The following is a 115343-nucleotide window of genomic DNA, read 5'->3' on the forward strand; positions in this document are numbered from 1 at the left end:
TGCTTCGCTTGCACACCGAGCGGATTTCAGACATCACCCACAGCGAGCCTGAGTCGTTTTTGCATGGCAACGGCGCGCTGGAAGATGCCGCGCCTACCATTGCCATTGTCAATGGCTACTTCCGCTACTCGTCCACGGACAAGTGGATCATGAGCGCTTTGCAGCTCAGGGCCCCGGCAGGCCAAGTGATTGCGATCGTCGGGAACTCAGGCGTGGGCAAGACCACACTCATCCGCGTTCTGGCGGGGCTTGAAGATCTTCAAGTCGGAGACTTCTTGGTCAATGGAGAGGATCTACGGAAGGTCGGTAAGTCGAGCTACCGAAGCAAGGTCAGTATCGTGATGCAGGGTGACAATCTGTTGTCCGGAACACTGGCGGAAAACATCTCTATGTTTGATGAGCACATTGACCAAGAACGTCTCGTGCAGGCTGCGAAATTGGCGTGTATCCACGACGATATTCAGCGCATGCCAATGGGCTTCAACACCAGAGTCGGGGATTTGGGAAACACGCTGTCAGGTGGTCAGAAACAACGGATCTTCTTGGCCAGAGCCTTCTACAGGCGCACTAAGTTGTTGTTGATGGATGAGCCAACCACTGGGGTTGATGAGCAGATGGGCATACAGCTGATGAAGAACATCAAGAGTATCGGCGCGACCACAGTCATCGTAACGCACGACAAGAACATCTCCCGGATGTGCGACATGCACTATCTCTTCGTGGGCGGGATTCTAAGACCCTTGATGAAAGAGCAGCCAAGCAAATCGGGCGATGCAGTGGAAGCGGCTGAAAAGCCCAGGCAACTATGAGAAGTCAATGCTTGTGAATTAATTCAAAGGGAGAGGCGTTATTGAGAACTTGGTAGTGAGAATGATCGGACCAAAATTAAACACACAGTATGGAGTGCTGGAATGAGAGAGCTGACAAATGAAGAGCTATTCTTAGTGGCAGGTGCCGCCGCCGCTGCGGATGTCGATCCAAGCGAGCCGCCCACTGAGTTGCCCCCCGTGGTGGTTAATCCACCTCCATCAGAACCACCAACATTGCCGCCAACACCGCCAGTTGAGCAACCCCCACCACCGCCACAAGGTGGAGGAGGGGGCAACGATGGTGATGTTTTTGTCCCGCTGGCTGCTGAAAACAGAATCGATAACGCTTTTATTGATAGCGTCGAGGGCGGGCAACAGCTAGATGCATATGTCCCCACCAATAACGGCGTGGTCATAGATCAGAGCGGAGTAACTGTGGCAACTGGAGTCGATTTGGGTAGCCAAACTGCCGAAAGCCTTGCCGCGCTAGGTGTGGATCAGGCGCTTGTTACTACGTTGACGCCCTACCTTCATCTAACAGGACAAGATGCGCTGAATGCCGTTCAAAACAACCCTCTCCACATCACCGAGGCGCAGGCAGATGCGTTGGATAACGCAGTTCGATCAAACATTTTAAATACGGTTGTTAATAGCTATAACAATTCTTCCGATTATGCTGACTTTTATCAGCTGCCTGGTGGCGTCCAGACCGCCATCGCAAGTGTTGCTTACCAATACGGCCCTGGCCTTGCCACAGCAACCCCCAATTTCTGGACCCAAGTAACAACGGGACATTGGCAAGATGCTGTTACCAATCTGAACGATTTCGGTGATGCGTATGATACAAGGCGAGACAGGGAGGCCGCGCTTATTCAACAAGATATTACGAACGGCAGCGTGCCGGGTGGCGGTTAAGTGTTGACTTATAACGTGAGGTTGGAGATGAAAGCTAACAAAAGAATTGCATCAATTGCAATAATGATCTTTTCATTGTGGGGAAGCGTTTTGGCCACGGCTGCGCCTGCCAAGATTAATTCTGCGGTCCTATCGGCTTACTTTGGTCAGTCAGCGGGTGACTATATTATTCCCGGAAAACCATTGGTGCAGCAGTTTGGGGAGGCTCTGAGCGGTCCACCCAACAAAGACGTTGATGTGGGGAATGGGGTGACCTTAATATCCGGCTGCCGCTACAAGAGCTGCATTGAGAAAGGTGCAGTTGCGATCAAGAGTGATAATACGGTCGAAGCTGCTGGGCTCATTCACTTTAACTGCAAAGCCGACACCAAAAAGTCGGGGGCTTCTTGCTCAAAAAATCCTACTTTCACCTTGTTTGTGCCCAGGAATAAAAAGAGCCTTGACGCAGAGATTTCTGTTCTGAGATGGGCACATGAATATGCGCCAGATGCTACTTTTGAAACGGTCACGTTGGAGAAATGAGGTTTGCATGCCAAGAGTAAGAGGCCAACAGAGGTAAATTTATCTTCAAGTGCTTCGAGTCTGCCTAGCTCTAAGTCTATGTGAGCCGGGCTTGCAATGGACCGTTATTTATGGGCTTCACGGGAAATAAAAAAATGATGTTTAGGAAGAAAAGAAAGCGAAACAGCAATTTATCAATCGAAATATTGCAGGGAGTGTTGTAATGAGAGAGCTGACAAACGAAGAGTTATTTCTAGTGGCAGGTGCGGCAGCCGCTGCGGATGTCGATCCGAGCGAGCCGCCTACTGAGCTGCCGCCGGTTGTAGTTAACCCTCCCCCAAGTCCGCCTCCGACTATTCCCCCTTCACCACCAGTTGAACAGCCAGGGCCTATTAGTCCTCCAGGTGGGGGTGGCACTCCTCTTCCAACAGCGCCGGAATACGATCTCAACTTCACGCGTGCGTTGACAGCGGAAGAGTCGGCCGCTCTGGTTAAATTTGACGATGCAATCTACTTTGTTAAAGACTCTATCAGCTCGCTTCCTGATAACGCTTATATGCAAATGAGCGATGGTTCAACCGTGCAGATGTCTGAAATCAAGAGTCTGATGCTCAATGCAGACTATAAGGTAAACGAAGCGGGCACTAGCTATAGTAATGGGTTTTCGACTGGGCAGTCCGACTATAACAACGGCGACCCACAGATATCAATAAACATTGACACCATTAAGGGGTATTCCGATCTAATGGGAGGGGCGAATTTCTTGGTGATGCATGAGCTAGCACATAATGCAGCAGCTGCTCGAACCCTTTACCAAAACCTCTATCAAGATGGTTTTACCAATGCTGAGTTTAATCAAAGTGAGAAATTTGCCAATGATATTGTGAGGGGTGTTGCAAATTATCTCAGCATAGGCGTGCTTGGTCCCAGTGATACAAAGGTTGTTGGTGGATATAGTGAGGTAACTCCGACTATCATTGTTCCAACTCCTTGATTTTACATTCGCGTTAAAAAGGTGCTTTCGATGTCCATAGTTAGGGTTGCCTTAAATTCGATTTGCGTGCTTACGCTCGCCGGCCTAATGGTCGGGCAGGCCCGCTCAAATGACCAGCGAGAGAGTGCTGCTAGGGCTCTATGTTCAGAAAAGTCTCAGCTTAAAGACAATTTCTATGTGGAGGGCGGGAGTGCGAATTTGGTAGTCCCCCTAGCCAAGGTAAGTAAGGTTGACAATGTCCGAGTTCATGCGATCAAAGGCACGTGCGCTCAATTTGTTGACTATTATTCTGGTGATAGCTATTACCTGTCCACCAACCTAAAAATTCAGGCGAAGCCAGGGGTTATTGGTGATATAGATCCTCGTCCCGAGAAGATTGATAAGGGTAATTTTCTTGCAACTAAAGATGGTGCGCTGTCAAAGGGCGTATTGGTCGATTCAATTCTCGTATCGCCATCACACGATCACTCAGACGACAAATACGTGGGAGCCTGGGTCACTAATGGTAAAACGCGCCTCATGATGTATTCAAAAAGCAAATCAGGACTTCTGAAAAAGGGAGAGGCAATTGCCGAGATCGATGGTCAAGTAGTTTCACTGGCTCAAATCGGTGCGCTGCACAGGGTTGACCAGGGGACTCTTTATGCTTTGGTCAAAGGTGACTCTTCCTTGTTGTCGGTTGCTTTCGATATTTATCGCCTGTAGATCAGGTTGAAATTGAATTGCGTGCTTATTTGAGAGGCCAGTAATGTTAGGCGTGCACAAAGGTCTTGCGGTTACATTACTGATGGCTGTCTTCTGCACAAGCGCCATTGCGGAAGATGGAATTTCAGGGCTCGCCATGGATGAAATAGTTGGTAAAATCTATGATCCGGGTAAGCCGGTAAACTATGAAGTTTTCCGCGAAATTGGACTCCGTGATTTCCACCAGGTGAGTTCAAGTCGATCTTTGAATATTGCTTTTCGCTCAAATGCGTTCAAGACGCGGGATCAGTATGCGATCTCCTTTGTTGAGTTCAGGGTCCCGCCTGAACTCGATAAAGGAGTGAGTTTTATGTATATGGAGCTCGCTCCTGAGCGCTGTTATGAAGTGTCTAAGATCAAGCAGAAATTTGCGCTCACCCCATACGTCCTGCCACCCAATCCCCATGCGCCACTCGTCGACGTTAGTAAGGATGTCTTCTATAAAACCAATCTTGGTGAAACGTCGGTGTACGTAAAGGCGAGTTCGAAGGGCGAGTGCTTGCTTGGTCTCACAAGACGTCGAAACTGATGAGGTCCGCTGGTGCTAGCCAATTAGGTATCTAATTGGTTAGCGCTAATCTGGGCCGACACCTGAGCAGGCTTCAAGACAACACTTGAAGCGCTTTAAATGCAATGAGGGCCGGAGTGAAATTTTATAAGAGTATTGTATGGTCCTCAACTATCGTGGCCTTTTCTATTTTAGTATCGACCACATTCTGTGGTGACGCCTATGGTTCAGAAAAAGTGCTTGGCGAACTGGTGTCGCTATTCAGTAGCGGCGCTATTGTTGAAGAGTCTCAGGTCAACAAATTAATTAGAGCCGGCAAGACCGAGATTGTCAGAGACGAGCCCCTTCGTCGTCACTATCGGGTTTCATTGAATGATCAGAAGTCCCAGGTAACAGCGTTGAGCTTCGGCGTTCATCGCAGTGATGAAAGTTGTCAGGCTTGGACAGTAGCTGCCCTAGCTGTAATTTCTACTGACAAAAAAGCCCGAGGCTGTGAAAGATATAGTGATATCGTTAAAAAATATGCTTTTGTGGAAGGCATACGTGAGCCTCGGGCCGTGATTAAAAATGCAGCTTGGACCCAACCAGCGACATTGACGAAAGGGCCGTATAAAATCTATGTCTCGACGACGGACGTGACCTCGCCTTGTGCTTCTGGGCTGACGGTTTCGACGAGGCTGAGTGATGGTTTGGATGCTGTCACTCAAACGTCAAGTAAATAGTGTTCATTTTTGCACCGGCCTGTGCATAACGACTGAGCTTACGCATTACATGTTCTCGTAAACAGCCCAAGGTCATTGCAAGGCAACAGCGTGATGGCACTTACGGCTCTGGTCGCTCCTTCAAGTTATTCCGAATGATGAGCAAGTAGACGAGGAGGGCAGGCACGCACATCAGGCAGATGCCGATGAAGAAAGTGCCATAGCCCTGGCTTTGTCCATAGCGCGTGGTGAGATAAGCCATTGCAAGGCCTGAAAAGCCGGCAAGCACCCTGCCGAAGATGGAGTAAAAGCTGGTTAGCCAAGCGTAGTGCTCACCTGCGCGTCCAAGCGTGACCAGCTTTGACATGTAAGCAACCAGGGCTATGCCGGTATAGCTACTAGCAAGGTTTTGAAGAATAACGCTAGCCCAAAGCAGTTCAGCAGACTGCTCGTTCGACGAGAGCGATGCAAGACCGAGGAGGGCAAGGGCTTGGAGAGCTGCGCCAACAAGAATGGTCGTGCTCAAGGACATGCGCTTCAAGCTTGTGCCTGCAGCCAAAATTCCGAGGAAGGCCGCAGGGATCCCAAGCCAAATATGAAGGGATCCGACCACGCTCTTTCCAATGCCAAGGGCATAGAAGAAAGGATTGATCATGGGGCCCAGAAGAATGTCCGGTAGGCGATAGCAGCCGATGAAGATGACCACCGCGATCCACCCTTGGGGGGTGGAGGGTCGAAGCGACACCAACGGAGCCCCCTGCTTCTTCGCACTCGTGGCATCTGGGGTGCGGTCGCTATCGGGATGGGATTGCAGAAAGAGCGTTCCGCAGATGGGCACCAACATCAGGGGCAGCAGAAGGGCATAAGCAACTTGCCAAGACAGCCGCGCTGCGAGCAAGAACACCAGACCGTCGCTCAGCAGAAGAGCAATGCGGTAGCCAAACTGATAGGCAGTGAGGAGCTTGGCTGGCTGCTGGTGCACTGCCTCCTGTTCGATGCGAAACGCATCGACTGAGGCATCCAGGGTCGCACCGCCAAAGGCGGCTGCGATGGAGCTCAATGCAATGAGCGGCAGACTACCGGTGACGACGCTCAGGACAAGGCCCAGGAGGGAGAGGGCGACCATGACCGAAGACAAGACAATCCAGCCCTGACGGTGCGACATGGTGCTTCCAACGGCCGGCGCACGACGTTGGTCGAGATGGCGGGCCCATAGGAATTTGAGGGAGTAGGGAAGTGCGGTCCAAGCCAAGGCACCGATGACTGCAATCGAAAGCGACTTTTCGCTGAGCCAATAGCCTAAGGTGCTGCCGATCAGCGGATAGGGCAAACCAGAACCGAAGCCCAGGAACAAAAATCCAGTCCAGGCCTTGGTCGACCTTGATGTCACTTCGTGCATAGGTTGCAACTGCCTTGTCGCTTCGGTTCGTCCATTCGTATCAAGGAAGCAACGTGTCTTCCTCAGCCATCTTTGCGAAGTGTGTAAGCCTTGGTTCCAAGCATAGCGCCCGTCTTATCTCGCACCAAGCGATGCGCTTGCTTGAAGTGAGGGCGCAAGCGGTGCAGGAGTGCTCTCGCCAGGCGTCGGTAATGCCCTGGCATAGCCACGAAATCCAGGATCCAGAGTTGATCACCTTCGTTCCAGTCACTAATCGGCAAGAACGGGGGATCTTGCAGAACCAAATGACTGGCGGTTTCAGGCGTCAGATAAGCCCATAAGGCGTAGCCGGTCCAGACTCCCTCTTCATCTTCGATCGTGACGAGCTGGCCTAGGCGAATCGCAGGCCATAGCCATACATAGGCAGCTGCGATACTGAACCTCTTGCGGTCAGTCTTGAACAGAAGTTGCATTGCCAGGCCAAGCGCCTGCGCATCAACGGCATTAGGTTGCATGGGCGGTGGTTGAGCTCAATGTCTGCGCTGCAACTGCAGCGTCCGGGAAGGTGAGCAGTGCGGCAGGGATTGATGCACGCCCGTTCAAGCTTAGACCTACCAGGTAGCTGGTGGGTTCGCAGTCGACCAGCACGACGTTTCGATGGGCAGAACTAGTGATGCCGAGTGTCTCATCTGCGACTTGGGCACCGAAGAGCAGTGTTCCCCCGTGCACGCGTGGCCCCGACAGCTGGACTGTATAGGCCACACGATGCGTATCAAAGAAATACAAAGCGGTGGACACGTGATCGCTTGCGTAGCCCAGGACAAGCCAGTGTGGCGGTAAGCCTTTCCAAACGCGGCGTGAGACCGCGACCTCAGTTGCGATAAAAGCCGAGACCCGTTTGGGTCCCGACGACCGATCGGCCAGGATCGACCGCACCAGCTTGATCGCGCGGCGCTTAGAGACGCGATAGGAAAGGCGTGGTCGTGGTCTCAGCCAGCGGTTGGCCGCACAAAGATGAAGATCTGAGTTCGGAAGTGCGCGCACGAAAGCTGCGATCTCCTCGCCAATCTGAGATCCCTGGGTTGCTTTGCCTCTGAGGTGGTCGGAGAGCCAATCGTGGCGTTCGTTGTGCTTTGTGGGCTGATCGAACGCATAGTCAATGCGCTGTTGCTCGCGGTAGTAGCGCGCAAGGAGCACTTTGAAATGAAACACCTCTGGGCTTGACTCAGGCAAAGCACACGCTTTTGCACAGTGATGGAGAAACGCAGCTTCCATGTGATGCTCGATCTGGATGAGCAGTTGATCGATGTTGGCGAGTGCCTTGTCAAAGCGGGAATACTTCTTGAAGAAATAGGCAAGCGATGGAAGCGAGTGGTGGACATCGCGCATCTCATTGCCGAAGAAATGACCATGTCCATCGGTGCCATGCTTCCAGCTAGGAACTGCGCGGAAGCCGCCGAAATCCAGGAACTGCGCGTTCAATGTGATGTTGTCGCTTGTCGGGCGCCCTGTCCAAAGGCGATGCGCGCGACTTGCGGCAATCTGCTCGGCAAGGCGGAGGTAGAGCTCAGACAAGTCAACGCCTAAGCCATTGGGATTGCCCGCATCGAGCTGCGCGTGTTCGTCGGCAAAGTGGATGGCATCTTTGACCCGCAGGCTATCTTGAAATTGATCGCTGTTTGCGCTGCCTGATGTTCCGAAATACAGGCTGCGCTCGAAATGCGCCAGGCGAAGGAAAGCGGGCCGGATTAGAATGGCGCAGCGTTCTGGTTCGTCTGCATCGGTGCGTGCCAGGGAGAAGCCGGCATCGATGATGGCAACGATGGGGACTGCCCCGTGGGGGAGTTCTGCGTTGAGGATCTCGCTGGCGACTGCCTCGCGAATGGCATCGTAAAGATAGAGACAGCCATGCGAGTGCGACCAATCATGGGCCTCGGAGACCAATGGTGTGGGGCCGGTTCCTTTGGCGATGAGCATGCCATCGGAGCCACAGCGGCCACTCCCTCCGTGGATTGCCCCACCGCTCCCACCATAGCGATCAGCGCCCAGTGTCCGTCCGCCGAAGCTGCCGGCAACGCAGTGAGCTTCGAGGGAGGTCACGGCGAAGCGTTCAAGCAAGGACGCTGAGATGCTGGTCCGAGTGGGCTTGTCGTGGATGGCGATGCCCAAGTCATGAAACCAGCGCTCATTGAGCCAAAGCACGGAAGCATCTGGCAGTTTTCCCACTGGAAAGGGCACGAGCATCGAAGTGCCCACGCTGGCGAGGTTCAACAGGTTGGGGTCGTTCTTGTCATCCATGTCCCAGTAGTCATTGGGCATTTCGCGTCCTTCTTTCTGCAGTTGTTGCGACTTCGCGTTCGATCGGCTTTGGCAATCCTACCAACCTGACGGCAGTTCGTCCTGCTGCTGACTGGATTTCCGAAAACCAAGAGACATCACGGCTGCATAGACCATTGCCTGGAAATCGGCACAGGGCATTGCAAAACCAGATCTGTACAGGCTCAATTCATTTTCTAGTATAAATATTAATCATACGTAGGGGGCGAAATTGCCGGCCCAACCGTAGCGCGAAAATTAAATAAAGAATCAAACAGCAAGAGCGCACTTATGGTTTCTGCTTTGCAGAAACCGTGCGCCAACGCTACGCGTTGGTGCGGTGGCTTTCGCCACCTCGTTGCTATGCTTCGCTAGGCAACACAGCTTCTTCAAAACCCTGAGATTCAAATCTCGTTGTTGTTGAGTTCGCTTATCTCTCGACAGGGGATGTTCTGCCGCTTCTTTGTGTGCTCCACAAACAGGAGTTTCACAAATGGCGATTTATCACGCAACAATGAAGTCTTTCAGTCGAGGCAACGGCGACTCGTCGGTCGCAGCAGCAGCCTACCGAGCAGGGTTTGATCTGCTCGATACAAGCACGGGGCTTGGTCACAATTATTCCCACCGAGGCGGTGTCGATTTCCATCAGATGCTTGCACCGAAGGGAGCGCCTTCGTGGTGCTTAGATGCCCAGTATTTTTGGAACGCAAATGAAGCGGCCGAGACCCGCAAGAATGCACGCGTTTGCCGAGAAGTCGAGGTGTCGCTTCCGCATCAACTCGATCCACATCAACGCAGAGTGCTCGCTTTGGCACTCGGTCAATTGCTTGTTGAGCGCTTCCAAGTCGCTGTGTTGGTGGCAGTCCACACCCCGAGCAAGCTTGGCGATCAACGCAACCACCATGTGCATTTGCTGATGTCAGCCAGACAAGTTGGCCCCGGTGGACTGGGTGAGCGCGCCTGCGCTGAGTTTGATGCGCGCCAAGGCGGAGGAACGCGAGCACTGCGGCAAATCCGCAAAGACATCGCAACAGTCATCAATGCGCACTTGAAAAATGCCGGTAATCCGGCTCGGGTGGATCATCGAAGTCTCCGAGCACAAGCGCAGGAGGCCGCGCGCAATGGGGAGTTTGAACGCGCCCGCGAACTTACTCGTCGGCCTGGCGAGCACTTGGGAAAAGCCAAGGTTGCGGTGATGCGCAAAACGAAGTTCACCGCAGAAGTCAAAGGAGCAGGTGGGAAAGCTGCGGCATTAGCGCTTTCGAAGCTAGTTGCTGAGCACATGAAAAAGAGCGGGAGCTTCGTGCACGAAGTGCCGCCGTCTCACAGTCATGCGGCCGCACTTCGGGATCGGGCCAACGCAAAAGAGTCTGGATTGGAAGGGCGCGCAGCGGGTGGGCAGGGTCGATTGTCAGGCGCAGAGCGGGTGCGGCAGATCAAAGAGCGCTTGGCGCGTGCGCCAGCGCCAAGCGCAGGACTCTACACGCCTTACAGTGGTCAGACCCGACATCTGGGCCGTGTGACGCGTCTGGCTCGTTCTTCGGGCCGAAAAGACGCGGAGGTGCTCAATGCGGAGGCGCAGCTGATCGAAGATTGGCTCGAAGCGCAACGGGAGGTCGCGCAGCAGTCTTTGGAGGTGTTGCGGCAGATCCCAGGGATCCAGATTGAGCAGGAATTTCAGCAAGCGTACGGGTCGCTGATCTGCCGGCGGGTCGACAGCTACGCCACCAAGCCTTTCTTGTTCGAGGACACGGAGATGCTTGCTCGCTCAATCAGTAAATATGCCCACATGTTGGTGCGACCCTACAAAGCGCGAATGGCCGTGCTGGATGCGCAGGCCAAGCTTTCTGAGCATGAGGACAACCCTGGCACGCAAGCGGCAGCAAGGGCTCGCCAGAAATTGGCTCGCGCCAAGGTGCATGTATCGCCTCGCGTCCAAGCCATTCAAGCGTGGCGCATCAAGCGGGCTCGAAAGGCGATGGTGGACGCAGGTGAGGCTTTGGAGAAGAACTTTGCCCCACAGCCGATCGAGGTGCTGACGCCTGAGACATCTGGCGATGATGCGCTTCCACCACAGGCCGAAGGTGATGCCGGGCATTGGGAGTTGAAGTTCCGTCCGCCCAAGCCAAGTCTATGATGGCTCAGATATTTCTGACCATTGACCGCGCAGCAGACTGATGGTGCGCCTAGGCATTTGGCTGGAAGCTAGGGTTGTCGCAAAAGGTTCTCGCCAAACGATCGGAACAACGCCGCCCGCCATTGGCACCCGGCGCCGAGACTGAGGCTTCAACGTCAGCGACAAAAGAGCCCCGCGCGCGGGGCTCTTTTTCGACTCAGTCAAAAGTCGTGTAAGACATTGAGTCCATTCTGTCTTTGCATCAGGTGCTTACCCGGTCGGAAACAGGGTTGACTGGTGCAGCGAAGCGAAAACTACTCGTTACTGGCATCAACTTGCGCTGTTCTAGCTTAGCGATATGCTACGCCTAAGGCTCACGGGACGGGCCTTTCAGGGGAGAGGGAATGTATCTAGAAAAGCTGTTGATGCGCAATTACCGTTCATTCAATGAAATCGAGATCCCACTTTGCGAGGGTCTGACGGTCTTTGTTGGTGAGAATAACGGCGGCAAAAGCAACGCGATTGACGGCATCCGCCTGCTTACACCACCGCTGAGTGGTCGTCGTGAGATCTACTGTGAGCCGTCAGATGTGCGCTTTGGTAGTGCGGATCGATGCTTTGACATTGAAGGCCGTTTTACCGGACTCAGCCCGGGACAGAAGGGACGCCTGATCACCGCCGCGACTGACCCACACATTTCGGGCTGTTCCTTTGGGTTGCGGTATGAGGAGAGGGGCGGGCGCATTCCAGGTCGCGCTCAGTTCTGGGCGGGGCAGCATCGTGGTGTAGCGGAGCAGGGGGCTCACGAGATGGTGAGGCATGTTTACCTGCCTCCGCTGCGGGATGCAAAGCGCGCCTTGGCGTCCGGCAACTCCACGCGCATTTATAGCCTGCTCAAGCACTTCCTTGGTGAGATGAGCCCCGACCAGTTGGCGACGACGCTCCAAAGGAAGACCAATGCCGATGTGCTCGACAGGGTTGGTGCAGCAGTTGGGGTCAGCCTGGGAGCTCTGACAGGTGGGGTCCGCCAGCAAGGTGCTTCGCTCGGCTTTGCTAGTGATGAAAAGCTCCTCGACATTGCTCGTGACCTAAGATTCAGAATGGCCGATCACGATATCGAGCCGGAGGATCTCCGCTATTCGGGCCATGGATATGCCAACTTGCTCTACATGGCAACCATCGCCATTGAGCTCGAGAAAGTGAGCGAGGCAGATCTCACGATATTCCTCGTTGAGGAGCCAGAGGCACATTTGCATCCTCAGTTGCAGGCCGCAGTTCTAAGCTTTCTCGATGATCAGACGCAGAAGTCGCGAGCGCGTGCTCTGCTTGCTGGAACCGCTTGTGCCGGAGAGCTGCAAGTTGTGGTGGCAACGCACTCCCCTAATCTTTCCGCGTGGGTTGATAGCGCCAAGCTTGTATTTTTCCGCTCGGCCAGCCCTAAGGGTCGAGTCAGCGGCAAACAAGAGATTGATGTTGATGAGCCTGAGGCTTCGCTTGCGGGCGTTCCCGCAGAGGTTCTAAGTGACATTGAGCCCAGCCCGGTTCTCCCCGCATCGCGCCCCCGTCGCCATAGTCAGGTCATACCATTGGCGAGCATCTCGCTTGACGCAGTTGAGCGCCGCAAGGTGGATCGTTACCTTGACGTGACAAAGTCCGCCATGCTCTTTGGTGGGCGCGTGCTTTTGGTTGAAGGCATTGCGGAAGCACTCCTTCTGCCAGTGATTGCCAAGAAGTTTGTGCTGAAAGATCAGCCTGACAAGCTCAGGCTGTTTCGCTCAGCTGTTTTTGTCCCAATTGACGGCGTAGATTTTCAGCCCTACGTCAAGCTTCTGCTCTCGCGATACGCAGGTGCTTGCATAGCTGATCGGGTCGTTGTCATCACGGATGGTGATAGAGGTGAGGCTCAAGGCCAATCTTTGACGCCTGGCCAAGCACGTAGAGACGAACTCTACAACACTGCTGCGCTCCTTAAAAGTGGAGATCTTCTTGATGTAGAGATCAATGACTATTCTTTTGAACCTGCGTTGCTTGAAGCTGGAAACGGTGAGCTGATGGCAAAAATATATTGCCAACTTCACCCGCGCTCTGCGGAGAAGTGGGATGCCGCTATGAAACTGGTTGGCGCGGAACGATCATTGGCTATCCAGGCTATCTTCAAGGACGTTCGAAAGGGCGAATATGCCCATGCACTTGCTGAGGCGCTGCGCAAAGATGGACAGGTGTTAAATGTCCCTAAATACCTGGCAAGCGCGATCACGCAGCTGACCTCATGAGAAACGCTTTAAGGTTTGTTCCCACAGCTGAACAGGCTAAGATCATCGGCCACGGTGGCTCAGCTTTCGTTGAGGCATGCCCCGGTGCGGGGAAGACCAAGGTAATGGTCGAGCGCGCTCGCCAGGTCGTTGCCTCGACGGCGACCGTTTTCGGTCGAGGATTAGCCTTCCTTTCCTTTACACGCGCAGCGGTCTCCGAGCTTGAAAGCCGTCTCTACTCAGAAGGCGTAATCGGTAAGCCAACCTTTCCGCACTTCGTCGGCACCTTTGATAGCTTTGTCTGGCAGTTCTTCATCGCACCATTCGGTGTTCCTGGCGTTGCGCAATCGCCTCATCTCCTTCCGGACAAGGACAAGTTGGATATTGCGCCAAACAATGGGATGAGAGGAATTCCACTTGGATGTTTTGATCGTGAAACAGGCGTCGCGATTAAAGCCAAGATCGAAAGGATTGGTTTTACAGGAGGTTTGCTTAATTACGAAACGACTGCCCGAATTGTTCGAGAGCGCTTCTTGGATCGGGCGGTGTTGGACTTTGACGATGCCCGGCATCTTGCTCTGCAGAGACTTCGAGACAAAAAAAGCGGCGCCGCTTTACGTCGAGCCCTGCAAGCGCGATTTGTGGAGATCATCGTTGATGAGGCACAGGACTGTAATCCAGCTGATCTGGAAATTGTCGCATGGTTGCGCGACGCGGGAGTGCCGATTAAAGTTATCTGTGATCCTAACCAATCCATATACAGTTTTCGGGGAGGTGTGGGAGACGAGTTGAAGGCTTTTGCTGCTACATTTCCTGACGAAGATCGTTTGCCGCTTGCTGGGAATTTTCGATCGGGAAGCAACATTGCCAAAGTCATCGTGGCGCTGCGTGAGCCTTCGGCGCGGGGGCGGCCGGACGAAGCCTTAGGAAAGCATCGTGATGAGCCAACGCCTGTCCATTTATTGGCGTATGCAGGGCACTCAGCGCCCGTGGCAGTGGGCTGTAAATTTGAGGCTCTCACAGCTTCCCTGTCTCTTAACCACACCCAATGCCCCATCATCGGTTCGACATTGAATGCAGCAAGGGCTGCATCCGGGCAGCCGAAGGAAGAGCCCGATGGGGGGCTGTCTTACCGCTTAGCCGTCTGCGTCGACACCTATCATCGCGCAGTGGATATGCGATTAAAGGGCGATGCCTTGGAGGGCTTTCACAGAATTGCCTTAGAACTCTCCGGTGCACTAGATAACGCGACCTACCACCAGCACTTGATCGAGGCCGAGATAGAACCTAATCAATGGCGCCCTAGTGCTATCGCGACTCTCGAAGCGCTCCGATTTCAGCCTGATAAGCACACCACGGTTGAGAGGTGGCTTATCGATGCTCGCGATGTGCTTCGACACCTTCTACCAGCCGGTTCAGCATCGATTGCCCGGAAGCTGCAAAATAAGAAAGAACTCGCTACGGCGTTTTCGCTTGGTAGCGTGTCTAAACATCCTGCGCACACTATTCATGCGGTCAAAGGCAAGGAGTTTGATGCGGTCTGTGTCGTGTTGGCGCCGAAGACTGCAAAAAAAATTGTGGACTGCCTTATCGAAGGTGGGACCTCAGAAGATCTTGAGAGCGCGCGGAAAATCTATGTGGGTGCGTCGAGAGCTCGCCGACTCCTTGTCATAGCGGTTCCGAAGTCCCAAGCGAAACGGCTCCACACGCATCTGTTGGGGACCGGGGCCCTCGTCGCACTTTCTGATGTCTAAGATTAATGCTTCCTGGAAAATCTGTCGATGCACGATGTCAGATTAAGGGTTGGGGTGAACAACGCTTTATTTTAATTTTCAGTGCCGTTAAAGAGCTGGTGATCATTCACCAAAATTTTCAGCAAGGATCGCCGTCTCTAGTTACCCGTCTTCAGCTAATTTTTTCAATTAATGCGCATTCTTTGAATAATACTACAGCGTGACGGAAAAGATCCGGCAGATGGCCCGCGAGGGTATCGAACACACGATTGTAATGGGCCAGTCAAAAGTAGGCATTTTGTCGAGCGAGAAAGAGGCGGCCATTTGTTGCCGATCATGAGCTTCTGGAAGAATTTTCTGCTTTTACGAGATTGCAGCAAACGTAGGGGTCCGCATAATATTGAGGTCTTTATCGCCCTTTCTTTATAAAGTATGAATGGAAATTATAAATCCATGGAAAATTGTTTTTTATTTATTTTAATAAGTTATAATTGCCGCTCATCATAATCAAAAGGAGTAAACATGAAAAAGCACCCCCCGTCATCAACCCTAGAAATTGGTAGCAAGGAATGGGAACAGGCTCGCATCTGGGAAGAGCATGAAAGGATTAGACTCTCAGTGCCCCAAGGAATAATTGAAAATCCCCCTGTCCGGAAGATGTGATACAAGGATTCGCCATGTATAGCTGCAAATGAAGCCTCCCTCACCGGAGGCTTTTTCTCTGTGTGTTTTCCAATGAGACGCACTTTTGGCTGGCCAGCTTTCGTATTTTTTCAGAAAATTGCTGCCTTGGGTCCTCCGCAGAACATCGGTTAACATTTAAGGCTGCATGTTGTTGTCCAGCGCTCTAAAGCTCTCTCTGTAAGATGCCTTAGCGCTTTCAGCGTTGGTGCCTCCTCAGTCTCGTTTCATTTTAGTTTTTCCATCCTGTCGTTCGCGACTTGGTCGTCCTCTTCTTTGCTGCTTGTTCCCGTCGTCGTTCCATGTGGCGAACCTGCTTGAACGACCGATTAAATTGCCCTGGTGTGTAAGCAGGTAGAGGAAGTGGAGGGCCAAACTGCTCAATGGCTGAAAAGCGAGCGGGGACGGAAGGCGGATCGACGTAATGCTTCAAGCCTGGCGGAAGCGTCAACTCGTGCCCGGTGATTTGTTGGGAAATGGGAAGCGAGATGCCGTGCTCATTGACCAGCGAGTTGGACAATGTGTGCCGGAAGCAGTGAAAGCTTTTGAGCCGTTGGGTCAGCCCTTGCTTGATCGCATAGGCCCGGAACTGATCCCCAAGCGCGTCGCCGTAGCCGTTTTCGGCGTTGTAGGGCAAATGCGGGAACACCCGCTCAAAGCCTGCGCGCTTGACCTCATCCACATAGACCAAGAACCCAGCATCGATCAGGGATGTGGGCAGGGGCACAAAACGGGAGGAGTGGGGGTTCTTCAAGCGCTGATCCGGCTTGGCTCCCCGGAAATGCACGCCCCAGAAGTCACCGACCTTGCCGATGTCTTCGACATAGAGCTGCGCGACTTCGTTGACCCGAGCACCGGTCGCAAATCCCAACAGCGTGCCAAACCATCGGTGCGGATACTTTTTGGCCCAAGACGTGAACGCATTCAGCTCGAGCAGTGCTTCGAGCTCAGCCTGGCTAAACGGATCACGGCTCGGCTCATCGGTGAGCGATTTGGCGCGATTGAGGATGGCTTTGTGAGGCGCCTTGCTAATCAGGTCTTCGTTGGCCAAGGCGTTGAAGAAGGACGCAATACGATCCCGATGCTTTTCCTTGGTGCGCATGCTCAGCAGTTCATGACCACCTTGCCGCGCCTTGCTCAGGATTTCGACAGGGGTGAGGCCGGCGAACACCGCCTTCTTGGTGGCGTTGCTGGGGTAGTGCTCAAGCGCATCCAGGAACTTTCGGACGTCATCGGTCTTGTAGTCCTCGACCGGCTTGTCGCCGACAAGCGCCACAAAAAGACCCAGGCTGTGCTCGGTATCCAGCACGTTTTTCGCGCTTCGCCCAACACGCCGCATCTCACTGATGTGGATGGTGGCGCGCTCTGACAGCAGCGGTCCGGCGCTCTTCACAGAAGCCAGTTGCTGAAGAGGGAGGTGTTTCAGTGCGTCCAGCAGCCGAGCATGATCCTCAGCGCCGTTGGCAGACAGCTCCACGCCACCGACCTTGATGGTGTAGGGGCGGGCTTCGTTCCCTTGCAACGCGGCCAGCGCCTGGCTCAGCAAATCGTCCCGCATGCCCGCTCCCTGCCGCATCTGATCGAATGCTTCCGAGAGTGCCACAGCAGTTCGTGCCACGGCCAGGCGGGCAGCATCACCCAGGGCCAAGCGAACGGGACGGACAAGGTAGCGCGAGCCAATGATGGCTTGCAGGTCGGTCGGGACGAAGAAGCGCACGTAGAGCCCAGCAGGGCGGCGCAGAAAATAAGGCTTCGGCACGGGGTTTGATACCTCGTTTGATACCTAACGCAGGCTCAAACTGAACATCAAACCCCGGGCCTAACCTTTGCGAAATCAAGCACTTACTGCTCTTTTCCGCGATCAGATGGTGGAGGTGGGCGGAATCGAACCGCCGTCCGGAAGCACTCCATCCCCAGCACTACATGCTTAGCCCTCCGTTAGATCTCGTTCCCAGGCAGCACGGTTGGCAAAGCGCACCTGGAAACCAGCCTGCTTTATCTGACCGGTAGCTGACAGGCAGCCACTACCGATGGTTCCGTGATAATGACCCTACACCTACGAGCACGGGCACAAGTAGGTTCGGGGGTTCGCCTTAGGCGGCTGTAGAACTACAACTAAAGCCAATTAAGCGGCGATAGCGAAGTCCGAACCGTAGTTGTCATCGTTGGCAACTAAAAGTTTGCTGCTGGATTAACGAGGAAAGCTGCCCCCTCGGCATGCGCCAAGCGACTTCGCGACCCCCGTCGAAACCAGTGCACCCCCGGGGAAAGCAATAAAACGCTGACCGGGTCAGTGTAGGGATCGGCGCGCCCTGTCACAAGTGGTGAGATGCGCAACGCTTACAGTGGCTTCAGTCCCGTACCGAACGGAACAGTCTGCATACGAAGGAGCGACGCGATGGCGACAAGCAAGCCCCCACGTTCGAAACCTGCACGCGCGCTGCCGCGCAAGGCGGCTGCAAGCACGCAACAACCGGCGCGGCCGCGCGCTGCGCGCGCGCAGCAGGCCGGGACCCAGGAGTCCACAGCGACCCGCGTGCAGGGCAAGGCGCGCACGGTGATCTACATCCATGGCATCGGCAACAAGCCGCCGGCCGATGTGCTGCGTTGTCAGTGGGACAAGGCGTTGTTCGGGCGGCCCATGGGCGAGCGCACGCGGCTGGCGTACTGGGTCAATCGCGAGCGGTATCCAGTGGCCGAGCCGGGCAATTGCGACGCGCGCGATGTGGGGCCGGCGCTCAATCAAAGCGTGCAGCGCGCCTTGAGTACGCTTGGCCTGGTGCCGGGCGAACAGGACCTGCACCTGTTGGCAGACGCGCTGGCGCAGAGCGAGCAGGAACGCACCGATCTGCATCGGCTGCTGGACGAGCTTCAGGGCACGCCCGTGCCCGGCAGCGTGCAGGCCAAGGGCGCCATCGATGCGATCAACCGGGTGTTACTGCGGCTGATTTCCGCTGCATTGTTGCAGGATGTGCATGATCTGTTCTTCGTGCCGGAACGTGCGGCGTTGATGCGCGAGAGTCTGGCGCAGCGGCTGCGCGCAGGGGGCGGGCCATTCGTGGTGGTGGCGCACAGCCAGGGGTCGATGATCGCCTTCGATGTGCTGCGCCAGCTGAAGGCCGCCGATTGCGAGGTCAGTTTGTTCCTCACCCTGGGTTCGCCACTGGGCTTGCCGCAGGTGCGCAGCATGTTCAAGCGCTGGACCGGCACGCGCAAATTGCCGTTTCCCGAGTGCGTACAGCGCTGGATCAATGTGGCCGAAACGCGCGACCCGATCGCGCTGGACCCGGACCTCACCGACGACATCGCCAATGCCAAAGGACGTTTCGAGAACCTGGCCGCTGCGCGTTTGAATCCGGATTGGCAGCACAACCCGCATTCGGCTTCGGGCTATCTGTCCATTCCGCAGGTGCGCGCCGCGGTGCGCCAAGCCGTGGGTGTGGGCTTCGATCAGCCGGTGTCCAATGCAGTGCTGATCAAGGACCTCAGCGAGCAGCTCGAAGCGCATGGCCCTGAGTACCGGCACGATGTGCTGATCGAGCTGGATCGGCGCGTGTTGGGGAACGACCCTGCCGGTGTGCGCGCATTGCTGTTGCAGCATGTGCGCGAAGCCGCTGCGCGTACCACCGGCCTGAGCGGCGATGCGCTGGATGAGGCGATCGAGCTGGAAGACAGCCTGCAGCGTTTCGTGTCTGCGCGACTGACCCGATTCGAGATCGAGTCGCTGCAGGATCGCTACCGCGCGTTGGGCTTTCGGCGGGTATGGCGCGATGCCGGAAAACGCGCGTTGATCCATGTGTCGGGCAATGTGCTGCATGCCGATGCGGCACGCACGGCGTATCGCGCACGCGGGCAGCAGATCGGTTGGGCGGTGATGGATACCGGCATCGTGGCCGATCACCCGCATTTTTTCGTCAAGGGTGAACGCGACACCGTGGTGGCACAGTGGGATTGCACGCGGCGCGGCGCGCCCAAACGGCTGACCCGCGCCGATGGCACGGCGTTTACCCGGCTCGATCGGCATGGCCACGGCACGCATATCGCCGGCATCATCGCCGGCCAGTGCCGCGCGTCGATCCCGGAGGCGGGCGGCACGCCCGGCCGTCCGCTGGAATTTTCCGGCATCGCGCCGGATACCCAGCTGTATGGCTTCAAGGTGCTCGACAATGCCGGAAACGGCCGCGATTCGTGGACGATCAAGGCAGTGCAGCAGGTGGCCGACATCAACGAGCGTGCCGGCGAGCTGGTCATCCATGGCGTCAATCTGAGCCTGGGCGGCTGCTTCGACCCGGAGAGCTACGGTTGCGGGTTTACGCCGTTGTGCAACGAATTACGCCGGCTGTGGCGGCAAGGCGTGCTGGTGGTGGTCGCGGCCGGCAACGAAGGCCTGGCCTGGTTGATGCGCAACGACGGTGACGCATATGCGGCCAACATGGATCTGTCGATCAGCGACCCGGGCAATCTGGAAGACGCCATCGTGGTCGGTTCGGTGCACAAGAGCAGTCCGCACAACTATGGCGTGTCGTATTTTTCCTCGCGCGGGCCGACCGCCGACGGCCGCAGCAAGCCGGATGTGGTCGCGCCAGGGGAGAAGATCCTGTCGGCCTACTACGACTTCGACCCGAACGACCCGACCAGCCTGATGGTGGAGATGAGCGGCACCAGCATGGCCGCACCGCATGTCTCCGGCGTGCTGGCCGGCTTCCTGTCGGCGCGCCGTGAGTTCATCGGCTTCCCCGATCGGGTCAAGCAACTGCTGCTGGATACCTGCACCGACCTGCAGCGCGACCGCTATGTGCAGGGCAGGGGAGTGCCGAATTTGATGCGGATGCTGGGAACGACGTGATCCGGGAATCGGGAGTGGGGAATCGGGAATCGTAAAAGCGACCAGCATCCACGACCTCAGCTCGTGCTCAGCCGGCTATATCGCCTGCCGTTGCGGGAAAGGATCTTGCCGTTGCGATTCCCAATTCCCAATTCCCAATTCACGCATCGCGGTTATGCCGCCGCATCACGCGCTGCTTGTCGCGCTGCCAGTCGCGGTCCTTGGCGGCGTCGCGCTTGTCGTGATTCTGCTTGCCCTTGGCCAGGGCGATTTCCAGCTTGACCTTGTTGTTGCTCCAATACAGCGCGGTAGGCACCAGGGTGTAGCCTTCGCGCTCCACGCGTGTGAGCACCTTGTCGATCTCGGCCCGGTGCAGCAGCAGTTTGCGGTCGCGCCGTTCCACTGGCACCGTGTGGGTGGAGGCCTGGATCAGCGGCGTGATCTGTGCGCCGATCAGGTAGATCTCGCCGGAGCGCACATAGGCATAGCCGTCGACGATGTTGGCGCGGCCGGCGCGGATCGCCTTGACCTCCCAGCCCTGCAGTGCCAGGCCGGCTTCGTAGCGTTCTTCCAGGTGGTATTCGTGGCGCGCACGCTTGTTCAACGCGATGGTTTTCGTGGCCTTCGCGCCGTTTGCTTTATCCTTGGTCTGTTTCTTGCTCATCCGCCCATTGTCGCCGATTCGGTGTCGTCAAACGATCTTCCGTCTTTCACAAGTTAGCGAATGCCTACCATCCGTCGCAGCGCCCTGGTCGAACACAGCGCCTCCCGCATGTTCGATCTGGTCAATGATGTCGCCGCCTATCCGCGCCGCTTCGGCTGGTGCGACGCTGCCAATGTGCTCGAGCAGGACCAGGCGCACATCGTGGCGCGCCTGGATTTGGGGCTGGGGTCGTTCCGCACCTGGTTCACCACCGAGAACATCCTTGAACGCCCGGAGCGCATCGTCATGCACCTGCGCGATGGCCCGTTCAAGCGCCTGGAAGGCCTGTGGGAGTTCCAGGCGCTGGGCGAGGGCGCCTGCAAGGTGAGTCTCACCCTGGAGGTCGAAACCAGCTCGCGGCTGCTTGGCCCGGCGCTGGCGCTGGGGTTTCAGGGCCTGGCCGATCGCATGGTCAATGATTTCGTGCGCGTCGCCGACCGCGGCGACGTCTAGGTTGCGCAGCGGCATGCGCATCGAAGTCGTGCTGGCCTGGCCGGATCGCTACAGCTCGGTACACCTGGAATTGCCTGAAGGCGCAACGGTGGCCGAAGCCGTTGCCATGTCCGATCTGGCGGTGGAGCGGGCCCCCGCCGCGTATGCGGTGCACGGGCTGATCGCGCGGCCGGAGCAGGGGTTGCGCGACGGCGACCGGGTCGAATTGCTCAGGCCGCTGTTGCTGGATCCGAAGGAAGCCCGCCGCAGGCGTGCCGGACCAAGCAAGAAAGCCGGCCCCAACCGCTAGCGATTGCCAGCGCTGCGACGACGCAGACTCGCTGCAACGCCATCGCTGCTGACGGCGTGTCTCGAAGAATCAGCCGTGTTGGTTGAGTTCGAACGAGCGCGCTTGGACTAAGACATGCGACAGACAGCACGATCGATCGGTCCTGGGAGTCAGCGCTGTAGAGTCACTGAAGCGCTCTGTTGGCATCGGGCAAAACGAAAAACGCATCCGTTCGAAGGGATGCGTTTTGGGTCCGATCAAGCGATCACGAGACCGCCCGGTAACCGCATCAACGGCCGCGTTGCTTCTTCTTGTCGCGGGCCAGGTTGCGGCCGAACTGCTTGGGCGCGGCTTTGGCCAGTTGCTCGTCCTGCGACGGGAAATAGTCGCCTTCCCAGCGTGCGACCTGTTCGTTCTCGAAGAACACGGTGAAATTCTTGATCTCGGTACGCGCCAGACGGTCCACGCGCTGCGTGGAGGTGTAGTCCCAGCGCTGGGCATGGAACGGGTCGGGGATCGAGGGCGTGCCCAGCAACGCACTGACCTGCTGCTTGCTCTGGCCTACCTGCAGTTGCTCCACGGCGTTCTGTTTGATCAGATTGCCCTGGTAGATCGGCTGCTTGTAGATGATGCCGCAGCCAGCGGTGGAAAGAGCAATGGCGGCGACCAGCAGGAGATTACGCATCGGGGATTAAGTGCTGAGGAAATCACGCCGATGATACACTTCCGCCGGTCGCCGCGACCCGTTTGATGGCAGCTGGCGCTAAATCGCCAATGAACGGAGAACGTATGGAAACCCACGACCTGCGCAAAGTCGGGCTCAAGGTGACCCATCCGCGCATGCGGATCCTGGAACTGCTCGAACAGAAGAGCAATCAGCATCACCTCAGCGCAGAAGACATCTATCGCCAACTGCTCGATCACGGCGACGAGATCGGGCTGGCGACGGTCTACCGGGTGCTGACCCAGTTCGAGGCGGCCGGCCTGGTGCTGAAGCACAATTTCGAAGGCGGGCAGGCCGTCTACGAGCTGGACCGCGGCGGTCATCACGACCATATGGTGGACGTGGATACCGGTCATGTGATCGAGTTCGAGAGCGAGGAAATCGAGGCGCTGCAGCGCCAGATCGCCGCCAAGCATGGCTACGAACTGGAAGAGCACTCGCTGGTGCTGTACGTGCGCAAAAAGCGTCCGCGTTGAGTTCAGTGTCTGCAGAGATCTAATGACAGGGCGGCTTCGGCCGCCTTGTGCGTGCTGGGGCGTGTTGGTGGGTTTGCTGCAGGCCCATGCTCCCATCCGCCCTTCGGGCACCTTCCCCCCAGGCGGGGGAAGGGAGACTCATCAGCGGGGGAGGGAACGGGGACTGTGAATTTGCGAACGACCGGCCCCGCTCAGGCGCTTTGCAGCAGCTTGCGGGCGGCCGCGCGCGCTTCCTTGCTCACTTCCACACCACCCAGCATGCGTGCCAATTCTTCCTGGCGGGCCTGCGGGCCGAGCAGTTCGACCGCACTCTGGGTCATGCCGTCCACCGGCGCCTTGCTGACCCGGTAATGCGCGTGGCCCTTGGCGGCGACCTGCGGCAAGTGGGTAACGCACAGCACCTGGCGCTCTTCGCCCAGCGCGCGCAGCTTCTGCCCGACGATGTCGGCCACCGCGCCGCCGATGCCCGAATCCACTTCGTCGAACACCATGGTGGGCACGCTGTCCAGGCCCAGCGCCGCCACTTCGATGGCCAGCGAAATGCGCGACAGCTCGCCGCCGGAGGCGACCTTGCGCAAAGCGCGCGGGGGCTGCCCGGCGTTGGCGGCGACCAGGAATTCCACCCGTTCGGCGCCATTGGGGTCCGGCCGGGGGCTCTCGTGCGGCTGTAGCTGGATCAGGAACTGCCCGCCGCCCATGCCCAACTCGCCGATCAGCGCGGTGGTCGCGGCCGACAACGCCTCGGCGGCGGCGGTGCGGCTGTCGCTGAGCACGCCGGCCGCGCTGCGCCAGGCGCCGGTGGCGATTTCGATGTGCTTGTCGAGCTGCTGCAGGCGCTCGTCGGCGCCGCGCAGGCTCTCGACTTCGGCGCTCAGGTGGTCGCGATGCGCGGCCAGTTCGTCCGGCGTGACGCGGTGTTTGCGGGCCAGGTCGTGCAGGCGGCCAAGGCGGCGCTCCATCGCCTCGAACTGGGCCGGGTCGGCCTCCAGGTCGTCGCGCACACGGTCGAGCAGGGCCAGCGCTTCCTCGATCTGGATCACGGCGCTGTCCAGCAGCGCGTCCACTTCGCCCAGCCGCGGTTCGTGTTCGGCCACGCGCGACAAATCGTGGCGGCTGTCCTGCAACAGGCCCAGGGCACTGGCGCCGTCGTCGCCGTTGAGCTGCTGGGCGACGCTGTCGCAGGCACCGATCAGCGCGGTGGCATGGGCCTGGCGGCGGTGATTGACGTCCAGTGCGGCAATCGCGGCCGGATCCAGGTCCTCGCGTTCCAGTTCGGCCAGTTGGTGTTCCAGAAAGCCGATCCGGTCGGAGACATCGCCTTGCGCGGAGAGCGCATCACGCTCGTCCAGCAGCGCCTGCCAGCGCTGGCTGGCCTGGCGCACCTGCTCGCGCTGGGCGCTGTTGCGGGCGTAGGCATCGAGCAGGGCGAGCTGGCTGTGCCGGGCCATCAGCGCCTGGTGCTCGTGCTGGCCGTGGATTTCGACCAGTCTCGAGGCGAGTTCCGCCAGTTGCGAGGAGGTGACCGGGCGGCCGTTGATCCAGGCGCGCGAGCCGCCGTCGGCGCGGATGATCCGGCGCAGCTGGCATTGCGCCTCGTCGTCGAGTTCGTTGTCGGCCAGCCAGCGCAGCCCGGGATGCTCGGCCGGCAGCTGGAATTCGGCCGACAGTTCGGCGCGCTCGGCGCCATGACGCACCACGCCGCTGTCGGCGCGCAGGCCGGACAGAAAGCCCAGCGCGTCCACCATCAGCGACTTGCCGGCGCCGGTTTCGCCCGATACCACGGTCATTCCCGGCCCGAATTCCAGTTCGGTGGCACGGACAACGGCGAAATCCTTGATCGAGAGGTGTCTGAGCATGAGGTCGAGTGTGAACGCTTTGGGGAAGCTTAGGGTGGCAGGGGCAGACGGGGAATCGGACGCTTGCCATCCCCGGGGCCAGACATTATCTATGCGCTGTCTCACCGGATGATCCCATGCGCGCGTCCCAGTCCCCAATGCTCGACCCCCGCGCCCGCCAGTTGCTGCGCACCCTGATTGCGCGCTACATCCGCGACGGCGAGCCGGTGGGGTCAAAGACGCTGGCCCAGCATGCGGGGTTGGACGTCAGCCCGGCCACCATCCGCAATATCCTGGCCGACCTGGAAGACGTCGGCCTGCTCAGCTCCCCGCATACCTCGGCCGGACGCGTGCCCACTGCGCATGGCTACCGGGTGTTCGTCGACAGCCTGGTGCAGATGCAGCCGCCTGGCGAAGAGGAAGTCCGCCGCCTGCGCGCGGAGCTGGCCAGCGGCAACGGCACGCAATCGTTGCTGGGCAGCGCCTCGCAGATGCTGTCGGCGATGAGCCACTTCGTCGGCGTGGTCAGCGCGCCGCGCCGCGAGCAGTTCGCGTTCCGGCATATCGACTTCGTGGCGCTGGATGCGCGCCGCGTGCTGGCGATCCTGGTGTTTGCCGACAACGAGGTGCAAAACCGCGTGATCGAGCCGCGCCGCGCTTACGAGCCGGCCGAGCTGGAACGGGTGGCCAATTACCTCAATGCGCAGTTCGCCGGGCGCGCGCTGGCCGACATCCGCGCCTGCCTACTGCGCGAGCTGCGCATGGCCAAGAGCGAGATGGAACAACTGCTGGCGCACAGCGTGGACCTGGCCAGCGAGGCGCTGGTACCGGCCGATGCCGAGGACATGGTGATGGCCGGGCAGACCCGGCTGATGGGCGTGCAGGACCTGTCGGATCTGGATCGCCTGCGCGAACTGTTCGAGGCCTTCGCCAGCAAACGCGAGATCCTGCAGCTGCTCGAACGCACCATCCAGGCGCCGGGCGTGCGCATCTTCATCGGCGAAGAAACCGGCATGGTGTCGCTGGAAGACGTCTCGCTGGTCACTGCACCTTACGCCGCCAATGGCCAGGTGCTGGGCGTGCTGGGGGTGATCGGGCCCAAACGCATGGCCTACGACCGGCTGATTCCGCTGGTGCAGACCGCCGCCGACGTGCTGGGCGCGGCCATGGAGTCGCCCGGTACGCGATAACCGGCATCGATCGGCGCGATGCTTTGCTTGAAACGCGCGCGGGCGCCCATATACGGAGTGACGTTGGGGCGGGCGTTCCGCTTGCCCGGGAACTGCATATGAACCAAGACCACCCCGAATTCGACTCCGAAGACCTGTCCCAGAACCCGCCCGAGACCGATCCGCTCAAGGCCGAGATCGAATCGCTGCGCAGCGAGATCGCCCTGGTCAAGGCCGATGCCCTGCGCGAGCGCGCCGACCTGGAAAACCAGCGCAAGCGTATCGCCCGCGACGTGGAAAACGCGCGCAAGTTCGCCAACGAGAAGCTGCTCGGCGAACTGCTGCCGGTGTTCGACAGCCTGGACGCGGGACTCACCGCCGCCGGCACCGAGCCCAGCCCGCTGCGCGACGGCCTGGACATGACCTACAAGCAATTGCTCAAGGTGGCCGCCGACAACGGCCTGACCCTGCTCGATCCGGTCGGCCAGCCGTTCAACCCGGACCAGCACCAGGCGATCAGCCAGGGCGAGGCCGAGGGCGTTGCGCCGGGCCACGTCGTGCAGGTTTTCCAGAAGGGCTACCTGCTCAACGATCGCCTGCTGCGCCCGGCCCTGGTGGTCGTGGCCAAGCACGACTGAACCGCAGCGCCGGCTGAACTGCCAGGCGCAGGCATGAAACACAGATGTGCGCCGGTGGCTTGAACACCTGCGCACCACCCCCACATCTCAGCCAGACCCGGCGTCGCCGGACACAGCTACAGAATCATCAGGAGCGTATCCATGGGCAAGATCATTGGTATTGACCTCGGCACCACGAACTCGTGCGTGTCGATCATGGACGGCGGCAAGGCCCGCGTCATCGAAAACTCCGAGGGCGATCGCACCACGCCTTCGATCGTCGCCTACACCAAGGACGGCGAAGTGCTGGTCGGCGCCTCGGCCAAGCGCCAGGCCGTGACCAACCCGAAGAACACCTTCTACGCGGTGAAGCGCCTGATCGGCCGCAAGTTCACCGATGGCGAAGTGCAGAAGGACATCTCGCACGTGCCGTACGGCATCCTGGCGCACGACAACGGCGACGCCTGGGTGCAGACCAGCGATGCCAAGCGCATGGCGCCGCAGGAAATCTCCGCGCGCGTGCTGGAAAAGATGAAGAAGACCGCCGAAGACTTCCTCGGCGAGAAGGTCACCGAGGCGGTGATCACCGTGCCGGCGTACTTCAACGACAGCCAGCGCCAGGCCACCAAGGATGCCGGCCGCATCGCCGGTCTGGACGTCAAGCGCATCATCAACGAGCCGACCGCCGCAGCCCTGGCCTATGGCCTGGACAAGAACGGCGGCGACCGCAAGATTGCCGTCTACGACCTGGGCGGCGGTACCTTCGACGTGTCGATCATCGAGATCGCCGAAGTCGATGGCGAAAAGCAGTTCGAAGTGCTGGCCACCAACGGCGACACCTTCCTGGGCGGCGAAGACTTCGACAACCGCGTCATCGAGTACCTGGTCGACGAATTCAACAAGGACCAGGGCATCGACCTGCGTAAGGATCCGCTGGCGCTGCAGCGCCTGAAGGACGCCGCAGAGCGCGCCAAGATCGAGCTGTCGTCCAGCCAGCAGACCGAAGTGAACCTGCCGTACGTCACCGCCGATGCGTCGGGCCCGAAGCACCTCAACATCAAGTTGACCCGTGCCAAGCTCGAAGCGCTGGTGGAAGACCTGGTCAAGAAGTCGATCGAACCGTGCCGCACCGCGTTGAACGACGCCGGCCTGCGCGCCAGCGACATCAACGAAGTGATCCTGGTCGGCGGCCAGACCCGCATGCCGAAGGTGCAGCAGGCGGTTGCCGATTTCTTCGGCAAGGAACCGCGCAAGGACGTCAACCCGGACGAAGCGGTGGCCGTGGGTGCGGCGATCCAGGGCGGCGTGCTGGCCGGCGACGTCAAGGACGTGCTGCTGCTGGACGTGACCCCGCTGTCGCTGGGTATCGAGACCATGGGCGGCGTGTTCACCAAGATCATCGAAAAGAACACCACCATTCCGACCAAGGCCTCGCAGACCTTCTCCACCGCCGAAGACAACCAGTCGGCCGTGACCGTGCATGTGTTGCAGGGTGAGCGCGAGCAGGCCCGCTTCAACAAGTCGCTGGCCAAGTTCGACCTGTCCGGCATCGAGCCGGCGCCGCGCGGCATGCCGCAGGTGGAAGTGTCCTTCGACATCGACGCCAACGGCATCCTGCACGTGTCGGCCAAGGACAAGAAGACCAACAAGGAACAGAAGGTCGAGATCAAGGCCGGTTCGGGTCTGTCGGACGAAGAGATCCAGCGCATGGTCGCCGACGCGGAAGCCAACCGCGAAGAAGACAAGAAGTTCCAGGAGCTGGTGCAGGCCCGCAACCAGGCCGATGGTCTGATCCATGCCACCCGTACCGCGATCACCGAGCATGGCAGCAAGGTCGGTGGCGATGTGATCGGCAAGGTGGAAGCGGCGCTGTCGGATCTGGAAACCGCCATGAAGGGCGACGACAAGGCGCAGATCGAAGCACGCACCAAGACGCTGGAAGAAGCCGGCCAGTCGTTGTACGCAGCAGCTGCGGCGGCAGAGCAGGGCGGTAACGCCGATGCGGCCAGCGGCAATGCCCAGGCCTCCAAGGCCGCCGACGACGTGGTGGACGCCGAGTTCACCGAGGTCAAGGACGACAAGAAGTAAGCCGTGATTTGGGAGTCGGGAGTGGGGATTGGCAAGCGCTAAAGCTTGCCGATTCCCGTCCCGATATCCTTAACGCGTCGCGTCGCCAGGGCGGACCAGCACACGCTGTCCGCTTTTGCGTTTCAACGAATCTCAAATCACGAATCCCGAATCCCGGCTTATGAGCAAACGCGATTACTACGAAGTGCTGGGCGTTGCCCGTGGCGCCAGCGACGAGGAGCTGAAGAAGGCGTACCGGCGCTGTGCGATGAAGCACCACCCGGACCGCAATCCTGGCGACGCGGCTGCCGAAGCGGCGTTCAAGGAATGCAAGGAAGCCTACGAGGTGCTGTCCGATGGCAATAAGCGGCGCGCCTACGACGCGCACGGCCATGCGGCCTTCGAGCACGGCATGGGCGGTGGCGGTGGGCCGGGTGGCCCGGACATGGGAGATATCTTTGGCGATATCTTCGGCAATATTTTCGGCGGTGGCGCCGCCGGTCCGCGCGCTGCGCGACGTGGTGCCGACGTTGGTTACGTCCTGGAACTGGATCTGGAAGAAGCTGTCGCCGGCATCGAGCGCCGCATCGAGATTCCGACGCTGGTCGAATGCGCGCCCTGTCACGGCAGCGGTTCGGAAGACGGCAAGGTCGAGACCTGCGGTACCTGCCATGGGCGCGGCCAGGTGCGCATCCAGCGCGGCATTTTCGCCATGCAGCAGAGCTGCCCGCATTGCGACGGGCGCGGCACGCTGATCCAGAACCCCTGCAAGACCTGCCACGGTGCCGGTCGCGTGGAAGAAGACAAGGTGCTGTCGATCAAGGTGCCCGCCGGCGTGGATACCGGCGACCGGATTCGTCTTGCAGGCGAAGGCGAGGCCGGCCCGGCCGGCACGCCGCCGGGCGATCTGTATGTGGAAGTGCGGGTGCGCGAGCATGCGATCTTCCAGCGCGACGGCGACGATCTGCATTGCGAGGTGCCGATCCGCATTTCGCAGGCCGCGCTCGGCGATACCGTGCGCGTGGCGACCCTGGGCGGCGAAGCGGAGATCCGCATCCCGGCCGAGACCCAGACCGGCAAGTTGTTCCGTCTGCGCGGCAAGGGCGTGCGTTCGGTGCGCAGCCGTAGCGAAGGCGATCTGTATTGCCGCGTGGTGGTGGAGACCCCGGTCAATCTCACCGCCGACCAGCGCGAACTGCTGCAGCAGTTCGAAGCGACGTTCACCGGCGAGGATGCACGCAAGCATTCGCCCAAGTCGGCCACCTTCATCGACGGCGTCAAGGGGTTTTGGGATCGGATGACGTCCTGACCCAGGTGGCGTGATGTCACGATGGCCCGGCGTGCGGCTTGCTGCGCGTCGGGCTCTTTTTTTGGGTTGTCCCGAAGGCTGCCCGCGATGCGGCCGATGCGTTGAAGTTGCGGACGCAACGCGATGTCAGCGTGAGAATTGCCGGGGCAGCTGCGCGCGTTTCAGTAGCGCCACTGCGAGATCTCCAGCGACATCTCCGCACATCGCACGTGTGTGTTTGACGCGTCGTCATTGCCTTCAGACGCAGCACGCTGTCGCCCGCAACGCGAGGCAACGCCAGTCCTTGATCGTGCAGTTCGGCCATTGGCCTGCAGCATCGGTCGAGCGTCTTTTGGCGTCTCACCTTGCTCAACGAGCGTATTGCCACTCACGCTGCGCCGGCGGGCTTGGGCATCTGGCCATGATGTGTTCAAGACTAGGGGCGTGCTATTCAGCAGCGCCCACTGCCGGTGGTGCCGTTCCTCCACGACATCCTGGCAAGGTTGCGCGGATAATCGGTGCCATCTCTCCAGCACGGCCGCCCGCATGAGCGATGCAACCGACAGCCACCTCGTCCATGGTCGCCGCCAGCGTCCGGACGGCCCTTCGCCGATCGACGTGATTTCGGTGCAATCGCAATTGGTCTATGGCCATGCCGGCAACAGCGCTGCGGTGCCGCCGCTGCGCGCGCTGGGACTGCGTGTGGCCGAAGTACCCACCACGTTGCTGAGCAACGCGCCGTTTTACGCGACCCTGCGCGGGCGCATCCTGCCAGCCGACTGGCTGGCGGATTTGTTGCTGGGCGCCACCGAACGTGGCTTGCTGCAGCGTGCACGCATGCTGGTGTCCGGCTATTTCGGCAGCCTGGCCAACGGCGAAGCCTTTGCCGACTGGCTGGAGCAGACCTTGCCGCAGGCCCCGCAGCTGCGTTATTGCCTGGACCCGGTGATTGGCGACACGCACACCGGCCCATATGTGGAACCCGGGCTGGAGCGCGTGTTCGCCGAGCGTCTGCTGCCGCACGCCTGGCTGGTGACGCCCAACGCGTTCGAGTTGGGGCGGTTGACCGGTTTGCCGAGCCTGCAGCAGGACGAGGCCATCGCCGCCGCGCGCGCGTTGCTGGCGCGTGGGCCGCAATGGGTACTTGCACACAGCGTGGCCGGTGCCGCAGGTGAGCTGGTGACCTTGGCAGTCAGCGATGCGGCGGTGTATCGCTGGGCCAGCCCGCACCTGCCGGTCGATGTGGCAGGCACCGGCGATGTGCTGATGGCGCTGCTGATTGGCTTTCTGTTGCGCGATGTGCCGTTCGAGCAGGCGGTGGGACACGCGCTCAGCGGCGTGCATGGCGCGCTGGAAGCGACGCTGGCCGCAGGTTTCGAGGAGTTCGACGTGCTGGCCGCGGCGCCGGCCGCACTTGCTGGGACGCCGCGATTTGCCGTCGAGCGATTGGCATGATCGCGCAGCCGGTGGTCGGCATCGTCGGCATCGCCGGCGCGTACGGGCGCTGGCTGGCGCAGTTCCTGCGCACGCGCATGCAGCTGGACGTGATCGGGTTCGATCCGGCCGACAGCGGCAGCATGGACGAAGCCACACTGGCGCAGCGTGCTGACGTACTGATTTTCGCCGCGCCGATTCGCCATACCGCCGCATTGATCGAGCGGTATGTGGCACTCGCCGGCGCACGCGCTGCCGCGCAGCTGTGGCTGGATGTCACCTCGATCAAACAGGCACCGGTCGCGGCAATGCTGACCTCGCAGGCGGACGTGGTCGGCCTGCATCCGATGACCGCACCGCCAAAATCGCCGACCTTGAAAGGGCGCGTGATGGTGGTCTGCGAAGGGCGGCTGCAGCGCTGGTCGGCGTGGGTGCAGAACTTGTGCAGCGCGCTGCAGGCCGAATGCGTGTATGCAACGCCGGAGCACCATGACCGCGTGATGGCGCTGGTGCAGGCGATGGTACACGCCACTCACCTAGCGCAGGCCGGCACCCTGCGCGACTACGCACCGCTGCTGGGCGAGCTGCGCGCACTGATGCCGTACCGCTCGGCATCCTTCGAACTGGATACCGCGGTGATCGCGCGCATTCTCTCGCTGAACCCCTCGATCTACGAAGACATCCAGTTCGGCAACCCGTATGTGGGCGAGATGCTCGACCGGTTGCTGCAGCAGCTGCAGCAACTGCGTGCCTTGGTGGCGCGGGGCGACGATGCTGCGCGTGCGCAGTTCCGCACCCAGTTCCTGCACGACAACGCGCAAGCCTTGCAGCACGACGCGCTTGCGGCAGGCAATTACACCTACGAGCGCGTGGGCTACCTGCTGGCCGATCTCACCGAGCCGTTGACACTGAGCGTGTATCTGCCCGAAGACCAGCCCGGCTCGCTGCGCGCCTTGCTGCATGTGTTCGAGCGGCATGGAGTGAACCTGTCTTCGATCCACTCGTCGCGCACGCCGGTTGGCGAACTGCATTTCCGGATTGGCTTTGAGGTGGCGAGCGATCGTGCCGCATTGGCGCAGGCAGCGACCGAGATCGACCGAAGCGGGATCGGCCGGGTGCTGGAGCGTTCCGGCAGCTAGTGGCGTGACCAAGCCCGCCCCAACGCGGTCGAATTCATCCACACAGGGTGTGGATGAAACTTGCACAAGCGTGTGGATAACTGCGCACGGCCCTTGCAGCGCAAGGGTCGGGCAGTGGGTGGTCAAAATTTGACCAGGCTGTGAGGTGACGAAGCGCGGGTTTGGCTGCCGTACCTAGAGCGCGGAAAGGCGTAGCTCGCCGCCGTCGGTCACAAACCGCTGCCCCTGACGTTGCAGATGTCGACCGTCGGGAAGCTCGTAACGCGGTGCCGACTGCGGGTTTGCGCGCGGTTGTTGCTCGTCGCGAAATTCGATGATGACGTAAGGCTCGCCATCTGCACCGATTGCGGGAAATTGCCGGAAAGACATACGCACCTCCGAAAGTTCCTGAGTTTGCAGTGCAGATCGCGATGGACTGCACGCCCGGCGCCGAGCCGGTATGGCGAGCATGCGCATGCAGGTGTTACCCAGATGTCGATATGCGGTGAGGTGTGCGAGCCCTGCTGGTTGAGCTCGTCAGGCGCGGTGGCGACAGTGTTTGGCCACGCCGACAAGCGGCTGAGTACGCGTGCGTGGCATGGACGGCTGCCTGGCAGCGATGGGGCAGGCAGCTGCAACCTCGGGTTCGACCACGCGCCAAGCGCGCTGAAGCGTCGCTGGGCGTAATCAGCCAGCCACCTGCGTGACGGTTGCGTACGTGCGTGCGCTGCGTAGGCTTTGCTTGAATCCAGGGATGCTGCTGCGGCATCGCCAAGTCACTCGCACAACCGCGCGATTGCCCGGCATCACCGCCTGCCCGGCGCGCAGCCGAGCGGTCAACGACTCAACTGCAAGGCATCCCGGTCGGCGGTGGCCGCCGCCAGTTCGGCACGCGCAGAGGCGATGCGCGCCTGCGCATCGATCAGGCGTACGCGCGCGTCGTTGGCGGTTTCCTCGCGCTGGTTGACCAGGAAAAAGTCACCCGAGCCCAGCTCGAAGCGCCGCCGCTCGGCCGCGGCCAGGCGGTCTGCCAAGCCGCGTTCCTCATCGGCGATCTTGGCCAGCCGCTCGGCGGCATTGAGCGAGATGACGATCGATTCGACCTCGATCGAAATCTGGTCGCGTAGAAAACGGCTGCGCTGATCCAGCGCTTCGATCTCGGCACGCGCTTCGGCCACGCGGCCCCTGGCGGCGCGGTTTTCCAGCGGCACGCTGAAACGGAAGCCGATGATGGCGTCGGTCAGCGACCGGTTCGGGCCGCCGACGCCGGGCGGGCCCAGATCCTTGCTGACTTCCACGCTGACATCCAGGCGTGGTTTGAGATCGTTCTGGGCCAGCATCAGCCGTGCGGTGGCCTGGTCGATGCGGGTCAGCACGGCGCGGTAATCCGGGCGCTCCACCGGCGCGGTGATCTTGCTGGCGCCGGCCAGTCCTTCCAGCGCCGAGGTGTCGGCCGGCAGGCGTTCGGCGGACACGATCAGCGGCATGCCGGCCTCGTCGCGCAAATACAGCGACAAGGCGTTGGCCGCATTGGCGAAGTCCTGTTCCGCGCGCACCACCAAGGCGCGACGACGCACCAGATTCTGGTCGTTTTCGGTCAGCAGGATGGTGGGTCGCGCACCGAGCGTGACCTGGCGCGAAATCGCATTGCGCCGTTGCTCGGCCAGTTGCAGCAGCTCGTTGTAGGCGCGCAACTTCAGCCCGGCGGCGACCCAGTTCTGGTAGGCATCCACGGCGCGCCGCTGCACGCCGATGGCCACCATTTCCGCTTCGTACTTGGCCACATCGATATCGGTGCTGGCGATACTGCGCTTGGTGCGGCGTTCGTCGATCACGCGGTCGCGCAGCAGCGCGTACAGCGCGCCGACCTTCACTTCGCCGCCGCGATCGGTATAAGACTTGTCCTCGTAGATCGGGAAGGAGCCACGCGAGGAGCGGTAGCCACCGTAGTAATAGCCGCCGTTCTCTTCGAACGGCCGCTTGACCCCGGTTTCGATCGTACTGCCGTCGTAATAGCCGGCCTCGCGCGAGCGGCCTTCGATGTCGAACACCGTGTCGAAGGCGCCATCGGCCGAGATGCCCTTGCCTTCGGCCTGGCGCACCTTCGCCAGCGCTTCGACGATCTGCGGTGCCGAGCGTGCCGAGGACTGCAGCACCTCATCCAGCGTCAGCGCAGCGGCCTGGGCGAATGCCGCACCGGGGCTGAGTGCGATCAACAGGACGACAAGACGGCCGATCATTTCTTACCCGTCGCTTCGTCTTCGGACTTGGGTGCGGCCGGCTTGGCCTTGCTCTCTTCCTGCGTGGCCGCAGCCGGGCGCCGTCCGAATTCCAAGGGGAAGTTGTTGAGCTGGCGCCACAGTTCGTAGCCGACCTTGACCGTTTCGCCCTGCACCCAGCCGCGCACCTTGCCGCCCTGGCGGGCGAATTCCTGCGCCGGCCATGCCGGCTTGCCCGGCATCGGCTCCACCAGGATGCGGAACAGCCCATCGGGCGCGGCGTTGGGGTCGATGGCGCGCACCCGGCCGTCGAACATGCCGTGCGCCACCGACGGCCAACCGCTGAACTGGATCGCCGGCCAGCCTTCGAATTCCAGCCGCACCGGGCGGCCGGGGCGGATCAGCGGCACGTCGCGGCCGTCGATATACAGCTCGACCGCGCGTTCCACCCGTTCCGGCGCGATCACCGCCAGCACGGTGCCCGGCGAGACCATGGCGCTGCCGCTGGCGGCATTGAGCTGCTGCACGCGGCCGTCGCGCGGGGCGCGCACCAGCTGTGCAGACTGGCGATTCAGCTGGATGTCGATGCGGGTCAGCTTGGCGCGCGATTCGGCCAGCTTGGCGTCGGCTTCGGCCACCTTGATCTGGGTCAGCTCGTAGTCGCGGCGTCCGGCCAGGCCTTCGGCCAGCAATTGTCTGCTACGCGCCACGTCGATGCTGGCCACTGCACGCGACTGCTGGATGGCGGCGATTTCCGCCTGCGCCTGCGCGCGCTCGCTGGCCAGGCGGGTGAGCAGGTCCGGGTCCAGATCGCCGACACGCGCGATCGGGTCGCCCTTGGAAACATGCTGGCCGTCATGCACGTACCAGCGCTCGACGCGGCCCGGCACGAAGGCGGTGACCGGTTGCTGACGGTCGCTGGGATCCAGCGAGACGACCTGGCCTTTGCCACTGGCGGTCTGCACCCACGGCGCCAGTGCCAGGATCGCCGCGGCGATGCCGATGCCGATCAACAGCATCCAGGCGACCGCCTTGGCGATGCTGGGCGGACGCATTGCCGCCAGGGTCGGGAAATGCGCCATGCGATCAGGGGCGTGCGGCATGCGGCACCTCCTGCGTGGATGCGATCAACTCGGCGCGTGTGGCGTAGCGTTGCTGGCGCTCCGGCTCCAGCCGGAACCAGCCATCCAGGGTGATGTCCTCCGGCCGCCCGGTGCACAGCAGCACCGTGGTTCCTGCATCCTTCAAGCGTCGCAGGACCTGGGTCAGGCGCTCGGCCGGGATCAGGTCGTACAGCTGCGACAGCATCAGCACGCGCGGGCGCACCAACAGTGCATTGGCCAGCTTCAGCGCCATGACTTCGCCAATCCACAGCGGGAACCCGGAGGCGGCAAGCCGGGTGTCCAGGCCTTGCGGCAACGCGGCGATGCGCGCGCGCAGGCCCACCGTATCGATGGCTTGCAGCATCGCTTCGGACGTCACATCGGCCGAGGCCATTGCCAGGTATTCGCGAATGGTGACCTCCACGATGGTCGGGCGGTCGAGCACGGTGACTTCCGAACGCAGCAGGTACATATCGAACGTGGCCATGTCCGCACCACCCACCATCACCAGCCCGCGGTCGGGAACGACGTGGCGCTTGAGCACCATGGCCAGCAGGCGCTCGGCGCCGCCATCGGCCAGCGTGACCAGCTGCTCGCCGGCTTCCAGCGCGAAATCGAAACGCGCGCCCTCGATCACCACCCCATCCAGGCGTACCCCGCTGTTGCGCGGCGCCTCGCCGGCGGCAAGCACCGGGCGTTCCTGGGGGATGGCGTACAGCAGCGACAACTCCTCCGCGCTGGCCACCAGGTCGTAGAACGTGTCCAGGTAGCTGCCCAGCTGTGCAATGCCGTAGAACACTGCGCTCAGGATCAGTTCGGCTGCCACCAGCTGGCCGATCGACAGCTCGCCGCGCAGGATCAGGCTGCCGCCCAGCGCCAGCAGCGCCGCGCTGGCCACTGCATAGGTGAGCAGGAATGCCAGCGTCTGGGTGAAGGTGTAGCGGAAATGGCGCCGATGCCGGTCGACATAGTCGGCGGTCACCTTTTCCGAGCGATCCATGGCGAAGTTGAGATGGCGGCTGGATTTATAGAACCCGTTGGAGCCGCCGACGCTTTCCAGCCAATGCGCGGCGTTGTGTTTGGCCTGGCTCAGTTCGACCGCCGAGCGGATCGAACCGCGCGACCAGATCATCCAGATCGAGAAGATGGTCAGCAGCAGCAGCGCGTTGAAGCCGAGGAAAAACGGGTGATAGAAGCTGGTGACGATCAAGCCGACCGCCGACTGCAGCACGATGGTGAACGCACCGACCGCCAGGCTGGGCACTGCCTTTTGCACCACCACCAGATCGAAGTAGCGGTTGAATACATCGCCGCGGTTCTGGTCGGCGAAGAACGGATTTTGCGCATGTACCGCGCGCACGGTGATTTCCGCCACCACGCGTGCGAACAGGCGACGTTCGAACAGCGCCATCACCCACACCCGCATCGCGCTCAGTGCCGCCACCAGCAGCAGCAGGCCCAGCAGCAGGCCGGACAAGGTCCACAGCGGCGTGGGCAGCGCGGTGTTGGCAACGCTGTTGATCAGCAACTGCACCGAGATCGGCGTGGCCAGCGACAGCAGGCTGATCGCAACGCCGTACACCAGGGTCAGGCGCACATACGGCATGTCCGGGCCAACAACTTCCGTCAGCCAGCTCGCCGCTTCCCGCCATCCAATCCGCTTGGCCGCCATTCGATATCCGTTGATGAGTTCAGTGAAGCATTGACGAGTTGCCGGCCCGCAAACAAGGCCATCGCGCTTATGTGCCGCATAGGATTTTCCTATGCAGCCACCGCGCGCAACAGATTGGCGATCAAACCGAAGGCCGGTGCGCGACCGGCACCCTGGCGCCAGAGCAGACCGATCTCCCTATAGTAGCGCCCGCCTTTGACCGGCCGCACCACCACGTCGTCGCCTTCGCGGATTTCCTGGCGCACGTACAGGTCCGGGAGCAAGGCAAGACCCATGCCCATGCCGGCCATCTGGCGGATCGCGTCCAGGCTGGTGCCTTCGTAATCGCGCAAGACATTGGCGCCCACGTCCATGGCGATCGCGGCAACCTGTTCTGCCAATCGGTATTCCGGCATCAAGGTCAGCAAGTTGGCACCGCGCAGATCGGCCGGGGTGATGCAGGCCTTGGTGCGCAGCGGATGATCGGCCGCCATGGTCACATGCAGCAGTTCGCGAAACAGCCGCTCGCTGTGCAGGCCGCGGCCGGCCACCGGCAGTTGCGCGAGGACCAGATCGTGCGTGCCGCTGCTCAGGTCGGCGGCGAGTGCGGTTGGCAGGCCTTCGCGCACGTGCACGCGCAGGGCCGGATGCTCGCGATGCAGACGTGCCACCAGGCTGGGCATCAGATAGGCGCCGAGCGTGGGCGAGACGCCAAGGCGAATGGTGCCGATCAAGGTATCGGCGGCGGTGGCGCGGACCTCTTCCAGATCGGTGACATCGAGCAGGATGCTGCGTGCGCGGTCGAGCAGCTCGCGACCGAGCGGGGTCAGGATCGCCTGCGCGCCGCGCTCGAACAGCGGCGCACCGATGATCGCTTCCAACGCGCGGATCTGCTGCGACAACGATGGCTGCGAGACGCCCATCTGCTCGGCGGCACGGGTGAAGCTGCCGGTATCGGCCAGCGCGACGAAATAGCTCAGCTGGCGAAGGGTGGTTCTGGGGCGGGGCATGGGGTCACATCGGATTGCGTGGGAGCGCACGGCCGGCATGGCCGGTGAGACAAGACGGGCGAGGTACGGCTAGCGAGTGCAGCGGTAGCGCGTCCGGCGAGTGCGGACGAGCCGCGGTAACCGCAGTGTACGAATGGCGCATGCCGATTCCGAGCACCGGCCGCGCCCGCATCGCGGTGGGCGCAGTCGTTTCGCTGGTTGCGCCAGGTGCCACCGCTGGAACGACGGCGCCTGGCGGCGCTCATTGGTCGATGAACTGCAGCCGCGCCAGCTCCGCATACAGCCCACCTTCGGCGATCAACTGCGCATGCGTACCCTGCGCGACGATGCGCCCGGCATCCATCACCACGATGCGGTCGGCCTTGAGCACGGTGGCCAGGCGGTGCGCGATCACCAGCGTGGTGCGGCCTTCCATCAGCCGCTCCAGCGCCTGCTGCACGGCGCGCTCGCTCTGCGCATCGAGCGCGCTGGTGGCTTCGTCCAGCAGCAGGATCGGCGCGTCCTTGAGCAGCGCACGCGCAATGGCCACGCGTTGCTGCTGTCCGCCGGACAGGCGCGTGCCGCGCTCGCCCAGTTCGCTGGCGTAGCCCTGGGGCAGGGCGCGGATGAAGCCATCGGCTTCGGCGGCGGCCGCTGCCGCTTCCACCTGTGCATCGCTGGCTTGCAGGCGCCCGTAGCGGATGTTGTCGGCGGCGCTGGCGGCAAACAACGTAGGTTGCTGCGGTACCAGCGCGATGTGTTCGCGCAGCAGGACCGGGTCGACGTCGCGCAGGTCGATGTCGTCGATGCGCACCTTGCCGCTGACCGGGTCGTGGAAACGCAGCAGCATCGATAGCACCGTGCTCTTGCCCGCTCCGGACGGGCCCACCAGCGCCACGGTTTCGCCGGGGCTGACATGCAGGTCGAACCCATCCAGCGCCGGCGCGTCCGGGCGTTGCGGGTAATGGAAGACCACCCGGTCGAAATGGATCGCGCCGCGCAGCGGCTGCGGCAAGGCCTGCGGCGTGGCCGGCGCCACGATCGCCGGTTGTTCGTCGAGCAATTCACTCACCCGGCCCATGCCGCCGGCGGCACGCTGCAACTCGTTCCAGACCTCGGCCAGCGCCCCGACCGACCCGCCGCCGATCAGCGCGTACAACACGAATTGGCCGAGCGTGCCCGGCGTCATGCGGCCAGCGATCACATCGTGCGCGCCAAGCCACAACACCGCGACGATCGCACCGAAGATCAGCATGATCGCCACCGCGGTCACGGTGGCCTGGGTGCGGATGCGCAGCTTGGCGGTATCGATGGCGGCAAACAGCGCAGTGCTGAAACGTTGGCTTTCGTAACGCTCGCGCGCGTGTGCCTGCACGGTGCGCACCGCGCCCAGGGTTTCGGCCGCCAGCGTATTGGCGTCGGCCACGCGGTCCTGGCTTGCGCGCGAAATCTTCTGCAGGCGGCGTGCGCCCAGCACGATCGGCAGCACCGCCAGCGGGATGCCGATCAAGGTGAAGCCGGCCAGCCGCGGGCTGGTGACGAACAGCATGACCATGCTGCCGATCACCGTGACCGAACTACGCAAGGCCACCGACATGGTGGTGCCGATCAGCCCCCGCAGCAATTCGCTGTCGGCCGACAGGCGCGACACCAGTTCGCCGCTGCGGCTGCGGTCATGGAACCCGGCGTCCAGTCCGATCAGGTGCGCGTACAGCCGGCCGCGCAGGTCGGCGACCACTTTCTCGCCCAGCAGGGCGACGAAATAGAAGCGCGCCGCAGTTGCCAACGCCAGCACGACCGAAACTGCGAACAGCAGCGAGAACGCCTGGTTGATCTGCGAGTCGCCGGAGAAGCCCTGGTCGATCATGCGCTTGACCGCTGCGGGCAGGCTCAGTGTGGCGGCAGCGGAAATCGACAGCGCGACCAGCCAGGCGGCGAACAGGCCGCGCTGGCGTTGGACGAATGGCCACAAGGTGCGCAGGCTGCCCAGCTTCCGCAACGGGTTGGAACGTGCAGCGGCTGGCTCGGTCATGCGGCTTCCGGGGTTGAGAGATGGACACGATTGCGAGTGGCGTCGCACAGGCGGGTTTTCAAGCCGGCGAGCTGATCTGCAGGCAGTTGCACGCGCAACGCTGCACCTTCGGCATCGAAGCGTTCGTCCAGTTTGTCGGCATGGAAGGCCGCCAGTGCTGCGTGCACCAGGCCCAGATCGTCGAACCGGCATTGCACCTGCACCAGCGACAACGCGATCAATGGCTGTCGCGTTGCCAGCCGCAGGCACTCGGCCGCGGTACCGCCGTAGGCGCGCACCAGCCCGCCAGCACCGAGCTTGATGCCGCCATACCAGCGCGTGACCACGACCACCACCCGATCGAAGCCCTGGCCATCGATGGCGGCCAGGATCGGCCGGCCGGCGGTGCCGCTTGGCTCGCCGTCGTCGCTGGAGCGGTAGTCCTGCCCGAACCGATAGGCCCAGCAGTTGTGCGTCGCGTCCGGCACTGCCACGCGCTGCACGATCTCCAACGCATGCGCGGGAGCATCCAATGCGGCAGCGTGGGCCACAAAGCGACTGTGCTTGATGTCCAGACTGTGGTGCGCATCAGCGGCGAGGGTATCGAGCATCGCCGCCATTCTATGCGAGGCGGTGCTACCGATCGCTGCAGCCATCGTGACTGCCGTTGCAAGCTGGCAACACGGCGCCGTGCGCGTGCCGTCGTGCTGCAGCACCTGCGCAGTGTGGCAGTGACGGCGGGCGACGCGCCGGCAGTGGCATCGTGCGTGCCGACGCCGCGGCAGCGGCTACGTACGCCTGTCATCGTGTGCCGGGCGACCAGGGAGCCGCGCTCTGCAACCCAGCCGACGCGCAGTGAGACGCCGTTTGTCTTGGCTGCCTTCGATTACACAAGGGTGGAACGACGCTTCTCGTCGATCCACTTCGACGCCTGCGCCGGGGTGTAATGCTGCATCCATTCGAGCATCTGCTCGATGTCGGCGCCGTACCACAGGTCGGCGCGTTGGTCCGGGTGAAGGAAGCGCTCTTCGACCATGCGGTCGATCATGCCAATCAGCGGTGCGTAAAACCCTTCGATGTCCAGAAACGCGCACGGCTTGTTGCCGATGCCGAGCTGGCGCCAGGTCAGCATTTCGAAGATCTCTTCCATGGTACCGAAGCCGCCGGGCAGGGCCACGAACGCATCCGACAGCTCGAACATGCGCATCTTGCGCTCATGCATGGAACCGACGATTTCCAGCGTGGTCAACCCACGGTGCGCCACTTCCCAATCGGCCAGCTGCTGCGGAATCACCCCGGTCACTTCACCGCCGGCCGCCAACACCGCATTGGCCACGGTGCCCATCAAGCCAACGTTGCCGCCGCCATACACCAGGCGCAAGCCCTGCTTGGCGATGCGATCGCCCAACGCAATGGCGCGCTCGGCATAGGCGGGTTTGTTGCCGGCATTGGAGCCGCAGTAGACGCAGATGCTTTTCATGGGATTCGGGATTGGGGAGTAGGGATTCGTAAAAGCGGGGGCGCGCCGCGTCGATGTCATCTGGAAAGCCGTGGAATGCACGTTGCACGACTGTTCTGACTGGGCCTGAAAAACTTAACGCCGGAATCTACCCGGCGTTATGTCATGGCTGGGAATAGTCAGAGGCGGGAACCGCAGTTGCGAATCCCAACTCCCGAATCCCAAATCCCGGCCTCAGTTAGCCTTATGAATCGCGCGCTTGCTCACCGCCATGGCGGCATCGTGGATCGCTTCGGACAGCGTCGGGTGCGCGTGGCAGATGCGCGCCAGGTCGTCGGCCGAGCCGTTGAATTCCATGGTCAGCACACCTTCGTGCACCAGCTCGGACACGCCCACGCCCACCAGGTGCATGCCCAGCACGCGGTCGGTTTCGGCATCGGCGATCACCTTGACGAAGCCGGCCGGCTCGCCCATGGCCACCGCACGGCCGATCGCCGCGAACGGGAAGCTACCGGCCTTGTAGGCGACGCCCTCGGCCTTCAGCTGCTGCTCGGTCTTGCCGACCCAGGCAATTTCCGGCTCGGTGTAGATGACCCACGGAATGGTGTCGAAGTTGACGTGACCCGGCAGGCCAGCAATCAGCTCGGCGACCGCGATGCCTTCCTCGAAGCCCTTGTGCGCCAGCATCGGGCCGCGCACGCAGTCACCGATCGCCCACACGCCATCCACGCCGGTGTGGCAATGCCCATCGACCTCGATCTGGCCGCGGTCGGTGACCTTGACGCCCGTGCCTTCGGCCAGCAGGTTCTTGGTGGCGGCCTTGCGGCCCACGGCCACCAGCAACTTGTCCACGGTCAGGGTCTGCTCGCCGGCCGCGTCGGTGTAGCTGAGCACCACCTGCTTGGCATCGCCACTGCCGGTGATCTCGGTCTTGCTGACCTTGGCGCCCAGCTTGATGTCCAGACCCTGCTTCTTGAATTCCTTCAGCGCGGTCTTGGCAACCTCGGCATCGGCCAGCGCCAGGAAGTCCGGCAGCGCCTCGAGGATGGTGACCTCGGCGCCCAGGCGCTTCCACACGCTGCCCAGCTCCAGACCGATCACGCCGGCGCCGATGACCGCCAGACGCTTGGGAACGGCGGTGAAATCCAGGCCGCCGACGTTGTCGACGATGGTGTCGCCGTCGAACTTGGCGAACGGCAGTTCGATCGATTCCGAGCCGGCCGCCAGGATCACGTTGGTGCCCTTGAGTTCGATCTCGCCGCCTTCGTGCTGGGTCACCTTGACGATGTTGCCCGGCTGCAACTGGCCGAAGCCGTAGTACGGGGTGATCTTGTTGGCCTTGAACAGCATCGCGATGCCGCCGGTGAACTGCTTCACGATCTTGTCCTTGCGGCCGATCATGGTGGGCACGTCCATCTTGGCGTCGTTGAAGCTGATGCCGTGGTCGCCGAACAGGTGACCCATGTTCCAGAACTGGCGCGAGGAATCCAGCAGCGCCTTGGACGGAATGCAGCCCACGCGCAGGCAGGTGCCGCCCAGCGCCGGCTTGCCGTCCTTGCCTAATGCCGCGTCGATGCAGGCGACCTTCATGCCCAGCTGCGCCGCACGGATGGCGGCGTGATAACCGGCCGGACCGGCACCGATGACGACGACGTCGAATTGTTCTTGTTCGCTCATTCTTCGCTCACGAGATTAGGAATTGGGGATTGGGGATTCGCAAAACGCAGGATGCTCGAGACCGGGATGCTTTCGCCATCCCGAATCCCGAATCACCAATCCCGGCTTTCATCACAGACCGAACAACATCCGGCCCGGGTTTTCCAGCTGATTCTTGATGTCGACCAGGAACTGCACCGAATCCTTGCCGTCGATGATGCGGTGGTCATAGGACAGCGCCAGGTACATCATCGGGGCGATCACGACCTGGCCGTTCTCGGCGATCGGACGTTCCTTGATCGCGTGCATGCCCAGGATGGCGCTCTGCGGCGGGTTGATGATCGGCGTGGACAGCAGCGAGCCGAAGGTGCCGCCGTTGGTGATGGTGAAGGTGCCGCCCTGCAGATCGTCCAGGCCCAGCTTGCCGGCGCGCGCCTTGGCGGCGTAGTCGGCAATGCCTTGCTCGACATCGGCGAACGACTGGCGCTCGACGTTACGCAGCACCGGCGTGACCAGGCCCTTGTCGGTCGACACCGCGATCGAGATGTCGCTGTAGCCGTGATAGATGATGTCGTCGCCGTCGATGGAGGCGTTGACCAGCGGGAAGCGCTGCAGCGCGTTGGCGGCGGCCTTGACGAAGAAGCTCATGAAACCGAGCTTGATGCCGTGTGCCTTCTGGAACTCGTCCTGCAGTTCCTTGCGCGCGGCCGACACCTTGGCGAGGTTGACCTCGTTGAAGGTGGTCAGCATCGCGGTGGAGTTCTTGGACTCCATCAGGCGCTTGGCAATGGTCTTGCGCACGCGGGTCATCGGCACGCGCTCTTCCGGACGGGCGCCCGAGGCCTTGCCGACGCCGCCGGCCTTGGCGAAGTTGACGATGTCTTCCTTGGTGACCGCGCCACGACGGCCGGTGCCTTCGACCTGCGACGGGTCCACGCCCTGGGTGATTGCGGAGAAACGCGCACCCGGCGGCAGCGCATCGGCAGCCGACTTGGACGCAGCAGCAGGCGCGGCGGCGGCAGCCGGTGCCGGAGCGGCGGCCGGCGCAGCAGCGGCAGGCGCCGGTGCATCGGCCTTCTTGGCTTCAGCCGGTGCAGCGGCAGCCACGGCGCCTTCTTCGATGATCGCCAGAATCTGGTTGCTGGTGACCGTGCTGCCGGTGTCGAACTTGATTTCCTTCAGTACGCCGTCGACCGGCGAAGGAACTTCCAACACGACCTTGTCGGTTTCCAGGTCGACCAGATTCTCGTCGCGCTTGACCGCTTCGCCGGCCTTCTTGTGCCAGCTGGCGATGGTGGCGTCGGAAACGGATTCGGGCAGTACCGGAACTTTGACTTCGGTGGCCATTCGGGGAGCGTCCTAGGGTTTTCGTTCTTTGGGGAAGAGGAGTTATTCAGCGACTTGGTCGTTGAACGGGTTGAGCAGCGCATCGGCGACCAGCTTCTGCTGCTCGATGATGTGGTCGGCCATGTGGCCGGCGGCAGGCGAGGGCGAACGGGCACGGCCGGCGTAATGCAGGCTCTGGCCGCCAGCCAGGCAGAAGTTGAGGTGGTGGCGGATCTGGTACCACGCACCCTGGTTCTGCGGCTCTTCCTGGCACCACACCACATCGGTGGCGTTGCCGTAGGCCTTGAGCTCGGCCGCCAGCTGCGCGCGCGGGAACGGATACAGCTGTTCGATGCGCACGATGGCAACGTCGTCCTGGCCGCGCTTGGTCTGGTCTTCGAGCAGGTCGTAATAGACCTTGCCCGAGCACAGCACCACGCGCTTGACCTTGGCCGCGTCGGCCTTGGCGTCCGGGATCAGATGCTGGAACTGACCGTCGGCCAGTTCTTCCAGGCTCGACACCGCCAGCTTGTGGCGCAGCAACGACTTGGGCGTCATCACCACCAGCGGCTTGCGGGTGGTCATGCGCATCTGGCGGCGGATCATGTGGAAGCACTGCGCCGGCGTGGTCGGCACGCAGACCAGCATGTTCTCCAGCGCGCACAGCTGCAGGAAGCGCTCCAGACGTGCGGAGCTGTGTTCCGGGCCCTGGCCTTCGTAGCCGTGCGGCAGGAACAGCGACAGGCCCGCGATGCGGCCCCACTTGGCTTCGCCGGCGGCGATGAACTGGTCGATCACCACCTGCGCGCCGTTGGCGAAGTCGCCGAACTGCGCTTCCCAGATGCACAGTGCATTCGGGTCGGTGGTGGAGTAGCCGTATTCGAAGCCCATCACCGCTTCTTCGCTCAGCAACGAGTCGATGACGGTGGCGTCTTCCGGGTTCTGCACCAGCTGGCGCAGCGGCAGATAGTAGTCGTCGGTCTTCTGGTCATGCAGGATCGCGTGACGGTGGAAGAACGTGCCGCGGCCGGCGTCCTGGCCAACCAGACGCAGCTTGTGGCCTTCGGCCAGCAGCGTGGCGTAGGCCAGGTTTTCGGCAAAGCCCCAGTCGCCGGGCTGATCGCCGGCAGCCATCTTGACGCGATCTTCGTAGATCTTCGCCACGCGGGCGTGCAGTTCGACGCCTTCCGGGATGGTGGTGATCAGCTTGGCCAGACGGTCCAGCTGGTCGCGCTTGACGCGCGTGTCCACCGGATCGGCAGCGGTTCCGACCAGGTACTTGGACCAATCGATGGCGAATTCGTCCGGCTTGCGCTTGGCCAGTTCGGTGGTGTATTCGCCCGAATCCAGCTTGTTGCGGTAGCCGTCCACCAGTGCCTTGGCCTCGTCGGCGCTCAGCACGCCTTCGCTTTCCAGCTTGGCGGCATACAGCTCCCGGGTGGTCTTGTGCTTGCGGATGGTCTGGTACATCACCGGCTGGGTCGCTGCCGGTTCGTCGGCTTCGTTATGGCCCCAACGGCGGTAGCACACCAGATCGATGACCACGTCCTTCTTGAACTGCTGGCGGAACTCGTAGGCCAGCTTGGACACGAACATCACCGCGTCCGGGTCGTCGCCGTTCACGTGGAAGACCGGCGCGCCGATCATCTTGGCCACGTCGGTGCAGTACAGCGTGGAGCGGGCGTCGTCGCGGGTGCTGGTGGTGAAGCCGATCTGGTTGTTGACCACGATGTGCACGGTGCCGCCGACCGCGAAACCGCGCGCCTGCGACATCTGGAACAGCTCCATCACCACGCCCTGGCCAGCGAATGCGGCATCGCCGTGGATCAGGATCGGCAACACGCTCTTGCGCTCGGCATCGCCGAAACGCTCCTGGCGCGAACGCACGCTGCCGACCACGACCGGGTCGACGATTTCCAGGTGCGAGGGGTTGAAGGCCAGCGCCAGGTGCACCTGCTTGTCCGTGCCAACGGCGATGTCGGCCGAGAAGCCCATGTGGTATTTGACGTCGCCGGTGTGCGCGCGGTCGTCATGGGCATGCTCGAACTTGCCTTCGAATTCGTCGAACAGCTTGCGCGGATTCTTGCCCAGCGTATTGACCAGCACGTTGAGGCGGCCGCGGTGGGCCATGCCGATCACGATGTCCTTGACCTGATCGTTGCCGGACTGGCGAATGATCTCGTCCATCATCGGGATCAGCGAATCGCCGCCTTCCAGCGAGAAACGCTTCTGGCCGACGTACTTGGTGTGCAGGTAGCGCTCCAGGCCTTCGGCAGCGGTGAGCCGCTCCAGGGTGCGCTTGCGGCTGGCCGCATCGCCGGCAATCTTGCCGCCGGCGTCTTCCAGGCGCTTGTAGATCCACTGGCGCTGGTCGAACTCCTGGATGTGCATGAACTCGGCGCCGATGCTGCTGGCGTACGTCGCCTTCAGGCGCGTCAGCAGATCCTTGAGCTTCATCCGCGGCTGGCCACCGACGCCGCCGGTGCTGAATTCGCTGTCCAGATCGGCCTGGGACAGGCTGTGGAACGGCAGGTCCAGGTCGGGCGGGTTGACCGGGGGGACCAGGCCCAGCGGGTCGAGCTGTGCGCCGAGGTGGCCACGGGCGCGGTAGGCGGTGATCAGACGGCCGACATTGCGCTCGCGCTCGTCACTGGCGCCTGCGCCGGTGCCGGCGTTGGCAGCCTGCTTGGAAGCGGTGAGGATGTGGGCGATGGCCGCCGAATGCGGGACGTCACCGGCACCGCGACCTTCGAAACCATCGAAGTAGCTCTTCCACTTCGGATCGACACTGTCCGGGGCGACGAGGTACTGCTCGTACAGATCCTCGATATAGGCGGCGTTGCCGCCGGCGAGCTGCGATGACTGCGCGAACTGCTTTAGGAGATTATCCACGATGGTAAGTCGGGTCTGCTGTGGGGATGATTGTGCGGAAGCGGCAGGGCGAGATGCCCCATCGGTCGGTCTCAAATCTCGAAAAATTATACCCCCTTGCGCTAGTGAGGGGGCGTCTGCAAGCTGACCGGCGGGGTAGACCAATTGCGCGCGCGCCTACGTGCGAGGGGCGCTGCGGCGTCAGATGCCGAGCGCGCGCGGCTCGTTCCAGAGCGCGCTGCGCTCCCATATCTGCGCGAATTCGCGCTCCAACTGGCGGCTGCGCGCTGCGCCCGACAGCCAGGTTTCGCCATCATCGAAGCGATGACCTGTTGGACGAAAGTAGTAGGCGTCGTCGCCGACGACATAGGCCGATGCAAAACTTGCATCGACCGGATCGCTGACCGCGCGGAACCGGAACACGCTGGGCAGGCGCTGTGCCAGGCGCAGCATCGCGCTGCTGCTGGCCGCGGCGCTGGCGGTGTCCTGCACCAGGACATGTACGCGCTTGTCGTGGCGGGCGGTGGCGAAACGGCGCAGCGCATCCAGCACCGCCGCGTTGTCGAACAGGGGCGGGTCCAGGGCGCGGGTGTAGATGAGCACCTGGCGGCGCGCGGCGCACAGCAGCCCGGTGGTGGCGGCCAGGGCTGCAGTGAAGGTGTCCACTGCCATCGGGCCGTCGAGGCGACGGTGCACGACGGTGCCGGGCGCATCGCGGGCCTGGCCGATGCGCTCGGGTGAAAGGGGGGGCGCGTCGGGCAGAAAGCCCAGGCGCGCGAAGACCGCTTCCGCAGCTGGGGTGGGACATGCGTGCAGGCCGGGCCAGCCGTGCTGCCGTGCCGCGTCGACCGCGGCAGCGAGCAGTTGGTCCGCCACGCCACGGCGGCGCCAGTCGGGCAGAACGCCGAGCCGGTCGAGACGGCGGTCGGCGGTGAGCCGCACCGAGGCGATCAACTGGCCGTCGTCGGTGCGCGCTGCCAGATGCAGGCTGAGTGGGTCCAGTGCATCCCACTCGACACCGCTGGTGTCGCCCGCGGTGTCGGTGGCACAGGCCGGCCGCAGCGCACGCAGCGCCGCGGCGTCGGCGGCCGGATCCAGCGTGACGATCTGCGGTCTGGCGTGCGCGCTCATGCAGGCTTGGTGGCGTCGTCGCTGTCGTCGGAATCGGTCTCGTCGGCGATCGCGCTGTCGACGTCCTGCTCGGCTCCGGCTTCGGCGGCGTCGCCGGGTTCGACATCGGCCTCCAGCGCCTCTGCCGGGGTGTCGGCAGCGTCGGCAACCTGTTCGACATCGGCGTCGGCATCGATGTCCTCGTCCGCCTCCGGCGTGTCGTCGTCGGCGTCTTGGTCGTCGTGGTCGGCCGACACGCTCAGGGCATGCGCGTGGTCGTCGTCTGCGATGTCGTCCTGGGCATCTTCGTGGGCGCGCTGGTAGTGGCCCTGTGCCAGCAACTCCAGCACCACCTCGCGGCCACGCGGGGACAACTGCGCGTACAAGGTGCCGTCGATCTCTTCGGCTGCCGCCAGCCGGGACGCATCCTTGGCCGACAGCGCAAACTCCAGGCCGCTGCAGAACAGCGTGGCACCGCGCTTGGCGCGCCGCCAGGCCAGTCGCGACCACGGGTGGCGGTGCAGCAGCACGCCTTCTTCCAGCGCCTGCTCGACCGCTTCGCGCGGGATCGGCTCGGGCGCCGGCACCACGTCGCCGGAGGCGCGGTAGGTGGTCATGAAGCGGCCGAACCAGTCGCCCAGACGGTCGGGGTCGTTCATGCGCAGCGCATTGAGCGCAGCGACCACGCGGTTCATCGCGGTGACGTCGATCTCGTAGGGGTCGGCCGGCACCTTGAGGTCTTCGTCGTGATAGCGCACGGCCTCGTCGGCATCGGCAATCAAGGTGTCCAGGTAATCGCCGATCAGCTCGGCTGAGGACGGTGCGCGGGTGCCGATGGAAAAGGTCAGGCAGGCGTCTTCGGCCACGCCGTGGTGCGGGATCAGCGGCGGCAGGTAGAGCATGTCGCCCGGGCCCAGCACCCAATCGTGGGTGGGCTTGAACTCGCGCAGCAGCTTGAGCTCGACATCGTCGCGGAACGCCAGCGGCGTGGCCTTGCGGCCCTGGACGGTGCGCGCATCGATCTGCCAGCGGCGGTGGCCCTGGCCCTGCAGCAGGAACACGTCGTAATGGTCGACGTGCGCGCCCACCGAACCACCGGTGGCGGCGAAGCTGATCATGATGTCGTCGATGCGCCAGCGCGGCAGGAAGCTGAAGTGCTCCAGCAGGGCACGCACGTCGGCGTCCCATTTGTCCACGTCCTGCACCAGCAAGGTCCAGTCGTGGTCGGGCAGGCCGGGGAAATCGGTTTCCTGGAACGGGCCGGTGCGCACGTCCCAGCCGTCGGTGGCGCGGTCGTGGCTGATCAGGCGCGCCAGCACGCCGTCTTCGCAGGCCAGCCCGGCCAGGTCTTCCGGCTGCAGCGGCGAGGCGAAATCCGCGAACGCATTGCGGATCAACAGCGGGTGCTTGTGCCAGTAATTGCGCAGGAAACGCTCGACCGGCATGCCCAGCGGCTGTCCCGGACGGGCCTGGACTTCGATGGCAAGTGGGGTCGCTTTACGTACGGCCATGTGGGGTCCTTACACGATGTAGAAGAGAGTGTGGTGCGCGGCATCGGCCGGCGCCAATGGCCTATTGTCGACTGCCCGAGCCGGATGTCCACCTGTGCGGCGCGCAGCGTGCCGGCTCGCGTTCGCCGCTGCAGGGCTGGTCGGCATTTCCAATCGCTTCTTGATGTCGATGGCCTTGCGAGCGGCATGGTGGCGCTATCGGCGCACGCTGATCGCCGCGTGCGCCGATAGCGCACCAGCGCGCATCACATCACCTTGTTGCCGCTGCCACGGTCGTCCAGTACGGGCTTGCTGGATGGGTTGACGGTGTTGTCGTTGCCCGAAAACCGTACCTGTTTCACGGCACGCGCGAGCACAAGATTCTTGTTGCCCTGGATATCCACGCGATCGACATCGGTGAGATTGAGCGTGTTGTCGTGACCGCTCACGCTGAGCTGGCCAAGTTGCTGGTTGAGCACCGTGAAGTTGCTTCCCTCCAGGCGAATGCTGCGCGCGGTGTCCAGATTCATCGCGCCACGCGAGGCGGTGATGGTGACCGTGCCGCACTCGCCGTGCAGGATCCATTCGCTGTCATTGCGGGTCAGCCGGACATCCTTGCCGGCACAGTCTGCGCCGCTGGCCGGATCGGTCAGCGTGTTAGATACCGCCGACGGGGCCTGCGCGGCGGGGCCATCGCCGCCGCATCCGCTCAGTGCAAGGACGCTTCCCAGCGTCAACAGGGTCAGTGCCGTGTGAGTGACGCGCATCGCCGATCTCCTGGAAGTGAGGCCGGCAAGATAGCAGTCCGGTTTGGTCACCATGTGCAGGCCCTCGCCGGCCGCCCGTCCGCATGCGAGGTGCGACGCATCCCGCCCCGGGCGTCTTGGCCTCGTCATCATTGGCCTTGATCGTGCTGCATCGGCATGTGGTGATGCCGATGCAGCTTCGCCGATGAGGTCCGATGACGTGGCCCGCTTCGCAAGTCCTGCACCGCGTGCGGTTCGGTCAGCTCAGATCGCGCGCGCCAGCTGCTCGGCCAGGCCGGTATAGGCGCCCGGGGTGAGTGCGCGCAGGCGCTGCTTGTCGTCTTCCGGCAGTTGCAGGCTTTCCACGAAGGCCTGCATCGAGGCGGCGGTGATGCCCTGGCCGCGGGTCAGCGCCTTGAGTTGTTCGTAGGGGTTCGGCAGCCCGTGGCGGCGCATGACCGTCTGTACGGCTTCGGCCAGCACTTCCCAGGCCGCATCCAGGTCGCCATCCAGGCGCTCGGGGTTGACGGTGAGCTTGCCCAGGCCCTTGGCCAGCGAATCCAGCGCGACCTGGGTGTGGCCGAACGCGGTGCCGAGTGCGCGTAGCACGGTGGAATCGGTGAGGTCGCGCTGCCAGCGGCTGATCGGCAACTTGGCGGAAAAATGCTCGAACAGCGCGTTGGCGATGCCGAGATTGCCCTCGGCATTTTCGAAGTCGATGGGGTTGACCTTGTGCGGCATGGTCGAGGAGCCGACTTCGCCCTCTTTCAGCTTCTGCTTGAAGTAGCCCAGCGAGATATAGCCCCAGATGTCGCGCGCCAGGTCGATCAGGATGGTGTTGGCGCGGCGGCTGGCATCGCCGATTTCGGCCACATTGTCGTGCGGCTCGATCTGGGTGGTGTAGGGATTGAACACCAGCCCCAGGCTTTCCACGAAACGCTGTGCGAACGCTGCCCAGTCCAGGTCCGGGTACGACACCAGGTGCGCGTTGTAGTTGCCGACCGCGCCGTTGATCTTGCCGGTCAGTTCGACCGCGGCGATCTGCTTGCGCTGGCGCTCCAGGCGCGCGACCACATTGGCGATTTCCTTGCCCAGCGTGGTGGGCGAGGCGGTCTGGCCGTGGGTGCGCGAGAGCATCGGCTGGGCGGCCTGGGCGTGGGCGAGGGTGCGCAACGCGGCGGTAATGCCGTCCAGGCTGGGCAGCAGCACCTCGCGGCGGGCCTGCTCCAGCATCAGCCCGTAGCTGAGGTTGTTGATGTCTTCGCTGGTGCAGGCAAAGTGCACGAATTCCAGCGCCGGCCCCAGCTCGGCGTCGTCCTTGAGCTGCTCCTTGATGAAGTACTCCACCGCCTTGACGTCATGGTTGGTGGTGCGCTCGATCTCCTTGACCCGCGCGGCATGCGCCACGCTGAAATCGTCGGCCAGGGCGCGCAGGCGCTGCGCGGCAGCCGGCGAGAACGGCGCCAGTTCGGCGATGCCCGGCTCGGCGGCCAGTGCCAGCAGCCATTCGATTTCGACCTTGACCCGCGCCTTGATCAGGCCGTATTCGGAGAAGATCGGGCGCAGCGCATCCACCTTGGAGGCGTAGCGGCCGTCGAGCGGGGACAGGGCGAGCAGGGCGGAATCCGACATGGGCAAGGGAGGCAGCGGTGACAGTGGGGCCAGCATTCTACGCCGCCAGGGCCGCGGGCAGGCCCGCTGCGCTGGAAAGTGGGTTGCCAGGCCCACGCCAGCGTGGGCTGAATGGCGGGCTATCAGCGCGGCAGAGACGCCCGACATGGCGCGAGCTGCACTTTATGGTAGAGCTCCCCGCGCTGTTCCGACCTGCCATGCGCCCGATCTTCGCTCGCCTCGCCTTCGCGATCTTGCCCGCCGCGCTGCCCGCCACCGCGCAGGATGCCGATTTCGCCGCGCAGGCGGCGGCGCTGTATCGCACCCCGCCAGCAATCGCCAGCTGCCGGGCCGGCGAGTTGCAGCCGGCGCAGCGACAACGCGTGCTGGCGCTGATCAACGACATCCGTCGGCTGCACGGTCTCGACGCGGTCGACGACGACCCGGCGGCCGAGCCCGAGGCCACCCAGGCGGCCTTGGTGATTGCCGCCAACGGCCGCCTCAGCCATGCGCCGACGCCGGACTGGCGCTGCTATTCCGACAGCGCGGCCAAGGGCGCGCGCCGCAGCCTGATCTATGGCGGGGTCAGCTCGCCGCTGCTGCGTTTTTCCAGCGCCGATGAGATCGTGATCGAGTGGCTGACCGACGCCAACAACGTCAGCGCCGGTGGATTGGGACACCGGCGCTGGCTGCTGGATCCGTTTCTGCAACGCGTCGCCTTCGGCATGGTGGCCGGCCGCGATGGCGCTGCGTTCAGTAGCGGTGCCGCGCTGCGCTTGGTTCCGACGGTCGGCATCGCCGCGCGAACGCGCGAGGATTTCGTCGCCTGGCCGATCGGCGAGTACCCGGGCCGGTACTACGCCGACGATGCGTTGTTGTCGTTCACCGCCTTGCCGGACCGCAAGCGCAAGTTCGCCAATCGCGATGTCGACTACGCCGATGCGCAGGTGGAGATCCGTGAGCGCGATGGACGCCAGCTGCAGGTGCGCAACCTGAGCGAGGACCACGAAAGTTTCGGGGTGCCCAACAGCCTGCAATTCCGGGTGCCGCGCTTGCAGCCGGGTGTGATATACGACGTGACCATCCGCGGGGTGCGGTTCGGTGGGCAGTCGCGCGATTACCGTTATTGGTTTCGCATCGGCCAATCGCCTCGCGCGTCCACCGAATGAATCGACGACATCAGCTGGCCGCATCGACGGCTTCGCCCACCGGGCGCACCGTGACCGCCTGGATGCGGTGGCCTGCCATGCGCCTTACGGTCAGCAAGTGGCCATCCAGTTCCAGCGTTTCGCCTTCCTCGGGCAGGCGCTGCAGCTGATACAGGATCAGCCCGCCGACCGAATTGACGTGGTCCGGCGCGCTCAGATCCTGACCGAGCAGGCGTTCCAGGCGGAAGATCGAGGTGCTGCCGGCGACCAGCAGCGAGCCGTCCTGGCCACGGATCGGGGCATCGCGCACCACATGGCGGTGCTCGTCCTCGATGTCGCCGACCACCACTTCCAGCAGGTCTTCCAGGGTGAAAAAGCCCAGGATGCGGCCTTCTTCTTCCACGCACAGCGCCAGATGGGTGGTGCCGGCGCGGAATTGCTCCAGCGCGTTGGGAATCGGCGTTTCCAGGGTCAGCATGGTGGGAGGGCGCAGCAGCGGGCGCAGATCGTCCAGGTTCTGGCCGCGTGCCATCGCCACCAGCAGATCCTTGGTGTGCAGGATGCCCAGCACTTGCTCGCCATCGGCGTCGAACCAGGGGTAGCGGCTGTAGCGCGACTCACTGAATTCGGCCAGCACCGCTTCCAGGGTCATGCCTTCGCGCAGGCTGCGCAGGTGCTCGCGCGGACGCATCAGGTCGCCGGCGACCAGATCCGGCAATTCCAACGCGTGGCTCATCAAGGCCAGCCCCTGGTCGGGCGCTGCGGCGTTCGGGTCCTGGCGGCCGACGATCAGCATCAATTCCTCGCGTGAATAACGATGCGAGTGGTGTTCCACTTCGCCCCAGCCGAGCAGGCGCAGAAAGCGGTTGGCGCTGGTATTGAGTACCCAGATGGCCGGGTACATCAGCCAGTAGAAAACGTACAGCGGCGCGGCGGTCCACAACGACATGCGTTCCGGTCGGCGGATCGCCATGGTCTTGGGCGCCAGTTCGCCCAGCACGATGTGCAGGAACGAAATCAGGCTGAAGGCGATTGCCAGCGCAGTGAATTGTGCCGCTTCCGGCGACAGGCCCAGCGTATCGAACAGCGGTTGCAGCAGATGTGCGAACGCCGGCTCGCCGACCCAGCCCAATCCGAGCGAGGCCAGGGTGATCCCGAGCTGGCAGGCCGACAGATACGCATCCAGATGGGCGTGCACCCCGAGCAGCAAGCGCCCACGCCAGCCGTTGGTTTGCGCCAGGCCCACCGCTTGCGTGTGCCGCAGCTTGACCAGCGCGAATTCGGCGGCGACAAAGAACCCATTCAACAGCACCAGCAACAGCGCGACCAACAGGAGCAAGACGTTACCTAACATGTCCGCCTCCGTGCGCTGCAGGAGCGGTACATCTGCGTGCTAGCGCATGTGCGGTGGAGGTGCGGGGTATCCCGGCAACAGATGTGGAGTCTGCGTTTCTACAGTCAGGCTCGTCGCCCATGGCGGCTTGGTATCTCGTCATGATCAGCAGGCAGTCTAGCCGACAGCGTACGACGACATCGTCGCAACGCGGCGAGCGAGTATCGTAGACGGCCTCGCCAGCGTGGGTACGCCCGCCGCCAGCCATCGATCACCACAAGTCAGCAATGTGCGGAGAGTGCAGATGAGCGAACGTTTCAGGACCGAACACGACAGCATGGGCGAATTGCAGGTACCCGCCGATGCGCTGTGGGGCGCGCAGACCCAGCGCGCGGTGCAGAATTTCCCGGTGTCCGGGCAGCCGATGCCGCGTGGTTTCATTCGCGCGCTGGGCTTGATCAAGGCCGCGGCAGCCGGCGTCAACGCCGAGCTTGGATTGTTGCCCAAGTCGATCGGCAAGACCGTGCAGGCCGCCGCGTTGCAAGTGGCCGAGGGTCGCTTCGATGCGCAGTTTCCCATCGATGTGTACCAGACCGGTTCGGGCACCTCGTCCAACATGAATGCCAATGAGGTGATTGCCACCTTGGCCACGCGTGCCGGCAAGGATGCGGTGCATCCCAACGACCACGTCAATCTCGGCCAGAGTTCCAACGATGTGGTGCCCACCGCCATTCGCGTGTCTGCATTGCTGGCTGTGCAGGAACATCTGCAACCGGCGCTTAAGCATCTGCGCAAGACCATCGACAAGCGCGCCAAATCGCTGGACAAGATCGTCAAGACCGGTCGCACGCATTTGATGGATGCGATGCCGCTCACCTTTGGGCAGGAGTTCGGCGCGTGGTCGGCGCAGCTGAGTTCGGCGCAGGAGCGTGTCGACGACGCGCTCAAACGCTTGCGACGCTTGCCGCTGGGAGGTACGGCGATCGGGACCGGCATCAATGCCGACCCGCGCTTCGGTGGCAAGGTGGCCAAGGCCTTGTCCAGCCTGAGCGGAGCCAGGTTCGAGAGCGCGGAAAACAAGTTCGAAGGCCTCGCCGCGCAGGACGATGCGGTGGAGCTGTCCGGTCAGCTCAACGCGCTGGCGGTGGCGCTGATCAAGATCGCAAACGACTTGCGCTGGATGAATGCCGGACCGCTGGCGGGACTGGGCGAAATCGAACTGCCGGCGCTGCAGCCTGGCAGCTCGATCATGCCGGGCAAGGTCAATCCGGTGATTCCCGAAGCCACCGTGATGGCGTGCGCGCAGGTGATCGGCCACCACACTGCCATCACCATTGCCGGGCAAACCGGCAACTTCCAGTTGAACGTGACCTTGCCGCTGATCGCCTACAACCTGCTGGATTCGATCAACTTGCTGGGCAATGTTTCGCGTCTGTTGGCCGACACGGCCATTGCCGGGCTGAAGGTGCGTCAGGAGCGCGTCCGCGAGGCGCTGGACCGCAACCCCATTCTGGTGACGGCACTGAATCCGATCATCGGCTACGAAAAAGCCGCGGCCATCGCCAAGCGTGCCTACAAGGAGCAGCGGCCGGTACTGGATGTGGCCAAGGAAGATAGCGGGCTCGGCGAAGCGGAACTGCGGCGATTGCTCGACCCGGCAGCCTTGACGCGCGGCGGTATCCAGGCCGGCGGCGGTGGCGGCGGCGGCTGATCACCGCAGTGCATATGGAAGAGCGCACCTGTGCGCGATGAGGCTGATCGGTCACTGCTCATCGCGCGCAAGCGCGTTCCTGCGGGTCTCTTGCTGCTTCTGGCCGCTTGGCTGACGTGCGCTGGGCGTCAATGCCGCTCGGCTTGCAGGTTACTAAAACTCTCGCGATACGGCTGCAGCGACGGAATTTCATCCAGCAATTCCCCACTGAGCGTCTGGATCTGCGGCGTGGCGGTCAGCTTGATCGACTTGTATTCCGGATCCGGGCCGGCCTCGTTCACCGCCTGCTGGCGCAACATCTGCAGGTGGCCGAACAGCAACTGCAGCTTGGCGCGTGTGGCTTCTTTCTGCGGCAGCGCGATGTCGTCGATCTTGAGCGTGCCGTCGGGGGTGATTTCGGCATTGGCAGCCGGCGGGCGGCGGATCATCACCGACTGCGTGGTGACCGCAACGCGCGGCTTGCCGCGTTCGGCGCGGCGAGACGACTGGTCGCCGCAGGCAGCAAGCGTGCACAGCAGAAGCGCCATGCAGAGCATCACGAACTTGTTCATGGGGTCGATGGAGTGAGGGAAGCGCATTAGTGTAATCCCGCTCCGGTCTGCGGATCGGCAAAGCGGCCGTCCGGTGCCTGCCAAAATGTCGCAGGGCGTCGATGCGTTTGGTTACCGTGCACGCATCGCCGGTTCCAAGCGCGTTCCGGCCGGCCGATCAGCGATGGCACGCGCCATGCGGACAGCTGCGCAGGCGGTGCGATACGCAGTTGCTGAGCGTTGCGGATGGAGGCGCTGCCACCTGCCTGCGAACGGTCGTCAACCAGGCGTGTGGCGCACCGGCGTCGCAGTGGACGATCGGTACATGCCGCGCCGCGCACCGACGACGCCCGCCCGGCGGTGCGCGTCGTCGGTCTGTCGGGCCATCTACTTGCGGCAATCGTCGATGTCGTGCTGCGTCAGGGTCGAGTACGGCGCAAAGGCCGGCACCAGCTGCGCGGCTGCATCCTGTGCGGTGCGCAGCGTGGCCAGCTGATCGCAGATCTGCAGGGCCTTGTGCTTGAAGGTGTCTGCCTCGGCCTCGATCTTGTCGCCGATCTGATCTGAGTTGCCGCTGAGCACGCCCTTGATCGCTTCGCCTGCCGCATGTGCGCCGAACGCCGCGCCCTGGGTGCCGATGTCGATGCCCTTCTTGGCCACGCCTTGCACCTGCGCGTAGTAACTGCGCATCGCCTGGCGTTGCGCCTCATTCAAGTCCACCGGCTTGCCGTCGATGCTGAGCGCGCCATCGACACCGATGGTGGCGGCCGGCAAGCCGTCGCGCTTGAGCGTCAGGCTCTTGCCGGTAAAGGTCACGCCGGCACCATTGGCCTGGCCGGAGACGTTGACGGTGGGTTCGGACTTGCCGCAACCCGCCAGCAATACGCTCATCACTACCGCCGAAACAAGCAATTTCATCAGCAATTCCCCCACATCCTGAAAGAAGTCGTCGTCATTTGTCTGTCGGTACCCGGGTGCTGCCGGAGACCTCGCTCACATCGATATCGCCGCTGCCCTTGTGCGCCACGCTCAGATCGCCACGCACCTTGCGGACATTCAACGCGCCGGAAGCGACCGACTCCACGTTGACATTGCCTTGCACATCGCGGATATCGACATCGCCCGAGCCGATCGTGCCGATCTTGATGTTGCCTGCGACGCCGTGCAGCTTGATCTCGCCGGACTGCACTTTCGCCACCTCTGCCGCACCGTGCACCTCACGCGCCTTGAGGTCGCCCGAGCCCACTGCCAGCACGCGCAGCGCGCCCAGATCTTCCAGCTCGACATCGCCGGAACCCACCTTGGCGGTCACGCGGCCCTTGGTGTGACGAATGGTCATGTCGCCCGAACCCACGTCGGCGCTCACTGCGGCGGCCCCGTTGATCTGCGCATCGCCGGAACCCACGTCAAATTGCACCAGCACCGTGTTGGGCACGCTGCCGCGCAGGTCCAGGTAGGAATAGCTGTTGCCGAAGGAAAACCGGCGGTCATCGTTCAAGCTCACCACCAGCTTGTCGCCGACGCGCTTCTGGGTCACGGTCAGGCTCTTGAGCAATTCGGCCCTGGCAGCACAGGCGCGCCCGCCCAGTTTCCCGCCGCCGCCGGGCGAGGCGTCCAGATGCAGGTCGTTGGAAGCGACCTCGAACAGGACCGACTTCACGCCGGTCAGTTGCAGGTCCAGGCTACGTGGTTCGGAGAACTTGCACTGCTCCTCTGCCGCTGCAACACCGGGCAATGCGAGCAGGATGGCCAGGCTCAGGGTCAGGCGCATGGGAGGTCCCTCAGGCTTCGGAGCGCCGACGGCGCAGGTAGATGGAAGCGGCGATCAAGGCGATACCGACGGCTGCGCCAATCCAGATATCCGCGCTGCCATAGACGCGCGTGCTGTCGGTGTGCTGCAGGGCCCATTGCACCAGGTCGCTGGGGCTTTGCAGGGTGCTGCTGTCCAGGTTCCCGCTGACGGCAAGTGGCGACCAGGTGCCGGGCAGGGCGCTGAGCAGGCCACGGTAGCCGACGATGTACCAGATCCAGCCGATCGGCAGCGACACGCCCGGCATCGCCGAGAGAATGCTCAGCATCACGCAGGCCAGCAGCGGAAACAGCACCGCCCACAGGAACGGCTTGCTGTTGGCCCAGGCCGAGCAGAACATCAGCCAGCCCACGGTCGGCAGCGCCCATAGCAGGCTCATCGGCACGGTCTTGAGCAACAGCCACAGCAGCGAGAACGGGTGCGAATGGGTCGCCAGCGCCCAGGGGCTGGGCACGCCGGCAATCAGGGCGCCAACGATGGCGATCAGCCACAGCGCCATGCCGACCGCCGCACCGATCGCGATGGAGATCAGCGGCGCCAGCAGCAACGCCCAGGCAGCCTTGGACAACACGGTCTGCACGTCCGACACCGGCAACGATTTCCAGAACAGCACGCTGCGGTCGCGGCGATCGTCGTACAGGCTGCCGAGTGCGTAGAAAAACACCACGAATGCCAGCACCACCGAGGCGATGCCGATGCCGCCCAGCAGCAGGCCGTCGCCGACCTGGCCCAGCGTGCGCGTGTATTCGGCCAGATCGTCCATGGTGATGCTGTCGCCGACCATGTTGCGGCGGGCGCTGATCGCACCGATCACCGCGCCCAGCAGCGCGAAGAACACCGCGATGCCGCCGGTGATGAACTGCGCCCACACGAAGCCGCCACGGTGCTCCCAATATTCGCGTTTGAGCAGCCAGGCGAAGGTGCGTGCGGGTGATGCTTGGTTGGTCACTGCATTCATGCGTAGGTCCCCTTCATGACCGCAACGAACAGGTCGGCTAGGCCGGGATTGCGGGTTTCGCCAAAACGGGCGAGCTGCTCTTTCGGCGCGCCATCGAACAACATCACGGTCTTGCCGAACGGCAGGCCGCGCTCGTCGATCGGTTTCAGGGCGCGCGCTGCATCCAGCTGGTCGGCACCGACCAGGACTTCGGTGTAGCGCTCGGAGACGCTTTCCATATCGGCGGTGAGCACGATGCGGCCGTCGCGGATGAACATCACATCGGTGAGGATGTGTTCGATCTCTTCGACCTGGTGGGTGGTGACGATGATGGTCTTCTGCTCGTCGAAGTAATCCTCCAGCAGGCGCTGGTAGAACTGCTTGCGGTAGAGGATGTCCAGGCCCAGGGTCGGTTCGTCCAGCACCAGGATGCGTGCGTCGATGGCCATCACCAGCGCCAGATGCAGCTGCACGATCATGCCCTTGGACAACTCGCGCACCCGCGATTTGCGGTTGAGCTGGGTATTGGCCAGGAAGCGCTCGCACTTGGCGCGATCAAAACGCGGATGCACGCCGGCGACGAAGTCGATCGCTTCGCCGACCCGCAGCCAGCGCGGCAGCACCGCCACGTCGGCAATGAAGCAGACCTCGTTCATCAGCGCATTGCGCTGGGTGCGCGGATCCATGCCCAATACCTGCAACTCGCCGGCGAAATCGGTCAGCCCCAGCACCGCCTTGAGCGCAGTGGTCTTGCCGGCGCCGTTGGGGCCGATCAGTCCAATAATGCGGCCGGCGGCAATGGTGAAGCTGGTGTTGTCCAGCGCGAGCCGATGCTTGTAGGCCTTGCGCAGGCCACGTGCGTCGACCACATGGTCGGAGGAGACGGCGGTCATGGTGTTTTTCCCTGTGGCAACAGATCGTCGATGGACAGTCCCAGGCGCTGGATCCTTTCCAGCACGGCGGGCCATTCTTCATTCAAGAAACGCTCGCGTTCGCTGCCACGCAGCTTCTGTGCGGCCTCCGGGGTCATGAACATGCCCAAGCCGCGGCGTTTCTCCACCAGGTTCTCGTCGGCCAGTTCCTGGTAGGCGCGCGAGACGGTGATGGGGTTGAGTTGGTAATCGGCCGCCACCTGGCGCACCGAGGGCAGGGCATCGCCGGGCTTGAGAATTCCATCGAGCATCATGGCAATCACCCGTTCCTTGAGTTGGCGGTAGATGGGAGCGCCGTCGCTCCACTGAATGTCGTTCATGATCAGCTCCGTGGGCGCAGGGCCTGCGCGAAGGAGAAATAGGGCATCGACAGCGAGGCGCGCACATGCCGGCCAGGCCGGGAACGCGCTTCGGGGGGAGTTGTCGCGTTTTCCGTAACCGCCTCCGACACGCCATAATCGGCGTCGGACTCCGTCACCTGACTGGAAGCGGCTCCCAGGCAACCAATGGCAAACAGGGTGCTGCCGAACAGCAACAGCGGAACTGGTCGCGTCAAGCGTGTGCTGTTCATGCTTTCCCCTGCGTTGGGTGACTGGTGTTGTATTAAACTATAACACCGACACGCAGGCAGTCAACTGTTTGTCATCCCCAACTGATGGCACCCCTCATCGGTGCGCCGCCTCAACTTTCGAAGGGCATTGCTCATGTTGCTCAATCGTCTGCTAGCTCTTGTATTGACTGGCTTTTTTGCAACATCCGCGTTCGCTGCCGGCACTCCGGTACTGGATGTGGAATACCGGCCGCTGGCCGGCAAGACGCCAATCAACCTGAACCGTACCTACGGCGGCAAGGTCGTCATGGTGGTCAATACCGCCAGCAAGTGCGGCTTCACCCCGCAGTACGAGGGGCTGGAAGCGCTCAACCAGCGCTTCGGCAGCCGCGGCTTCACGGTGCTGGGTTTTCCATCCAACGATTTCCAGGGACAGGAACCGGGATCGGAGAAACAGATCCAGGAATTCTGCACGCTGACCTATGGGGTGAAGTTCCCGATGTTCGAAAAGGTCCATGTGCTGGGTGCGCAGGCAACGCCGCTGTATCAGCGCCTGACCCAGGCCACTGGCGTGGCGCCGGGCTGGAACTTCCACAAGTATCTGATCAGTCGCGATGGCCGGGTGGTTGCGCAGTTCCCCAGCAAGATCAAACCGGACGATCCGAGCGTGCTGGCAGCAATCGAACGCGAGCTCAAGGCACCGGCGCACTGAGCACTCGCATCGCCGCGCGCGCATGCGACAATGCGCATTCAGCGCCATCGGTGGCGTGTCTTTTCACTTTTGGGAAGTGCATCGAATGAAGATGGGAAAGCGCGGCGCGGCGGCGTCGTTACTGATGGTGGCAATGTCGGCATCGATGCCGGCGATGTCGCAGCAACCGGCCGCAGCGGCCACCAAGGAGAAGCCAGCTTTGAATGCATCGTCTGACAAGAGCACGCGCGAGGACGTGAGCTACGCCATCGGTATGGACGTGGCACGTTCGTTCGAGCCGATTGCTCAGGACATCGATGTGAACGCGATGCAACGCGCCATCGAAAATGCATTCAAGGGCGGCAAGCCGCTGTTGTCGGATGAGCAGACCCAGGCCACCGACACCGCATTGCGTACCGCGCTCGCTGCCCGCAATGGCCAGCAGGTGCCAGGCATGGCGCCGGGCGCCGCGCCGGCCGCACCGTCCAAGGAAAATGTCGGCCTGATGCTCGGCGATCGTGCGGTTGGTCCGTCGCTGGCCGGCATCAAGGACGAGATCGATCTGTCGATCCTGATGGAAGCAGTGCGTACCGTGTTCGCCAAGGGCACCACGCGTCTGACCCAGCAGGAAGCCGCAGCCACCATGCAGGCATTCGCCTCTGCCAAGCAGGGTGCCGCCGCTGCCAACAATCGCAAGCAAGGCAATGAGTTCCTTGCCAAGAACAAGACCGAGAAGGGCGTGATCACCACCGCGTCCGGCCTGCAGTACATGGTGTTGCGCCAGGGCAGCGGCGAGCGCCCGATGCGGACCAGCAAGGTGCGTGTGAACTACGAAGGCAAGCTGCTCAACGGGCAGGTCTTCGACAGTTCCTACCAGCGCGGCCAGCCGGCGGAGTTCGGTCTGGATCAAGTCATCCCCGGTTGGACCGAGGGCGTCGCGTTGATGCCGGTCGGCTCGAAATACCGTTTCTGGATTCCATCCAACCTGGCCTATGGCCCGAACGGCACGCAAGGCGGGCCGATCGGACCTGACGCAACGTTGACGTTCGATGTCGAGCTGATGGGTATCCTTCCCTGATCTTCCGTGGCAGGCATTCCATTCCATGCGCGTTGCGATCTTCGGCACCGGCTACGTGGGTCTTGTGACCGGTGCCTGCCTGGCCGAAGTGGGGCACCAGGTCGTCTGCGTGGACATCGATCAAGCCAAGCTTGATGCCCTCAATCGCGGGTTGATTCCGATCTATGAGCCCGGCCTGGAGCCGATGGTGAAGGCCAACCATGCCGCCGGCCGGTTGCGCTTCACCAGTGATGCGGCTGCAGCCATCGCGCATGGCGAGATCACCTTCATTGCCGTCGGCACGCCGGCTGACCAGGACGGGAGCGCCGACCTGCAATACGTGCTGGCAGTCGCGCGCACGGTGGGCCGGCATATCGACGGCCCGGCGATCGTGGTCAACAAGTCCACGGTGCCGGTCGGCACGGCCGACATCGTGCGCGTGGCGATCCAGGAAGAGCTGGACGCACGCGGCGTGGACCATGAGTTCGATGTCGTCTCCAACCCCGAATTCCTCAAGGAAGGCGACGCGGTGGCCGACTGCATGCGCCCGGACCGCATCGTGATTGGTGCCAAGAAGCCGGCGGCCATTGCGCGCATGCGGCGTTTGTACGCACCGTTCAACCGCAATCGCGATCGCATCGTGGAAATGGACGTGCGGTCGGCCGAGCTGACCAAGTACGCGGCCAACGCGATGCTGGCGACCAAGATCAGTTTCATGAACGAGATCGCCAATATTGCCGAGCGTGTCGGTGCGGACGTCGAACAGGTGCGTAACGGTATCGGCTCGGATCCGCGTATTGGCTGGCACTTCATCTATCCCGGCGCCGGCTACGGCGGCTCGTGCTTCCCGAAGGACGTGCAGGCATTGGCCAAGACGGCCGAGCAGTACGGCATGCGGCCGACCCTGCTCGAGGCAGTGGAAAGCGTCAACAACGCGCAAAAGGGCCATCTGTTCGAATTGGTGCAGCGGCATTACTGTGCCGAGGGCGCCGGTAATCTGGCCGGCAAGACCTTCGCGGTGTGGGGTCTGGCGTTCAAGCCCAATACCGACGACATGCGTGCTGCGTCCAGCCGTCGCCTGATGGAACAGTTGTGGGAAGCCGGTGCCACCGTGCGCGCCTACGATCCTGAAGCCACTCGCGAAGCCAGGCGCATCTTCGGCGAGCGCGATGATCTGGCGTATTGCGACGATGCCTTTTCTGCACTGGAAGGTGCCGACGCACTGGTCGTGGTCACCGAGTGGAAGCAGTTCCGCAGCCCGGACTTCGGCAAGATCAAGCAGGCCTTGAAGGACGATGTCGTCTTCGACGGCCGCAACCTTTACGACCCGCAGGAGATCGAAGCCGCAGGTCTGGCGTACTACGCCATTGGACGAGGCCGTTCGTTATATGCATGAGCAACTCCCGCTGCACGACCGCGCGCTGGAAGCGCGGTTGATCGAATTGGAAACGCGCCTGTCCTTTCAGGAGCAGGCGCTCAACGAACTGAGTGAAGCACTTGCAGACGCCCGTTTGACGGGTGCACGCAACGCCGAACTGATCCGCCACCTGCTCGAGGATCTGGGCAAGGTGCGCTCCACATTGTTTGCCGATGCAGCGGACGAACCGCCGCCTCCGCACTATTGATTGCAGATTGCCGCCGCCATGAGCGATACCTTACGTGACCAGTTGCTTGGGTTGGGCTTCAAGTCCGCGCCCAAGCCCGAACGCAAACCCGACGCACGGCCTGCAGCGCGTGCACATGGCAATGGCGGCAAGCCAGCACCCGGAGGGAATCGGCCGGGCCAGGGCAGGGGACCGCAGCGGCCGCATGCCGCCGCGTCAACCGACGGCAATGGCGAGCGCAAACCCGCTGGCAGGCCCGAGCGTCGGCATGACGGCAAGCCCGGCGCAGCGCCGCGTCCGCAGCATGCCGCTGCAGACCGTCACGGCCCCCGGCCGGCACGCACGCGCGAAGATATCGATCTGGCCAAGGCCTATGCGATTCGTGCGCAGCGCGAGAAGGACGAGCGCATCGAAGCCGAGCGAGTGAAGCAGGAAGAAGCACGCCTGCGTCGCGAAGCCAAGGCCAAGCTCGAAGCGCTGGTGAAGGACAAGGGTTTGAATGATGCCGCTGCCGATATCGCCCGGCATTTTCCGTATGGCGGCAAGATCAAGCGCATCTACGTCACCGCCGATCAGCTCAAGGCGCTCAACGCCGGCGAGCTGGGTGTGCTGCAACTCAACGGACGCTATCTGCTGGTGACTGCCGAGCTGCTTGCCGAAGCCGAGGCGGTGTTCGCCCCATCGGTCGCCTTGAAGGTGGACCCGAACGCACCAGCGGGCGATGACCCGTACGCTGATCCGAAGTATCAGGTGCCCGACGACCTAGTCTGGTAGAACGCCCGATGCGTGTTGTGTGTTGTACATGGGCACCTGCGGGTGCCCATTTTCATTGCATTTTCCCCAGGCAATAGGCGCGTAGCCACCGCGCAAGCCAGAGGGCGGTCATCGGATTGTCTGGCGCAGAATGCGGGTTGGTTGCTTGACCATGGTGCTTCATGCAAGGCCATCGGGGCTCACCCCGACCGCTGGCGCGGAAGACAACACGCAGCGCGACGCTATACAAGCCGGTCACGGGTGGCGCGGCACCATGCGCGCCGTTACGTGTCGATGCAGGCCGGCGCCTTTTGCCGCGCCCTCGTCCCTGCTCGGTTGCTCCGTCCTGCCAATGGTGCTGCATATGTCTCTGTCGTCGAAATTCCTGACACTCAACGTCGTGGCGGCCGTCGACAGTCGTGCCTTCAGTCGCGTGCCGGTGCCGGTGCAGGCGCCGCGCCGAACGGCGTCGGCCTTGGTGATGCTTGCGCTGTGCGTGGCTAGCGGGCACGCCGCCGCGCAGGCAGACGATGCGCCGGCGTTCGACCGGCCGGGCATTCCATTCGCTGCGGAGGCGTTGCAGCCAGGTGCGTTTGCCTGGGAGCAGGGCTTGCCGGATGCAAGTACCGACCGCAGCGACGGGCAGCGCACGACCCAATACACCGCCGACACGCTGCTGCGTCTGGGGTTGTTCCAGAATGTCGAACTGCAACTCGGGAGCGACAGCTATAACTGGCAGCATGGTGGGGGCGTGCGGGTACGTGGCGGCGGGGATAGCAGTGTCGGATTGAAGGTGGCCTTGCCATCGCGTTCGGAGAGCTTTCATTGGGCTGCGCTGGGCACTTACAGCATCCCGACCGGCAGCCCGGCCTTCAGCGACGGCTACTCGCGCGAACTCGGTGTGACTGCATCCTGGGATCTGGCGCAGCAGCGTGCCATCGCGTTGTACGTCAATTACGCGCGCGATGACGACGGGCACACCTGGACCTTCGCGCCCAATTACACGTTTTTTTCCGGCGACCATTTCAGTAGCTATGTGGAAGCGGGCGTGGACACCGGCAGCGCGCATTCGCGCGTGGCCGGCGCGGGTGGCGCCTGGCAGCTGCCGCATGCGATGCAGCTGGATGTGTCGGTGTTGCGGGGACTGACCTCGGAAAGCCCGGACTGGCAAGGTGGCATCGGGCTATCGATCGCGTTTGAGTGACTGGTGCGAACCGCCGCTGTCGGATCACTGGCCAGTCGGTGCGTTGACCTGGGCTTGGCCTCTTGCGAAATGAAGTATGTTGCACTGCCGCATGCATTGACTGCGCGGAAGAGGCCTAATTGGATCGATCCAATTTGATGCCACTGCATGCGTCTTTTTTCCACCGCAAGGCTCGCCACGTGACGCCAGCCAAGCCGACACCCGAGATGACTGCGGACGATGGTACGCCGGGCGCGCGGCGCGGCGCGGTGACGCTACGCGATATCGCCAGCGCCATCGGTGTCTCGCGCGCGACGGTGTCGCTGGTGCTGCGCGGGAGCCCGCTTGTGCATGCAAGCACGCGCGCGCGCGTGGAGGCCGAGTTGGATCGGCAGAATTACGTCTACAACCGCGCCGCGGCGAATTTGCGCCAACGCACCTCGTCCAGCGTCGCGCTGGTCATCAACGATTTGTCCAACCCGTTTTTTGCCGAGTTCGCCGCCGGTGTGGACGAGGCACTGGGCGCAGCCGGCTATGTCACCTTGCTCGGCAGCACCGGCGAATCGACGCAGCGTCAACAGGCAGTGCTGACCTCGCTGATGGAGCACACGCCGGCGGGCATCATCCTGTCGCCGGCCGAAGGCAGCCAGGCGCAGGCGTTGACCCAGGTGCTCGGCCGCCAACGCAACGTGGTGCTGTTCAATCGCGAGGTGGAGGGTGCGCAATGGGATCTGCTGGCGCTGGACAACGCACAAGGCGCGTTCGAGGCCTGCTCGCACCTGATTGCGCAAGGTCATCGGCGCATCGTGTTCTTCGGTGGGCATGCCGCATCCAGTTCCTGCCGGCAGCGTCGCGCCGGCTACACGCGCGCGATGCAGGAGGCGGACCTGGAAACGCATTACGTCGAGTCGGCTCCAAATCGCCAGGACGCCGCACTGTGCGGGGCGCGCTTGCTGAGCACTGCGGCGCAGGCTGCGACTGCAGCGGTTTGCTACAACGACAGCGTTGCGCTCGGTTTGATGGCAGCCCTGGCCAGGCACGGCATCGTGCCCGGCCGCGACTTTGCGGTGACCGGCTTCGACGACATCGCCGAAGCGGCGCTGTTCACGCCTGCATTGACCACCCTGGCTGCAGACCCGCGTGCACGCGGCAGGCAGGCTGCGCAGCTGGTACTGCAACGCATCGGTAGCCCCGAGCTCGCCGCACAACAGCTGACCGCCGCAGTTGCCTTGAATATTCGCGCGAGCAGCGCCTGCGGACCGACAGCGCGAATGTCATCACCTCCCCCAAGCGGTCCATCCGCCCATTCCCCCACCAAGGCCTCCGGCCGCTGACCAGGCAATCCCTATGGTTTCCCTTTCCACGCAATCCTCCGTGCCCAGCGGCAACAAGGCGCCCGTCAACAACGGCGTCGCGTTGTCGGTGGTCACCACGATCTTTTTCATGTGGGGCTTTCTGACCTGCCTCAACGACATCCTGATCCCGCATCTGAAGGCGGTGTTCGAGCTCAACTTCGCGCAGGCGATGCTGGTGCAGTTCACCTTCTTCGGTGCGTACTTCCTGATGTCGCTGCCGGCCGGTTGGCTGGTGAATCGGTTGGGCTACAAGCAGGGCATCGTGGCCGGGTTGGCGGTGGCGGCGGTCGGCGCGCTGGGTTTCTGGCCGGCGGCGGAATTGCGCGTGTACAGCGCATTTCTCGGCGCATTGTTCGTGCTGGCCACCGGCATCACCATCCTGCAGGTGGCCGCCAATCCCTACGTCGCCTTGCTGGGGCCCGAGCGCAGCGCCTCCAGTCGCCTGACCCTGGCCCAGGCGTTGAATTCGCTCGGTACCGCGATCGCGCCGCTGTTGGGCGGCTGGTTGATCCTCTCCAACACAGTGATGAGCGGCGACCAGCTGAAAGCCCTGCCGGAAGCCGAGCAACTGGCTTATCGCGTGCAGGAAGCGCAGGCCGTGCAAGGCCCGTACATCGGGCTGGGTATCGTGCTGTTCTTGCTGGCGATTTTAGTGTTCTTGTTCCGTCTGCCGGCACTGACCGACGCCAGCGCACAGAAAGACGACAGCAAGCATTCCTTGCTCGATGCCTTGCGACACCCGCATGTGCGCTTCGGTGTGTTGGCGATCTTCTTCTATGTGGGCGCAGAAGTGGCCATCGGCAGCCTGATGGTCAATTACTTCTCGCTGCCGCAGATCGGTGGGTTCACCGAGCGTGAGGCAACCAAGTACGTGTCGGCCTACTGGACGCTGGCGATGATCGGCCGTTTCATCGGCTCGGCGCTGCTGGCCAAGTTGTCGCCGCGCGTGTTGTTGTCGGTGTTCGCGGCCATCAATGCGGTGTTGCTGGGCCTGACCATGGCCAGCGGCGGCATGTTGGCGGTATATGCGCTGGTGGCGATCGGCCTGTTCAATTCGATCATGTTCCCCACCATCTTCACCCTGGGTATCGAACGGCTCGGCCCGCTGACCGGGCGCGCCTCGAGCCTGCTGATCATGGCCATTGTCGGTGGCGCCATCGTGCCGTATCTGCAAGGGCTGCTCGCCGACAGCATCGGCCTGCATGAGTCGTTCGTGCTGCCGTTGCTGTGCTACCTGTACATCGTGTTCTACGGTATCTGGGGCTCGCGGTTGCGCGGCGCACTGGCGGAGGCACGCGCATGAGTGCGACCAAGCATCAGGTAGTGTGTTTCGGCGAAGCGCTGATCGACATGCTGGCGTTGCCGCAGGCCGGCCCGGACCAGGCGCGTACCTTCGCGCAATATGCCGGCGGTGCGCCGGCCAATGTCGCCGTTGCGGTGGCGCGCCTGGGGGGTGCTGCGCATTTCGTCGGCATGCTCGGGCGCGACATGTTCGGCGATTTCCTGCTGCAAAGCCTGCAGCAGTCCGGCGTGGCGACCGATGGCATCGTGCGCACCGATCAGGCCAAGACTGCGTTGGCGTTCGTTGCGTTGGACGACGCGGGCGAACGCAGTTTCAGTTTCTACCGTCCACCGGCAGCGGACCTGTTGTTCCGTCCCGAGCACTTCGCCGCGGACGGGTTTACGCAGGCAGCGGTATTGCATGTGTGCTCCAACAGCATGACCGAGCCGCAGATTGCCCAGTGCACGCTCGACGGCATGCGCCGTGCGCGCGCCGATGGCGCCATCGTCAGCCTTGACCTCAACCTGCGCCCGATGCTGTGGCCGCAGGATGTCGATCCGGCGGCGTTGCTATGGGAGGCGCTGGCGTTGGCCGATGTGGTCAAGCTTTCGCGCGAGGAGCTTGAGTATCTGGCGGGAACGCTCGATGGCGATGCCAGTGCGGTCACGCAAAAGCTGTGGCAGGGCAAGGCCAGTTGGTTGCTGGTCACCGATGGCGGCGGGCCGGTGCATTGGCAGACACGCACCGATGCGGGCCAGGTGCCGGCGTTCCAGGTGCAGGTGCGCGATAGCACCGCCGCTGGCGATGCATTCGTCGGCGGGCTGCTGTATCAGCTGGCAACGCGTGCTGCATCGCTGGAGCAGCTATGCGGCGATTCCGCGGCAATCAATGAGGTGATTCGGTTTGCTGCCGCGGTCGGCGCGCTGGCGGTGACGCGCAAGGGCGCGTTCGCGGCAATGCCGAGCATCGATGAAGTCCATTCCTTGATCCAGGAACAATCATGAGCCGCTTGCCTGCAACACCCGCACCCGATTTCCGTTCGGCTGACGTCTTGCGCCAGCACATCGCCGACACCATGGCGTTCTACCATCCGCGCGCGATCGATCCGGCAGGTGGGTTTTTCCAGTATTTCCGCGATGACGGTTCGATCTACGATGCCGGGCATCGGCACCTGGTCAGCAGTACGCGCTTCGTTTTCAACTACGCAATGGCCTACCGCGAGTTCGGCGATGCTGCGTACCTGCAGGCGGTACGTCACGGGCTGGACTATCTGCGCAATGTGCATCGCAATCCGCAAACCGGCGGCTATGCGTGGACGCTGCGCGATGGCGTGGTCGAAGACGACATGAATCACTGCTACGGCGTGGCGTTCGTGTTGCTGGCGTATGCGTGTGGTCTGAAAGCCGGTGTCGATAAGGCACGCGCGTGGATGGACGAGACCTGGCAACTGCTGGAGAAGTACTTCTGGGACGCGGAGTTCGGGCTGTACCGCGACGAAGCCGACGCGCAGTTCAACTTCACCAGCTACCGCGGCCAGAACGCCAACATGCATATGTGCGAAGCGATGATCGCCGCGTACGAAGCCAGTGGCGAGCAGCGTTATCTCGATCGCGCACTGGTGCTCGCGGAGAACATGACCCGTCGCCAGGCAGCCAAAGCCGATGGGTTGGTGTGGGAGCATTACGATCTGCAGTGGAATATCGACTGGGATTACAACCGCGACAATCCCAAGCACCTGTTCCGCCCGTGGGGTTTTCAGCCCGGCCATCAGACCGAATGGGCCAAGCTGCTGATGCTGCTGGATCGCTATGCGCCGGCCGACTGGTTGCTGCCGACCGCGCAGCATCTGTTCGACGTGGCAGTGGAGCGCTCATGGGACACGCAGCGCGGTGGGCTGTATTACGGCTTCGACCCTGACGGCAATGTCTGCGACGACGACAAGTATTTCTGGGTGCAGGCCGAGTCGTTGGCCGCTGCTGCATTGCTGGCGCAGCGCAGCGGCGACGATCGCTACTGGCAGTGGTACGACACGCTGTGGGCCTATTCGTGGGCGCACATGATCGACCATCAGTATGGCGCGTGGTATCGCATCCTGGATGCGGACAACCGCAAGTACAGCGATGAGAAAAGCCCGGCGGGTAAGACCGATTACCACACCATGGGCGCGTGCTACGAAGTCTTGAACGTGTTGCGTCCGGCTGCTTGATGCTGGCGTGATCCAGGCGCCGCCGCGCAATGCGGTGACGTTGCCGCGCAGGAGCGCACCCGGGCGCGATGAGGCTTTACCGATAAGACCCCCATCGCGCCCGGGTGCGCTCCTACGATATCTGCGGTCAGCAGATGCCCTTACTCCGGGTCGTAATCCAGATTCGATGCCAGCCAACGCTCGGCCAATGCCAGCGTGATGCTCTTGCGCTTTGCATAATCGGCCACCTGTTCCTTGCTTAGTCGCCCGACCACGAAGTATTGGCTCTTGGGATGGCTGAAGTAATAACCGGAGACCGCGGCAGTGGGCAGCATCGCAAAGCTTTCGGTCAGCGACATGTCAGCGTTGCGCTCGGCATCGAGCAGATCGAACAAGGTGCGTTTTTCGCTGTGTTCCGGGCAAGCCGGGTAGCCGGGAGCCGGGCGGATGCCGCGATAGCGCTCGGCGATCAAGGCTTCGTTGTCCAACGCTTCGTCCTCCACATAACCCCAGAAATCGGTGCGCACGCGTTGATGCAGCCGCTCGGCCAGCGCCTCTGCCAGACGGTCGGCCAACGCCTTGAGCAGGATGGAGTTGTAGTCGTCGTGCGCGGCTTCGAACCGGGCCACATGCGCATCGATACCGATGCCGGCAGTGACCGCGAACGCGCCGATCCAGTCCTGCTTGCCGCTGCTCTTGGGAGCGACGAAATCGGCCAGGCAGAAGTCGGGGCGGTCGATGGGCTTGTCGACTTGCTGGCGCAAGAAGTGCAGGGAATGGGGAATGGAGAATCGGGAATGGTCGAGTGTGCGGGCATCGCCTTGCAATTCCCGGTTCCCGATTCCCGATTCTGCCGGCTCCGTCAGGACGACAACATCGTCTCCAACGCTATTTGCCGGCCACAGCCCGAACACGGCCTTGGCCGTCAGCCACTTCTCTTCGACGATGCGCTTGAGCATGCGGCGTGCGTCGCGATACAGCTCGCTGGCTTGGGTGCCGACGATTTCGTCGCTGAGAATCGCCGGGAACTTGCCGGCCAGCTCCCATGCCTGAAAGAACGGCGTCCAGTCGATGAGTTCGATCAGCTCCTGCAACGGGTAGTCGTCGAAAACGTGGATGCCTGGCTGGCGTGGGGCCGGTGGAGTGTAGGTGTCCCAATCGCCGTCGAAGCGCTGCGCACGGGCTTTTTCGAGCGACACCAGGCGCTTGGCATCGCCGCGGTTACGGTGGCGTGCGCGGATTTCCGCGTAATCGGCATCGTTGGCGGCAACGAAGGCCTGGCGCAGGTCGCGCGAGATCAGCGACTGCGCCACGCCCACGGCACGCGAGGCGTCCTTCACCCACACGGTGGGCGCGGTGTAGTGCGGGTCGATCTTCAGCGCGGTGTGCGCTCGCGAGGTCGTTGCGCCGCCGATCAACAACGGAATGTCAAAGCCCTGCCGCTGCATCTCGCGCGCCACATGCGACATTTCTTCCAGAGATGGCGTGATGAGGCCGGACAGCCCGATCAGATCCGCGTTTTCTTCGCGAGCGCGATCCAGGATCACCTGCGCCGAGACCATCACGCCCAGATCCACCACATCGAAGTTGTTGCAGGCCAACACCACGCCGACGATGTTCTTGCCGATGTCGTGTACGTCGCCCTTGACGGTTGCCATGATGATCTTGCCGTTGGACTTGCCGACATCGCCGGTGCGCAGTTTTTCCGCTTCGATGAAGGGCAGCAGATAGGCCACCGCCTTTTTCATCACGCGCGCGGACTTGACCACCTGCGGCAAAAACATCTTGCCGGCGCCGAACAGATCGCCCACCACGTTCATGCCGTCCATCAGCGGGCCTTCGATCACGTCCAGAGGGCGCGTGGAATGCTGGCGCGCTTCTTCGGTGTCGGTTTCCACGAATGCGTCGATGCCGTGCACCAGCGCATGCGCCAGGCGCGCGCGGACCGGCTTGTCGCGCCAGGCCAGGTCTTCGACTTTCGCCGCGCCCTTGGTGCCCTTGTAGCGCTCGGCGATTTCCAGCAGACGTTCGGTGCCGTCGCGGCGCCGGTTGAGGATCACGTCCTCCACGCGTTCGCGCAGTTCCGGATCCAGCTCGTCGTAGATCGGCATGCCGCCGGCATTGACGATGCCCATGTCCATGCCGGCCTTGATCGCATGGAACAGGAACACCGAGTGGATTGCCTGGCGTACGGTTTCGTTGCCGCGGAAGGAGAACGAGACGTTGGAAACGCCGCCGGACACATGGCAGTGCGGCAGCGTGTCCTTGATGATGCGGGTGGCTTCGATGAAGTCCACCGCGTAGTTGTCGTGCTCTTCGATGCCAGTGGCCACGGCAAAGATGTTCGGGTCGAAGATGATGTCTTCCGGCGGAAAGCCAACCTGCTCGGTCAGCAGCGTGTAGGCGCGCGTGCAGATCTCGACCTTGCGCGCGCAGGTGTCGGCCTGGCCCGCCTCGTCGAAGGCCATCACCACCGCGGCGGCGCCGTAGCGCAATACCTTGCGGGCGTGTTCGATGAACACTGCTTCGCCTTCCTTGAGCGAAATGGAGTTGACCACGCTCTTGCCTTGCAGGCATTTCAATCCCGCTTCGATGACGCTCCACTTGGACGAATCCACCATCACCGGAATGCGCGCGATATCCGGCTCGGACATGATCAGGTTGAGAAAGCGCGTCATGGCCTTCTCCGAATCGATCAGGCCTTCGTCCATGTTGACGTCGAGGATCTGCGCACCGCTGTCCACCTGCTGCCGCGCGACCTCCACCGCTTCCTCGTAGCGCTCCTCCTTGATCAGCTTGCGGAACTGCGCGCTGCCGGTGACGTTGGTGCGCTCGCCGACGTTGACGAACAACAGGTCCGGCGTAATGACCAGCGGCTCAAGGCCGGACAGGCGGGTGTAGCGGGGAGTGCTCATGCAAGGCTCTGCTGGACGATGACGGCGCGATCGGTCGTGGTGAATAGGTATTCACGGCCCTGCCCTGGGGCGCGGTGCAATGCAGCCCTCATCCGGCGCTGCGCGCCACCTGCTCGCGCAGGCGGGAGAAGGTGCGCAAAGGGTGGATGAGGGTGAGCCTGACGCATCACGCCGCCAGCTCTTGTGCGCCAGGCAATTGCCGCGGTGGCAGATCGGCGACCGCTTCGGCGATGGCGCGGATATGGTCCGGAGAGGTACCGCAACAGCCGCCGACCAGGTTGAGCAGGCCGGCCTGTGCGAATTCGCGTAACGTGGACGCCATTTCTTCCGGCGTCTCGTCGTATTCGCCGAAGGCATTCGGCAAGCCGGCGTTCGGATGCGCGCTGACATACGCGTCGGCGATCTGCGCCAAGGTTTCCACGTGCGGGCGCAGATCCTTGGCGCCGAGCGCACAATTCAAGCCGATCGACAACGGCCTGCCGTGCGCGACCGATGCATAAAACGCTTCGGCAGTCTGTCCGGACAAGGTGCGCCCGGATGCGTCGGTGATGGTGCCGGAAACCATCACCGGCAAACGCCCGCCGCGTGCCTCGAAGACCTCTTCGATCGCATACAACGCGGCCTTGGCGTTGAGCGTGTCGAAGATGGTTTCCACCATCAGCGTATCCGCGCCGCCATCGATCAAGCCCTCGATGGCCTCGCGATAGGTTTCGCGCAGTGCATCGAAACTGGTGTTGCGGTAGCCGGGATCGTTGACATCGGGGCTGATGGAGGCGGTACGGCTGGTGGGGCCGAGCACGCCGATCACAAAGCGCGGTTTGTGCGGAGTCAACGCCTCGACTTCGTCGCAACAGGCGCGCGCGACTTGCGCGCCCGCCTTGTTCAACTCGTACACCAGATGTTCCAGGTGATAGTCGGCCTGGCTCACCGACGTGGCGTTGAAGGTATTGGTTTCCAGTAGATCGGCACCTGCATCCAGATAGGCGCGATGAATGCCGGCAATGATCTGCGGGCGGGTCAACAGCAGCAGATCGTTGTTGCCCTTCAGATCGTGGCCCTGCGGTACGTGTGCGTGGTCGCAACCGGGGCCGTGCACGTGCGCACTGTCGTAGCCCTCGGCAAAGCGGGTGCCGCGGTAATCGGGCTCCTGCAGATCGTGGCGCTGGATCATGGTGCCCATCGCGCCATCGATGATGAGGATGCGCTCGGCAAGCGCGGCGGTGAGCTTGGCTGCGCGCTCGGGACGTAGCCAGGGCAGGGCATGTGCGACGGGGGAGTGGAGTGCTGCAGGCGTCATGATGCGATGCTCCGTGAGACAGCGGCGCTGCGGTCGGCGATTCCCGAATCCCGATTCCCCATTCCCGGCTTCACAGCAATCAACGAGATCACTTCGAAATGGGGCGGGCGTTTTTCGCGTGTCACCGTCTCCAGGCTGGAGACGTCCAGCCCGGCTTTTTCAACGAACTTGCGCAGCTCCTTGGCAGCAAACCCCAGATTGACGTGGCCGTACGCATGCACCGCGGCGCGGTGTTCGTGCTTGGCCAGGCTGCACAGCAGCAGGCGGCCGCCCGGGCGCAGCACGCGCGCCGACTCGGCCACCGCCTGCGCCGGTTTGGCCGCGTAGGTCAGTGCGTGCATCAGCACCACCAGGTCGAAGCTGGCATCGGGGAATGGCAGCGCATGCATATCGCCTTCGCGCACTTCCACGTTGCGTAGTTTGCGCAGGCGCTCGCTGGCGGCCGCAACCACGCGCGCGCTGGTATCGATGCAGATATAGCGGGTGGCATGCGGTGCCACCAGTTCGGCCAGCACGCCGTCGCCGGACGCGATATCGAGCACGTCGCCGGTTTCCAGCAGGGGCAGGGCGGTGCGCGCCAGGGCCTCCCAGGTGCGTCCCGGCGAGTAATGCCGTTCCATGTCGCCGGCCACCGAATCGGCCCAGTTCTGGTCCGCGGCACGGTTGGCCAACACCGCGGCCACGCGCTCGGCATCCTGGCGCAACAACGGATCGTCGCTGCCGGTGCTCAGTGCCAGCCACAGCGCGCGCTGCGCCGGGTCCAGCGACACTTCGTCGAAGCGGTAATACGCCGATACCCCGGCGCGGCGGTCGCGGACCAGCCCGGCTTCCTTGAGTTTGGCCAGGTGCGTGGACACCCGCGGCTGCGCCAGCCGGGTGATGGCCGACAGCTCGGCCACGGTGAGTTCTTCCTGCTCCAGCAAGGCCAGCAGGCGGACTCGGGTGGCGTCGGCGAATACCTTCAAGCGGGCCGACCAGTCTTCCAGATCCATGAATATCTCTATATCGCGATATGGAGATATTTTCGGGCCGGCGGCAGGTGCGGTCAACTACATACGCATGCGAATGGTTGGCGCTACAATGGGGTCCAGCTCAGGCCTGAAGGGGTGCGACGTGGATTTCAGCTTTACCGAAGAACAATTGATGATCCAGGATGTGGCGCGCCGCATCGCGCAGGAAAAGATCGCGCCCAGCGCCGAGCAATTCGACCGTAGCGGCGAATTCCCGCTGGAAAATATCCGCCTGCTTGGCGAAAACGGTCTGATGGGCATCGAGGTGCCGGTCGAGTACGGCGGCGCCGGCATGGACCCGATCAGCTATGCGCTGGCGATGATCGAAATCGCCGCGGCCGATGGCGCGCACTCCACCATCGTCTCGGTCAACAACTCGCTGTTTTGCACCGGCATTCTCAAAAACGGCAGCGAAGCGCAGAAGCAGCTGTACGTGCGCGCGATCGCCGAGGGCACGCACATCGGTGCGTTCGCGCTGACCGAGCCGCAGTCCGGCTCGGATGCCTCGGCAATGCGCTGCCGCGCGGTCAAGCAGGCCGATGGCAGCTTCGTCATCAATGGCAAGAAGAGCTGGATTACCTCCGGCCCGGTGGCCAAGTACATCGTGTTGTTTGCGGTGACCGAGCCGGACAAGGGCTCGCGCGGCATCACCGCCTTCATGGTCGATACCGACCGCGCCGGTTTTCATCGCGGCAAGACCGAGCCCAAGCTCGGCATCCGTGCCTCGGCCACCTGCGAAATCGAGTTTGCCGATTACGTTGCGCAGCCCGACGAGGTGCTGGGCGTGGAAGGCGAGGGTTTCAAGACTGCGATGAGCGTTCTGGATGCCGGGCGCATCGGCATTGCCTCGCAAGCGGTCGGGATTGCGCGCGCGGCGTATGAGGCCACGCTGGCCTACGCCAAGGAGCGCAAGGCATTTGGCGCGGCGATCGGCACGTTCCAGATGACCCAGGCCAAGATCGCCGACATGAAGTGCAAGCTGGATGCGGCGCTGCTGCTGACGCTGCGTGCCGCATGGTTGAAAGGGCAGGGGCAGAAGTTCGGTACCGAAGCGGCCGTGGCCAAGCTCACTGCATCCGAGGCGGCGATGTGGATCACCCATCAGGCCGTGCAAATTCATGGCGGCATGGGGTATTCGAAAGAAATGCCGCTGGAGCGCTACTTTCGTGATGCCAAAATTACCGAAATCTACGAGGGCACCTCGGAAATTCAACGCCTGGTGATCGCGCGCGGCGAGACCGGGCTGCGCTGAGGTCTTGCCGCGCTCCAGCGCTGCCGCTGCGCGCGGCACCGCTGGAGCGCTCTCCGCGATGCCAAAATTACCGAAATCTACGAGGGCACCTCGGAAATCCAGCGCCTAGTGATCGCGCGCGGCGAAACCGGGCTGCGCTGAGGTCTTGCCGCGCTCCAGCGCTGCCGCTGCGCGCGACACCGCTGGAGCGCTTTCCGCGACGCCAAGATCACCGAAATCTACGCGGGCACCTCGGAAATTCAACGCATGGTGATCGCGCGCGGCGAGACCGGGCTGCGCTGAGGTCTTGCCGCGCTCCAGCGCTGCCGCTGCGCGCGGCACCGCTGGAGCGCTTTCCGCGATGCCAAGATCACCGAAATCGACGCGGGCGCCTCGGCAATCCAGCGCTTGGTGATCGCACGCGGCACGACAGGGTCGCGGCGAAGCCCGTCATTCCCTCAGCATTGCTGCAGCAACGCGGCAACGTCGGAGTGCTCGCTGCAGTGCGTTGTGATCATCAAGGGCGGCTATGCCAAGGGTTGTCCTGCGTTGCATGCGCGGACCACAATCGACGCTTCTCCCGTGTCTGGTGCGCGCATGTCCCGGTCTTCGCACGCTGCTTTGTCCCGTGTTTCACGCTCCGGCTTAGCGCATACCCTGTGGTGCTGGGGGCTGCTGCTGTTCTGCACGACGGCAGGCGCGCAAACCTCGCCGCCTTCGATCGTGCCAACCGATCGTCTGCGCGAGTCCTGGTGGGCGCAACGGCATGCGCAGGTGCTGGAGCAGGTCAAGCAGCACCCGGATACCAAATTGCTGCTGATCGGCGATTCGATCACTCAAAACTACGAAAAAGCCAAGGCGCCGGACGAAGACTTCCAACCGACCTGGCAAACCTTCTACGGCAGCCGCGGTGCGCTGAACCTAGGTTTCAGTGGCGACGGCACCGAAAACGTGCTGTGGCGGCTGGCCAATGGCGAAGTCGACGGGCTGCAGCCGAAGGTCGCGCTGGTGCTGATCGGCACCAATAACACCGGCCATCTCGGTCAAACCGCCGAACAGACCCAACTCGGTATCGATGCGGTGGTCGCGGCGATCGAGCAGAAGCTGCCGCGAACGCACATCCTGCTGCTGAGCGTGTTGCCCAGCGATCTCTCCAGCGAAAAATCGCGGCGCGATGCGCAGATCAATCAGGGCCTGGCCGTGCGTTACGGCGACAACCCACGCGTGACCTATCTGGATGTGAGCTCGGTCTTCCAGCGCGACGGCAAACTCCGCACCGATCTGTTTTACGACACCCGGTTCCGTCCGGCGGCCGGTGCCTTGCATCCGGACACGCGGGGGCAGCGCATGCTGGCCGAAGCGATCGAGCCCACGCTGGCGCGGCTGTTGGGCGAGCCACCGGTCAAGCCGGTGGCCGAACTCGGCCGTGACGCGGCGACCTCGCTGATGCCGGTCGACTGGCTGGAGCAGGATTCCTACGACTGGTACGCACGCCACCACGCAGCGCTGGCCGTCGCGCGCAGCCTGAAGCCGGAGGTGGTGATGATCGGCGACTCGATCACGCATTTCTGGTCTGGGCTGCCGCAGGCCACGCGCGTCAGTGGCCCCGAATCATGGCAATGGTTGTATGGCACGCGGCCGGTCCTGAATCTGGGATTCGGTTGGGACCGCACGCAAAATGTGCTGTGGCGCATCCGGCAGGGCGAACTCGATGGTCTGGACCCGCGCTGGGTGGTGCTGCATATCGGCACCAACAATCTCAGCGGCACCGCGCAATCGCGCGCCAGCACCCCGGCTGAAGCGGCGTTGGGTGTGCAGGCGGTGGTGAGCGAGGTGCGCCGTCGCCTGCCCAACAGCAAGCTGATCCTGATGGCGATCATGCCGCGTGGCCGCAACCCCGACGATGCACGGCGCGCGCCGATCGCCGAGACAAACCGGCTGCTGGTCGCGCGCTATGCCAAGGATCCGGCGGTGCAGTTGGTCGATATCGGCCCCAAGATGCTGCAGCCCGACGGCACGCTGCCCGAAGCGCTGATGCCCGATGGCACCCATCCCAGCGAGTCCGGCTACCGCATCTGGGCGCAGGCGCTGCGCGAGGCGGGCATTACCGCTGCGCCGTAACGGTAGCGGCACGCGAGCGCATTCATCGATAAGCGAGCGCAGCGGGTAAGGGTGATAGTGCGGCCGCCCGCGCGCTGCCGGGTCGCGCGGGCCGGCAGGCGCGCTTGGTTTTCAGGAGTGCGCGGGGCCACTTTCCGGCGTGGAGCGTGATGATGGCCAAGGGCTCAAGCGAGGCCATCTGCGCCCCGGCAGTGAGCTGGTCTGCCGTTTTCCAACGCCGAAAGAGCGAGCCGGGGCCGGGCTGCCGGCAAGGGCGCGGCGATCGAGTGCAGCGCACTGCATTTTCGAACCCCAGAAACCAGAAGACCCCCGATTGCTCGGAGGTCTTTTTAAACTGGTGCCCAGAAGAGGACTCGAACCTCCACGAAGTTGCCCCCGCTAGCACCTGAAGCTAGTGCGTCTACCAATTCCGCCACCTGGGCAGGTGAGCCGCGAATTTTGCAGGCCCCCGGCCGGCTTGTCAATGGGTTCCATGCGGCAATCGTCGGCGGTCGCGCCGGCCTTGCTGCCCATCTCGCCGCGCCACGCAGTACCATGTAAGCAATGACAAAGAAAAAAAACCCAGATTCCGATCGGCCGAGTCGCCGCAAATCCACCGGCGCAGGCGATTCCAGCACTGCCGAACAGCAGAAGTTGCCGGGCTGGATGCCAGACTTCCTGGTCCGCGCCGCAGCCGGCGCATCGACCAAGTCCGCCAACAAGCGCGCTGCCGACAAAGCATCCAACCCCTCCAAAGCCTCGCCACAGCCGGCGGCCGCGCCGCCTGCGCCGCGCGCTCCGCATCCGCGCAAGAGTGGCCCGTCTGCGCCGCCGCCGGAACGCTTCCAGACCGCTGCACCCGCGACTGCCGAATTCAAGGATCCGCATGCCGAGCGCGAGGCTCTTCGGTATGCCGAGCCGATCGCCAGCCGCGAGGCCATCCTGCAATTGCTTGAAGCCTGCGACGGTCCGCAGACCGCCGAAGAAATTGCCGAGCAGCTCAATCTGAGCGACCGCATCGATGCGCTGGGCAAGCGCCTGGCCGCAATGGTGCGCGAAGCGCAACTGGTGCAGAACCGCCGCGGTGGCTACGCGCCGGTGCAGCAGACCAGCCTGATCGCCGGCGTGGTCATCGCCAATCCGGAGGGCTTCGGTTTCCTCAAGCCCGACGAGGGCGGCGACGACCTGTTCCTGCCGCCGTTCGAAATGCGCAAGGTCATGCATGGCGACCGCGCGCTCGCCAATGTCACCGGCATCGACCGTCGCGGCCGTCGCGAAGGTGCCATTGCGCGCGTGCTCGAGCGTGGCATGTCCCGCATGCTGGGGCGCTTTTTCTATGAGCACGGGGTGGCTTACGTCGACCCCGACGACAAGCGCATCCAGCGCAATGTGCAGATTGCCCCGGACGGTATCGGCGAGGCACGCGAAGGCCAATTGGTGGTCTGCGAACTGATCGCGCCGCCGGACGCGCGCCGCCCGGCGATCGGCAAGATCATCGCGGTACTGGGCGACAAGCTGACGCCGTCGCTGGTCGTCGAAATGGCCATCCACGGCCATGAATTGCCGCACGAATTTCCGCAGGAAGTGCTGGACGAAGCGGCGGCCGTGCCGTTGGTGGTCGAGCCGCAGATGATCGGCGGGCGCGTGGACCTGCGGCAGATGCCACTGGTCACCATCGATGGGGAAGACGCCAAGGATTTCGACGACGCGGTGTATTGCGAGCCCAATGCCGACGGCTTCCGTCTGGTGGTGGCAATCGCCGATGTGTCCAATTACGTCCGTCCCGGGACGCCGCTGGACGACGAAGCGCAAAAGCGCGCCACCTCGGTGTATTTCCCCGGCTTCGTGGTACCGATGCTGCCGGAAACGCTGTCCAACGGTATCTGCTCGCTGATGCCCAAGGTCGACCGCATGTGCTTCGTCTGCGACATGCAGGTGGGACGCGATGGTGAAGTGACCGGCTCGCGTTTTTACGAAGCGGTGATGAATTCGCACGCACGCCTGACCTATAACCAGGTCTGGAAGGCGGTGGGCGAAGACGATGCGGACACCAAGGCCTTCATCGGCCCGCTGCTGCCGCAGGTGCAGCGCCTGCATCAGCTGTATCACGTGCTGTCGAAGGCACGCACGCAGCGCGGGGCGATCGAGTTCGAAACCTCCGAAGTGCGCTTCGTGCTCGACAACACCGGCGAAGTCACCCAGGCCGGCATGCTGGTGCGCAACGATGCCCACAAGCTCATCGAAGAATGCATGATCGCCGCCAACGTCGAGGCGGCGCGCTATCTGCTGAGCGTGCATGTGCCTGCGCCTTACCGTGTGCATGAGCGCCCGCCGGAGAGCAAGTACGAAGACCTGCTGGAGTTCCTCAAGGAGTTCCAGCTGAGCTTGCCGGCATGGAGCAAGGTGCGCCCCGGCGATTACACCAAGTTGCTGAAGAAAGTGCGCGCGCGCCCGGATGCGGCGTTGCTGGAATCGGTGTTGCTGCGCAGCCAGAGCCTGGCGGTGTATTCGCCGGAGAACAACGGCCATTTCGGTCTGGCGTTGGAGGCATACGCGCATTTCACCTCGCCGATCCGGCGTTACCCGGATCTGCTGGTACACCGCGCAATCAAGCATGCGTTGACCGGCGCCAGCCCGCAGACATTCATCTATACCCCGCGTCAGATGGCGGCGCTGGCTTTGCAATGCTCCGAGCGCGGACGGCGTGCCGATGAAGCCGAGCGCGAAGTGGACGAGCGCTACCGCGCGGCGTGGATGGAAAAGCACGTCGGTGGCCAGTTCGACGGCGTGATCAGCGGTGTGACGGGATTTGGTCTGTTCGTGGAGTTGACGCAGTCCAAGGTCAACGGCCTGGTGCACGTCACGCAGCTGCCGCAGGACTATTACCAGTTCGATCCGATTCGCAAGACGCTCAGCGGCGAGCGCCGTGGCCGCGAGTTCCGCCTCGGCGACCGGGTGCGCGTGCTGGTGCTCAAGGCCAGCATGGAAGAGCGCAAGATCGACTTCCGCCTGGCCGACGAAAATGGTGCAGCGCCCGAAGCGCCGCTGCCGCCACGCGAGAAGCCGACCAAGCGCAAGAAGAAGCCGTACTGAGTTGCAGGACGGCGCTGCGGGCGGCCGAACTGGCAGCCCGCCACGCGAGGTGGTGGTAACAAGCAGCCACTAAAATGAAGCGTGGGTCGTCGGGCGGGTACAGACGGGGCTGATGAACCGCGGCGCGCCGGCGGTTCGCGGCGACTTCCACCATTGGCCGCATCCGCGTGGCAGTGATCGCAGTCGTGTTATTCGCTGTGAGAGAGGCCGGTGGGCTGTTGCAGGCGAGTGGGTCTGCAATGATGTCCGTAACAGACTGACGCGGAGCAGGGCATGGACACTTCAAGCGAATACAGCGGTGGCTGCCAGTGCGGGGCGGTGCGGTTTCATGTGCGTGGTGCGTTGGTGGATGCTTCGATCTGCCACTGCCGCATGTGTCAGAAGGCATTCGGCGCGTATTACGCGCCGTTGGTGTCTGTGCGAGGCACCGAGTTTCGCTGGACCCGTGGCGAGCCCAAGCGCTTTGCATCGTCGAACGTCGTGCAGCGCGGTTTTTGCGCCGAATGCGGCACGCCATTGACGTATGAGGCACCCGACGGCGTGGCAGTTGCGGCGGGTGCCTTCGACACGCCCGAGCAGTTGCCGCCGCATATCCAATATGGACTGGATCGCAAACTGCCCTTCGTCGATGGCCTGGCGCAGCTGCCTACGCGTCCACCCGAAGACGATGCTGCCGCGGAGGCTTTTTTGGCCAGCGTGGTGTCGCGACAACATCCCGATCACGACACTGCGCATTGGCCGGCGTGAGAAAGGGCTTTGGTTTGTTGTGCTGCTGATCGCGGCATGCGAGCAGCAATGGCGTCACCTCGCTCGCGGCCGACACTGGCCGCGGCAACACGCGCCAGTGCGCCATCTGGCAGGCATCCATCGACACGATGGGGTGCGCGGTGAGCGTGCGGTCAATGCAGGCGTGCGCCATTGGCCCCGGGCGCTGCGCGTCCAGCACCAGTGCCATCGCCGCATCGCGTCGTTGGCATCGCCGGGCTCCACGCACCGGCCGTGACGTGACAGGCCGCAGGCCCTACCATTCCCCTTTACCTCTTCGTATGCCCGCAATGAGCAAGCAGAACCAGTGGATCGTCGGCGTCAATGCTGTCGCCTCGTCCGTCGAGAACGACGCCGACAACGTGCGCGAGGTGTTGATCGAGGCCGGCAGCAAGAATCCGCGCCTGACCGAGATCGAAGAACAGGCGCGCCGCAAGGGCATCGACGTCCGCCGGGTCAATACCCAGGCACTGGACGGTGTGGGTGGGCAGGTACGCCACCAGGGCGTGGCCGCACGCTATGCCGCCGCGCGGCTGTGGGCCGAGAACGAGCTGGAAGGGTTGGTCGAGGCCGCCGAAGGGCGCGCGCTTGTGCTGATCCTCGATGGCGTGCAGGACCCGCACAACCTTGGCGCATGCCTGCGCAGTGCGGCAGCGGCCGGGGTCACCGCAGTGGTGATTCCCAAGGACAAGTCGGCCACGGTGAACGCCACCGTGCGCAAGACCTCCGCCGGTGCGGCCGACCGCATTCCGGTGGTGGCGGTGACCAACCTGGCGCGCTGCCTGCGCGACCTGCAGAAGCAGGGTGTGTGGCTGTATGGCTTGGCCGGCGAAGCAGAGGCTTCGTTGTACAGCGTGGATCTGCGCGGCAATGTCGGGCTGGTGCTGGGTGGCGAGGCCGATGGCCTGCGCCGTCTCACCCGCGAGCATTGCGACGGCCTGGTCAAGATCCCGATGCCCGGCGAAATTGAAAGCCTCAATGTGTCGGTCGCCACCGGTGTGACCCTGTTCGAGGCCGTGCGCCAGCGCCTGGGCACCTAACGGTCCGCATGCATCAGGCGCGAGCGCAGGCGTGCCGGCCTGCGTAACCCACGCGCGTTACGCGATGCACAGCAGCGCCAACGCTTGATCGTTGCATTGCCGATGGGCATCTGCGCAATGTTCCGCGCAGATGCGGTTCGCGAGGCGTTGACTGGCGCACGCGCAGGGAGTTGCAGCAAGGCTTTCCAGGCATGCGCAGCCACCGTCGAACGCAGCGCGACGTTTTTGCCTACCATATCGCCAGCGAACGGCGCGTTGTGTGTGATGAACGATGGGGTGGGCGCCTGGCAAACAGGCGAGAGCAGTTGCGGCGTCCAGGCGTCAGCACGACGAAAACATAGACGGCAGCCGCGCTGGCTCGGTGTCGGCGCCTGCCTGTTGTTGGCGCTGTGTTCGCTTGTTGCGGCTGCCTCACCGGCCGGCACGGCACGCTTGCGCGATTACGCCATCGATAGCTGGAGTTCGCGCAACGGGCTGCCGCACAACTCCTTGCGCGACATCGCCCAGACCCGCGACGGGTATCTGTGGTTCGCGACCTGGGAAGGGTTGGTGCGCTACAACGGGCTGGAATTCAGCGTGATCGACCGCAGCACGCGCCCTGGGCTGCCCGATAACGGCGTCGGCGCGCTGTATGTTGATCGCGATGGCGCGCTGTGGCTGAGCGATGCGCGCGGCAATCTGGTCCGGCATGGTGCCGACGGGCAATGGCGACAGTGGCAGCGGCAAGGGCAGTGGCCGCAGGCGTTGATCCATGCCATGACCATGGACGCCGAAGGCCGCATGTGGCTGTTGTTCGAAGGGCACGGGCTGGGCTGCCTGTGGCCGGATGGGCGCTTCGACTATTTCCCGCCGCACGATGACGCACCGCTGCAAAGCAGCTTTCCGCGCATGGTGGTCGATGCGCAGGGGCGCTTGTTGATCGGCACCTTCGATGGATTGATCTACCGCGAACCGGATGGGCGCATGCACCGCGCGCCGGCCGCATTCGGGTTTCCGCCGGGGTTGGCATGGCCGTATCGCGCAACGGACGGCACGGTGTGGGTGGTTGCGGGAGATCAGCTGTATCGCCTGCAGGGCGAGCGCGCCGAGCTGATGCATCGGGTGCCGGGGCAGGGTCACTTCACCGCGATGCTGCAGGATCGCAATGGCGACCTGTGGCTGGGCAGCGAAAACCAGGGGCTGCTGCGGATCGGGCCGTACGGCGTGGAGCATCTGCCGGCCGGTCGCAGCCTGCCGACCGGGCGCATCGTCAGTCTGCGCGAGGACGCCGAAGGCAGCATCTGGGTCGGCGCAAATGGCGGTCTGTTCCGGCTGCGCGAGACACTGTTCAGTCGCTACAGCCAGCGCGATGGATTAAGCGGCGACTACAGCCGCGCCTTGTTGGAAGACCGCGACGGCAGCCTGTGGATCGCCGGAACCGCCGGCCTGGACCGGATGCTGCCGGACGGGCGCATCGTGGCGGTGCCGGTGGCCACACCATCGGGGCGACGCCTTTCGGTGCTCAGCCTGGCGCTGGACCGGCACGGCGATCTTTGGGTAGGCACCTATGCCGATGGTGTCTTCGTGTTGCGCGCCGGGCGCGTGCTGGCCCATTACGGCGAGGCCGAGGGCATTCCCGGCGGGCATATCCGCGCGATCGTGATCGACGACCACGAGACGGTATGGCTGGCAACCCAGCGTGGCGTGGTGCAGCTGGTGGATGGCAAGCGCACGCCGTTGGCGATCGACGGCTTGCCTGCCAGCGTGGTGACCGCATTGGCCAACGTCGATGGCGCGGTGTGGATCGGTTCGGTCGATGGTGCGGCAGTGCTACGCAACGGCAAGCTGCGCCAGTTGAATCTTGAGCAACTGGGCGGCGCGCGCAGCGTATTCGGTTTTCAGGCCATCGGCGATGCCATGTGGATCGCGACCGACCGCGGGTTGTATCGCGAGCGCAATGGCGTTCTCGCACGCGTGGGTCTGGAGCAGGGGATGCCGGTCGATACGGTGTTCCAGCTTGTCCAAGACCGGCTTGGCAATGCGTGGATCAGCAGCAATCGCGGCGTGCTGCGTACCGAATTCAAAACGCTCGATGCAGTTGCCGATGGGCGCGGCACGCTCGCGATCGAACGCTATGGCGAGATCGATGGCATGGGCAATGCACAGGCCAACGGCAGTTCCGGCCCCAGCCTGCTGCGGCGCGCCGACGGCACGGTGTGGGTGGTGACAGCTGGCGGGGTAAGCATGGTCGACCCCTCACGTCTGCAGCGCTTTCGCGAACGTCGCCCGCCGCCGGCAGTGATCGAGAACGTGCAGCAGGATGGCCGCCCGTTGGTGTGGCGCCAGCGCGCACAACTGGCCGGCGGGCATCGCTTGAACGTGTCCTACGTCGGCATGAGCTTTCTGCTGCCGGAGCGAATCGAGTACCGCACCCGGCTGGAAGGCCTGGACAACACCTGGACCGAACGCGGCCGGCAGCGCAGCGTGGAATTCATCGGCCTGCCGCCGGGCCGATATCGTCTGCACGTGGCTGCGCGCCATCCGGGCGGGGCATGGAGCCCGCACGAAGCGGTGTGGGCGTTCGAGGTATTGCCGCTGTGGTGGCAACGCCAGGATGTGCGCTTTGCCGCGGCGCTGGGGGCGCTCTTGCTGCTGGCCCTGCTGTATCGGGTGTTGCTGCATCGCTACAAGACCCATAACGCGCGCCTGGCCGAGCTGGTGCGCAAGCGCACCGAAGACCTGCAACGGCAGGCGCAGCGCTTGCTGCAGGCCAATCAGGAAAAGAGCGAGCTATTGACGCGTTTGCGCATCAAGTCCGATGTGTTCGAGCGTCAGGCGCACGAAGATGCATTGACCGGGCTACCCAACCGTCGCCATTTCGACGAAGCGCTGGCGCGCGATATCAGCCGTGCACGGCGCAGTGGGCGGACGCTGGTGCTGGCGATTCTGGATATCGATCACTTCAAGCGCATCAACGACCATTATTCGCACGCCAGCGGCGATGCGGTCCTGCACGAGGTGGGAGTGCTCCTGACGGCGGCCGCGCGCGCCTCGGATCTGCCGGCACGCCTGGGCGGCGAAGAATTCGCGCTGCTATTGGCCGACACCACGCTGGACGAGGCACAGGCGCTTTGCCTGCGCATCCGCGCGCTCTTCCACGCCCGTCACAACTGGGCCAGCGTCGAGGGCTTGCAGGTGACCTTCAGCGCCGGTGTTGCCGCGCTGCGCGACGACGACACCGGCTCGTCGCTGATGCAGCGCGCCGATCACGCCTTGTACGAGGCCAAGAGCGCCGGCCGCGATCGGATCTGTGTGGGTTAGGGGCGGGGAATGGGGAATAGGGAATCGTAGGAGCGATCCCCGCTGCGGGAGAGGGGCGCTCAGGCAGAGGAGGTAGGTGCGCTACTGGCGCGCTACCTGTGGAAAGCTCTTGCGATTCCCGATTCCCGATTCCCGATTCCCAACTCACACCGGCCCGGGCCAGGCGTTGGCGATCTTGCAGAACAGGCGTGCGGTCTGTTCGGTGTCGTAGACCGCGCTGTGGGCGTCGGCCGCATTCCAGTCCAGGCCGGCGGCCTGGGCGGCGCGTGCCAGCACCGTCTGGCCATAGGCCACGCCAGCCAACGTCACCGTGTCGAACACGCTGAAAGGATGAAACGGGTTGCGTTTGTGGCCCACGCGCGCCACGGCGGCGTTGAGAAAATTCAGATCGAAGTGGGCGTTGTGGCCGACCAGGATTGCGCGCTGGCAGCCGTATTTCTTCACCGCTGCGCGCACCGGCGCGAACACATGGTCCAGCGCGTCCTTTTCCTGTTTCGCGAAGCGGAACGGGTGGTCGAGCACGATACCGGTGATTTCCAGCGACTTCGGGTCGATCTCCAGCCCGGGCGCCGGCACCAGGTGCGCGCTGGCGGTCTCGCCGGGAAAGAAGCGTCCGTCGGTATCCATCTCGATCGGCACGCAGGCGATCTCCAGCAGTGCGTGCTTGTTCCAGTCGAACCCGCCGGTTTCTACGTCCACCACCACGGGCAGATAGCCACGAAAGCGGCGCGACATCGGCAAAAAAGAGGGGGCAGGCTGTGCATCGACCGGTTCGTTCATCCGCATAGCCTAGCAGGTCGCACGCCGGGCTCTGCCCTGGCTGCAGGCTGGCACGCCCACACCGGCGGCAGCGACGCCCCGACGATTGGGTGCACGGCCACTCGAGTGGCGTCGGCGTGCATTGCCGGCCCACTGTCTGCGAGCGTCTTCCCCGAACCGGGCGACTGCAGACCACACAGCGACAGTCGCCATACACCGAAATGAAAAGGCCCGATCCGCGTTGCCACGGACCGGGCCTCCCTAACGACACGGTGAGCGAGCCCTTAGCGACCCGCGACGACGCTGGTAATCAGCCCGGTGGCCACTGCGATCAGCACGTAGGTGTTATCCACGCGACGCCATTCGTGCCCGCGCGGCGGCGGCTTGAGATGGTGCTTGTGGTAGTCGGCAACGCGACTACCACGATGGTCCGGTGCCAGCCGCTCGCCGCGGCGATACGGCGGGCCGCGGCGCTCGTTGCGATGATCCTCGTGATGCGCGTTGCGGCGATCGTCGCGCCTGTCGTCATGCCTGTCGTCGCGGTGATCGTCATGGCGGTCAGGACCATGGTCGTCGTGACGCTGCGCATTGCGGTCACGGTCGTGATCCAGCTCGTGCTGCTGCGGTGCTGCAAACGCTGCGCCAGAGGTCAGCAGCGTCAAGGCCATGAAGGATCCAACGAAACGTTTCATCAGCGGACTCCTGGGTCACAGGAAATGCCTGTGCAGCTGCACCGTAGAAGTTTCAAGCTGAATACGTAATGAGAAGGCCTTGCGGCGCCTCACGGCAACGCCGCCGCGGTCTAGATGACGCCGGTGCTGCTGGTGTCGTCGCGCTTCACCCGCGGAGGCAAGGGCTGCTCGCCATGCACCAGGAACCACACGTTCTCGGCGATGTTGGTGGCGTGGTCGCCAATGCGTTCCAGATTCTTTGCCATGAACAGCAGATGCGTACACGGAGTGATATTGCGCGGGTCTTCCATCATGTAGGTGAGCAGCTCGCGGAACAACGCGGTGTACTGCGCATCCAGGCGTGCATCTTCGTCGCGGACACGGATCGCCGCATCGGCATCCTTGTTGCGATACGCCTGTACGGCTTCGCGCACGGCATCGGCCGCCATCTGGCCAAGCGCGCGCAGGCCCACGGTCTGCGGCAGCGGCGGTGCGGAATTGAGCGCGATCGAGCGCTTGGCCACGTTGGCCGCGTAATCGCCGATACGTTCGATATCGGCCGGAATCCGCAGGCCTGCAAGAATTTCACGCAGATCGCGCGCCATCGGGCCGCGCAATGCAAGCCGCATCACGTCGTGGCTGATCGCATGCTCCAGTGCGTCGATCGCCTCGTCGTTGACCACGATGCGGTGCGCGGCGTTGTCATCGCGACGCTCCACCACATCCAGCGCGGCTTCCAGCTGCGCCACCGCCGTCTCGCCCATGCGCACGATCTCGGCGACAAGACGGTGCTGCTCCTCGTCGTAGCTTTTGACGATATGGTCGTTGAGGTGCTGGTTCATCGTGGTCTCGATTCGTGGCAGTGGTGGATGTCCGCCGTAACCTTGGCGACATGGCAGATGATGCAAATGTCGTGCCGGGCGGTGCGGCGGAACTGCGTCAATGCGGCGTTGCGCTGGCGCGCCTTACATCAACCGAAGCGGCCGGTGATGTAGTCCTCGGTCTGTTGCTTGGATGGCTGCGAAAAAATGGTTTCGGTGCGGTCATGCTCGATCAGGTCGCCCAGGTACATGAAGGCGGTATAGTCGGACACGCGCGCGGCCTGCTGCATGTTGTGGGTGACGATCACGATGGTGTAGTCGCGCTTGAGCTCTTCCACCAACTGTTCGATGCGGCTGGTGGAAATCGGGTCCAGCGCGGACGTCGGTTCGTCCAGCAACAACACATCCGGGCGCAGCGCCACCGCACGTGCGATGCACAGGCGCTGCTGCTGGCCACCGGAAAGCCCCAGCGCGCTCTGCCCCAGCTTGTCCTTCACCTCGTCCCACAGCGCGCCCTGGCGCAAGGCCTGCTCGACGCGGTTCTGCATGTCGGCCTTGGACAGCTTTTCGTGGTGGCGGATGCCGTAGGCCACGTTTTCGAAGATGGTCATCGGAAACGGCACCGGCTTCTGGAACACCATGCCCACCTTGCTGCGCAGGCGGTTCATCGGGTACTTCGGCGACAGGATGTTTTCGTTGTCCAGCAACACCTCGCCGCGCGCTTCCATCTTCGGATACAGCGCATAGATGCGGTTGAAGATGCGCAGCAAGGTCGACTTGCCGCAGCCGGAGGGACCGATCAACGCGGTGACGCGCTTTTCGGGAATCTCGATGTTGATGCTCTTGAGCGCGTGGTACTTGTCGTAATAGAAATCCAGATTGCGTGCGGCCACCTTCACCGGCGCCTGCGCCGTCGGCGCCCCCGTGGCGGCCGGAACAGCGATGCGATGCATCGGCTTGGCGTTTTGGAGATCGTTCATGTCGGGTGTCCGGAGGGAAAGGTCAGTCATTGGAAATCTTGTTGCGCAAGAGCAGGGCACGCGCACCCAGGCTCACCAGCAACACGAACACGGTCAGTACCAGCGCGCCGGCCCAGGCCAGCGTTTGCCAGGTGTCGTACGGGCTGCCGGCGAATTGATTCATGATCACCGGCACGCTGGCCATCGGCTGGAAGATGTTGCTGTTCCAGTACTGGTTGCCGAATGCGGTGAACAGCAGCGGTGCGGTTTCGCCGCTGATGCGCGCCAGTGCCAGCAGCGCGCCGGTGACGATGCCTGCCGAGGCGCTGCGGTACAGCACCTGCACGGTGACTTTCCACTGCGGAATGCCCAACGACAATGCGGCTTCACGCATCTGCGCCGGCACCAATCGCAGCATTTCGTCGGTGGTACGCACCACCACCGGCAGCACGATGAAGGCCAGCGACAGTGCGCCGGCGAATGCCGAAAAGCGCCCACCGGTCTGCATCACGTACAAGGTGTAGACGAACAGGCCCAGCACGATCGAGGGCGCCGACAACAGGATGTCGTTGACAAAGCGCACCACCACGCCGGCCTTGCGCGCATTGCCGTACTCCGCGAGCCAGGTGCCTGCGGCGATGCCCAGCGGCGTGCCGATGGCCAGCGCCAGCCCGCACATCACCGCACTGCCGAAGAAGGCATTGAGCAGGCCGCCTTCCTGCATCGGCGGCGGCGTCATCTTGGTAAACAGGTTGAGGTCGATGCCCGGGACGCCCTTGGACACCAGCGTCCACAGGATCCAGGCCAGGAAGAACAAACCAAACAACGCAGTGACGCAGGAGAGCAGCAACGCAATGGCGTTGACGACCCGGCGGCGGTTGTACAGCGATTGCGACACCGAAGCGGCGGACATCAGTTGCCCTCCCGACGCGACAGCTGCATCAGCATGAAGCGTGCGATGGCCAGCACGATGAAGGTCACGATGAACAACACAAAGCCCAGCAGCAGCAATGCCGACCGGTAGGTTTCAGTGGCTTCGCCGAAATCGTTGGCGATCAACGCCGCGATGGTGGTGCCAGGCTCCAGCAGCGACGGCGACAGGCGCACCGTGTTACCGACCACGAAGGCCACCGCCATGGTTTCGCCCAGCGCACGCCCCAGACCCAGGAACACGCCGCCGATCACCGCCGAGCGGGTGTAGGGCAGCACGATGTCCCAGCTCACTTCCCACTTGGTCGAGCCCAGTGCGTATGCCGATTCCTTCAAGCGCGTGGGCACGGTCAAAAACACTTCGCGCATGACCGAGGAGATGAAGGGAATCACCATGATCGCCAGCACGAAGCCGGCAGTCAGCAGGCCGATGCCTAACGGCGGGCCCTGGAACAACGGGCCGATCAGCGGCAGCGTGCCGAGATGATCGTTGAGCCATGGTGTGACATGTTCGGTCATCACCGGCACCAGCACGAACAGGCCCCACATGCCGTAGATGATCGACGGGATGCCGGCCAGCAGTTCGATGGCAGTGCCCACCGGGCCACGCAGCCAGCGCGGTGCCACTTCGGTCAGAAAGAACGCGATACCGAAACTCACCGGCACCGCAATCAGCATCGCGATCACCGCGGTGACCAGGGTGCCGTAGATCGGTGCCAGCGCACCGTATTTGTTTTCGACCGGATTCCAGTCGGCCGAGTAGAAGAAACTCAGGCCCTGCATCTGCAAGGCATGGCGTCCGCCCCACAGCATCGACAGTGCCGCGCTGCCGAGCGCCAACAGGACGAAAACGACCGTAGCGGCCAGCGCAAGCTTGAACAGGCGATCGGCACGTGCGTCGCGCAGGTCGCGGCCGCGTGGCGCGGTCATCGCTTCGGGAATGGCGGTGGCATTCATTCGATTGGACTCGTCACCCGCGCAATGGCGGGAGCGTGAGACAGCAGGAACGGCGAGGCACCTTCAGGTACCTCGCCGCAGCGCAGCCCGCCGCATGGGCGGGTGCAGGGCATTACTTGAACTCGCTGCCCCAATAGGCTTCGATCTGCTTCACCAGCTCCGGCGGCAGCGGCACGTAGTGCAATTCGCTGGCCTGGGCCTGGCCGTTTTCCAGCGCCCACTTGAAGAAGTCCAGCGTCGCCTTGCTGCGCGCGGCGTCCTTGGACTGCTTGTGCATCAACATGAAGTTGGTCGCGGTGATCGGCCACGCCTTCTCGCCCGGCGCATTGGTGATCACCAGGTTGAAGTCACGGGCGTTGGCCCAGTCGGCGCTGGCAGCGGCGGCGGCAAAGCTTTCCGCATTCGGCTCGACCCACTGGCCGGCCGCGTTCTGCAGCGAGGTATACGGCATCTTGTTCTGCAGGGCGTAGGCCAGCTCGACGTAACCGATCGACCCCTTGATCTGCTGCACATACGAGGCAACGCCTTCGTTGCCCTTGCCACCCACGCCGCCCGGCCACTGCACCGAGGTGCCTTCGCCGACCTTGCTCTTCCACTCCGGGCTGACCTTGGACAGGTAGTTGGAGAAGTTGAAGGTGGTGCCCGAACCATCCGAGCGATGCACAAGATTGATCTTGGTGGCCGGCAGGGTCACGCCCGGGTTGGCCGCCACAATGGCCGCATCGTTCCACATGGTGACCTTGCCCAGGAAGATATCGCCCAGCAGGGCGCCGGTCAGGCGCAGCTTGCCCGGCGCGATGCCTTCCAGATTCACCACCGGCACCACGCCGCCGATGGCGGACGGGAACTGGCCCAGGCCAGCCTGTTGCAGTTCCGTGCTGTCCAGCGGTTTGTCGGTCGAGCCGAAATCCACGGTGCCGGCCTTGATCTGCGCAATACCGCCGCCGGAGCCGATCGACTGATAGTTGACCTTGTTGCCGGTGGCGGCGTTGTAGTCGGCCGACCACTTGGACACCAGCGGATAGATGAAGGACGCACCGGCGCCGGAAATTTCAGCGCCCTTGCTGTCGCTGGCGGTGGCGCCTGCGGTCGGCGCGCCCTTTGCGGCGTCTGCGGACTGCGCGTCCTTGCCGGGCGAGCACGCGGCCAGGGCGAGGGCGATGGTGAGGGACAGGGCGGTCAGGCTGGCCGACTGCAATTTCATGGAAGCTCCGAGGCTGGATTGGCCGGTGTCTCCGGCAGACCACACTATGAAATGATGTTTTTGTTACACCTGCATGACAGTGCCTTCTGGCCAACGCATCACAAAAAAAGGACGCGGACCGCGGAGGGAGTGGCACCCTCCGGGATCCGCGTCCCGGGGCCGACGCCGGGGAGAGAGACGGCGTCGTTCCTTTACGCGTTTTCGTGCTGGCTGCCGAGCCTCGGTGCGGGGCACCTGATTGCCATTTCAGGCGGCACTGCAGGTCGCCGGCATGGACCAGACAACCGCCCATGCCGTTCAAGGCATGGCTTGCCCACCTTGGCGCTGCACCAGAGGCTGCGCCGTCCTTAGTGCGGCAGATTCTTGGCCCAATACGCCTCGATCTGAGTGACCAGCGTGTCCGGCAGCGGCACGTAGTCCAACTGCTTGGCCTGCGCATCGCCCTTGGTGTAGACCCAGCGGAAGAAGTCCAGCGTGTTCTTCAGGCCAGCCGGGTTCTTCGGCTTTTTCTGCACCAGAATGAAATTGGTCGCCGTGATCGGCCAGGCGTTATCGCCAGCGGCGTTGGTCATCACCAGATAGAAGTCCTTGGCCGTGCCCCAGTCGGCACTGTTGGCCGCGGCGGCGAAGGTTTCATCCGACGGTTGCACGAACTTGCCGGCCGCGTTCTTCATTGCGGTGTAGGCCATCTTGTTCTGCAGCGCGTACGACAACTCGACATAGCCGATGCCGCCCTTGATCTGCTTCACGTAGGCGGCCACGCCCTCGTTGCCCTTGCCGCCGATGCCGGTCGGCCACTGCACGGCAGTCCCTTCGCCAACCTTGCTCTTCCAGTCCGGGTTGACCTTGGACAGGTAGTTGGTGAAGTTGAAGCTGGTGCCCGAACCGTCGGAGCGGTGCACCACGGTGATCTTGCCTTCCGGCAGTTTCATGCCCGGGTTGAGCGCGGCGATGGCCGGGTCGTTCCAGGTGCTGACCTTGCCTAGGAAGATGTCGCCCAGGGTCTTGCCGTCCAGCTTGAGCGTACCGGCGGCGACGCCCGCAACGTTGACCACCGGCACCACGCCGCCGATCACCGAGGGAAACTGCGCCAGGCCGGCAGCGGCCAATTCTTCCGGCTTGAGCGGGGCATCGGACGAGCCGAAGTCCACGCTGGCCGCCTTGATCTGGGCAATGCCGCCGCCCGAACCGATCGATTGGTAGTTGACCTGCTTCTTGGTGGCGGCGTTGTAGTCGGCCGACCACTTGGACATCACCGGGTAGATGAACGACGCACCGGCACCGGTGACATCGGCAGCCTGGGCACACAGTGCCAGCGAGGCGGCGAGTACGCCGACGGCCAGACGGGTCTTGAAGGAGTGGATCACGGAACAGCTCCTGTAGCGAAGGGATGAGGACGTCCCGCCGTGGTGCCATTGCAGGGCAATGGCATGACCATGCGGTGTCTGGGAAATGACAGGGCGATGACGGCATTGCGCCGTCGGATGTTCAGGCCGGCAGGAAGTGGCGGCGCTGCCACCGCGTGCGCTCGACCGATCGCACGCGGCAGCGACGCACTTACCAGTAGAACTGCGCGCGTGCTTCGATGATCGACGGGTTATCGTCGACCAGGCCGCGGGTGGTGCTGTTGTAGCGGGTGCTGTCGACCTTGGCGTAGTCGAGGGCGAACTTGAAGTTCGAGCGCCAGTACCAATTGGCGCCGACCGTCCAGATGTTCATCTTGCCGCCCAGCACGCCATCGACGAACGGTGTGTTGCCGTTGGCGACCAGGTGGCCATCGTTGAGGTCCAGGGTGTCGTAGCGCACCGCCAGCTGCCACATGCCCGATGCCGGCTCGTTGGGCAGCGGGGTGGTCGGCACGCCAGCCTTGTAGCCCCAGGTTTCGCCGGTGAGGTTCCAGACGCCGCTCACGTACCAGCCGTCGCTCTTATAGTCGTGCGCATTGGCACCGATGCGGTTGGCGTTTTCCTGGAAGTACTCGCTCTGCAGCTTGAACGGCCCGGTGATCCACATCGCCTCGGCACCGGCCACGCCAACGTTGTCCACATTGGTGATGGCGCCGCTGTCGATCAGGCGAACGGTGGTCAGGTCGGCGTCGGGGCGTGCGCGCAGGCGCAAGGTGTCGTCGTCGGTGTCGTAGGCCAGGTAGCTCAGGCCGAAATGCAGCACGTTGCCAGTCTCGTTGATCGGCGCCCAGGTGCCGCGCGCGCCATAGCCGTTGCCGTGCGCCTGGTTACGGGTCAGCTCGCGGCCGAATGCACTGGCGGTCACGCTCCAATTGTTGTCGCCCATGCCATAGGCCACGCCCAACCGGCGCGAGATGCCATAGGTGTTGGTCACCGACGCCTTGGAGACGAAGTCGTTGTTCTTGGTGCTGGACAGTTCTTCCAGGCTGTTGGGCTGCTTGAACTGGCCGATCTGCAGGTAATTGTTCGCGTTGCCGCCGAACTTGTACTTGATGTTGTTATCCAGGAAGCGGCCCGTGCTGCGAATGGTGGTGCCACGGATGGTGACCTCCTTCAGCACGCTCGGGTCATAGCCGGCGACCCATTCGAAGTTGCCCGGGCCCTTGCCCTTGAGGACCAGCTCGGCGCGCCGGATGCTGAATTCGGAATTGTCGCCATTGGCACCGATCGGGCCATTGAGGTCCTGCACATCGTTGTGGAACCAGTTGCCGTCGGCCTGGACCAGGCCTTCCAGCGAGATTTCCGAACCACCGATCACATCGATGGCGATCTCGGCGTGTGCTGCAGGGGCGGCCAGTGCCAGCAGCAGCGCGGAACCAAGCAGGGTGGGAGCGAGTTTCATAGATGCCTTGCGACCTGAGAAAGTGGGCGCAGGCTAGGGTGTGAAGGTTGCGTTAATGTGACAAAACAACAGAAACGTAATACGTGATTTTTGCCAATAAAGACAAGAGTTTACGTGTGTTTCAACTATGTCAGTGTGTGTCAAAAAAATGAACGGCGCTGTTTTATGACAGTACTCGGTGCCAACCTCAACGCTTTGAATTTCCCAGCTGTGGCGCTGACGGCCTGAACTGGCGCTATGTCAGCCTGAACGCATGCGTCAGTTTGTGCGGCGCACCACTTGCATACGCGGCGTCAAAATTGTTAGCTTCGAGGCCATGTTTCCTCGATTCCTCCAAATGCTGTTGGTCTGCCTGCTCGCGCTTTCCGCGTGGTCGGCAGCCAATGCGCACGCGCGCCTGCATCATGCGTTCGTGGGCGACGGCCTGGCGGTAATGGTGGATGCTGGCGAAGAACGCGATGCAGCAGAAGATCCGCAGGACGACGGCGATACACAGAGCCAAGTCGACACACAGCCTGCAGACGATATCCCCTTGCTCTCCCAAGCATGGCCGATGCTGGCGCGGTATTCCCCCTCTTGGCACGCGCATCACGCGCCGGCAAATCAAAAACGCGACCTGATCCCACAGCTGCGCCCTCCAAACGCACTGCTTGGCTGATCCCCGCTGTCGATGCACCCGGTGCGTTCCGCGCCGGATTCCCAATTGATTTGTTTGTCTTTGCAATTCGCGGTTTGCGCCGCGGATGGCTATTCGTTGCCTAGAGGAATCTCCCATGGAAAGTTTGCTAGAAGGTTTTCGCCATTTCCGTAAGGAAGTCTATCCGCGTCAGAGTGCGCGCTTTCAGGAACTGGCAGGCGGCCAGAGCCCGCACACGCTGTTCATCACCTGCGCAGACTCGCGCGTCATGCCGGAGCTGATCTTCTCCGCACAGCCAGGCGAATTGTTCGTCTATCGCAATATCGGCAATGTGGTGCCGCCGTACTCGCAACATGTCAGTGGCGTGGTGGCAGCAATCGAATACGCCATCGCAGTGCTGGGCGTGCGCCACATCGTGATCTGCGGGCACACCGACTGCGGCGCGATGAAGGCCGTGCTCAAGCCGGAGTCGCTGGAAGACGTGCCCTCCGTGGCAGCGTGGCTCAAGCACACCGATGCGGCGCGCCATGTCACCGCGCATCACGGGCACGATCCGCAGAGCCATGAAGCGCTGAGCTGCATGACCGAAGAGAACGTGGTCTCGCAGTTGGACCACCTGCGCACGCAGCCGGTGGTGGCAGCGCGCTTGGCGGCGGGCACGTTGCGCATCCACGGCTGGATCTACGATATCGCGCACGGGGAGATCCGCGCCTTCGATGCCGAGAAGGGTGGCTTCCGGCCACTGCTGGCCGAAAGCACCCCCGAAGCCACTCCACGCCCGCGACTGCAGCAAGTCGTGCGCGCTGAACTCGCCTGACGGAGCCTGCCATGAACACATCAGGTATCGGCGGATATTTCCGCCAGGGACTGTTTGGGCGTGATTTATTGGCGTCCGTGGTGGTCTTCCTTGTCGCGCTGCCGCTGTGCATGGGTATCGCGATCGCATCCGGCATGCCGCCCGCCGCGGGCCTGATCACCGGCATCGTGGGTGGTCTGGTCGTCGGCTTTCTGGCGGGTTCTCCGCTGCAGGTGAGCGGGCCGGCCGCCGGCCTGGCTGTGTTGGTGTTCGAACTGGTGCGGGAGCACGGCGCTGTTGCGCTCGGGCCGGTGATCTTGGTGGCCGGCGCAATTCAGCTGATTGCCGGTCTGTGCCGCGCAGGCGTCTGGTTCCGGATGACATCGCCGGCCGTTGTGGCGGGCATGTTGTCGGGCATCGGCATCCTGATCGTGGCCTCGCAGGCGCACGTCTTGATGGATGCCGCGCCCAAGGCCCGCGGTCTGGAAAACTTCGCTGCATTGCCTGGCGTGTTGTGGCAGGCCATCAGCGAGGGAACCGGCCGTAATGCGCTGTTCGTGGGTCTGGCGACGATCGGTATCATCCTGGCCTGGGACAAGCTGCGCCCGCAGCGCCTGCGGTTTTTGCCGGGTGCATTGATCGCGGTGGTGGTTGTCACCGCGACCGTGCAGTTGCAGGGCTTGAACGTCAACAAGGTCGATGTCCCGACCAATCTGTTCTCTGCGATCAGCATCCCCAGCATTTCCGACATCTTTGGCGTGTTCAATCACACCTTGCTGGTCTCGGCAGTGACCTTCGCCTTCATCGCCAGCGCCGAGACCTTGCTGTCGGCGGCGGCGGTGGACCGCATGCATCAGGGGGCGCGCACGCAGTACGACCGTGAGCTGGCGGCGCAGGGTGTGGGCAATATGCTCTGCGGTTTCCTGGGTGCATTGCCGATGACCGGGGTGATCGTGCGCAGCGCGGCCAACGTGCAGGCCGGTGCGGCAACGCGTGCATCGACCATCCTGCACGGCAGCTGGCTGCTGGTGTTCGCCATGCTGTTGCCGTGGCTGCTGCGGATGACGCCGGTGGCCTGTCTGGCCGGCATCCTGGTCTATACCGGCGTGAAGATGATCAAGATCGGGCAGGTCAAGGAACTGGCGACCTATGGCCGCGGAACGGCCGCGATCTACCTGGCGACCACCTTCGCGATCGTGGCCACCGACCTGCTGACCGGCGTGCTGATCGGCTTCGGTCTGTCGCTGTTCCGTCTGGCACTGCATTCGTCGCGTCTGAAGGTCGAGGTGCGCGAGCACGCCGACAAGAAGGACGAAATGCATCTGACCCTCCAGGGTTCGGCCACCTTCCTGAAGGTGCCGGCTATGGCACGTACGCTGGAAAGCGTGCCGCCGAACACTGCGCTGCATCTGGATGTGGCCAAGCTGCACCACGTCGATCATGCCTGCATCGAGTTGTTGCGCGACTGGAGCCGCAATGCGGCCTCACGCGGCTGCGAACTGGTGGTGGACTGGAAGGAGCTGGATCGACGTGTCGAAGGCCAGCCCACAGTGGATGGCGTGCTGGTGGAACAGCGCGTCGAGCAGGCGAAAGCTGCGTAAAGTGTTGTAAACGCCCGGCGTTCGCGCCGGGTGACCCCCATCGTGATCGGGTGATGCATGGCGCCGAAAGACGCATCATCCGGTCACGATTTTTTTTTTGGGGGAGTGGGGAGTCGGGATTCGGGATTCGGGAGTCGGGAGTCGTGAAAGCCTGCGACCTTGTGGTTTGCTGAGTGGGATCAGGTTGCGCGGTTGCGCCGTTGCTCCGGCGCCACTGCTGCCTCAATTCTTGGTTTTTGTTTGCCGCTCAGGCGCCGGTGGCGTCTTGTCGCGGTAGCGGCATAGATCGTGGATCACGCAGCCCGGGCAATCCGGCTTGCGTGCCTTGCAGACGTAGCGTCCGTGCAGGATCAGCCAGTGATGCGCATCGTGTAGAAACTCGGCCGGGATCACCTTGATCAACTTGTCTTCGACCGCGCGCACGTCCTTGCCTGGCGCAAGACCGGTGCGGTTGGAAACGCGAAAGATATGCGTGTCCACGGCCATGGCGGGCTCGCCGAAGGCGGTGTTGAGCACCACATTTGCGGTCTTGCGGCCCACGCCGGGCAGCGCTTCCAGCGCGGCGCGATCATGCGGCACCTCGCCGCCATAGCGCTCCAGCAGGATGCGGCAGGTGGCGATGACGTTCTTGGCCTTGGCGTTGAACAGGCCGATGGTGGAGATGTACCGCTTCAGGCCCTCCTCGCCGAGATCGAGAATGTCGCGTGGGGTGTTGGCCACCGGATAGAGCTTGCGGGTCGCCTTGTTGACGCCGACATCGGTGGCTTGCGCCGACAGCAGCACCGCGATCAATAACTCGAATGGGGTGGTGTATTCCAGCTCGGTGGTGGGGTGCGGATTGAGTTCGCGCAGGCGCTCGAACATCTCCTGTATCTCGGGCTTGCGCATGCTGCTGCCACGACGCGCCGGTACCATTGCCTGGGGTGTGTTCATGGCTGCGCTCCGCCAGCGGCTTTCGCCTTCGCGCGCGCCAGGATGGCAGCGGCCAGCGGCGGCAGTGCGGGCGTTGCCGGTTGGCTGGGCGCCGGGGCGGGCGCCCTGCGCGCATCGCGTTCGGCGGCGCGCCGTTGCAGGCGCGCCGAGCGCGCGCGGTAGCGTTCGCGCGCGGCCCAGGCGTCTTGTAGACGGCGTTGCGCGCTGAGCAACGTGGCACAGACCTGCGGGCAGTCGGCGTCCAGCGTATCGTGCTGCGGGTCGGGCAGATAGGCCATCAAGCCGAGTGCCAGCGCACGATCCAGGTCGTCGGCCTGCACACAATCGAACAACCGCAGCGGCAACGGACGCGATGCCGGAATGAGTTCGAGCGTCATGGCGATATCAGCGGTTGTGGAACTGGGCGGGGCGTTTATCGAGGAATGCGCGAGTGCCTTCGCGCATGTCGTCGGTGGCGAACAACAACGCAAATTGCGCGGTTTCCAGCTGCAGGCCTTCCTCGATGGCGCATTCGCCGCCGAACACCACCGCATCCAGAATGCCGCGCAGTGCCAGCGGCGCTGCAGTTGCCAGGCGTTGCGCAAGCGCCAGCGTTTCTTCGTGCAGGGCATCCGCTTCGACCACGCGATTGACCAGGCCCAATTGCAGTGCGCGGGCCGCGTCGATCGGCAGGCCGAGCAGGCACAGTTCCAGCGCTGCGGCGCGGCCGGTGAGGCGCAGCAGGCGCTGCGTGCCGCCAAAGCCGGGGATCAGGCCGAGATTGATTTCCGGTTGCCCCAGGCGCGCTGTTGCTGCGGCGATGCGCAGGTGGCACGCCATTGCCAGCTCCAGGCCGCCGCCCAGCGCAAAGCCATTGATCATCGCGACCACCGGCTTGGGCATGCGCTCGATCCGGCGCATCAGCTGCTGGCCCAGCAACGAGAACTCGCGCGCCTGGGTTGCCGACAGGTCACTCATTTCCGCGATATCGGCACCCGCCACGAAGGCCTTGGGGCCGGCGCCGGTGAGAATCACGGCGCGTACATCGTCCGCATTGGCTGCGTCTTGGAACGCCTGATCCAGGGCCTGCATGGTTTGCCGGTTCAATGCGTTCAGTTTGTCCGGCCGATTGACCGTAATCGTCCGGACGCTGGCGTGATCGGCGATCAGAATGACGTGATTGGACATGTGAACCCTTGCGAACGTAAAAAAATAGTAAACACGGAACTTCCAAAACCCTTGCTGGTCCTAGCTTTCGCGATAAGTAGCGGTTCGGTATCGCGGCCGCTATCCTAGCGCGTCATCTCAGGCGGCAGACCCGTCCTGTGCCACCACCCTGGAGAATTGTTTGATGAAGTTGCGTTCTATCGCGGTCGCTGCGGCGGCCCTGGCCCTGACGGGCAATGCACTGGCCCAGGACACGACGTCCGAGAAGGGCAAGTTGAGCTATTACTTCGGCTACGACTACGGCAACAACCTTGCCGAGCTCACCGGCCGCGGCGAGCAGCTCGACATCAACTCGGTGGTAAAGGGTCTGCAGGACGCCTATGCCAAGAAGCAGCCGGCCATCACTGCCGACCAGCTGAAGCCGGCCGTTGAGGCGTTCCAGAAGCGCGAGCAGGGCCGTGCCCAGCAGGCCAAGGCCGAGTACGACAAGGCCGCTGCAGCCAACAAGACCAAGAGCGATGCGTTCCTGGCCAAGAACAAGAGCACCGCCGGCGTGCAGACGCTGCCGAGCGGCGTGCAGTACCGCGTGATCGAAGCCGGCAAGGGCGCCAAGCCGACCCAGGCCAGCACCGTGCAGCTGGAAGTGGCCGGTCCGTTCCCGTTCGGGGACCGCGAGAAGGCACGTCCGGCGCAGCAGATCCCGGCCATCAAGGTCAGCGAAGTCGAAATGCAGGCCATGCGCGACACGCTGCTGCAAATGCCGGCCGGCTCGAAGTGGGAAGTGACCCTGCCGCCGGAAAAGGCCTACGGTGCCGACCCGCGTACCCCGTTCCCGCCGAACGTGGCTGTGCAGTTCGAGATCAAGTTGGTCAGCGTCAAGTAATTGCACGTGATGTTGTTGCGACAACGCCGGCCACCAGGCCGGCGTTGTCGTTTTGGTCCAGCGATTGTCTGAAGAGAACGATGCAACGATGCAGCGGCCGCAGGACCCAGCGATGAGTGGCAATGATGTCGGATCCGAGGCCGGCCCTCTGCCCAGTCCGTGTATCGGTGTATGTTCGCTGGACGCGCAGTCGCACTGCGTCGGCTGTTTGCGCAGCCTGGATGAAATTGCACGCTGGATGAGCATGAGCGACGCCGAACGCCAGGACTATCTGCACACGGTGCTGCCCGCACGCGCGTTGACAGCGCGGCTGCCCGAATACGCGCAGTTGAGGCGGGCGCTGTATCCGCTGGATACCGCGCCGGCCGGGCCGGGTTGGAACCATGCCGAGCTGATCGACCTGACCGACGGCGACCCGTCTGCCGAAGCGGCGGTGCTGTGCGGGCTGGTGCCGCGCGAACAGGGCACGACGGTGTTGCTGACCCGGCGCACGGACAGCCTGCGCCATCACGCCGGGCAGGTCAGCTTCCCCGGCGGGCGGATGGAGCCGTCCGATGCCGATGCCGCTGCTGCAGCGCTGCGCGAGAGTTGCGAAGAAATCGCGCTGGGCGCGCAGCACGTGCATGCCTTGGGGTACCTGGATCCGTTTGTGACGGTGAGCGGATTTCGGGTGACGCCGGTGGTGGCGGTCATCGACCCGGCGTTCGTGGCGGTGCCGCAGCCGGATGAAGTAGCGGACGTCTTCGAAGTGCCGCTGGCCTATCTGATGGATCCGGACAATCTGCGCAGTGTGGAGCTGGAGTTCCGCGGACGCCCGCGACGCGTGCTCGAATACGACTGGCCTGCCCACCGTATCTGGGGCGCCACCGCCGCCATTCTTCTCAATCTTCGTCGTCGCCTGGAGCAGGTTGCATGAGTGCAGATCCGAACTGGACCACGCTGGTCGATGCCGCCACGCTTTCGGCCGCGTTGCAGCATCCACAGCTGCGTCTGCTGGATGCGCGTGCCGCGCCACCGACTGCGCCAGACCCGCACGCAGCGCGCAAGGCGTACGCGCAGGGGCATCTGCCCGGCGCGCACTATGCCGATCTGGACCACGACCTTGCAGATCTGTCACGGCCGGCGCAGGGGCGGCATCCGTTGCCGCATAGCGAGGCTTTTGCAAGACGCCTCGGCGAATGGGGCATCGATCCGCAGAGCCAGGTCGTTGTCTACGACGCAGGCGATGGCAGCATGGCGGCCGCGCGCGCGTGGTGGATGTTGCGGCTGATGGGCCATCGCCGGGTGGCGGTGCTGGACGGTGGCTTGGCCGCGTGGCGTGCGGCCGGTTTTGCGGAAAGCACCGAGTCGCCTGCCTTGCGCAGCGGCACCGCGTATCCGGGCCACTTTGACGCCACGGCGGTGGTGGATGCCGAGCAGATCGCGCAGCGCCTGCAACAGGCGCCGGGCTGGTTGCTGGATGCACGGGCAGGCGAGCGTTTCCGTGGCGAAGTCGAGCCGATCGACCCGGTGGCCGGGCACGTGCCCGGTGCAGTGAGTCGCCCGCTGGGACTGAGCCTGCGTGATGGTCGCTTCAAACCAGCTGCCGAACTGCGCGCCGAGTTGTCCGCGTTGCTGGGTGCGTACCGGCCCGAGCAGGCGGTGGTGATGTGCGGATCGGGCGTGACGGCCTGCCATCTGTTGCTGGCGTTGGAAGTGGCCGGGTTGTCCGGTGCACGCGTCTACGCCGGTTCCTGGAGTGGTTGGCTGCAAGATGCCTCGCGCCCGGTCGCGACCGGCGCCTGATTGCAGGCACAATGGCGGCAGGAACGGTGACCTGTGGGGACGCAGGTTCGCTGCGCGGAGCGCAGTTTCTTGCAGTGCTGGGTGAGCCATGCGGTTGCAGTTACGGGTTGGCGCGCTGTGCGTCGCGGTATGGACGCTGGCTGCCTGTTCGGCGGAGTCGTCCGCCGATGTCAGCGATACGCCTGCGGTCGCTCATCGCAATGCGGCGCCGCATGATGTGTACGAAGTCGCGCTGGAACGCGCGCGCGCGGAGCGGCTGAGGCAGCTGCGGGCGCCCGATGGGTGGTTGAGCTATACCGGTTCGGGGCGCGTGCGCGCCGGCCAGTACCGTGTGGGCAGCGACCCGCTCAGCGATATCGTCCTGCCTGCCGGCCCTGCGCAGCTGGGGCAACTGACGCTGGATGCTGCAGGACACATACGCTTTCGCGCAGATGGCTCTGCCGCGGTGACGCTCAACGGGCAGCGCATCGGCGACGTACGCCTGCAACCAGAGCGGGCAGGGCAGCGCGGCGACCGGCTGGACGTGGGGGGCCGACAGTTCTACCTGGTGCAGACCGGCGCCTTGTATGGCTGGCGCTTCCGCGACCCGGCAGCGCCGGCGCTGACGCAGTTCGACGGGCTGGAATATTTCCCGACCGATCCGCAGTGGCGCATCCAGGCGCAGTGGCAACCCTATCCAACGCCGCGCACGACCACCTTGCTGACCTCGATCGGCACGCCGCTCACCGTGGAGGTGCCGGGAGAAGCCGTGTTCTCGCGCAACGGCCACGAATACCGCTTGCGGCCGCTGCTGCAGGAAGATGGCCAGGGCCTGTTCTTCCTGTTCGCCGACCGCACCAGCGGCAAGGAGAGTTATGGCGGCGCGCGGTATCTGTTTGCCACCTCGCCCCGCGATGGTCAGGTGGTCCTGGATTTCAATCTGGCCGAAAACCCGCCATGCGCACTGACGCCCCATGTGGTCTGCCCCATCGCGCCGCCTGAAAACCGGTTGGACGTGGCAGTGAATGCCGGCGAGAAGACTTACCGTGCGACCGAACGTTGAGTGTGCTGCAACGGGTGGACGGTGTGCGAGGCAAGAGGTGTTTTCGATGGCTCATCACAGCATCCGGGAGCGGTCACGTGCGTGTTCTCCGGGCGACGCTGTCTTTCGACGGCGCGGCTGGCACGCAGGTTGGATCGCTTCTCGGCGCTATCGGGCGCGACCGGGCATGACCGACGTAACGCAGTGACTCGCCTACCGGCAGTGGCAAAAAACGCCTCCTAACGCGGCGTGTGCGACCAGCTCACCGCCGCTTCGATGCGCGGCCACGGGAACAGCGGGCCGGGGTCGAGCTTGCGCCGGATTTTACGGGCCGGGTCGTCGCTGGCGGCTTCCTGGGTGGTATCCAGCGCCTGATGGCCGGCGATGCGCCGCACCGAGGGCAGCTGCTGCTGCAGCCATTGCAACAAGGTGATCAGCGCGGCGATCTGCGCTTCGGGATACGGTTCGGTCATCTGCTGATACCGCGAATCCAGCCAGTGCGGATAACGGCCGCGGTTGACCAGTTCGATGCCCAGCGTATGCGGGTTATGCCCGCGCACATGATGCGCAACGCGCTCCAGGGCGACGTATTGCTGGATGCTGCCGTTGCGATCGAGGTAGTAATGCCCGCTGTTGCCGGTGCCGCTGTCATAAAGCACGCGTTCGCCGTATTCGCGCGCCATCGCCATGTCCGGCAATTCGGTGCAATGGATGACCACCATGTCGATCTGGGTGAGCGCGCGCCTGGCCAACCGCGATTCGTAGGACAACGGCGCATAGGTGATTGGCGGCGACGGCAAGACGGCATCGGACATGGGGCGGATGCTAGCATTGCCCGATGGCTTTGAATCCCGACAGCCCCCTGGGCAAATTGATGGCGACGCTGCCACAGACCGGTCAGGTGACCTGGATCGGCGTGCGCCCGGCGCGTGAGGTGGCGATGCAGGAAGTGGACGCGGCGCAGGTGAGCACCGGTATGGGTCTTGTGGGAGACCGCTACAAGGGTGGCAGCGGCAAGCGCGGCGTGACCCTGATCCAGGCCGAGCATTTGCCGGTGATCGCGGCGCTGTCAGGACACGCCACCATCGCGCCGGCGACGCTGCGGCGCAACCTGGTGGTGTCCGGAATTGCCTTGATCGCGCTGAAAGGCCGGCGATTCCGAATCGGCGAAATCGAATTGGAAGGCACCGACCCGTGCGACCCATGTTCGCGCATGGAAGATGCCCTGGGTGCGGGCGGCTATAACGCCATGCGCGGCCACGGTGGGCTGTGCGCACGCGTGCTGCGTGGCGGCGTGCTGCGCATCGGCGATACGGTGCAGGCGCTATGAGTCGCGGCCATTGCATCCTCTCGCACGGCTTCGAAAGCGGCCCGGACGCCTTGAAGGTGACCGCGCTGGCCAACGTGGCCGAGCAGTTGGGCTGGACCCATGAGCGCCCGGATTATACCGACCTGGATGCACGCCGCGAGGTGAGCACGCTGGGCGACGTGCCAGGCCGGCTGCAACGCCTGCTGGAAATTGCGCGGGCGGCGGCCGAGAAGGGGCCGGTGGTGCTGGCCGGTTCCAGCCTGGGCTCGTATATCGCCGGGATGGTGTCGTTGCAGGTGCCCACGCGCGGCCTGTTTCTGATGGTGCCGCCGACCAAGATGGGCCCGATGCCGGCGCTGGACGCCGCATCGGTGCCGATCTCGATCGTGCATGCCTGGCGCGACGCGTTGATTCCGGCTGCCGACGTGATTGCCTGGGCGCAGGCCCGGCATGCGCGCCTGCTGCTGGTCGACGATGACCATCGTCTGGCCTCGCACGTCGACGCCTCGGCGCGCGCGTTCGCAGCGTTGTTGCAGGGCCTGTGATGCGGACGGTTGCCAGCCATGGCTGCGCGCGGTGCCACCGATGAACGTGTTGATCCGCGAAGCCACCGAAGGCGACGCCGCTGCCATCGAACTGCTGACCATGGTGGCCTTCATGCGCGCCGAACACAGCCGGCATGACGAGCACCAGGTGATTGCAGGATTGCGTCAGGACGGCGCACTCGTGTTGTCGCTGGTCGCCGACCACGACGGCTACGTGGTCGGGCATCTGGCCGTCTCGCCGGTGGCGCTGTCGGACGATTCGCCCGGCTGGTTCGCGCTTGGCCCGCTGGCCGTGGGGCCCGGCCATCAACGGCAAGGGCTGGGGACGCGGCTGGTGCAGGCCGCGCTTGCCACGTTGCGCGAGCGCGGCGCCGCAGGCTGCCTGGCGCTGGGCGAGCCGGCGTTTTTCCGGCGCTTGGGCTTTGCGGTCGAACCTGGCCTGGCGTTGCCCGAGGTGCCTGCATCGGAATTGCAAGCCCTGGCGTTCGGCGACCGGCTGCTGCCGCTGGCCGATGTGGCTTACCACCCGGCGTTCGGGCTGGGTTGAGCGCCGGCTGCATTGGCCCGGCCTGTTGCGCCGGTGTCGCTGCCAGTGCGGCAGGTTGGACTGGCTGCACTTCACCTGAGGATTGGTCCGATGCGCCATTGATGCCGCCGTCGTGATGACGGCCTACCCGCTGCTGTTCCGGTTGGATCGGCACGTGTGCTGGCATGCAATGGAGACCCGGATGACTGTCCGTCGCTGACGCTGGAAAGCGTGGCGCATGCGCTGCCCGATGGCAGCGCGCTGTTTTCCGATCTGGACATCCATATCGACCAACGCGCGACCGGCTTGGTCGGGCGGATTGGCCTGGTCGCCCGAACGGCAGCGGCAAGTCCACATTGCTGCAGCTGCTGGCCGGGCGCCTGCAGCCCGGCGCCGGGCATTGCCAGGTGCATGCGCCGACCGCCTATCTGGATCAGCACCTGGCGCTGCTGGACCCAGCGCGCTCGGTCGTTGCGCAGTTGCAGGACGCGGATCCGGCTGCGCCGGCCCACGCACAGCGGCTGCGCCTGGCGCTGCTGGGGCTGGACCGGGCGCGTGCCGACCTGCCCTGCAGCCAGCTCAGCGGTGGCCAGCGGCTCAAGGCGGCGCTGGCCTGCGCGCTGTACCGGGCGCAGCCGGCGCAACTGCTGTTGCTGGACGAGCCCACCCACCACCTGGATCTGGCCTCGGTGGAAGCGATCGAGGCGCTGCTGCGTGGCCATCAGGGGGCGCTGCTCGTCGCCTCGCATGATGCCGCCCTCCTGCAGCGGTTGGGCCTGCAGCAGCGCCTGGACACGGCACAGGCGCAATAGGGGCTGGCGGCGTGGTGAACCGTGCGGCGGGCGATCCGGGCGCCGGGCTGGTAATGCCGGCCGCGATGGCCGACCATTTGCGGCCCGTCCACCGCGGCCGCGGCATTGCCCACCCAGGCGCCGGCCCGCTGTCCTGCTTTCACGCTCGCCGCCGCGGCCAGCGTCTCTATCGATACCTGCCTACGTGAAATTCTTCGCATCCTGCGCCAAGGGCCTGGAATACCTGCTTGCCGACGAGCTGCTTGCGCTCGGTGCCAGCAAGGCCACCGCCACTATTTCCGGCGTCAACGTCGAAGGCGAACTGCGCGATGCGCAGCGCGCCGTGCTGTGGTCGCGCCTGGCCAGCCGCGTGCTGTGGCCGCTGACCGAATTCGATTGCCCGGACGAAGACGCGCTGTACGCCGGCGTCGCCGAACTGCCCTGGGACGCGCATCTGTCTGTGGGGCATACGCTGTCGGTGGACGCACATGTGTCCGGGACCGCCATCACCCACGCACGCTATGCGGCGCAGCGCATCAAGGACGCGGTGGTGGACACCATGCGCCGGCAGGGGCTGGAGCGCCCGTCGGTGGACGTGGAAAACCCCGACCTGCGCCTGAACCTGTCGCTGCGCAAGGGCCGCGCCACCATTTCGGTGGACCTGGGCGGCGGCCCGCTGCATCGACGCGGCTGGCGCATGGCGCAGAACGAGGCGCCGTTGAAGGAAAATCTGGCCGCAGCGGTGCTGATGCGCGGCGGCTGGCCGCGCGCCTATGCCGATGGCGGCGGCTTGCTCGACCCGATGTGCGGCAGCGGCACGCTGCTGATCGAAGGCGCGCTGATGGCCGCCGATGTCGCGCCCGGTCTGCAGCGCTACGGCAGCGATGTGCCCAGCCGCTGGCGCGGCTTCGACCGCGAGAGCTGGCAGCAGCTGGTGAGCGAGGCGCGCGAACGCGACGGCGTCGGCCGTGCTGCGCTCAAGCAGGTGATCCATGGCAGCGACATGGACCCGCACGCCATCCGCGCCGCGAAAGAGAATGCGCAGGTGGCCGGCGTGGCCGAGGCGATCTGGTTCGGCGTGCGCGAAGTCGGTGAGTTGCAGACGCCGCCGCAGGCCACCGGCGTGGTGGTGTGCAATCCGCCGTACGACGAGCGCCTGGCCGCCGATGCGGCGCTGTATCGCCGTCTGGGCGATACCTTGCAGCGCGTCGTGCCGCAGTGGCGTGCCAGCCTGCTGTGCGGCAATGCCGAGCTGGCGTATGCCACCGGCCTGCGCGCGGGCAAGAAATACCAGCTGTTCAACGGTGCGATCGAATGCGCGTTGATCGTCTGCGACCCGATCGCAGTGCCGCGACGCACCCCGCTGGCAGCGCCGACCGCGCTCAGCGAGGGCGCGCAGATGGTGGCCAACCGGCTGCGCAAGAATCTGCAGAAATTCAAGAAGTGGCGCGCGCGCGAAGGCATCGAATGTTTCCGCGCCTACGACGCCGACCTGCCGGAATATTCCGCCGCCATCGACGTGTATCAGCAAGCCGACGGCGACCGGCGCATCTTCCTGCATGTGCAGGAATACGCGGCGCCGGCGACGATTCCCGAGGCCGATGTGCGCCGTCGTCTCAACGAATTGCTGGCCGCCGCACGCGAGGTCTTCGAAGTGCCGGCCGAGCGCGTGGCGCTGAAGTCGCGCGAGCGCGGCAAGGGCGGCAGCAAGTACGGCCGTTTCGAACAGCGCAACGAAATCGTCCACGTGCGCGAACACGGCGCGTTGCTGCGCGTGAACCTGTTCGATTATCTGGATACCGGGCTGTTCCTGGACCATCGCCCGCTGCGCGGCACCATGGCGCAGCAGAGCAAGGGCCGGCGTTTCCTCAACCTGTTCTGCTACACCGGCGTGGCCAGCGTGGAAGCGGCGGTGGCCGGTGCGGCGTCCACCACCAGCGTTGATCTGTCGGCAACCTACCTGCAGTGGTGCGCCGAGAATCTTGCGTTGAACGGGCTGGCCGGCAGCAAGCACAAACTGGTGCAGGCCGATGCGCTGGCCTGGCTGGAAGCCGAGCGTGCACACTTCGATGTGATCTTCTGCGACCCACCGACCTTCTCCAACTCAGCGCGTGCGGAAGATTTCGATATCCAGCGCGAGCATGTGCGTCTTTTGCGCGCGGCCGTGGCGCGGTTGGCGCCGGGGGGCGTGTTGTATTTCTCCAACAACTTCCGTCGCTTCAAGCTGGACGAGGAAGGGGTGGCGGAGTTCGCGCAGTGCGAAGAAATCAGCCCGCGCACCATCGACCCGGATTTCGAGCGGCATGCGCGCATTCATCGCGCCTGGCGGTTGACGGCCTGAGCTCGCGCCGGTTGCGTCCGATGGCGCGCCGGCTCGGCTCGCGTAGACGCCAGCAGACGCGGTTGCCAAAGTGCCATGCGTCGCAGGCGCGGGAGCGCGTGCTTGCCACGACGCGACCGCTGCCGTGCACGCGCAGAAGGCGTGGGCATGATCGCAACGCACCCACAACAAGCCCAGCACAGGGCTGCGGTATGCTGATTCGCATGCTCTGGAGTCAACGATGACCGCACCACCTCGCATCGCTTTTCTTGCCAGCCCCGCCGAGCCGGCGGTGGCCGCGCGCGCACGCCTTACGCAGCGCTATGGCGACCATGCCCTGGACAGCGCCGACATCGTCTGTGCGCTGGGCGGCGACGGGTTCATGTTGCAGACGCTGCACCGGCATGGCGCCTCCGACAAGCCGGTGTTCGGCATGAAGCTGGGCTCGGTCGGCTTTTTGATGAACCAGTACCGCGACAACGAAGACGACCTGCTCGAGCGCCTGCAGCGCGCCGAGCCAGCGTATCTGCGGCCGCTGGAAATGCAGGTGCAGACCGAATCCGGTGCCAGTGCCGGCTCGCTGGCCTACAACGAGGTCTCGCTGCTGCGGCAGACCCGGCAGGCCGCGCATCTGAGCGTGGATCTCAACGGCCAGACCCGCATTGCCGAGCTGATCGGCGACGGCGTGATGGTGGCCACGCCGGCCGGCAGCACGGCGTACAACTATTCGGCGCACGGGCCGATCCTGCCGCTGGGCTCGCATACGCTGGCGCTGACGCCGATCGCGCCGTATCGTCCGCGGCGCTGGCGCGGCGCCATCCTCAAGGCAGATACCGAAGTGCGCTTCCGCGTGCTCGACCCGTACAAGCGCCCGGTCAGCGTCACCGCCGACTCGCACGAAATCCGCGACGTGGTCGAAGTGACCATCCGCGAATCCACGCAGCGCCAGGTCACGTTGTTGTTCGATCCCGAACACAATCTGGAAGAGCGTATTTTCAGCGAGCAGTTTGCGGTGTGAGGAGCGGTGATTTGGGATTCGAGATTCGGGATTGGCAACGGCAGCAGCGTGCCACGTCGTCTTTAGAATCGCGCGCACGCGCTACGATGCTGCGCGGATGGGCGATCAAATCCCGACCTCCAGTTCCTGCTTTAAACCAATTCCCAATCACCAATCCCGGCCTCCCAATGCCCGACAACTCCCCAAGGTTATTGACCGTCGCGGTGACCTCGCGCGCCCTGTTCGATCTCGAAGAAGGCCATGCACTGTTCGAGGCCGACGGAGTGGAGGCGTATTCGGCGTTCCAGCGCGAGCATGAGGACGACATCCTGCAACCTGGCGTTGCGTTCCCGGTGGTGCGCAAGCTGCTGGCGCTCAATCACGATGTGCCCGAGGACGCGCCGCGGGTGGAAGTCATCCTGCTGTCACGCAATTCCGCCGATACCGGCCTGCGCATCTTCAACTCGATCCAGCATTACAACCTGGGCATCGTGCGTGCCACCTTCACCTCGGGCGAGCCGACCTGGCCGTACGTCAAGCCGTTCGGGACCGATCTGTTTCTCTCGGCCAATCCGGAATCGGTACGGCGCGCGCTGAGCCATGGCATCGCGGCGGCGACCATCATGCCGCGCGCACTGGGCGAACGCGCCGAGGCCGCGGCGGCAATCGTGGACAACGACGAAAGCCGTTTGTCGACGCAGCTGCGGATCGCCTTCGATGGCGATGCGGTGATCTTCGGCGACGAGAGCGAACGCATCTCGCGCGAGCAGGGCGTGGAAGCCTTCGGGCGTCACGAGCGCGAGCGCGCACGCGAGCCGTTGTCGGTGGGGCCGTTCCGTAATTTTCTGGCGGCGCTGCACACCTTGCAGGCGGCGTTTCCGCCCGGCCAGGCCTCGCCGATCCGCACGGCGCTGGTCACTGCGCGCTCGGCGCCGGCGCATGAGCGGGTGATCCGCACCTTGCGCGAGTGGGGCGTGCGTCTGGACGAGGCGCTGTTCCTGGGCGGGCGTCACAAGGGCCCGTTTCTTCAAGCGTTTGGTGCGGATATCTTCTTCGACGATTCGCAGCACAACATCGACAGTGCGCGCCAGCATCAGCACGTGGCCGCCGGACATGTGCCGCACGGCGTGGCCAACGAAGGATAAGGCGAAGGCGGCTGCGTTGCTCACCCGGCATCATGGCGCCGGTGACAACGCCAACTGGAGGTCCACCACCTTCCAGCGCAACCCTTGTGGTTCCAGCACCACCTTCAGTGGTGGTTCGCCGGGGGTGCGTTCGACGTCGATCACGAAGCGGTCCAGCGTCTCGAAGCGGTGTTTGGCGTTTTTCAGCGGTCGCGCGGGTTCGGTGGGGCCGAAGGGATCGCCGCCCTGCAGTTCATTGCGGCCGCGCTTCCATAGCACATGCCCCTGCAACAGTGCACCGATGCCGATCGGCGTCACCAGCGTATCCACCGCCGCACCACCGAGCTGGTTCCCCAGGCCATACAGCAACGTGCCCCACGGACCGGTGGCGATGTCTGGACCGGCTTGCCGCACCAGATAATCGTTGAGCTGGGCGCGCAAGCTGCTGCGCACACGCGGGAAGTCGACATAACGTTCCAGTGCAGCGGTGTCGCGTTGCTCGATGGCCTTGGACAGGCCATGCATGGTCATGTACGGCCCGCCGAACCACCACGCAGTGACGGTCAGCAGGAAAGCGATAAGGACGCCGATGGTTTTTTTCATGGCGCCCAGACTGCCGCAATCGCCGCCGCCGCAGGTGAAGATCAGTGACTGGGAGAGCCGCGGCCATCGCCGAAGGCGGTGACCAGACGTTGCCGTTGGACGGCGTCCAGCGCGTGTATGCGGGTCTGCAGCACTTCATCCAGATTGCTGATGCGCGTGGTGCCCAGGATGCCGCTGGCCACACCCGGGTGTTGCAGCACATAAGCGAATGCCGTTTGCGCCGGGCGCTGACTATCGATCGAAGCCACTGCATTGCGCATGTTGCGTGAGCACTGCATCAACGCGCGGCTGCTGGGCTTCAGCCAGGCGCGTGCCAGATACCAGGCGTCGGCCAGATGCGGCAGGCGCGCACGCGCGGGCAAGAGGTGGCCCTGCGCAAGCACGGTGCCGGCCAGTACGCCAATGCCCGCGTTATGCAGCTGGTCGATCAGCGGTTCACGGTCCTGCTGCAGCGCGTTGTAGTCCAGCAGCACCACATCGAAGACGTCGGGGTTGGCGATCATCCAGCGCAGGGTCGATGCCGAATGCGTATTGATGC

General features: G+C 63.4%; 100 protein-coding genes, 1 tRNA gene, 1 other RNA gene and 3 pseudogenes (1 of these 105 running past the window's edge). 55 read left to right on the top strand and 50 right to left on the bottom strand.

All coding sequences use genetic code 11. The features are described 5' to 3' along the window. The 7 genes from J7396_RS11180 to J7396_RS11215 all read left to right on the top strand — a co-directional run. A partial coding sequence (locus tag J7396_RS11180; RefSeq protein ID WP_209261464.1) for an ATP-binding cassette domain-containing protein occupies nucleotides 1-809 on the top strand: 809 nt, incomplete at its 5' end. Between the two features lie 102 nt (nucleotides 810-911). Beyond that, on the top strand, nucleotides 912-1724 hold the full coding sequence (locus tag J7396_RS11185; RefSeq protein ID WP_209261465.1) for a pesticin C-terminus-like muramidase: 813 nt from the start codon (nucleotides 912-914) through the stop codon (nucleotides 1722-1724). Between the two features lie 27 nt (nucleotides 1725-1751). Further along, nucleotides 1752-2246 (top strand): hypothetical protein, encoded by a 495-nt coding sequence (locus J7396_RS11190; RefSeq protein ID WP_139370946.1) that lies wholly within the window; start codon nucleotides 1752-1754, stop codon nucleotides 2244-2246. A 202-nt stretch (nucleotides 2247-2448) separates the two neighbouring features. Next, nucleotides 2449-3219: a hypothetical protein gene (locus J7396_RS11200; protein WP_244669630.1), complete on the top strand. Its 771-nt coding sequence runs from the start codon at nucleotides 2449-2451 to the stop codon at nucleotides 3217-3219. Between the two features lie 30 nt (nucleotides 3220-3249). Next, nucleotides 3250-3924: a hypothetical protein gene (locus tag J7396_RS11205; RefSeq protein ID WP_209261466.1), complete on the top strand. Its 675-nt coding sequence runs from the start codon at nucleotides 3250-3252 to the stop codon at nucleotides 3922-3924. Between the two features lie 43 nt (nucleotides 3925-3967). Continuing rightward, a complete protein-coding gene (locus J7396_RS11210; protein ID WP_209261467.1) occupies nucleotides 3968-4492 on the top strand; it encodes a hypothetical protein in 525 nt (174 codons plus the stop codon). A 116-nt stretch (nucleotides 4493-4608) separates the two neighbouring features. Next, nucleotides 4609-5193, top strand: a complete 585-nt coding sequence (locus tag J7396_RS11215; protein WP_244669632.1) for a hypothetical protein — start codon at nucleotides 4609-4611, stop codon at nucleotides 5191-5193. 100 nt (nucleotides 5194-5293) lie between these two features. Here J7396_RS11215 and J7396_RS11220 read toward each other — a convergent pair whose 3' ends face one another. The 3 genes from J7396_RS11220 to J7396_RS11230 all read right to left on the bottom strand — a co-directional run bounded on the left by J7396_RS11220 (nucleotide 5294) and on the right by J7396_RS11230 (nucleotide 8869). Further along, entirely contained in the window at nucleotides 5294-6571 is a 1278-nt protein-coding gene (locus tag J7396_RS11220; protein WP_209261468.1) for an MFS transporter, read from the bottom strand. 62 nt (nucleotides 6572-6633) lie between these two features. After that, nucleotides 6634-7065, bottom strand: coding sequence for a toxin-activating lysine-acyltransferase (locus tag J7396_RS11225; RefSeq protein WP_209261469.1), 432 nt, complete (start codon nucleotides 7063-7065; stop codon nucleotides 6634-6636). Further along, complete coding sequence (locus tag J7396_RS11230) at nucleotides 7055-8869, bottom strand: protein adenylyltransferase SelO family protein (RefSeq protein ID WP_209261470.1); 1815 nt, start codon at nucleotides 8867-8869, stop codon at nucleotides 7055-7057. Before J7396_RS11230 ends, J7396_RS11225 begins: the two co-directional genes overlap by 11 nt. 490 nt (nucleotides 8870-9359) lie before the next feature. On the opposite strand from J7396_RS11230, the gene J7396_RS11235 reads away from it, so the two are divergent. The 3 genes from J7396_RS11235 to J7396_RS11245 all read left to right on the top strand — a co-directional run bounded on the left by J7396_RS11235 (nucleotide 9360) and on the right by J7396_RS11245 (nucleotide 14988). After that, nucleotides 9360-11003 (top strand): MobA/MobL family protein, encoded by a 1644-nt coding sequence (locus J7396_RS11235; RefSeq protein ID WP_209261471.1) that lies wholly within the window; start codon nucleotides 9360-9362, stop codon nucleotides 11001-11003. A gap of 383 nt (nucleotides 11004-11386) precedes the next feature. After that, nucleotides 11387-13255: an AAA family ATPase gene (locus J7396_RS11240; protein WP_184442127.1), complete on the top strand. Its 1869-nt coding sequence runs from the start codon at nucleotides 11387-11389 to the stop codon at nucleotides 13253-13255. Next, nucleotides 13252-14988 carry an ATP-dependent helicase gene (locus J7396_RS11245; RefSeq protein ID WP_184442129.1) on the top strand — a complete coding sequence of 579 codons (1737 nt, stop codon included), beginning with the start codon at nucleotides 13252-13254 and terminating at the stop codon, nucleotides 14986-14988. Before J7396_RS11240 ends, J7396_RS11245 begins: the two co-directional genes overlap by 4 nt. Before the next feature lie 892 nt (nucleotides 14989-15880). Here the strand turns inward: J7396_RS11245 and J7396_RS11250 are convergent. Then, a complete protein-coding gene (locus J7396_RS11250) occupies nucleotides 15881-17407 on the bottom strand; it encodes a site-specific integrase (protein ID WP_209261472.1) in 1527 nt (508 codons plus the stop codon). 107 nt (nucleotides 17408-17514) lie between these two features. After that, nucleotides 17515-17911, bottom strand: a transfer-messenger RNA (tmRNA) gene (gene ssrA / locus J7396_RS11255). Nucleotides 17912-18046: 135 nt separating this feature from the next. Between ssrA and J7396_RS11260 the strand changes: the two genes are divergently transcribed. Then, the gene (locus J7396_RS11260; RefSeq protein ID WP_209261473.1) at nucleotides 18047-20494 is read left to right on the top strand and encodes a S8 family serine peptidase; all 2448 of its coding nucleotides are present in this window, start codon (nucleotides 18047-18049) and stop codon (nucleotides 20492-20494) included. A 139-nt stretch (nucleotides 20495-20633) separates the two neighbouring features. Here J7396_RS11260 and smpB read toward each other — a convergent pair whose 3' ends face one another. Then, the gene (gene smpB, locus J7396_RS11265) at nucleotides 20634-21137 is read right to left on the bottom strand and encodes an SsrA-binding protein SmpB (RefSeq protein ID WP_209261474.1); all 504 of its coding nucleotides are present in this window, start codon (nucleotides 21135-21137) and stop codon (nucleotides 20634-20636) included. A gap of 60 nt (nucleotides 21138-21197) precedes the next feature. Between smpB and J7396_RS11270 the strand changes: the two genes are divergently transcribed. Both J7396_RS11270 and J7396_RS11275 read left to right on the top strand, forming a co-directional pair. Beyond that, entirely contained in the window at nucleotides 21198-21629 is a 432-nt protein-coding gene (locus J7396_RS11270) for a type II toxin-antitoxin system RatA family toxin (RefSeq protein WP_008577248.1), read from the top strand. A 1-nt stretch (nucleotide 21630) separates the two neighbouring features. Next, on the top strand, nucleotides 21631-21918 hold the full coding sequence (locus J7396_RS11275) for an RnfH family protein (protein WP_008577246.1): 288 nt from the start codon (nucleotides 21631-21633) through the stop codon (nucleotides 21916-21918). A 268-nt stretch (nucleotides 21919-22186) separates the two neighbouring features. Here J7396_RS11275 and bamE read toward each other — a convergent pair whose 3' ends face one another. After that, nucleotides 22187-22582, bottom strand: coding sequence for an outer membrane protein assembly factor BamE (gene bamE, locus J7396_RS11280; protein WP_008577244.1), 396 nt, complete (start codon nucleotides 22580-22582; stop codon nucleotides 22187-22189). 104 nt (nucleotides 22583-22686) lie between these two features. Here bamE and fur point away from each other — a divergent pair, with 104 nt between their 5' ends. After that, nucleotides 22687-23097, top strand: a complete 411-nt coding sequence (gene fur, locus J7396_RS11285) for a ferric iron uptake transcriptional regulator (protein WP_005988392.1) — start codon at nucleotides 22687-22689, stop codon at nucleotides 23095-23097. A 191-nt stretch (nucleotides 23098-23288) separates the two neighbouring features. On the opposite strand, the gene recN is transcribed toward fur, so the two are convergent. Beyond that, nucleotides 23289-24953 carry a DNA repair protein RecN gene (gene recN, locus J7396_RS11290; protein ID WP_014089801.1) on the bottom strand — a complete coding sequence of 555 codons (1665 nt, stop codon included), beginning with the start codon at nucleotides 24951-24953 and terminating at the stop codon, nucleotides 23289-23291. A 137-nt stretch (nucleotides 24954-25090) separates the two neighbouring features. Here recN and hrcA point away from each other — a divergent pair, with 137 nt between their 5' ends. The 6 genes from hrcA to J7396_RS11320 all read left to right on the top strand — a co-directional run bounded on the left by hrcA (nucleotide 25091) and on the right by J7396_RS11320 (nucleotide 32646). Continuing rightward, complete coding sequence (hrcA, locus tag J7396_RS11295) at nucleotides 25091-26122, top strand: heat-inducible transcriptional repressor HrcA (protein ID WP_008577240.1); 1032 nt, start codon at nucleotides 25091-25093, stop codon at nucleotides 26120-26122. Nucleotides 26123-26220: 98 nt separating this feature from the next. Then, nucleotides 26221-26739, top strand: coding sequence for a nucleotide exchange factor GrpE (grpE, locus tag J7396_RS11300; RefSeq protein ID WP_003483633.1), 519 nt, complete (start codon nucleotides 26221-26223; stop codon nucleotides 26737-26739). A gap of 141 nt (nucleotides 26740-26880) precedes the next feature. Continuing rightward, entirely contained in the window at nucleotides 26881-28806 is a 1926-nt protein-coding gene (gene dnaK / locus J7396_RS11305; protein WP_011346955.1) for a molecular chaperone DnaK, read from the top strand. A gap of 160 nt (nucleotides 28807-28966) precedes the next feature. After that, entirely contained in the window at nucleotides 28967-30094 is a 1128-nt protein-coding gene (gene dnaJ, locus J7396_RS11310) for a molecular chaperone DnaJ (protein WP_008577236.1), read from the top strand. 525 nt (nucleotides 30095-30619) lie between these two features. Next, nucleotides 30620-31528: a pyridoxal kinase gene (pdxY, locus tag J7396_RS11315; RefSeq protein ID WP_209261475.1), complete on the top strand. Its 909-nt coding sequence runs from the start codon at nucleotides 30620-30622 to the stop codon at nucleotides 31526-31528. Further along, entirely contained in the window at nucleotides 31525-32646 is a 1122-nt protein-coding gene (locus J7396_RS11320) for a prephenate dehydrogenase (protein ID WP_122273089.1), read from the top strand. Before pdxY ends, J7396_RS11320 begins: the two co-directional genes overlap by 4 nt. Before the next feature lie 174 nt (nucleotides 32647-32820). On the opposite strand, the gene J7396_RS11325 is transcribed toward J7396_RS11320, so the two are convergent. The 15 genes from J7396_RS11325 to purB all read right to left on the bottom strand — a co-directional run bounded on the left by J7396_RS11325 (nucleotide 32821) and on the right by purB (nucleotide 52888). Then, a complete protein-coding gene (locus J7396_RS11325; RefSeq protein WP_008577231.1) occupies nucleotides 32821-33015 on the bottom strand; it encodes a hypothetical protein in 195 nt (64 codons plus the stop codon). A 446-nt stretch (nucleotides 33016-33461) separates the two neighbouring features. Next, complete coding sequence (locus J7396_RS11330) at nucleotides 33462-34865, bottom strand: TolC family protein (protein WP_011346959.1); 1404 nt, start codon at nucleotides 34863-34865, stop codon at nucleotides 33462-33464. After that, nucleotides 34862-35947 carry an HlyD family efflux transporter periplasmic adaptor subunit gene (locus tag J7396_RS11335; RefSeq protein ID WP_011346960.1) on the bottom strand — a complete coding sequence of 362 codons (1086 nt, stop codon included), beginning with the start codon at nucleotides 35945-35947 and terminating at the stop codon, nucleotides 34862-34864. The genes J7396_RS11330 and J7396_RS11335 overlap by 4 nt, the downstream gene beginning before the upstream one ends. Continuing rightward, nucleotides 35931-37619 carry an ABC transporter ATP-binding protein gene (locus J7396_RS11340; RefSeq protein WP_011346961.1) on the bottom strand — a complete coding sequence of 563 codons (1689 nt, stop codon included), beginning with the start codon at nucleotides 37617-37619 and terminating at the stop codon, nucleotides 35931-35933. Before J7396_RS11340 ends, J7396_RS11335 begins: the two co-directional genes overlap by 17 nt. Before the next feature lie 89 nt (nucleotides 37620-37708). Next, entirely contained in the window at nucleotides 37709-38608 is a 900-nt protein-coding gene (locus J7396_RS11345) for a hydrogen peroxide-inducible genes activator (RefSeq protein WP_011346962.1), read from the bottom strand. A gap of 241 nt (nucleotides 38609-38849) precedes the next feature. Further along, on the bottom strand, nucleotides 38850-40619 hold the full coding sequence (locus J7396_RS11350) for an ABC transporter transmembrane domain-containing protein (protein ID WP_109290661.1): 1770 nt from the start codon (nucleotides 40617-40619) through the stop codon (nucleotides 38850-38852). Next, the gene (locus J7396_RS11355) at nucleotides 40616-41218 is read right to left on the bottom strand and encodes a YigZ family protein (protein ID WP_011346964.1); all 603 of its coding nucleotides are present in this window, start codon (nucleotides 41216-41218) and stop codon (nucleotides 40616-40618) included. The genes J7396_RS11350 and J7396_RS11355 overlap by 4 nt, the downstream gene beginning before the upstream one ends. A gap of 266 nt (nucleotides 41219-41484) precedes the next feature. After that, nucleotides 41485-42078 carry a TIGR00730 family Rossman fold protein gene (locus tag J7396_RS11360; protein ID WP_029819100.1) on the bottom strand — a complete coding sequence of 198 codons (594 nt, stop codon included), beginning with the start codon at nucleotides 42076-42078 and terminating at the stop codon, nucleotides 41485-41487. Nucleotides 42079-42291: 213 nt separating this feature from the next. Next, a complete protein-coding gene (lpdA, locus tag J7396_RS11365; protein ID WP_014089806.1) occupies nucleotides 42292-43734 on the bottom strand; it encodes a dihydrolipoyl dehydrogenase in 1443 nt (480 codons plus the stop codon). 111 nt (nucleotides 43735-43845) lie between these two features. Then, nucleotides 43846-45060: a dihydrolipoyllysine-residue succinyltransferase gene (sucB, locus tag J7396_RS11370; RefSeq protein ID WP_029819101.1), complete on the bottom strand. Its 1215-nt coding sequence runs from the start codon at nucleotides 45058-45060 to the stop codon at nucleotides 43846-43848. A 42-nt stretch (nucleotides 45061-45102) separates the two neighbouring features. Next, nucleotides 45103-48006: a 2-oxoglutarate dehydrogenase E1 component gene (locus J7396_RS11375; RefSeq protein WP_029819103.1), complete on the bottom strand. Its 2904-nt coding sequence runs from the start codon at nucleotides 48004-48006 to the stop codon at nucleotides 45103-45105. Between the two features lie 105 nt (nucleotides 48007-48111). Then, the gene (locus J7396_RS11380) at nucleotides 48112-49041 is read right to left on the bottom strand and encodes a GNAT family N-acetyltransferase (protein ID WP_127165901.1); all 930 of its coding nucleotides are present in this window, start codon (nucleotides 49039-49041) and stop codon (nucleotides 48112-48114) included. Then, nucleotides 49038-50531 (bottom strand): cupin domain-containing protein, encoded by a 1494-nt coding sequence (locus J7396_RS11385; protein WP_209261476.1) that lies wholly within the window; start codon nucleotides 50529-50531, stop codon nucleotides 49038-49040. The genes J7396_RS11380 and J7396_RS11385 overlap by 4 nt, the downstream gene beginning before the upstream one ends. 245 nt (nucleotides 50532-50776) lie before the next feature. Beyond that, complete coding sequence (locus J7396_RS11390) at nucleotides 50777-51277, bottom strand: DUF3060 domain-containing protein (protein ID WP_011346970.1); 501 nt, start codon at nucleotides 51275-51277, stop codon at nucleotides 50777-50779. A gap of 243 nt (nucleotides 51278-51520) precedes the next feature. Continuing rightward, a complete protein-coding gene (gene purB, locus J7396_RS11395; protein WP_031421963.1) occupies nucleotides 51521-52888 on the bottom strand; it encodes an adenylosuccinate lyase in 1368 nt (455 codons plus the stop codon). A 164-nt stretch (nucleotides 52889-53052) separates the two neighbouring features. Here purB and J7396_RS11400 point away from each other — a divergent pair, with 164 nt between their 5' ends. Continuing rightward, entirely contained in the window at nucleotides 53053-54036 is a 984-nt protein-coding gene (locus tag J7396_RS11400; protein WP_078538100.1) for a CAP domain-containing protein, read from the top strand. A 10-nt stretch (nucleotides 54037-54046) separates the two neighbouring features. Here the strand turns inward: J7396_RS11400 and J7396_RS11405 are convergent, their stop codons facing one another. Continuing rightward, on the bottom strand, nucleotides 54047-55369 hold the full coding sequence (locus J7396_RS11405; protein WP_071117724.1) for a hemolysin family protein: 1323 nt from the start codon (nucleotides 55367-55369) through the stop codon (nucleotides 54047-54049). A gap of 283 nt (nucleotides 55370-55652) precedes the next feature. On the opposite strand from J7396_RS11405, the gene J7396_RS11410 reads away from it, so the two are divergent. Next, on the top strand, nucleotides 55653-57059 hold the full coding sequence (locus tag J7396_RS11410) for a class II fumarate hydratase (protein ID WP_127165893.1): 1407 nt from the start codon (nucleotides 55653-55655) through the stop codon (nucleotides 57057-57059). 128 nt (nucleotides 57060-57187) lie between these two features. Here J7396_RS11410 and J7396_RS11415 read toward each other — a convergent pair whose 3' ends face one another. The 7 genes from J7396_RS11415 to J7396_RS11445 form a co-directional block, all read right to left on the bottom strand. Continuing rightward, the gene (locus tag J7396_RS11415; protein ID WP_014089812.1) at nucleotides 57188-57610 is read right to left on the bottom strand and encodes a hypothetical protein; all 423 of its coding nucleotides are present in this window, start codon (nucleotides 57608-57610) and stop codon (nucleotides 57188-57190) included. A 366-nt stretch (nucleotides 57611-57976) separates the two neighbouring features. After that, entirely contained in the window at nucleotides 57977-58507 is a 531-nt protein-coding gene (locus J7396_RS11420; protein ID WP_209261477.1) for a DUF2884 family protein, read from the bottom strand. Between the two features lie 34 nt (nucleotides 58508-58541). Continuing rightward, nucleotides 58542-59360 carry a DUF4097 family beta strand repeat-containing protein gene (locus J7396_RS11425; protein ID WP_008578097.1) on the bottom strand — a complete coding sequence of 273 codons (819 nt, stop codon included), beginning with the start codon at nucleotides 59358-59360 and terminating at the stop codon, nucleotides 58542-58544. 10 nt (nucleotides 59361-59370) lie between these two features. Next, nucleotides 59371-60357, bottom strand: a complete 987-nt coding sequence (locus J7396_RS11430) for a hypothetical protein (protein WP_011346978.1) — start codon at nucleotides 60355-60357, stop codon at nucleotides 59371-59373. Continuing rightward, the gene (locus J7396_RS11435; RefSeq protein ID WP_005913764.1) at nucleotides 60354-61229 is read right to left on the bottom strand and encodes an ABC transporter ATP-binding protein; all 876 of its coding nucleotides are present in this window, start codon (nucleotides 61227-61229) and stop codon (nucleotides 60354-60356) included. The genes J7396_RS11430 and J7396_RS11435 overlap by 4 nt, the downstream gene beginning before the upstream one ends. Then, entirely contained in the window at nucleotides 61226-61588 is a 363-nt protein-coding gene (locus tag J7396_RS11440; protein WP_003483692.1) for a GntR family transcriptional regulator, read from the bottom strand. The genes J7396_RS11435 and J7396_RS11440 overlap by 4 nt, the downstream gene beginning before the upstream one ends. Before the next feature lie 2 nt (nucleotides 61589-61590). Then, nucleotides 61591-61839: a hypothetical protein gene (locus J7396_RS11445; protein WP_074038585.1), complete on the bottom strand. Its 249-nt coding sequence runs from the start codon at nucleotides 61837-61839 to the stop codon at nucleotides 61591-61593. 133 nt (nucleotides 61840-61972) lie between these two features. On the opposite strand from J7396_RS11445, the gene J7396_RS11450 reads away from it, so the two are divergent. From J7396_RS11450 to J7396_RS11495, 11 genes are all read left to right on the top strand, one after another. Further along, nucleotides 61973-62530: a glutathione peroxidase gene (locus J7396_RS11450; RefSeq protein ID WP_011346979.1), complete on the top strand. Its 558-nt coding sequence runs from the start codon at nucleotides 61973-61975 to the stop codon at nucleotides 62528-62530. Between the two features lie 30 nt (nucleotides 62531-62560). Continuing rightward, on the top strand, nucleotides 62561-62746 hold the full coding sequence (locus J7396_RS22550; RefSeq protein ID WP_223866235.1) for a hypothetical protein: 186 nt from the start codon (nucleotides 62561-62563) through the stop codon (nucleotides 62744-62746). Further along, nucleotides 62664-63587, top strand: coding sequence for an FKBP-type peptidyl-prolyl cis-trans isomerase (locus J7396_RS11455; RefSeq protein ID WP_223866234.1), 924 nt, complete (start codon nucleotides 62664-62666; stop codon nucleotides 63585-63587). The genes J7396_RS22550 and J7396_RS11455 overlap by 83 nt, the downstream gene beginning before the upstream one ends. 25 nt (nucleotides 63588-63612) lie before the next feature. Further along, nucleotides 63613-64962, top strand: a complete 1350-nt coding sequence (locus tag J7396_RS11460) for a UDP-glucose/GDP-mannose dehydrogenase family protein (RefSeq protein WP_014089816.1) — start codon at nucleotides 63613-63615, stop codon at nucleotides 64960-64962. Further along, nucleotides 64955-65191, top strand: a complete 237-nt coding sequence (locus J7396_RS11465; protein WP_008576524.1) for a SlyX family protein — start codon at nucleotides 64955-64957, stop codon at nucleotides 65189-65191. The genes J7396_RS11460 and J7396_RS11465 overlap by 8 nt, the downstream gene beginning before the upstream one ends. A gap of 18 nt (nucleotides 65192-65209) precedes the next feature. Further along, nucleotides 65210-65944, top strand: coding sequence for a DUF2058 family protein (locus J7396_RS11470; RefSeq protein WP_014089817.1), 735 nt, complete (start codon nucleotides 65210-65212; stop codon nucleotides 65942-65944). A 331-nt stretch (nucleotides 65945-66275) separates the two neighbouring features. Further along, entirely contained in the window at nucleotides 66276-67127 is an 852-nt protein-coding gene (locus tag J7396_RS11475) for a transporter (protein ID WP_209261478.1), read from the top strand. A gap of 137 nt (nucleotides 67128-67264) precedes the next feature. Continuing rightward, nucleotides 67265-68440 (top strand): LacI family DNA-binding transcriptional regulator, encoded by a 1176-nt coding sequence (locus tag J7396_RS11480; protein WP_209261479.1) that lies wholly within the window; start codon nucleotides 67265-67267, stop codon nucleotides 68438-68440. A gap of 13 nt (nucleotides 68441-68453) precedes the next feature. Further along, entirely contained in the window at nucleotides 68454-69764 is a 1311-nt protein-coding gene (fucP, locus tag J7396_RS11485) for an L-fucose:H+ symporter permease (protein ID WP_065627530.1), read from the top strand. Next, on the top strand, nucleotides 69761-70747 hold the full coding sequence (locus J7396_RS11490; RefSeq protein ID WP_162998443.1) for a carbohydrate kinase: 987 nt from the start codon (nucleotides 69761-69763) through the stop codon (nucleotides 70745-70747). Before fucP ends, J7396_RS11490 begins: the two co-directional genes overlap by 4 nt. After that, nucleotides 70744-71949 (top strand): AGE family epimerase/isomerase, encoded by a 1206-nt coding sequence (locus J7396_RS11495; protein ID WP_209261480.1) that lies wholly within the window; start codon nucleotides 70744-70746, stop codon nucleotides 71947-71949. Before J7396_RS11490 ends, J7396_RS11495 begins: the two co-directional genes overlap by 4 nt. 140 nt (nucleotides 71950-72089) lie before the next feature. Here the strand turns inward: J7396_RS11495 and metH are convergent, their stop codons facing one another. From metH to J7396_RS11510, 3 genes are all read right to left on the bottom strand, one after another. Beyond that, nucleotides 72090-74843 (bottom strand): methionine synthase, encoded by a 2754-nt coding sequence (metH, locus tag J7396_RS11500; protein ID WP_011346985.1) that lies wholly within the window; start codon nucleotides 74841-74843, stop codon nucleotides 72090-72092. A gap of 166 nt (nucleotides 74844-75009) precedes the next feature. Beyond that, on the bottom strand, nucleotides 75010-76140 hold the full coding sequence (locus J7396_RS11505) for a homocysteine S-methyltransferase family protein (protein WP_011346986.1): 1131 nt from the start codon (nucleotides 76138-76140) through the stop codon (nucleotides 75010-75012). Next, the gene (locus tag J7396_RS11510) at nucleotides 76137-77132 is read right to left on the bottom strand and encodes a metalloregulator ArsR/SmtB family transcription factor (RefSeq protein ID WP_011346987.1); all 996 of its coding nucleotides are present in this window, start codon (nucleotides 77130-77132) and stop codon (nucleotides 76137-76139) included. The genes J7396_RS11505 and J7396_RS11510 overlap by 4 nt, the downstream gene beginning before the upstream one ends. Nucleotides 77133-77220: 88 nt before the next feature. Here J7396_RS11510 and J7396_RS11515 point away from each other — a divergent pair. The 3 genes and pseudogenes from J7396_RS11515 (at nucleotide 77221) to J7396_RS11530 (ending at nucleotide 80502) form a co-directional block, all read left to right on the top strand. Beyond that, a pseudogene (locus J7396_RS11515) lies at nucleotides 77221-78543 on the top strand (acyl-CoA dehydrogenase family protein). Between the two features lie 59 nt (nucleotides 78544-78602). Then, nucleotides 78603-78684 (top strand): annotated as a pseudogene (locus J7396_RS22555) (acyl-CoA dehydrogenase family protein); the annotation flags it as partial. A 294-nt stretch (nucleotides 78685-78978) separates the two neighbouring features. Next, the gene (locus J7396_RS11530; protein ID WP_209261482.1) at nucleotides 78979-80502 is read left to right on the top strand and encodes a platelet-activating factor acetylhydrolase IB subunit; all 1524 of its coding nucleotides are present in this window, start codon (nucleotides 78979-78981) and stop codon (nucleotides 80500-80502) included. A gap of 335 nt (nucleotides 80503-80837) precedes the next feature. On the opposite strand, the gene J7396_RS11535 is transcribed toward J7396_RS11530, so the two are convergent. Beyond that, nucleotides 80838-80924, bottom strand: a tRNA-Leu gene (locus J7396_RS11535). A 121-nt stretch (nucleotides 80925-81045) separates the two neighbouring features. Here J7396_RS11535 and rnr point away from each other — a divergent pair. From rnr to J7396_RS11555, 4 genes are all read left to right on the top strand, one after another. Beyond that, entirely contained in the window at nucleotides 81046-83574 is a 2529-nt protein-coding gene (gene rnr / locus J7396_RS11540; protein WP_209261483.1) for a ribonuclease R, read from the top strand. A 273-nt stretch (nucleotides 83575-83847) separates the two neighbouring features. Then, on the top strand, nucleotides 83848-84321 hold the full coding sequence (locus J7396_RS11545) for a GFA family protein (RefSeq protein ID WP_033837274.1): 474 nt from the start codon (nucleotides 83848-83850) through the stop codon (nucleotides 84319-84321). A gap of 308 nt (nucleotides 84322-84629) precedes the next feature. Further along, a complete protein-coding gene (gene rlmB, locus J7396_RS11550) occupies nucleotides 84630-85379 on the top strand; it encodes a 23S rRNA (guanosine(2251)-2'-O)-methyltransferase RlmB (protein ID WP_011346992.1) in 750 nt (249 codons plus the stop codon). A gap of 264 nt (nucleotides 85380-85643) precedes the next feature. Beyond that, on the top strand, nucleotides 85644-88679 hold the full coding sequence (locus J7396_RS11555) for a ligand-binding sensor domain-containing diguanylate cyclase (RefSeq protein ID WP_209261484.1): 3036 nt from the start codon (nucleotides 85644-85646) through the stop codon (nucleotides 88677-88679). A 144-nt stretch (nucleotides 88680-88823) separates the two neighbouring features. On the opposite strand, the gene rnt is transcribed toward J7396_RS11555, so the two are convergent. The 9 genes from rnt to J7396_RS11600 form a co-directional block, all read right to left on the bottom strand. After that, nucleotides 88824-89465, bottom strand: coding sequence for a ribonuclease T (gene rnt / locus J7396_RS11560; RefSeq protein WP_008572178.1), 642 nt, complete (start codon nucleotides 89463-89465; stop codon nucleotides 88824-88826). 257 nt (nucleotides 89466-89722) lie between these two features. Beyond that, complete coding sequence (locus tag J7396_RS11565) at nucleotides 89723-90130, bottom strand: RcnB family protein (protein ID WP_011346994.1); 408 nt, start codon at nucleotides 90128-90130, stop codon at nucleotides 89723-89725. 110 nt (nucleotides 90131-90240) lie between these two features. Beyond that, a complete protein-coding gene (phoU, locus tag J7396_RS11570; protein ID WP_008572166.1) occupies nucleotides 90241-90951 on the bottom strand; it encodes a phosphate signaling complex protein PhoU in 711 nt (236 codons plus the stop codon). 128 nt (nucleotides 90952-91079) lie between these two features. Next, on the bottom strand, nucleotides 91080-91910 hold the full coding sequence (gene pstB, locus J7396_RS11575) for a phosphate ABC transporter ATP-binding protein PstB (protein WP_005913798.1): 831 nt from the start codon (nucleotides 91908-91910) through the stop codon (nucleotides 91080-91082). Nucleotides 91911-91932: 22 nt separating this feature from the next. Beyond that, nucleotides 91933-92802, bottom strand: a complete 870-nt coding sequence (gene pstA, locus J7396_RS11580; protein WP_209261485.1) for a phosphate ABC transporter permease PstA — start codon at nucleotides 92800-92802, stop codon at nucleotides 91933-91935. Then, nucleotides 92802-93776 (bottom strand): phosphate ABC transporter permease subunit PstC, encoded by a 975-nt coding sequence (gene pstC / locus J7396_RS11585; protein WP_003487154.1) that lies wholly within the window; start codon nucleotides 93774-93776, stop codon nucleotides 92802-92804. The genes pstA and pstC overlap by 1 nt, the downstream gene beginning before the upstream one ends. A 112-nt stretch (nucleotides 93777-93888) precedes the next feature. After that, nucleotides 93889-94980 carry a phosphate ABC transporter substrate-binding protein PstS gene (pstS, locus tag J7396_RS11590; protein WP_008572162.1) on the bottom strand — a complete coding sequence of 364 codons (1092 nt, stop codon included), beginning with the start codon at nucleotides 94978-94980 and terminating at the stop codon, nucleotides 93889-93891. A gap of 347 nt (nucleotides 94981-95327) precedes the next feature. Then, nucleotides 95328-96347 (bottom strand): phosphate ABC transporter substrate-binding protein PstS, encoded by a 1020-nt coding sequence (pstS, locus tag J7396_RS11595; protein ID WP_071118289.1) that lies wholly within the window; start codon nucleotides 96345-96347, stop codon nucleotides 95328-95330. Nucleotides 96348-96537: 190 nt separating this feature from the next. Continuing rightward, the gene (locus J7396_RS11600; RefSeq protein ID WP_008572160.1) at nucleotides 96538-97788 is read right to left on the bottom strand and encodes an OprO/OprP family phosphate-selective porin; all 1251 of its coding nucleotides are present in this window, start codon (nucleotides 97786-97788) and stop codon (nucleotides 96538-96540) included. A gap of 337 nt (nucleotides 97789-98125) precedes the next feature. Here J7396_RS11600 and J7396_RS11605 point away from each other — a divergent pair, with 337 nt between their 5' ends. The 3 genes from J7396_RS11605 (at nucleotide 98126) to J7396_RS11615 (ending at nucleotide 100822) form a co-directional block, all read left to right on the top strand. Beyond that, nucleotides 98126-98446 carry a hypothetical protein gene (locus J7396_RS11605; RefSeq protein ID WP_029819132.1) on the top strand — a complete coding sequence of 107 codons (321 nt, stop codon included), beginning with the start codon at nucleotides 98126-98128 and terminating at the stop codon, nucleotides 98444-98446. A 115-nt stretch (nucleotides 98447-98561) separates the two neighbouring features. Next, on the top strand, nucleotides 98562-99242 hold the full coding sequence (locus J7396_RS11610) for a carbonic anhydrase (protein ID WP_011346996.1): 681 nt from the start codon (nucleotides 98562-98564) through the stop codon (nucleotides 99240-99242). An 11-nt stretch (nucleotides 99243-99253) separates the two neighbouring features. Next, nucleotides 99254-100822 (top strand): SulP family inorganic anion transporter, encoded by a 1569-nt coding sequence (locus tag J7396_RS11615; protein ID WP_008572157.1) that lies wholly within the window; start codon nucleotides 99254-99256, stop codon nucleotides 100820-100822. 222 nt (nucleotides 100823-101044) lie between these two features. On the opposite strand, the gene nth is transcribed toward J7396_RS11615, so the two are convergent. From nth to J7396_RS11630, 3 genes are read right to left on the bottom strand one after another with little or no spacing between them, the layout of a single operon-like run. Beyond that, nucleotides 101045-101755: an endonuclease III gene (gene nth, locus J7396_RS11620; RefSeq protein ID WP_029819133.1), complete on the bottom strand. Its 711-nt coding sequence runs from the start codon at nucleotides 101753-101755 to the stop codon at nucleotides 101045-101047. Further along, the gene (locus J7396_RS11625) at nucleotides 101752-102132 is read right to left on the bottom strand and encodes a hypothetical protein (RefSeq protein WP_127172332.1); all 381 of its coding nucleotides are present in this window, start codon (nucleotides 102130-102132) and stop codon (nucleotides 101752-101754) included. The genes nth and J7396_RS11625 overlap by 4 nt, the downstream gene beginning before the upstream one ends. A 7-nt stretch (nucleotides 102133-102139) precedes the next feature. Next, nucleotides 102140-102922: an enoyl-CoA hydratase-related protein gene (locus J7396_RS11630; RefSeq protein ID WP_209261486.1), complete on the bottom strand. Its 783-nt coding sequence runs from the start codon at nucleotides 102920-102922 to the stop codon at nucleotides 102140-102142. A 163-nt stretch (nucleotides 102923-103085) separates the two neighbouring features. Here J7396_RS11630 and J7396_RS11635 point away from each other — a divergent pair, with 163 nt between their 5' ends. The 4 genes from J7396_RS11635 to J7396_RS11650 all read left to right on the top strand — a co-directional run bounded on the left by J7396_RS11635 (nucleotide 103086) and on the right by J7396_RS11650 (nucleotide 106611). Beyond that, complete coding sequence (locus J7396_RS11635; RefSeq protein WP_209261487.1) at nucleotides 103086-103784, top strand: FKBP-type peptidyl-prolyl cis-trans isomerase N-terminal domain-containing protein; 699 nt, start codon at nucleotides 103086-103088, stop codon at nucleotides 103782-103784. A 112-nt stretch (nucleotides 103785-103896) separates the two neighbouring features. Next, nucleotides 103897-104700, top strand: coding sequence for a CoA pyrophosphatase (locus J7396_RS11640; protein ID WP_014089834.1), 804 nt, complete (start codon nucleotides 103897-103899; stop codon nucleotides 104698-104700). After that, on the top strand, nucleotides 104697-105569 hold the full coding sequence (locus J7396_RS11645; protein WP_039417638.1) for a sulfurtransferase: 873 nt from the start codon (nucleotides 104697-104699) through the stop codon (nucleotides 105567-105569). The genes J7396_RS11640 and J7396_RS11645 overlap by 4 nt, the downstream gene beginning before the upstream one ends. A gap of 88 nt (nucleotides 105570-105657) precedes the next feature. Continuing rightward, nucleotides 105658-106611, top strand: a complete 954-nt coding sequence (locus tag J7396_RS11650; protein ID WP_029819136.1) for a DUF1684 domain-containing protein — start codon at nucleotides 105658-105660, stop codon at nucleotides 106609-106611. Nucleotides 106612-106829: 218 nt separating this feature from the next. On the opposite strand, the gene J7396_RS11655 is transcribed toward J7396_RS11650, so the two are convergent. Continuing rightward, entirely contained in the window at nucleotides 106830-107405 is a 576-nt protein-coding gene (locus J7396_RS11655) for an N-acetylmuramoyl-L-alanine amidase (protein WP_008576336.1), read from the bottom strand. Nucleotides 107406-107428: 23 nt separating this feature from the next. Here J7396_RS11655 and J7396_RS11660 point away from each other — a divergent pair, with 23 nt between their 5' ends. The 8 genes and pseudogenes from J7396_RS11660 (at nucleotide 107429) to J7396_RS11695 (ending at nucleotide 114223) form a co-directional block, all read left to right on the top strand. Then, on the top strand, nucleotides 107429-107920 hold the full coding sequence (locus J7396_RS11660) for an MOSC domain-containing protein (RefSeq protein ID WP_008576334.1): 492 nt from the start codon (nucleotides 107429-107431) through the stop codon (nucleotides 107918-107920). Next, complete coding sequence (locus J7396_RS11665) at nucleotides 107917-108444, top strand: alpha/beta hydrolase (protein WP_008576332.1); 528 nt, start codon at nucleotides 107917-107919, stop codon at nucleotides 108442-108444. The genes J7396_RS11660 and J7396_RS11665 overlap by 4 nt, the downstream gene beginning before the upstream one ends. Nucleotides 108445-108484: 40 nt before the next feature. Beyond that, entirely contained in the window at nucleotides 108485-108991 is a 507-nt protein-coding gene (locus J7396_RS11670; RefSeq protein ID WP_008576330.1) for an N-acetyltransferase, read from the top strand. Between the two features lie 294 nt (nucleotides 108992-109285). Continuing rightward, nucleotides 109286-109782 (top strand): annotated as a pseudogene (locus J7396_RS11675) (ATP-binding cassette domain-containing protein); the annotation flags it as partial. Beyond that, nucleotides 109779-109970, top strand: a complete 192-nt coding sequence (locus J7396_RS22790) for a hypothetical protein (protein ID WP_074053196.1) — start codon at nucleotides 109779-109781, stop codon at nucleotides 109968-109970. The pseudogene J7396_RS11675 and the gene J7396_RS22790, both read left to right, overlap by 4 nt. Next, complete coding sequence (gene rlmKL / locus J7396_RS11685) at nucleotides 109967-112102, top strand: bifunctional 23S rRNA (guanine(2069)-N(7))-methyltransferase RlmK/23S rRNA (guanine(2445)-N(2))-methyltransferase RlmL (protein WP_008576327.1); 2136 nt, start codon at nucleotides 109967-109969, stop codon at nucleotides 112100-112102. Before J7396_RS22790 ends, rlmKL begins: the two co-directional genes overlap by 4 nt. Nucleotides 112103-112322: 220 nt before the next feature. Next, nucleotides 112323-113099, top strand: a complete 777-nt coding sequence (locus tag J7396_RS11690; RefSeq protein WP_008576325.1) for an NAD kinase — start codon at nucleotides 112323-112325, stop codon at nucleotides 113097-113099. A gap of 167 nt (nucleotides 113100-113266) precedes the next feature. Continuing rightward, nucleotides 113267-114223 carry a 5'-nucleotidase gene (locus J7396_RS11695; protein ID WP_014089840.1) on the top strand — a complete coding sequence of 319 codons (957 nt, stop codon included), beginning with the start codon at nucleotides 113267-113269 and terminating at the stop codon, nucleotides 114221-114223. A 30-nt stretch (nucleotides 114224-114253) separates the two neighbouring features. On the opposite strand, the gene J7396_RS11700 is transcribed toward J7396_RS11695, so the two are convergent. Further along, entirely contained in the window at nucleotides 114254-114805 is a 552-nt protein-coding gene (locus J7396_RS11700) for a DUF2939 domain-containing protein (protein ID WP_008576322.1), read from the bottom strand. Nucleotides 114806-114846: 41 nt separating this feature from the next. Further along, on the bottom strand, nucleotides 114847-115343 hold the 3' portion of the coding sequence (locus tag J7396_RS11705; protein ID WP_008576320.1) for an aldo/keto reductase. Its footprint extends 496 nt past the window's final position; 497 of the gene's 993 nt are visible here — the last part of the coding sequence; its start codon lies beyond the right edge, outside the window — the gene reads right to left on this strand; it ends in the stop codon at nucleotides 114847-114849.

Source organism: Xanthomonas sp. A1809 (assembly GCF_017746015.1).
Classification (GTDB): Bacteria; Pseudomonadota; Gammaproteobacteria; order Xanthomonadales; family Xanthomonadaceae; genus Xanthomonas; species Xanthomonas euvesicatoria.

Coding starts and splice junctions, on each gene's coding strand:
- rnr (WP_209261483.1), top strand. CDS start 81,046: ATGACAAAGAAAAAAAACCCAGATTCCGATCGGCCGAGTCGCCGCAAA.
- dnaJ (WP_008577236.1), top strand. CDS start 28,967: ATGAGCAAACGCGATTACTACGAAGTGCTGGGCGTTGCCCGTGGCGCC.
- bamE (WP_008577244.1), bottom strand. CDS start 22,582: ATGCGTAATCTCCTGCTGGTCGCCGCCATTGCTCTTTCCACCGCTGGC.
- J7396_RS11340 (WP_011346961.1), bottom strand. CDS start 37,619: ATGGCGGCCAAGCGGATTGGATGGCGGGAAGCGGCGAGCTGGCTGACG.
- J7396_RS11385 (WP_209261476.1), bottom strand. CDS start 50,531: ATGGCCGTACGTAAAGCGACCCCACTTGCCATCGAAGTCCAGGCCCGT.
- J7396_RS11545 (WP_033837274.1), top strand. CDS start 83,848: ATGGACACTTCAAGCGAATACAGCGGTGGCTGCCAGTGCGGGGCGGTG.
- J7396_RS11665 (WP_008576332.1), top strand. CDS start 107,917: ATGAGTCGCGGCCATTGCATCCTCTCGCACGGCTTCGAAAGCGGCCCG.
- J7396_RS11245 (WP_184442129.1), top strand. CDS start 13,252: ATGAGAAACGCTTTAAGGTTTGTTCCCACAGCTGAACAGGCTAAGATC.
- J7396_RS11505 (WP_011346986.1), bottom strand. CDS start 76,140: ATGACGCCTGCAGCACTCCACTCCCCCGTCGCACATGCCCTGCCCTGG.
- J7396_RS11440 (WP_003483692.1), bottom strand. CDS start 61,588: ATGAACGACATTCAGTGGAGCGACGGCGCTCCCATCTACCGCCAACTC.
- J7396_RS11510 (WP_011346987.1), bottom strand. CDS start 77,132: ATGGATCTGGAAGACTGGTCGGCCCGCTTGAAGGTATTCGCCGACGCC.
- pstB (WP_005913798.1), bottom strand. CDS start 91,910: ATGAACGATCTCCAAAACGCCAAGCCGATGCATCGCATCGCTGTTCCG.
- pstS (WP_008572162.1), bottom strand. CDS start 94,980: ATGAAATTGCAGTCGGCCAGCCTGACCGCCCTGTCCCTCACCATCGCC.
- J7396_RS11210 (WP_209261467.1), top strand. CDS start 3,968: ATGTTAGGCGTGCACAAAGGTCTTGCGGTTACATTACTGATGGCTGTC.
- J7396_RS11645 (WP_039417638.1), top strand. CDS start 104,697: ATGAGTGCAGATCCGAACTGGACCACGCTGGTCGATGCCGCCACGCTT.
- J7396_RS11185 (WP_209261465.1), top strand. CDS start 912: ATGAGAGAGCTGACAAATGAAGAGCTATTCTTAGTGGCAGGTGCCGCC.
- J7396_RS11615 (WP_008572157.1), top strand. CDS start 99,254: ATGAACACATCAGGTATCGGCGGATATTTCCGCCAGGGACTGTTTGGG.
- J7396_RS11205 (WP_209261466.1), top strand. CDS start 3,250: ATGTCCATAGTTAGGGTTGCCTTAAATTCGATTTGCGTGCTTACGCTC.
- J7396_RS11425 (WP_008578097.1), bottom strand. CDS start 59,360: ATGCGCCTGACCCTGAGCCTGGCCATCCTGCTCGCATTGCCCGGTGTT.
- J7396_RS11345 (WP_011346962.1), bottom strand. CDS start 38,608: ATGCCCCGCCCCAGAACCACCCTTCGCCAGCTGAGCTATTTCGTCGCG.
- fur (WP_005988392.1), top strand. CDS start 22,687: ATGGAAACCCACGACCTGCGCAAAGTCGGGCTCAAGGTGACCCATCCG.
- J7396_RS11225 (WP_209261469.1), bottom strand. CDS start 7,065: ATGCAACCTAATGCCGTTGATGCGCAGGCGCTTGGCCTGGCAATGCAA.
- J7396_RS11455 (WP_223866234.1), top strand. CDS start 62,664: ATGTCGGCATCGATGCCGGCGATGTCGCAGCAACCGGCCGCAGCGGCC.
- J7396_RS11235 (WP_209261471.1), top strand. CDS start 9,360: ATGGCGATTTATCACGCAACAATGAAGTCTTTCAGTCGAGGCAACGGC.
- J7396_RS11600 (WP_008572160.1), bottom strand. CDS start 97,788: ATGAAACTCGCTCCCACCCTGCTTGGTTCCGCGCTGCTGCTGGCACTG.
- J7396_RS11230 (WP_209261470.1), bottom strand. CDS start 8,869: ATGCCCAATGACTACTGGGACATGGATGACAAGAACGACCCCAACCTG.
- J7396_RS22550 (WP_223866235.1), top strand. CDS start 62,561: ATGCGCATTCAGCGCCATCGGTGGCGTGTCTTTTCACTTTTGGGAAGT.
- J7396_RS11490 (WP_162998443.1), top strand. CDS start 69,761: ATGAGTGCGACCAAGCATCAGGTAGTGTGTTTCGGCGAAGCGCTGATC.
- J7396_RS11465 (WP_008576524.1), top strand. CDS start 64,955: ATGCATGAGCAACTCCCGCTGCACGACCGCGCGCTGGAAGCGCGGTTG.
- J7396_RS11410 (WP_127165893.1), top strand. CDS start 55,653: ATGAGCGAACGTTTCAGGACCGAACACGACAGCATGGGCGAATTGCAG.
- J7396_RS11220 (WP_209261468.1), bottom strand. CDS start 6,571: ATGCACGAAGTGACATCAAGGTCGACCAAGGCCTGGACTGGATTTTTG.
- J7396_RS11530 (WP_209261482.1), top strand. CDS start 78,979: ATGTCCCGGTCTTCGCACGCTGCTTTGTCCCGTGTTTCACGCTCCGGC.
- J7396_RS11635 (WP_209261487.1), top strand. CDS start 103,086: ATGAAGTTGCGTTCTATCGCGGTCGCTGCGGCGGCCCTGGCCCTGACG.
- J7396_RS11240 (WP_184442127.1), top strand. CDS start 11,387: ATGTATCTAGAAAAGCTGTTGATGCGCAATTACCGTTCATTCAATGAA.
- J7396_RS11475 (WP_209261478.1), top strand. CDS start 66,276: ATGGTGCTGCATATGTCTCTGTCGTCGAAATTCCTGACACTCAACGTC.
- J7396_RS11390 (WP_011346970.1), bottom strand. CDS start 51,277: ATGCGCGTCACTCACACGGCACTGACCCTGTTGACGCTGGGAAGCGTC.
- hrcA (WP_008577240.1), top strand. CDS start 25,091: ATGCTCGACCCCCGCGCCCGCCAGTTGCTGCGCACCCTGATTGCGCGC.
- J7396_RS11495 (WP_209261480.1), top strand. CDS start 70,744: ATGAGCCGCTTGCCTGCAACACCCGCACCCGATTTCCGTTCGGCTGAC.
- J7396_RS11460 (WP_014089816.1), top strand. CDS start 63,613: ATGCGCGTTGCGATCTTCGGCACCGGCTACGTGGGTCTTGTGACCGGT.
- J7396_RS11700 (WP_008576322.1), bottom strand. CDS start 114,805: ATGAAAAAAACCATCGGCGTCCTTATCGCTTTCCTGCTGACCGTCACT.
- J7396_RS11335 (WP_011346960.1), bottom strand. CDS start 35,947: ATGCCGCACGCCCCTGATCGCATGGCGCATTTCCCGACCCTGGCGGCA.
- J7396_RS11650 (WP_029819136.1), top strand. CDS start 105,658: ATGCGGTTGCAGTTACGGGTTGGCGCGCTGTGCGTCGCGGTATGGACG.
- J7396_RS11480 (WP_209261479.1), top strand. CDS start 67,265: ATGCCACTGCATGCGTCTTTTTTCCACCGCAAGGCTCGCCACGTGACG.
- J7396_RS11605 (WP_029819132.1), top strand. CDS start 98,126: ATGCTGTTGGTCTGCCTGCTCGCGCTTTCCGCGTGGTCGGCAGCCAAT.
- pdxY (WP_209261475.1), top strand. CDS start 30,620: ATGAGCGATGCAACCGACAGCCACCTCGTCCATGGTCGCCGCCAGCGT.
- grpE (WP_003483633.1), top strand. CDS start 26,221: ATGAACCAAGACCACCCCGAATTCGACTCCGAAGACCTGTCCCAGAAC.
- J7396_RS11325 (WP_008577231.1), bottom strand. CDS start 33,015: ATGTCTTTCCGGCAATTTCCCGCAATCGGTGCAGATGGCGAGCCTTAC.
- J7396_RS11655 (WP_008576336.1), bottom strand. CDS start 107,405: ATGTCCGATGCCGTCTTGCCGTCGCCGCCAATCACCTATGCGCCGTTG.
- J7396_RS11330 (WP_011346959.1), bottom strand. CDS start 34,865: ATGATCGGCCGTCTTGTCGTCCTGTTGATCGCACTCAGCCCCGGTGCG.
- J7396_RS11270 (WP_008577248.1), top strand. CDS start 21,198: ATGCCTACCATCCGTCGCAGCGCCCTGGTCGAACACAGCGCCTCCCGC.
- phoU (WP_008572166.1), bottom strand. CDS start 90,951: ATGAACCAGCACCTCAACGACCATATCGTCAAAAGCTACGACGAGGAG.
- J7396_RS11355 (WP_011346964.1), bottom strand. CDS start 41,218: ATGGCGGCGATGCTCGATACCCTCGCCGCTGATGCGCACCACAGTCTG.
- rnt (WP_008572178.1), bottom strand. CDS start 89,465: ATGCGGATGAACGAACCGGTCGATGCACAGCCTGCCCCCTCTTTTTTG.
- J7396_RS11565 (WP_011346994.1), bottom strand. CDS start 90,130: ATGAAACGTTTCGTTGGATCCTTCATGGCCTTGACGCTGCTGACCTCT.
- J7396_RS11320 (WP_122273089.1), top strand. CDS start 31,525: ATGATCGCGCAGCCGGTGGTCGGCATCGTCGGCATCGCCGGCGCGTAC.
- J7396_RS11430 (WP_011346978.1), bottom strand. CDS start 60,357: ATGAATGCAGTGACCAACCAAGCATCACCCGCACGCACCTTCGCCTGG.
- fucP (WP_065627530.1), top strand. CDS start 68,454: ATGGTTTCCCTTTCCACGCAATCCTCCGTGCCCAGCGGCAACAAGGCG.
- metH (WP_011346985.1), bottom strand. CDS start 74,843: ATGAGCACTCCCCGCTACACCCGCCTGTCCGGCCTTGAGCCGCTGGTC.
- recN (WP_014089801.1), bottom strand. CDS start 24,953: ATGCTCAGACACCTCTCGATCAAGGATTTCGCCGTTGTCCGTGCCACC.
- J7396_RS11625 (WP_127172332.1), bottom strand. CDS start 102,132: ATGACGCTCGAACTCATTCCGGCATCGCGTCCGTTGCCGCTGCGGTTG.
- J7396_RS11690 (WP_008576325.1), top strand. CDS start 112,323: ATGACCGCACCACCTCGCATCGCTTTTCTTGCCAGCCCCGCCGAGCCG.
- J7396_RS11435 (WP_005913764.1), bottom strand. CDS start 61,229: ATGACCGCCGTCTCCTCCGACCATGTGGTCGACGCACGTGGCCTGCGC.
- J7396_RS11190 (WP_139370946.1), top strand. CDS start 1,752: ATGAAAGCTAACAAAAGAATTGCATCAATTGCAATAATGATCTTTTCA.
- J7396_RS11630 (WP_209261486.1), bottom strand. CDS start 102,922: ATGTCCAATCACGTCATTCTGATCGCCGATCACGCCAGCGTCCGGACG.
- sucB (WP_029819101.1), bottom strand. CDS start 45,060: ATGGCCACCGAAGTCAAAGTTCCGGTACTGCCCGAATCCGTTTCCGAC.
- pstC (WP_003487154.1), bottom strand. CDS start 93,776: ATGAATGCCACCGCCATTCCCGAAGCGATGACCGCGCCACGCGGCCGC.
- nth (WP_029819133.1), bottom strand. CDS start 101,755: ATGAACACACCCCAGGCAATGGTACCGGCGCGTCGTGGCAGCAGCATG.
- J7396_RS11640 (WP_014089834.1), top strand. CDS start 103,897: ATGAGTGGCAATGATGTCGGATCCGAGGCCGGCCCTCTGCCCAGTCCG.
- J7396_RS11670 (WP_008576330.1), top strand. CDS start 108,485: ATGAACGTGTTGATCCGCGAAGCCACCGAAGGCGACGCCGCTGCCATC.
- J7396_RS11360 (WP_029819100.1), bottom strand. CDS start 42,078: ATGAAAAGCATCTGCGTCTACTGCGGCTCCAATGCCGGCAACAAACCC.
- J7396_RS11660 (WP_008576334.1), top strand. CDS start 107,429: ATGGCTTTGAATCCCGACAGCCCCCTGGGCAAATTGATGGCGACGCTG.
- purB (WP_031421963.1), bottom strand. CDS start 52,888: ATGTCGGATTCCGCCCTGCTCGCCCTGTCCCCGCTCGACGGCCGCTAC.
- J7396_RS11415 (WP_014089812.1), bottom strand. CDS start 57,610: ATGAACAAGTTCGTGATGCTCTGCATGGCGCTTCTGCTGTGCACGCTT.
- J7396_RS11350 (WP_109290661.1), bottom strand. CDS start 40,619: ATGACCGAGCCAGCCGCTGCACGTTCCAACCCGTTGCGGAAGCTGGGC.
- smpB (WP_209261474.1), bottom strand. CDS start 21,137: ATGAGCAAGAAACAGACCAAGGATAAAGCAAACGGCGCGAAGGCCACG.
- J7396_RS11555 (WP_209261484.1), top strand. CDS start 85,644: ATGAACGATGGGGTGGGCGCCTGGCAAACAGGCGAGAGCAGTTGCGGC.
- lpdA (WP_014089806.1), bottom strand. CDS start 43,734: ATGAGCGAACAAGAACAATTCGACGTCGTCGTCATCGGTGCCGGTCCG.
- J7396_RS11380 (WP_127165901.1), bottom strand. CDS start 49,041: ATGAGCGCGCACGCCAGACCGCAGATCGTCACGCTGGATCCGGCCGCC.
- J7396_RS11610 (WP_011346996.1), top strand. CDS start 98,562: ATGGAAAGTTTGCTAGAAGGTTTTCGCCATTTCCGTAAGGAAGTCTAT.
- J7396_RS11200 (WP_244669630.1), top strand. CDS start 2,449: ATGAGAGAGCTGACAAACGAAGAGTTATTTCTAGTGGCAGGTGCGGCA.
- J7396_RS11445 (WP_074038585.1), bottom strand. CDS start 61,839: ATGAACAGCACACGCTTGACGCGACCAGTTCCGCTGTTGCTGTTCGGC.
- J7396_RS11450 (WP_011346979.1), top strand. CDS start 61,973: ATGTTGCTCAATCGTCTGCTAGCTCTTGTATTGACTGGCTTTTTTGCA.
- J7396_RS11400 (WP_078538100.1), top strand. CDS start 53,053: ATGGTAGAGCTCCCCGCGCTGTTCCGACCTGCCATGCGCCCGATCTTC.
- dnaK (WP_011346955.1), top strand. CDS start 26,881: ATGGGCAAGATCATTGGTATTGACCTCGGCACCACGAACTCGTGCGTG.
- J7396_RS11470 (WP_014089817.1), top strand. CDS start 65,210: ATGAGCGATACCTTACGTGACCAGTTGCTTGGGTTGGGCTTCAAGTCC.
- rlmB (WP_011346992.1), top strand. CDS start 84,630: ATGAGCAAGCAGAACCAGTGGATCGTCGGCGTCAATGCTGTCGCCTCG.
- J7396_RS11405 (WP_071117724.1), bottom strand. CDS start 55,369: ATGTTAGGTAACGTCTTGCTCCTGTTGGTCGCGCTGTTGCTGGTGCTG.
- J7396_RS11695 (WP_014089840.1), top strand. CDS start 113,267: ATGCCCGACAACTCCCCAAGGTTATTGACCGTCGCGGTGACCTCGCGC.
- J7396_RS11420 (WP_209261477.1), bottom strand. CDS start 58,507: ATGAAATTGCTTGTTTCGGCGGTAGTGATGAGCGTATTGCTGGCGGGT.
- pstA (WP_209261485.1), bottom strand. CDS start 92,802: ATGTCCGCCGCTTCGGTGTCGCAATCGCTGTACAACCGCCGCCGGGTC.
- J7396_RS11260 (WP_209261473.1), top strand. CDS start 18,047: ATGGCGACAAGCAAGCCCCCACGTTCGAAACCTGCACGCGCGCTGCCG.